Source organism: Mesorhizobium sp. P2_B5 (assembly GCF_056404775.1).
The window spans coordinates 1-115,343 of the sequence record NZ_JBFUDJ010000015.1 but is presented as its reverse complement, the minus strand read 5'-3'; the positions used below and the strand labels follow the sequence as shown (position 1 = coordinate 115,343).

General features: G+C 61.4%; 97 protein-coding genes and 4 pseudogenes (1 of these 101 running past the window's edge). 50 read left to right on the top strand and 51 right to left on the bottom strand.

All coding sequences use genetic code 11. The features are described from left to right. A protein-coding gene (locus AC1D1N_RS29960; RefSeq protein ID WP_436258555.1) for a hypothetical protein crosses the window boundary here: on the top strand, positions 1 to 64 show its final stretch. Its footprint begins 140 nt before the window's first position; 64 of the gene's 204 nt are visible here — the last part of the coding sequence; its start codon lies off the left edge, out of view; it ends in the stop codon at positions 62 to 64. Positions 65 to 177: 113 nt separating this feature from the next. Here the strand turns inward: AC1D1N_RS29960 and AC1D1N_RS29955 are convergent, their stop codons facing one another. Next, positions 178 to 789 (bottom strand): cell envelope biogenesis protein TolA, encoded by a 612-nt coding sequence (locus AC1D1N_RS29955; protein ID WP_436258556.1) that lies wholly within the window; start codon positions 787 to 789, stop codon positions 178 to 180. Between the two features lie 755 nt (positions 790 to 1,544). Between AC1D1N_RS29955 and htpG the strand changes: the two genes are divergently transcribed. Then, positions 1,545 to 3,434 carry a molecular chaperone HtpG gene (gene htpG / locus AC1D1N_RS29950; protein WP_436258557.1) on the top strand — a complete coding sequence of 630 codons (1,890 nt, stop codon included), beginning with the start codon at positions 1,545 to 1,547 and terminating at the stop codon, positions 3,432 to 3,434. 385 nt (positions 3,435 to 3,819) lie between these two features. Here htpG and AC1D1N_RS29945 read toward each other — a convergent pair whose 3' ends face one another. Together AC1D1N_RS29945 and AC1D1N_RS29940 are read right to left on the bottom strand one after the other, a co-directional pair. Continuing rightward, the gene (locus AC1D1N_RS29945; RefSeq protein WP_436258558.1) at positions 3,820 to 4,650 is read right to left on the bottom strand and encodes a transglutaminase-like domain-containing protein; all 831 of its coding nucleotides are present in this window, start codon (positions 4,648 to 4,650) and stop codon (positions 3,820 to 3,822) included. A gap of 67 nt (positions 4,651 to 4,717) precedes the next feature. Then, entirely contained in the window at positions 4,718 to 5,617 is a 900-nt protein-coding gene (locus AC1D1N_RS29940; RefSeq protein ID WP_477352836.1) for a transglutaminase family protein, read from the bottom strand. Between the two features lie 152 nt (positions 5,618 to 5,769). Here AC1D1N_RS29940 and AC1D1N_RS29935 point away from each other — a divergent pair. The 3 genes and pseudogenes from AC1D1N_RS29935 to AC1D1N_RS29925 all read left to right on the top strand — a co-directional run bounded on the left by AC1D1N_RS29935 (position 5,770) and on the right by AC1D1N_RS29925 (position 7,436). Further along, positions 5,770 to 6,709, top strand: a pseudogene (locus AC1D1N_RS29935) (IS630 family transposase). A 282-nt stretch (positions 6,710 to 6,991) separates the two neighbouring features. After that, positions 6,992 to 7,150: a hypothetical protein gene (locus AC1D1N_RS29930; RefSeq protein ID WP_436258561.1), complete on the top strand. Its 159-nt coding sequence runs from the start codon at positions 6,992 to 6,994 to the stop codon at positions 7,148 to 7,150. A 148-nt stretch (positions 7,151 to 7,298) separates the two neighbouring features. Continuing rightward, positions 7,299 to 7,436 carry a hypothetical protein gene (locus tag AC1D1N_RS29925; RefSeq protein WP_436258562.1) on the top strand — a complete coding sequence of 46 codons (138 nt, stop codon included), beginning with the start codon at positions 7,299 to 7,301 and terminating at the stop codon, positions 7,434 to 7,436. 60 nt (positions 7,437 to 7,496) lie between these two features. Here AC1D1N_RS29925 and AC1D1N_RS29920 read toward each other — a convergent pair whose 3' ends face one another. From AC1D1N_RS29920 to AC1D1N_RS29910, 3 genes are read right to left on the bottom strand one after another with little or no spacing between them, the layout of a single operon-like run. Then, positions 7,497 to 8,348, bottom strand: coding sequence for a TIGR01459 family HAD-type hydrolase (locus AC1D1N_RS29920; RefSeq protein WP_436258563.1), 852 nt, complete (start codon positions 8,346 to 8,348; stop codon positions 7,497 to 7,499). Beyond that, on the bottom strand, positions 8,345 to 9,634 hold the full coding sequence (locus AC1D1N_RS29915; protein ID WP_436258564.1) for an FGGY-family carbohydrate kinase: 1,290 nt from the start codon (positions 9,632 to 9,634) through the stop codon (positions 8,345 to 8,347). Before AC1D1N_RS29915 ends, AC1D1N_RS29920 begins: the two co-directional genes overlap by 4 nt. After that, on the bottom strand, positions 9,618 to 10,661 hold the full coding sequence (locus tag AC1D1N_RS29910; RefSeq protein WP_436258565.1) for a class II aldolase/adducin family protein: 1,044 nt from the start codon (positions 10,659 to 10,661) through the stop codon (positions 9,618 to 9,620). The genes AC1D1N_RS29915 and AC1D1N_RS29910 overlap by 17 nt, the downstream gene beginning before the upstream one ends. Positions 10,662 to 10,855: 194 nt before the next feature. Between AC1D1N_RS29910 and AC1D1N_RS29905 the strand changes: the two genes are divergently transcribed. From AC1D1N_RS29905 to AC1D1N_RS29860, 10 genes are all read left to right on the top strand, one after another. Then, positions 10,856 to 11,638, top strand: coding sequence for a DeoR/GlpR family DNA-binding transcription regulator (locus AC1D1N_RS29905; RefSeq protein WP_436258566.1), 783 nt, complete (start codon positions 10,856 to 10,858; stop codon positions 11,636 to 11,638). Then, entirely contained in the window at positions 11,635 to 13,014 is a 1,380-nt protein-coding gene (locus AC1D1N_RS29900; RefSeq protein ID WP_477352832.1) for an FGGY-family carbohydrate kinase, read from the top strand. Before AC1D1N_RS29905 ends, AC1D1N_RS29900 begins: the two co-directional genes overlap by 4 nt. Continuing rightward, complete coding sequence (locus tag AC1D1N_RS29895; RefSeq protein WP_477352830.1) at positions 13,011 to 14,555, top strand: sugar ABC transporter ATP-binding protein; 1,545 nt, start codon at positions 13,011 to 13,013, stop codon at positions 14,553 to 14,555. Before AC1D1N_RS29900 ends, AC1D1N_RS29895 begins: the two co-directional genes overlap by 4 nt. Further along, a complete protein-coding gene (locus tag AC1D1N_RS29890) occupies positions 14,552 to 15,553 on the top strand; it encodes an ABC transporter permease subunit (RefSeq protein WP_436258569.1) in 1,002 nt (333 codons plus the stop codon). Before AC1D1N_RS29895 ends, AC1D1N_RS29890 begins: the two co-directional genes overlap by 4 nt. An 82-nt stretch (positions 15,554 to 15,635) precedes the next feature. Beyond that, positions 15,636 to 16,574 carry an ABC transporter substrate-binding protein gene (locus tag AC1D1N_RS29885; RefSeq protein ID WP_436258570.1) on the top strand — a complete coding sequence of 313 codons (939 nt, stop codon included), beginning with the start codon at positions 15,636 to 15,638 and terminating at the stop codon, positions 16,572 to 16,574. A gap of 97 nt (positions 16,575 to 16,671) precedes the next feature. Continuing rightward, positions 16,672 to 17,565, top strand: a complete 894-nt coding sequence (locus tag AC1D1N_RS29880) for a sugar phosphate isomerase/epimerase family protein (protein WP_436258571.1) — start codon at positions 16,672 to 16,674, stop codon at positions 17,563 to 17,565. A 59-nt stretch (positions 17,566 to 17,624) separates the two neighbouring features. Continuing rightward, positions 17,625 to 18,899 carry an MFS transporter gene (locus AC1D1N_RS29875; RefSeq protein ID WP_436258572.1) on the top strand — a complete coding sequence of 425 codons (1,275 nt, stop codon included), beginning with the start codon at positions 17,625 to 17,627 and terminating at the stop codon, positions 18,897 to 18,899. Between the two features lie 355 nt (positions 18,900 to 19,254). Beyond that, positions 19,255 to 19,821 carry a DJ-1/PfpI family protein gene (locus AC1D1N_RS29870; RefSeq protein WP_436258573.1) on the top strand — a complete coding sequence of 189 codons (567 nt, stop codon included), beginning with the start codon at positions 19,255 to 19,257 and terminating at the stop codon, positions 19,819 to 19,821. 63 nt (positions 19,822 to 19,884) lie between these two features. Next, on the top strand, positions 19,885 to 20,637 hold the full coding sequence (locus AC1D1N_RS29865; RefSeq protein WP_436261916.1) for an alpha/beta fold hydrolase: 753 nt from the start codon (positions 19,885 to 19,887) through the stop codon (positions 20,635 to 20,637). Between the two features lie 20 nt (positions 20,638 to 20,657). Further along, positions 20,658 to 20,963, top strand: coding sequence for a putative quinol monooxygenase (locus AC1D1N_RS29860; protein ID WP_436258575.1), 306 nt, complete (start codon positions 20,658 to 20,660; stop codon positions 20,961 to 20,963). A 6-nt stretch (positions 20,964 to 20,969) separates the two neighbouring features. On the opposite strand, the gene AC1D1N_RS29855 is transcribed toward AC1D1N_RS29860, so the two are convergent. Beyond that, complete coding sequence (locus AC1D1N_RS29855) at positions 20,970 to 23,855, bottom strand: ATP-binding protein (RefSeq protein WP_477352827.1); 2,886 nt, start codon at positions 23,853 to 23,855, stop codon at positions 20,970 to 20,972. A gap of 176 nt (positions 23,856 to 24,031) precedes the next feature. Between AC1D1N_RS29855 and AC1D1N_RS29850 the strand changes: the two genes are divergently transcribed. The 6 genes and pseudogenes from AC1D1N_RS29850 to AC1D1N_RS29825 all read left to right on the top strand — a co-directional run bounded on the left by AC1D1N_RS29850 (position 24,032) and on the right by AC1D1N_RS29825 (position 29,973). After that, on the top strand, positions 24,032 to 24,460 hold the full coding sequence (locus tag AC1D1N_RS29850) for a GlcG/HbpS family heme-binding protein (RefSeq protein ID WP_477352824.1): 429 nt from the start codon (positions 24,032 to 24,034) through the stop codon (positions 24,458 to 24,460). 228 nt (positions 24,461 to 24,688) lie between these two features. Next, a complete protein-coding gene (locus AC1D1N_RS29845) occupies positions 24,689 to 25,150 on the top strand; it encodes a (2Fe-2S)-binding protein (RefSeq protein ID WP_436258578.1) in 462 nt (153 codons plus the stop codon). A gap of 1 nt (position 25,151) precedes the next feature. Beyond that, positions 25,152 to 27,410 (top strand): xanthine dehydrogenase family protein molybdopterin-binding subunit, encoded by a 2,259-nt coding sequence (locus tag AC1D1N_RS29840; RefSeq protein WP_436258579.1) that lies wholly within the window; start codon positions 25,152 to 25,154, stop codon positions 27,408 to 27,410. An 11-nt stretch (positions 27,411 to 27,421) separates the two neighbouring features. Next, positions 27,422 to 28,054: a hypothetical protein gene (locus tag AC1D1N_RS29835; protein ID WP_436258580.1), complete on the top strand. Its 633-nt coding sequence runs from the start codon at positions 27,422 to 27,424 to the stop codon at positions 28,052 to 28,054. Positions 28,055 to 28,196: 142 nt separating this feature from the next. Further along, positions 28,197 to 29,424 (top strand): annotated as a pseudogene (locus tag AC1D1N_RS29830) (MFS transporter). A 162-nt stretch (positions 29,425 to 29,586) separates the two neighbouring features. Beyond that, positions 29,587 to 29,973 carry an NAD(P)-dependent oxidoreductase gene (locus AC1D1N_RS29825; protein ID WP_436261917.1) on the top strand — a complete coding sequence of 129 codons (387 nt, stop codon included), beginning with the start codon at positions 29,587 to 29,589 and terminating at the stop codon, positions 29,971 to 29,973. Positions 29,974 to 29,979: 6 nt separating this feature from the next. Here AC1D1N_RS29825 and AC1D1N_RS29820 read toward each other — a convergent pair whose 3' ends face one another. The 9 genes and pseudogenes from AC1D1N_RS29820 to AC1D1N_RS29780 form a co-directional block, all read right to left on the bottom strand. Further along, positions 29,980 to 30,405: a LysR substrate-binding domain-containing protein gene (locus AC1D1N_RS29820; protein WP_477352858.1), complete on the bottom strand. Its 426-nt coding sequence runs from the start codon at positions 30,403 to 30,405 to the stop codon at positions 29,980 to 29,982. A gap of 143 nt (positions 30,406 to 30,548) precedes the next feature. Beyond that, a complete protein-coding gene (locus tag AC1D1N_RS29815) occupies positions 30,549 to 31,505 on the bottom strand; it encodes an NAD-dependent epimerase/dehydratase family protein (protein WP_436258582.1) in 957 nt (318 codons plus the stop codon). 258 nt (positions 31,506 to 31,763) lie between these two features. After that, a pseudogene (locus tag AC1D1N_RS29810) lies at positions 31,764 to 32,911 on the bottom strand (IS30 family transposase). Between the two features lie 96 nt (positions 32,912 to 33,007). Further along, positions 33,008 to 33,160, bottom strand: coding sequence for a hypothetical protein (locus tag AC1D1N_RS29805; RefSeq protein WP_436262092.1), 153 nt, complete (start codon positions 33,158 to 33,160; stop codon positions 33,008 to 33,010). Between the two features lie 146 nt (positions 33,161 to 33,306). Further along, the gene (locus AC1D1N_RS29800) at positions 33,307 to 35,448 is read right to left on the bottom strand and encodes a beta-galactosidase (protein WP_436258584.1); all 2,142 of its coding nucleotides are present in this window, start codon (positions 35,446 to 35,448) and stop codon (positions 33,307 to 33,309) included. Positions 35,449 to 35,473: 25 nt separating this feature from the next. Next, the gene (locus AC1D1N_RS29795) at positions 35,474 to 36,376 is read right to left on the bottom strand and encodes a carbohydrate ABC transporter permease (RefSeq protein ID WP_436258585.1); all 903 of its coding nucleotides are present in this window, start codon (positions 36,374 to 36,376) and stop codon (positions 35,474 to 35,476) included. Continuing rightward, positions 36,376 to 37,302, bottom strand: coding sequence for a carbohydrate ABC transporter permease (locus AC1D1N_RS29790; protein WP_477352820.1), 927 nt, complete (start codon positions 37,300 to 37,302; stop codon positions 36,376 to 36,378). The genes AC1D1N_RS29795 and AC1D1N_RS29790 overlap by 1 nt, the downstream gene beginning before the upstream one ends. A 73-nt stretch (positions 37,303 to 37,375) precedes the next feature. Then, the gene (locus AC1D1N_RS29785) at positions 37,376 to 38,686 is read right to left on the bottom strand and encodes an ABC transporter substrate-binding protein (RefSeq protein WP_477352818.1); all 1,311 of its coding nucleotides are present in this window, start codon (positions 38,684 to 38,686) and stop codon (positions 37,376 to 37,378) included. Positions 38,687 to 38,797: 111 nt separating this feature from the next. Next, positions 38,798 to 39,982, bottom strand: a complete 1,185-nt coding sequence (locus AC1D1N_RS29780) for an ROK family protein (RefSeq protein WP_477352816.1) — start codon at positions 39,980 to 39,982, stop codon at positions 38,798 to 38,800. 1,066 nt (positions 39,983 to 41,048) lie between these two features. Between AC1D1N_RS29780 and AC1D1N_RS29775 the strand changes: the two genes are divergently transcribed. Then, positions 41,049 to 41,618, top strand: coding sequence for a TetR/AcrR family transcriptional regulator (locus AC1D1N_RS29775; RefSeq protein ID WP_477352814.1), 570 nt, complete (start codon positions 41,049 to 41,051; stop codon positions 41,616 to 41,618). Between the two features lie 49 nt (positions 41,619 to 41,667). After that, positions 41,668 to 42,585: an oxidoreductase gene (locus AC1D1N_RS29770; RefSeq protein ID WP_477352812.1), complete on the top strand. Its 918-nt coding sequence runs from the start codon at positions 41,668 to 41,670 to the stop codon at positions 42,583 to 42,585. 371 nt (positions 42,586 to 42,956) lie between these two features. Here AC1D1N_RS29770 and AC1D1N_RS29765 read toward each other — a convergent pair whose 3' ends face one another. From AC1D1N_RS29765 to AC1D1N_RS29755, 3 genes are all read right to left on the bottom strand, one after another. Beyond that, entirely contained in the window at positions 42,957 to 43,442 is a 486-nt protein-coding gene (locus AC1D1N_RS29765; protein ID WP_477352856.1) for an alpha/beta hydrolase, read from the bottom strand. 11 nt (positions 43,443 to 43,453) lie between these two features. Beyond that, positions 43,454 to 43,843, bottom strand: a complete 390-nt coding sequence (locus AC1D1N_RS29760; protein WP_352593235.1) for a VOC family protein — start codon at positions 43,841 to 43,843, stop codon at positions 43,454 to 43,456. A gap of 143 nt (positions 43,844 to 43,986) precedes the next feature. Continuing rightward, complete coding sequence (locus tag AC1D1N_RS29755; protein WP_352593232.1) at positions 43,987 to 44,592, bottom strand: TetR/AcrR family transcriptional regulator; 606 nt, start codon at positions 44,590 to 44,592, stop codon at positions 43,987 to 43,989. A 58-nt stretch (positions 44,593 to 44,650) separates the two neighbouring features. Between AC1D1N_RS29755 and AC1D1N_RS29750 the strand changes: the two genes are divergently transcribed. Beyond that, complete coding sequence (locus AC1D1N_RS29750) at positions 44,651 to 45,094, top strand: DUF2147 domain-containing protein (protein ID WP_352593229.1); 444 nt, start codon at positions 44,651 to 44,653, stop codon at positions 45,092 to 45,094. A gap of 67 nt (positions 45,095 to 45,161) precedes the next feature. Next, complete coding sequence (locus AC1D1N_RS29745; RefSeq protein WP_477352809.1) at positions 45,162 to 46,361, top strand: DUF5360 family protein; 1,200 nt, start codon at positions 45,162 to 45,164, stop codon at positions 46,359 to 46,361. Positions 46,362 to 46,434: 73 nt separating this feature from the next. Here the strand turns inward: AC1D1N_RS29745 and AC1D1N_RS29740 are convergent, their stop codons facing one another. The 3 genes from AC1D1N_RS29740 to AC1D1N_RS29730 are packed head-to-tail and all read right to left on the bottom strand — an operon-like array spanning position 46,435 to position 49,992. Beyond that, positions 46,435 to 47,259 (bottom strand): alpha/beta hydrolase, encoded by an 825-nt coding sequence (locus AC1D1N_RS29740; protein ID WP_477352807.1) that lies wholly within the window; start codon positions 47,257 to 47,259, stop codon positions 46,435 to 46,437. Then, positions 47,256 to 48,704: an NAD-dependent succinate-semialdehyde dehydrogenase gene (locus AC1D1N_RS29735; protein WP_477352854.1), complete on the bottom strand. Its 1,449-nt coding sequence runs from the start codon at positions 48,702 to 48,704 to the stop codon at positions 47,256 to 47,258. Before AC1D1N_RS29735 ends, AC1D1N_RS29740 begins: the two co-directional genes overlap by 4 nt. A 58-nt stretch (positions 48,705 to 48,762) precedes the next feature. Next, positions 48,763 to 49,992 carry an iron-containing alcohol dehydrogenase gene (locus tag AC1D1N_RS29730; RefSeq protein ID WP_477352805.1) on the bottom strand — a complete coding sequence of 410 codons (1,230 nt, stop codon included), beginning with the start codon at positions 49,990 to 49,992 and terminating at the stop codon, positions 48,763 to 48,765. A gap of 172 nt (positions 49,993 to 50,164) precedes the next feature. Here AC1D1N_RS29730 and AC1D1N_RS29725 point away from each other — a divergent pair, with 172 nt between their 5' ends. Beyond that, positions 50,165 to 50,863 carry a GntR family transcriptional regulator gene (locus tag AC1D1N_RS29725; protein ID WP_352593214.1) on the top strand — a complete coding sequence of 233 codons (699 nt, stop codon included), beginning with the start codon at positions 50,165 to 50,167 and terminating at the stop codon, positions 50,861 to 50,863. A gap of 163 nt (positions 50,864 to 51,026) precedes the next feature. Further along, positions 51,027 to 51,620 (top strand): DJ-1/PfpI family protein, encoded by a 594-nt coding sequence (locus tag AC1D1N_RS29720; protein ID WP_477352803.1) that lies wholly within the window; start codon positions 51,027 to 51,029, stop codon positions 51,618 to 51,620. A gap of 67 nt (positions 51,621 to 51,687) precedes the next feature. Here AC1D1N_RS29720 and AC1D1N_RS29715 read toward each other — a convergent pair whose 3' ends face one another. Then, positions 51,688 to 52,584: a GntR family transcriptional regulator gene (locus AC1D1N_RS29715; RefSeq protein ID WP_352593208.1), complete on the bottom strand. Its 897-nt coding sequence runs from the start codon at positions 52,582 to 52,584 to the stop codon at positions 51,688 to 51,690. A 269-nt stretch (positions 52,585 to 52,853) separates the two neighbouring features. On the opposite strand from AC1D1N_RS29715, the gene AC1D1N_RS29710 reads away from it, so the two are divergent. The 5 genes from AC1D1N_RS29710 (at position 52,854) to AC1D1N_RS29690 (ending at position 56,976) form a co-directional block, all read left to right on the top strand. After that, positions 52,854 to 53,804: an ABC transporter permease gene (locus tag AC1D1N_RS29710; protein WP_477352852.1), complete on the top strand. Its 951-nt coding sequence runs from the start codon at positions 52,854 to 52,856 to the stop codon at positions 53,802 to 53,804. Positions 53,805 to 53,821: 17 nt separating this feature from the next. Further along, a complete protein-coding gene (locus AC1D1N_RS29705; protein WP_192247747.1) occupies positions 53,822 to 54,586 on the top strand; it encodes an ATP-binding cassette domain-containing protein in 765 nt (254 codons plus the stop codon). Positions 54,587 to 54,727: 141 nt separating this feature from the next. Continuing rightward, positions 54,728 to 55,594 (top strand): sugar ABC transporter substrate-binding protein, encoded by an 867-nt coding sequence (locus AC1D1N_RS29700; RefSeq protein WP_477352850.1) that lies wholly within the window; start codon positions 54,728 to 54,730, stop codon positions 55,592 to 55,594. 108 nt (positions 55,595 to 55,702) lie between these two features. Beyond that, positions 55,703 to 56,725, top strand: a complete 1,023-nt coding sequence (locus AC1D1N_RS29695; protein WP_477352848.1) for a zinc-binding alcohol dehydrogenase family protein — start codon at positions 55,703 to 55,705, stop codon at positions 56,723 to 56,725. 110 nt (positions 56,726 to 56,835) lie between these two features. Further along, positions 56,836 to 56,976: a hypothetical protein gene (locus AC1D1N_RS29690; RefSeq protein WP_352593199.1), complete on the top strand. Its 141-nt coding sequence runs from the start codon at positions 56,836 to 56,838 to the stop codon at positions 56,974 to 56,976. A gap of 220 nt (positions 56,977 to 57,196) precedes the next feature. Here AC1D1N_RS29690 and AC1D1N_RS29685 read toward each other — a convergent pair whose 3' ends face one another. The 6 genes from AC1D1N_RS29685 to AC1D1N_RS29660 all read right to left on the bottom strand — a co-directional run bounded on the left by AC1D1N_RS29685 (position 57,197) and on the right by AC1D1N_RS29660 (position 69,068). Then, the gene (locus tag AC1D1N_RS29685) at positions 57,197 to 58,930 is read right to left on the bottom strand and encodes an SEL1-like repeat protein (RefSeq protein WP_477352800.1); all 1,734 of its coding nucleotides are present in this window, start codon (positions 58,928 to 58,930) and stop codon (positions 57,197 to 57,199) included. A 28-nt stretch (positions 58,931 to 58,958) separates the two neighbouring features. Beyond that, on the bottom strand, positions 58,959 to 60,320 hold the full coding sequence (locus AC1D1N_RS29680; protein ID WP_477352798.1) for an HlyD family type I secretion periplasmic adaptor subunit: 1,362 nt from the start codon (positions 60,318 to 60,320) through the stop codon (positions 58,959 to 58,961). 73 nt (positions 60,321 to 60,393) lie between these two features. After that, entirely contained in the window at positions 60,394 to 62,697 is a 2,304-nt protein-coding gene (locus AC1D1N_RS29675) for a peptidase domain-containing ABC transporter (RefSeq protein WP_436258603.1), read from the bottom strand. 357 nt (positions 62,698 to 63,054) lie between these two features. Further along, positions 63,055 to 67,278, bottom strand: coding sequence for a DUF4347 domain-containing protein (locus AC1D1N_RS29670; RefSeq protein ID WP_477352796.1), 4,224 nt, complete (start codon positions 67,276 to 67,278; stop codon positions 63,055 to 63,057). Between the two features lie 91 nt (positions 67,279 to 67,369). After that, positions 67,370 to 67,684, bottom strand: a complete 315-nt coding sequence (locus AC1D1N_RS29665; protein WP_162712396.1) for a hypothetical protein — start codon at positions 67,682 to 67,684, stop codon at positions 67,370 to 67,372. A gap of 1,099 nt (positions 67,685 to 68,783) precedes the next feature. Then, the gene (locus AC1D1N_RS29660; RefSeq protein WP_477352794.1) at positions 68,784 to 69,068 is read right to left on the bottom strand and encodes a hypothetical protein; all 285 of its coding nucleotides are present in this window, start codon (positions 69,066 to 69,068) and stop codon (positions 68,784 to 68,786) included. A 33-nt stretch (positions 69,069 to 69,101) separates the two neighbouring features. Between AC1D1N_RS29660 and AC1D1N_RS29655 the strand changes: the two genes are divergently transcribed. The 4 genes from AC1D1N_RS29655 to AC1D1N_RS29640 all read left to right on the top strand — a co-directional run bounded on the left by AC1D1N_RS29655 (position 69,102) and on the right by AC1D1N_RS29640 (position 76,540). Then, the gene (locus AC1D1N_RS29655) at positions 69,102 to 72,578 is read left to right on the top strand and encodes a glycosyltransferase (protein ID WP_477352792.1); all 3,477 of its coding nucleotides are present in this window, start codon (positions 69,102 to 69,104) and stop codon (positions 72,576 to 72,578) included. Between the two features lie 37 nt (positions 72,579 to 72,615). Next, the gene (locus tag AC1D1N_RS29650) at positions 72,616 to 73,698 is read left to right on the top strand and encodes a tetratricopeptide repeat-containing glycosyltransferase (RefSeq protein ID WP_477352790.1); all 1,083 of its coding nucleotides are present in this window, start codon (positions 72,616 to 72,618) and stop codon (positions 73,696 to 73,698) included. Positions 73,699 to 73,737: 39 nt separating this feature from the next. Continuing rightward, entirely contained in the window at positions 73,738 to 75,444 is a 1,707-nt protein-coding gene (locus tag AC1D1N_RS29645) for a class I SAM-dependent methyltransferase (protein WP_436258608.1), read from the top strand. 214 nt (positions 75,445 to 75,658) lie between these two features. Continuing rightward, the gene (locus AC1D1N_RS29640; RefSeq protein WP_477352787.1) at positions 75,659 to 76,540 is read left to right on the top strand and encodes a hypothetical protein; all 882 of its coding nucleotides are present in this window, start codon (positions 75,659 to 75,661) and stop codon (positions 76,538 to 76,540) included. Between the two features lie 109 nt (positions 76,541 to 76,649). Here the strand turns inward: AC1D1N_RS29640 and AC1D1N_RS29635 are convergent, their stop codons facing one another. The 7 genes from AC1D1N_RS29635 to AC1D1N_RS29605 form a co-directional block, all read right to left on the bottom strand. Then, a complete protein-coding gene (locus AC1D1N_RS29635) occupies positions 76,650 to 77,630 on the bottom strand; it encodes a 2-dehydropantoate 2-reductase (protein ID WP_436258610.1) in 981 nt (326 codons plus the stop codon). Positions 77,631 to 77,632: 2 nt separating this feature from the next. After that, complete coding sequence (locus AC1D1N_RS29630) at positions 77,633 to 79,159, bottom strand: acyl--CoA ligase (RefSeq protein WP_436258611.1); 1,527 nt, start codon at positions 79,157 to 79,159, stop codon at positions 77,633 to 77,635. Between the two features lie 77 nt (positions 79,160 to 79,236). Then, the gene (gene ggt, locus AC1D1N_RS29625; RefSeq protein ID WP_436258612.1) at positions 79,237 to 80,823 is read right to left on the bottom strand and encodes a gamma-glutamyltransferase; all 1,587 of its coding nucleotides are present in this window, start codon (positions 80,821 to 80,823) and stop codon (positions 79,237 to 79,239) included. A gap of 130 nt (positions 80,824 to 80,953) precedes the next feature. After that, positions 80,954 to 81,646, bottom strand: a complete 693-nt coding sequence (locus AC1D1N_RS29620; RefSeq protein ID WP_436258613.1) for an ABC transporter permease — start codon at positions 81,644 to 81,646, stop codon at positions 80,954 to 80,956. After that, the gene (locus AC1D1N_RS29615) at positions 81,643 to 82,356 is read right to left on the bottom strand and encodes an ABC transporter permease (protein WP_477352845.1); all 714 of its coding nucleotides are present in this window, start codon (positions 82,354 to 82,356) and stop codon (positions 81,643 to 81,645) included. Before AC1D1N_RS29615 ends, AC1D1N_RS29620 begins: the two co-directional genes overlap by 4 nt. Positions 82,357 to 82,429: 73 nt before the next feature. Continuing rightward, the gene (locus tag AC1D1N_RS29610; RefSeq protein ID WP_436258614.1) at positions 82,430 to 83,281 is read right to left on the bottom strand and encodes a transporter substrate-binding domain-containing protein; all 852 of its coding nucleotides are present in this window, start codon (positions 83,279 to 83,281) and stop codon (positions 82,430 to 82,432) included. A 90-nt stretch (positions 83,282 to 83,371) separates the two neighbouring features. Then, positions 83,372 to 84,076 (bottom strand): GntR family transcriptional regulator, encoded by a 705-nt coding sequence (locus tag AC1D1N_RS29605; RefSeq protein ID WP_436258615.1) that lies wholly within the window; start codon positions 84,074 to 84,076, stop codon positions 83,372 to 83,374. Here AC1D1N_RS29605 and AC1D1N_RS29600 point away from each other — a divergent pair. From AC1D1N_RS29600 to AC1D1N_RS29585, 4 genes are all read left to right on the top strand, one after another. Continuing rightward, positions 84,024 to 85,193, top strand: coding sequence for a LysR family transcriptional regulator (locus tag AC1D1N_RS29600; protein ID WP_477352784.1), 1,170 nt, complete (start codon positions 84,024 to 84,026; stop codon positions 85,191 to 85,193). The genes AC1D1N_RS29605 and AC1D1N_RS29600 overlap by 53 nt on opposite strands. A 175-nt stretch (positions 85,194 to 85,368) precedes the next feature. Continuing rightward, positions 85,369 to 87,744: an aminotransferase class III-fold pyridoxal phosphate-dependent enzyme gene (locus AC1D1N_RS29595; protein WP_477352782.1), complete on the top strand. Its 2,376-nt coding sequence runs from the start codon at positions 85,369 to 85,371 to the stop codon at positions 87,742 to 87,744. A 205-nt stretch (positions 87,745 to 87,949) separates the two neighbouring features. Continuing rightward, positions 87,950 to 89,047 carry a polyamine ABC transporter substrate-binding protein gene (locus AC1D1N_RS29590; protein ID WP_477352844.1) on the top strand — a complete coding sequence of 366 codons (1,098 nt, stop codon included), beginning with the start codon at positions 87,950 to 87,952 and terminating at the stop codon, positions 89,045 to 89,047. A gap of 216 nt (positions 89,048 to 89,263) precedes the next feature. After that, positions 89,264 to 90,235, top strand: coding sequence for an acetylxylan esterase (locus AC1D1N_RS29585; protein WP_477352780.1), 972 nt, complete (start codon positions 89,264 to 89,266; stop codon positions 90,233 to 90,235). 486 nt (positions 90,236 to 90,721) lie between these two features. Here AC1D1N_RS29585 and AC1D1N_RS29580 read toward each other — a convergent pair whose 3' ends face one another. The 3 genes from AC1D1N_RS29580 to AC1D1N_RS29570 all read right to left on the bottom strand — a co-directional run bounded on the left by AC1D1N_RS29580 (position 90,722) and on the right by AC1D1N_RS29570 (position 92,736). Beyond that, on the bottom strand, positions 90,722 to 91,354 hold the full coding sequence (locus AC1D1N_RS29580) for a class I SAM-dependent methyltransferase (RefSeq protein WP_477352778.1): 633 nt from the start codon (positions 91,352 to 91,354) through the stop codon (positions 90,722 to 90,724). A 107-nt stretch (positions 91,355 to 91,461) separates the two neighbouring features. After that, on the bottom strand, positions 91,462 to 91,875 hold the full coding sequence (locus AC1D1N_RS29575) for a nuclear transport factor 2 family protein (protein WP_477352776.1): 414 nt from the start codon (positions 91,873 to 91,875) through the stop codon (positions 91,462 to 91,464). Positions 91,876 to 92,001: 126 nt separating this feature from the next. After that, on the bottom strand, positions 92,002 to 92,736 hold the full coding sequence (locus AC1D1N_RS29570; RefSeq protein WP_477352774.1) for an SDR family NAD(P)-dependent oxidoreductase: 735 nt from the start codon (positions 92,734 to 92,736) through the stop codon (positions 92,002 to 92,004). Between the two features lie 228 nt (positions 92,737 to 92,964). Between AC1D1N_RS29570 and AC1D1N_RS29565 the strand changes: the two genes are divergently transcribed. Then, positions 92,965 to 93,861, top strand: a complete 897-nt coding sequence (locus AC1D1N_RS29565) for a LysR family transcriptional regulator (RefSeq protein ID WP_477352772.1) — start codon at positions 92,965 to 92,967, stop codon at positions 93,859 to 93,861. Positions 93,862 to 94,002: 141 nt separating this feature from the next. Here the strand turns inward: AC1D1N_RS29565 and AC1D1N_RS29560 are convergent, their stop codons facing one another. Genes AC1D1N_RS29560 through AC1D1N_RS29545 form a run of 4 tightly spaced genes read right to left on the bottom strand, consistent with a single transcriptional unit; the run spans position 94,003 to position 96,145 of the window. Further along, complete coding sequence (locus tag AC1D1N_RS29560) at positions 94,003 to 94,176, bottom strand: hypothetical protein (protein WP_167434275.1); 174 nt, start codon at positions 94,174 to 94,176, stop codon at positions 94,003 to 94,005. A 34-nt stretch (positions 94,177 to 94,210) separates the two neighbouring features. Next, on the bottom strand, positions 94,211 to 95,338 hold the full coding sequence (locus AC1D1N_RS29555) for a WD40 repeat domain-containing protein (RefSeq protein ID WP_477352770.1): 1,128 nt from the start codon (positions 95,336 to 95,338) through the stop codon (positions 94,211 to 94,213). 13 nt (positions 95,339 to 95,351) lie between these two features. After that, complete coding sequence (locus AC1D1N_RS29550; protein WP_112566251.1) at positions 95,352 to 95,675, bottom strand: hypothetical protein; 324 nt, start codon at positions 95,673 to 95,675, stop codon at positions 95,352 to 95,354. After that, positions 95,672 to 96,145, bottom strand: a complete 474-nt coding sequence (locus tag AC1D1N_RS29545; protein WP_477352768.1) for a hypothetical protein — start codon at positions 96,143 to 96,145, stop codon at positions 95,672 to 95,674. Before AC1D1N_RS29545 ends, AC1D1N_RS29550 begins: the two co-directional genes overlap by 4 nt. A 555-nt stretch (positions 96,146 to 96,700) precedes the next feature. Here AC1D1N_RS29545 and AC1D1N_RS29540 point away from each other — a divergent pair. From AC1D1N_RS29540 to AC1D1N_RS29505, 8 genes and pseudogenes are all read left to right on the top strand, one after another. Then, positions 96,701 to 98,374: an aromatic/alkene/methane monooxygenase hydroxylase/oxygenase subunit alpha gene (locus AC1D1N_RS29540; RefSeq protein WP_477352766.1), complete on the top strand. Its 1,674-nt coding sequence runs from the start codon at positions 96,701 to 96,703 to the stop codon at positions 98,372 to 98,374. A gap of 52 nt (positions 98,375 to 98,426) precedes the next feature. Then, positions 98,427 to 99,430 (top strand): annotated as a pseudogene (locus AC1D1N_RS29535) (2Fe-2S iron-sulfur cluster-binding protein). A gap of 47 nt (positions 99,431 to 99,477) precedes the next feature. Then, positions 99,478 to 100,536: an aromatic/alkene monooxygenase hydroxylase subunit beta gene (locus AC1D1N_RS29530; protein ID WP_112566239.1), complete on the top strand. Its 1,059-nt coding sequence runs from the start codon at positions 99,478 to 99,480 to the stop codon at positions 100,534 to 100,536. A gap of 17 nt (positions 100,537 to 100,553) precedes the next feature. Continuing rightward, on the top strand, positions 100,554 to 100,925 hold the full coding sequence (locus AC1D1N_RS29525) for an MmoB/DmpM family protein (protein WP_096455128.1): 372 nt from the start codon (positions 100,554 to 100,556) through the stop codon (positions 100,923 to 100,925). A 71-nt stretch (positions 100,926 to 100,996) separates the two neighbouring features. Further along, positions 100,997 to 102,019 (top strand): amidohydrolase family protein, encoded by a 1,023-nt coding sequence (locus tag AC1D1N_RS29520; RefSeq protein WP_192259852.1) that lies wholly within the window; start codon positions 100,997 to 100,999, stop codon positions 102,017 to 102,019. A gap of 5 nt (positions 102,020 to 102,024) precedes the next feature. Continuing rightward, positions 102,025 to 102,822, top strand: coding sequence for an iron-sulfur cluster assembly protein (locus AC1D1N_RS29515; RefSeq protein WP_436258626.1), 798 nt, complete (start codon positions 102,025 to 102,027; stop codon positions 102,820 to 102,822). A 77-nt stretch (positions 102,823 to 102,899) separates the two neighbouring features. After that, positions 102,900 to 104,531 (top strand): chaperonin GroEL, encoded by a 1,632-nt coding sequence (gene groEL / locus AC1D1N_RS29510; protein ID WP_477352763.1) that lies wholly within the window; start codon positions 102,900 to 102,902, stop codon positions 104,529 to 104,531. A 38-nt stretch (positions 104,532 to 104,569) separates the two neighbouring features. Further along, positions 104,570 to 105,613, top strand: coding sequence for an NAD(P)-dependent alcohol dehydrogenase (locus AC1D1N_RS29505; protein WP_112566229.1), 1,044 nt, complete (start codon positions 104,570 to 104,572; stop codon positions 105,611 to 105,613). Positions 105,614 to 105,721: 108 nt separating this feature from the next. On the opposite strand, the gene AC1D1N_RS29500 is transcribed toward AC1D1N_RS29505, so the two are convergent. Together AC1D1N_RS29500 and AC1D1N_RS29495 are read right to left on the bottom strand one after the other, a co-directional pair. Beyond that, the gene (locus AC1D1N_RS29500) at positions 105,722 to 107,800 is read right to left on the bottom strand and encodes a sigma-54-dependent Fis family transcriptional regulator (RefSeq protein ID WP_477352761.1); all 2,079 of its coding nucleotides are present in this window, start codon (positions 107,798 to 107,800) and stop codon (positions 105,722 to 105,724) included. Between the two features lie 85 nt (positions 107,801 to 107,885). Beyond that, the gene (locus AC1D1N_RS29495) at positions 107,886 to 108,407 is read right to left on the bottom strand and encodes a hypothetical protein (RefSeq protein WP_477352759.1); all 522 of its coding nucleotides are present in this window, start codon (positions 108,405 to 108,407) and stop codon (positions 107,886 to 107,888) included. A gap of 119 nt (positions 108,408 to 108,526) precedes the next feature. On the opposite strand from AC1D1N_RS29495, the gene AC1D1N_RS29490 reads away from it, so the two are divergent. After that, positions 108,527 to 108,700, top strand: a complete 174-nt coding sequence (locus AC1D1N_RS29490) for a hypothetical protein (protein WP_477352757.1) — start codon at positions 108,527 to 108,529, stop codon at positions 108,698 to 108,700. A gap of 14 nt (positions 108,701 to 108,714) precedes the next feature. Here AC1D1N_RS29490 and AC1D1N_RS29485 read toward each other — a convergent pair whose 3' ends face one another. The 6 genes from AC1D1N_RS29485 to AC1D1N_RS29460 all read right to left on the bottom strand — a co-directional run. Then, entirely contained in the window at positions 108,715 to 109,467 is a 753-nt protein-coding gene (locus AC1D1N_RS29485) for a GGDEF domain-containing protein (RefSeq protein WP_477352755.1), read from the bottom strand. Between the two features lie 162 nt (positions 109,468 to 109,629). Continuing rightward, positions 109,630 to 110,334: a thermonuclease family protein gene (locus AC1D1N_RS29480; protein ID WP_477352842.1), complete on the bottom strand. Its 705-nt coding sequence runs from the start codon at positions 110,332 to 110,334 to the stop codon at positions 109,630 to 109,632. 32 nt (positions 110,335 to 110,366) lie between these two features. Further along, positions 110,367 to 111,566, bottom strand: coding sequence for a type 1 periplasmic-binding domain-containing protein (locus AC1D1N_RS29475; RefSeq protein ID WP_477352753.1), 1,200 nt, complete (start codon positions 111,564 to 111,566; stop codon positions 110,367 to 110,369). A 220-nt stretch (positions 111,567 to 111,786) separates the two neighbouring features. Beyond that, positions 111,787 to 112,542 (bottom strand): lytic transglycosylase domain-containing protein, encoded by a 756-nt coding sequence (locus tag AC1D1N_RS29470; RefSeq protein ID WP_477352751.1) that lies wholly within the window; start codon positions 112,540 to 112,542, stop codon positions 111,787 to 111,789. 36 nt (positions 112,543 to 112,578) lie between these two features. Then, positions 112,579 to 112,953, bottom strand: a complete 375-nt coding sequence (locus AC1D1N_RS29465) for a hypothetical protein (RefSeq protein WP_477352749.1) — start codon at positions 112,951 to 112,953, stop codon at positions 112,579 to 112,581. A 61-nt stretch (positions 112,954 to 113,014) separates the two neighbouring features. Beyond that, positions 113,015 to 115,343 (bottom strand): beta strand repeat-containing protein (locus AC1D1N_RS29460; protein WP_477352747.1); only part of this gene is annotated, 2,329 nt, incomplete at its 5' end.

Sequence of the window (115,343 nt, the reverse complement as noted above, 5' to 3'; positions counted from 1 at the left end):
CGTCGTAGCCGAAGAGGCTAGAACCCCACGCTCCGGCCCATCCGTCGCGCCTGACGCCGGATAAACATCTCCTAGGCCTGGAGAGGTTCAACCGATGGCTATTACCGAGTGCTGAAGGCCGCCAGCCTTGCGTTAGCAGCCGGCTCGCAGGAGCAAGGAACAAAGGGAACCGCTTGCCTACTCTTCTGCCTCCTTCAGCGCGTCACCGTGCGCCTGCTGTTCGCGCTCCCATCTTTGGCTCTCGTTGGCTTCCTCTTTGTCCAGCTCCTCTCGTCGCTGTCTGATGGAGTTCGTCGTGCTCTCATGGCGGCTACGAGCGCGCGCGAACGCGGCATTAGCCTTGGCGATCATCCGCTCGCGTTGCTTCTTCGCACGCTCGCTCCTGGCCTCCGCCTTTGCGCGATCCAGGGCCTCATGTTTTCTTTCCCTTTCGAGAGCGGCCGCCGCGTTCCGTTTCGCTTTCTCGTCGGATTTCATGTCGACTTGCTTGCTGGTGTCTGCGCGCTGCGCCCGACCCTGCGGAGCCCGCTGGACCCCCTCGAGTGCTTTCGGAAGCACAGCCTTTTCAGTGAATTTCCCATGCGATCCGACCGGCCGCCGCAACACGACGCCTGGTGCGGCCATTGTTGCCTCGACCACTTTGGGGTCTTCTGTCGGTTTCGCGAATCCCCGTTTAAAGATGTCGGGATCGGCACCCCAGGCCTCTGCGGCGGCTTTCATCGATGGCGCTGCGATGACAAGGTCAAAGAAGCCGATCGAGGTTTGATAGACTTTGAGTTTCTTCGCCATCCGATGGAGACCTTACATGTGTCCTTTCTGAGTTGCGCTTTCAAGCGACCTTGCGCACCGGATCGTATGTTTCGGGGGCAAGAAAGGGAATGATCGAATTTTTCCGATCGCATGGAATCAAGCGGGAAGTCCCGTGCTCTAACAAAATAGCTGCATGATAACAGTCTGTTGGCACTCTCATTCGGTGGGTGCCATTTTTATGGCCGGCCCCTTGAAACTGAAAAAAGGGAAAACTAGGTCACGGTGGCGTCAACACTGATGTGTCTCTCCGCGCAGCAGGTATCGGCGGCCTCCGAGGCATTTGGTGGCTGACCGCGAACACTTTCGACGATCCATTGCCATGTGATGAAACAAATTGTTTTGGAGGTGGAGACATGATCACTGGCCGGTTGTGAAAGGCCGCGCTTTCTGCTGCTCGGTCCGCTCCAAGTCCTGCACAGTCGGGAGTAAGCGCAAGCCATGACTAACAGGCAGTTTGACGCGCCGGAATGGGTTTTCCGACTAGATCGAGAGCGTGGTGGGAGCGTATGCCCTGCTTCAGGATTAGCCGGCCTGCAGCCGCAAAGCCGGCATCGCAGGCGAGAGCGAGCCGGAACCGTCCGCGCAAGCCTGATTGCCTTCGTCCGCCGCCACGGTTCGTCGGCACCCGCGGGATTGGCTGGCGGCGCGTCCAGGACAAGCAACACCGTCTGAACGATTGATCATCCGACACGACCTCGTGCGGAGACCAAGCTGCAAACAACAGGAAACGTGAGATGACGATAGACACGAAGGCGAAAGAAACCAGAGCGTTCGAGGCGGATGTTTCGAGGCTGCTGCACATGATGGTGCACTCTGTCTATTCCGATAGGGACGTCTTCCTGCGCGAACTGATTTCCAACGCCGCCGACGCCTGCGAAAAGCTGCGCTTCGAAGCGGTCAGTCGGCCCGAATTGCTAGCTGACGACCCGAAGTTGCGGATCACCGTTTCCGCCGATGCCGATAACAAGCAGATCACCGTCGAAGACAACGGGATAGGCATGAGCCGTGACGATATGGCCGAAGCATTGGGCACGATCGCGCGCTCGGGCACGCGCGCCTTCGTCGAACGCGTCGGCGTAGGCGGCACGGCCGACGATACGCAGTTCATCGGCCAATTCGGCGTCGGCTTTTATTCCGCCTTCATGGTGGCCGAACGCGTCGATGTCATCAGTCGCCTGGCGGGAAGTGACGAGGCCTGGCGCTGGTCGTCCGACGGCAAAGGCTCTTATGAGATCGCGCCGGCCCCGCTTGAAGCAGCCCCCATGCGCGGCACTCGCGTCGTGCTACACCTCATGGACGACGCCATCTCCTATACCGGATCCTACCGGCTTGAGCAGTTGGCCAAGTCGCAGTCGGGCCATGTGCCGGTGCCGATAACGCTCATCGAGAAACCCGGGGCCGAGGCGCGCGACATTGCCGACGGCACGGCACTCTGGGTCAGGCCGAAGAGCGAGATCAAGCCCGAGGAATACACCGACTTCTACCGCAGTGTTGCGGGCCAGTATGACGAACCGGCCGCCACAATTCATTTCCGCGCCGAAGGAAGGCAGGAATACAGCGTGCTAGCCTTCGTGCCCGGTTCGCGTCCCTTCGACTTGTTCGATCAGGACCGTAAGGGCCGTCTGAAGCTCTATGTGCGCCGCGTCTTTATCACTGATGATGCCGACCTTCTGCCACGCTACCTGCGCTTCGTCCGCGGTCTGGTCGATTCCGCCGACCTGCCGCTCAACGTCTCGCGCGAGATGATCCAGGAAAGCCCACTGCTAGCCTCGGTCCGCAAGGGCCTGACAAATCGCGTGATTGGCGATCTTGGCAAACTGTCGGAAAACGAAGCTGAGGCCTATTCCAAGATCTGGGAGAATTTCGGCGTTGTCCTCAAGGAAGGACTCTATGAGGACTATGAGCGGCGCGAGCAATTGCTGAAACTCGCCCGCTTCCGCTCGACTGCTTCGAGCGAAGGTTGGCGCAGCCTCGCCGACTATGTCGCCGCGATGAAGGAAGGCCAGAAGGCGATCTTCTTTATGGCCGGCGACGACCGCGCCCGGCTCGAAGCCTCGCCTCAGCTGGAAGGGTTCAAGGCGCGTGGCATCGAGGTGCTGCTGCTCACCGATCCTGTCGACAGCTTCTGGGTGACGATGGCGCCGGACTTCGAGGGCAAGCCCTTCAAGTCGGTGACACAGGGCGTGGCGGAACTATCGGACATCCCGCTGCTCGACGACGGGAAAAAGCTGAACACGGCTGCAACGCCGGAGGTCGATGCCTTCCTGGCTTTCGTGAAGTCGGCTCTCGGCGACGCCGTCTCGGACGTCAAGGCCTCCGACCGCCTGACCGAAAGCGCGGTCTGCCTTGTCGCGCCCGAGCATGGTCCGGACCGCCAGTTCGAGCGGCTGATGAACGCCGCCGGCCGCCTCGACAAGGCGGCCAAGCCCATCCTGGAAATTAATCCACGGCATGAGCGCGTGCTGGCGCTCGCCAGCCTCGGCGAGGACGAGCAGGCCTTTAAGGACGATGCAGTCCACCTTCTTTACGACGAGGCCCGCGTGCTCGACGGCGACAAACCAGCGGACGCCAGTGCGTTTTCGCAGCGTCTGGCGCGGCTGATCGCGCGCGGGCTGACCAAGTGATAGTCGCTCACTCCAATAACTGATCCTTCCTGATTGGTGCGGCAATCGACCCGATTTGGGTTACCGCTTCCTCTCCAATGGCTCCAGCCGAGGCGGAGACGGGTTTGGAACGCGGCACTCAGCGTCTTGATTTGATGCTCTCCGGCCGCCCAAATCAGGCCAGCTTTTTCACGCTGAGCAACCTACATCGCTGGGCGTTCAGGAAGGACGCCTACCAAGACAGTTGCGCTGGCCCATTGGCGCAATCTTGAAGAGCATCGCTCGATAATGGCCAGAGGGCGTGAGGGAATACTGCGCGATTATGATATGCGGGCCTCTAATGTCCCGCATTGTTCGGCTAGCGCTGTGCAGCGTCAGGTCTACTTCACGACATGGCCTTGCGCGGTCATAGGGTCGCCAACAAGTGCTCCGCCGGGATTTCTTCCGTGACAACTTCGAAGCCGGCAAGTCTCGATGACCCGAAACTGGTTGAGAGGGCAACATCAGTCGCGTCGCAACCCGTCGCCATCAGGATCCTACCGATTCGAGGGCGGTTATGCCGAGCGTCAAATGTGAACCAGTGACCGCTAAGATATGCTTCGAACCACGCGCTGAAATCCATGGGATCCGGCACTGGAGGCACGCCGATGTCGCCGAGATAGCCGGTGCAATAGCGCGCCGGTATATTCATGCAGCGGCATAGCGAGATGGCCAGATGCGCAAAGTCGCGACAGACGCCGGCTCGATCTTCGAAGGCGCCATAGGCGGTCCGCAGCGGATTGGCGGCTTGGTAATCGAAAGCGATGTGATCGTGCACGAAATTGCAGATCGCCTGAACCCGGGTCCATCCAGGCGTGGTGTTGCCAAAATTCGCCCAAGCGAGGTCGCCAAGCCGATCGGTATCGCAATAGCGGCTTCCAAGCAGAAACCTAAGCACCTCGTCCGGGAGTTCCTTGATATCGTGTTGAACGGCGTTCGGCAGGACGACATCGGACTTGCCGGTGTCGTATATCTCGAAGCTCGTCGATATCGTGGTCAGCCCTGCTGGCGCTTCTATTCTCGTGCATGCGTTGCCGAAAGCATCAATGTAGCCGCGGGCCTCGATCGGGCGATCAAAACCTATGACCTGTTCCGTGAGCAGATCGACGCGGCGTGAGGGATGGATCTCAAGGACCAGCAGCATCGGTGTCGGCTGCGAGCATTCGTAGGTAAGGCTGAAACCTGCGCGGATCCGCATCGATGCTCCAATGTTCTAATTCAGGAACTGGGCAAACTCCGTGTTTGCCAAACAGTTCCTGAGAACATCAGACAGCGCTAATTTTTGTTGGCGTGGTTTCCTTCGCCACCTTCACCTCCACGCTCATGCCCAGAAAACTTGACGCGCTTCCGGAGTAGCTTCCAGAAAGTGGGACGGCTTGTCGGGGATGGCGAGCCACAGCCACCCTGATCAAATCCCGGTTGCCGACAATGCCGTTGGTTGGATCAAACTCGATCCAACCGGCCCCGGGCAAGTAGACTTGGCACCAGGCATGCGTTGAGCCTCCGCCGCGGACAGCATCACTGTCGCGGCTCGGCACATACACATAACCGGTCACGAAACGAGCAGCAAAGCCAAGAGAGCGAACGGCTTCCATCATGAAAAGCGCAAAGTCCCGGCATGTGCCCTTGCGCAGATGCAAGGTCATGAGCGGCGGTTGCGTTCCAGTTTCAATCCGACGGGAATACACGAAGCTCTCGTGGATGGCGTAGCAGAGCGTCATCAGCAATTTGCCGGTCTCGGTTTGCCCCGCGGCACTCACGAACTGCCGTGCCCATTTGCCGATCTCGTCGCCGTCATCGGCGTGATGTCGCTGCATGGTCTGCGCGAGGTCGGCCGCCTCATCGGGATCGTAGGAGAATGGATAAATCAGCGCGGTCTCATCGATGCGGAAATCGGGCGCATGCTGCGGCGTGTGATCGAGCCGGATGTCTGTGGCGAAACGGAGTTCCTTGGCCGAACCCTTGAATTCGATCACCGCAACGCAATTGCCAAAAACGTCATGGATCCATCGAACCGCCCTCGGCTCGGGGTCCACGAAAAGGGCGTGGTCGAGAAGCCGCTGATCGAAACTGTCGCGCGGCCTGAACCTCAGCCGGTGCTCGCCAAACCTCACCGGCTTGCTATAGCGATAGACAGTGCTGTGCTTGACTGAAAAAATCGGCATCGGAGTCCGTAAATGATCCCTGGTACGTTTACATCAACCTAGAGCGGGATGAATTGATGCTGAATCGGCGTGGGATTCCCTCAGGCGTGCAAATCTGATTCAACCTTCTTGCTGGGCAAGGAGGTCAGCATGGATGGGCAAAACCTTACTCGATGGATCTTCGCGAACGGGTTGTTGCATCGGTTGAGCGGGATGGGCTGTCACGACGGCAAGCCTCGGCGCGCTATGGGGTTGGTATCAGCACCGTCATCAGATGGGTGAGCCGGTTGCGCGAAACGAACAGTCTTGCGCCCGGCAAGATGGGTGGGCACAGGCCGAAGAAGATTGCCGGTGAGCATCGGGAGTGGCTGCTGGTGCGCTGCCGGGCCGCGGATTTTACGCTACGCGGTCTTGTGATCGAGCTGGCCGAGCGCGGCCTTGCGGTCGACTACCGCTCGGTGTGGGAGTTCGTCCACGCCGAGAAGCTCAGTCACAAAAAAAGACGCTGATCGCGGCTGAGCAGGATCGCCCCGATGTGGCGCGCCGGCGGGCACAGTGGGCAAAGTATCAAGACCGTATCGATCCTTCCCGCCTGGTGTTCATTGACGAGACATGGACCAAAACCAACATGGCGCCGCTCAGAGGATGGGCGCCGCGCGACGAGAGGATCAAAGCCAAGGTGCCGCACGGCCACTGGAAGACCATGACCTTCCTGGCGGCGTTGCGCCATGACCGTGTCGATGCACCATGGCTCATCGACGGACCGATCAACGGCGAGCGTTTCCAGCTCTATGTCGACAAGGTTCTCGTCCCAACCCTCGAACCTGGCGACATCGTCGTCATGGACAATCTCGGCTCGCACAAGGGCAAGGCCGTGCGCCGCGCCATCCGCTCGGCCGGCGCCAAGCTGTTCCTCCGAAATATTCGCCCGACCTCAACCCCATCGAGAAGCTCTTCGCCAAGCTCAAGCAGTGGCTGCGCAAGGCTGCCAAGCGGACGGTGGAGACCGTCTGCGACGCCATCGGCCAAATCCTCAAAATTGTCTCTTCAAACGAATGCCAAAATTACTTCATCGAGGCCGGATATGCCCAACCTAAATTCATCCCGCCCTAGTGCCTAATCGGACCTTGAACGAACTATTTCCGCTTCTAGCGATCCTCCCGGCAGTTGTCGTGAAAACTCAGCCGCTGGCCGCCTTATCAGATGGATCCTCGCACTCCAGTCGGAAGTTGACAGCCAGTGATGGACGCCACCGAGGGGTTGTTGGAGATCGTTCCTCGGGTTGGAACTCGCGTCTAGCTGCACGCGTTCACATGACGCAAATCGCGGGCGCGTCTACAACCGGGCATGCAAACGACTGCGACTTACGATTCGGGGACCGGCACTTTCACAATCGTGAAAGACAAATGGCGCGGGACCTTCCCGATTGCCGATCTTCCAAAGTGGCTCGACTTTTACCGCCACCAACGCGAGCGATACCCTGCTCACGCCGCCTCCTATGACAGTGACGTTAAGGCGCTGGAAGCACTCGTCGCCGATCTGGAGAAAAAATAAGCCCGCTGCCTGGCCGGGGGGCTTGGGGTTAGGCGCGGGCTTTAGGCGGAGGGCGGGCTTTCAAGTACGATCCTGCGACTCATGAGCGACACGCTTGGAATGCAGGAAGGAAGGTCGGGGCCGAACGAGCGCTGAAACCGAGACAGGTATGGGCGATCCGCTGATTGTCAGCGGCGGCGAAGTAGTACCGTTTGGCGATGTGCCGTTTGGTACGATGCGGCTCTCGTTACGCGAAAGCTTTTCGATTTCGAAACATCGGCACAACGCCATAGCGCTCGGCAAATGATCCGCCGCTAGGAAAAACTGCTCGGCCGAATTCAGGCGCGAGCGTGCCAGGTCAATCAAATCAGCAATACCTGAAGCGATCCATGGTGTAATCCGGGTAGGCTTCCATCGTGTCGAACAAGTCGATCAGGTCAGCGGTGTCCGCCAATATTCCAGACTGAACCAGCACCGTGGCCACGCCGGCAGCAAGTCCGCCGGCGATGTCGTGTTCGACGCTGTCGCCGACGCAGACTACGGTGCTGCGGTGCGGATTGCCTACCAGCGCTAGCGCGGTGTCGAATATCGCGGGGTAAGGCTTGCCGACACGCGTGACGCTACCACCGAGGTTCTCGTAGAGATCCGCCAGCTGGCCGGCACCGAAGCGCGGCCCCACCGTCGTCAGCATGATCTTGTCCGGGTTGGTGCAGAAGCATGCCACCTGCCGCGCTGCAGCCGGTGCAAGAAGCCTGCGGTAGTGGTCAAGATCGTAGCGGTCGCCCTCGCTGGCCGAAATCAGCACCAGCCCGGCATCGTCACCGTCCTTGGTCAATGCGAAGGGCAGACCTTCGATCGCCGAGCGGTCATCGTCGCGGCTTATCAGCAGACATTTCGTGTTTGGCAGCAGCCTTCCGGATGCCGCCATGTCGTGAAAGAGCTCCCATGCTACCTCGCCGGAAGAGACAAAATGATCCCAGCTTCCTGGTTCGAAGCCGAGCTTTAGCAGCCGGCTCTCATTAGGCCCTGCCCGCTTGCCCGAGTTCGAGATCAGCACAATGGTCTTGCCGGCGCGCTTCAGGGCCGACAGTGCTTCCACCGCGCCTGGATAGGGGCTGGTGCCATCATGCAGCACGCCGAACTGATCGAGCAGGAAAACATCATAGCGCTCGGCCAGCGGCCTGATGCCGTTAAGGTGTTCGACTGGTTTGGCGCTCATAGAAGCCCCGCCATGCTTGCGCCCATTAGCGCCAATCGCGCAGTGCCGGCAGCTGCTTCGTCCGAAAGCGGCGGCAGAAAACCAACGCCCAGTCTGCGCTGCCGGATCGCCGTCCAGGTGGCATTTGCCGCACCGCCACCGACGCTTCTGACCGACGTCAGCCGCGGCGCGCCGAGCTCTGCGAGCCTGTCATAGCCGAGCGCCTCGATCGCCGCGATACCCTCCAACATCGCTTTCAGATAGTCGGCGTCCTCCACCGGCCGCGGCACAAGCCGCGGCAGCAGTTGCGGATCGGCGATCGGAAAGCGTTCGCCTGCAGCCGCAAGAGGATAATAGTCGAGGCCGGTTTCGGTCATCGGGTCGATCGCCGTGCTTAGCTCGATGATGCGCGCCAGAGGGAAATGCTGTTTCAGCACCTTGCCGCCGGAGTTCGATGCGCCGCCCGCCAGCCAGACATCTCCAAGCCGATGGCTGTAGATGCCGAAGCGTGGCGCCGAGATAGGCCGATCGGACAGGATCTTGACGGTCAATGACGACCCCAGCGCGGTGACGCCGTCACCGATGGCCGCGGCACCTGTCGCCAGGAACGAGGCGCAGCCATCAGTCGTGCCGGCTACGACGGCCATCTCGCGCGGTAAGCCGAACATGTCCGCGGCATCCGCGGTGAGCTTGCCGACGACATCGCCCGGCCGGGCGACACTGGGCAGCAACTCCATGCGCATTCCGGTCGCCGCAATCCAGTCCGGCCAGGACCGGGCCGCGAGGTCGTAACCCGTTTTCAAGGCATTGTTCTCGTCGCTGACATCGAGGCGACCGGAGAATTGTCCCGCGATCCAGTCCGCCTGATGCAGCACTGCGGCAACGCCGGGCGTGCGCTGGAACCAGAGCGCCTTGGCGAGACCGGACGTCGCCCCAAGTGCGGCACTGGTCGCCGGGGCTTCGCGAGCGATAGCGGCCAGAATGGCGTTGTCGGCGACCGTATCGTTGTACATCAGCGGCCCGGCCAGCGGCCGCCCGGCGCCGTCGACCGGCAGCAGCGTGCCTGAAGTGCCGTCAACGGCGATCGATCGGACCGCTGTTCGATCGATGCGCGAAAGCAACTCCGCCAGCGCTGCGCCCGCCGCTGACCACCACACTGCTGGGTCGCGGGCATTCTGGCCAAACGACTCGAGCGGAACGGCGGAACGGGCGGCAATGGAGAAATCCGGACGCATGGCGACCGCCCGCGCACCGGACGTGCCGATGTCCATGCCTATGGCAAGCGGAGTGTCAGCGGCTGGCGGCATTGAGTTTCTGGCGATACTTCTCGGCGTCCCAGTTGATTAGCTCATCATTCTCGGCGGCGGTGAGGTAGTTCAGCCGCGCCGCAATGTCGATCCGTGCCGTCACGTCGGCAAGGCAGCGTTGCATGGCGTGGGCGCCGGCACTGGCGTCCCCGCGCATCAGCACGCCCAGCCCGGGAAACAGGATCGCCGCGGGCTTGGCACCGCACCGCTCTGTGACGCGCGGCACATCCTCACCGGGCCTCGCCACCACCGATCCCCGGCCCAGAAAAATGACATGATCGGGATAGAGGCTGCCCCCGGACGCCATGCGGCAGCTTTCGGGATCGATGGCGACCGCATGCGCCTCGATTTCCGCCGGCAGCCTGTAACCGGTGTTCCCAGCCAGTGCCGTCAATGCCGCAACATCCGGTTCCACCACCTGGCGCGCCGGCCGCGCCAGAAGCAGCGTAACGCGGCGCAGCAGCACTTCGGCCTCGGCGACGTTATCGGCCGCGACGACCAGCCCGTGATTGGCAAGGATCAGCACGTCGACCCCCGGCTGAAGCCGCTCGGCAATCCCTTGGGCAAGCGGCAGGCCCGGCCGGAAATAAGGCACATACGCCCATTTGAGACCATTGAAACGTTTGGCGGCTTCCACCTCGCAATCGGCTTGTACCGCCAGCGAAATGGTTTCGACGCAATGGACATGCAGGACGACGCGCTGCGGCATCAGCGCGTGAACGGTGGTCTCGATCGAAGGGCGCAGGCGGCGGGCGTTGAGCGTCTCGATGGCGAAGATCTGCGGCTGGTCGGCGGCGCTGTCGCGCTGTTCGACAGCCCTGAGCAGTGGCGTCATCGCCACCGGCACCATGATGTCTTCGGTGAGCGCATCCTTCAGCCAGGTGCCGGAAGCCTTGATCCACAGCGTGTCACCGGCTTTCAGCGAGGTGTTGCCGCCAGCGGCCTGGGTCAGATTTGGGCTGCGCCCGATGCTGGCCGAAAGCGACCGCAAAGCAGCCATTTCCTGCGCATCCGCATAGGTCGCCATGGCGCATTTCCTCTATCAGTTCCGAAAGCCTCGCAGCTGCCCCGTCGCGGGGCAAATGTTGATGTTTGTATCGCAGACGCGAGCGACTTACGTCAATAGTGATCTAATATCATCAAATGTCCTTGCAATCAGGGAGATGTTGAGTAAGTTACATCAAATGCCGTGGAAAAGACGGCTTCCGGGAGGGAAAACGATTGAGCGACTCCGGCCGCCAGCGTCAGATCGTCGAGTTGCTGCGGGATCGCCCCTTCGCATCGGTGCGGGAGCTGCAGGAGCAGCTCGGCGTGTCCGCGGCGACGGTGCGGCGCGACATCGACAAGATCGACGAGGCCGGCGAAGCAAGGAAGGTCTATGGCGGCATCTCGGCGCTCGATGGTTCGTCGCAAGCGGGTGTCGTCTATGCCAGGCCCTATGACGAGAACCGCGACCTTGCGGTCGAGGCCAAGCGGCAGATCGCCGCGCTCGCAGCGACCATGGTGCGTGACGGCGACGCCGTCATCGTGCATGGCGGTTCGACCTGCTTTCATCTCGGCGTCAAGCTCGCCGATCGCAACATCCGACTCTACACCAACTCGATGCCGCTGGCGGCCTATCTCAGCGACCACGGCCATTGCAGCCTGACCGTCGCCGGCGGCGACCTTTACCGAGAGCCGGGCATCATCCATTCGCTGACCCAGGCGGTGCCGTTCTACGCCTCGAAATTCTTTCTCGGCGCGCAAGGCATCGGCCAGGACGGCTTGCTGGAATCGCACCCGCTGCTGGTCCGCTCGATCGTCGAGCTCAGCCTCTGCGCCGACCAGATCGTGGTGCTGGCCGACAGCCGCAAACTGTCGATCCACGCGCGCAACGTGGCGCTGCCGCTATCGCGCATCGGCACGCTGGTCACCGATGACGGCCTGTCCGATACCGATGCGCGCATGCTCGAAGACGCCGGCGTCATGGTGCGGATCGCCTCTTCTTCGGGAGGCGGTCAGTGAACATAGCCGTCCTCGATTTCGGTAAGACCAATTCGAAGCTGTTCGTTTTCGCCCCGGACGGACGCATCGTCGACGAGCGCCGGACCCGGCCGAACTGGATGCGCAAAGATGGCTTCAGCGTGCTTGATGAGGCAGCGCTTCACGATTGGGCGATTGGAGCCGTCAGCGAGGTCGCCGACATCCATGGTATCGAGGGCGTGATGGTGTCGGGCCATGGCTGCACCTTTGCCCTCGTCGACGAGGCGGCTCTGACGCATCCGATACTCGACTACGAGCAGGAGCCGCCGGCTGATATTGCCGCGCAAATCGATCGCCGCGTTCCAGATTTCGCCGAGACCTTCTCGCCACGGTTGCCACTCGGCTTCAACTACGGTCGCCACATGCTGTGGCTACAGGCGGTGCAACCTGGTGCATTCACTGCCGCGAAATCGATCCTCGGCTATCCGCAATACTGGAGCTGGCGGTTTGGCGGCCGGCCGGTATCGGAAGTGTCCTATCTCGGCTGCCACTCGCATCTATGGGCGCCGCGCAAACACGATTTCTCCTCGCTGGTCGACGCCGAAGGCTGGCGCGGCCAGATGCCAGGCTTCGAGCGCGCCGGTGCGGTGATCGGCGAGCAGCGCTTCGGCCAGGCCCCGAAGCCGGTCGCCATCCACAACGGCGTCCATGACTCGAATGCCGCGCTCCATGCCTATCGCCGCCAGCAGCTTGGGCCGGTGACCGTGGTCTCGACCGGCACCTGGGTCATCGTGCTCAATCCGGACTGCCCGATCGACGCGCTCGACGGCGAGCGCGACATGCTGGTCAATGTCGATGTCGACGGCGGCTCTGTGCCGACCATCCGCTTCATGGGCGGCCGCGAATTCGCCACGATCAGCCCCGGTTGGCATGGTCCGATTGCGCGTGCGGCAGTGCAGCGGGTGATCGATGCTGGCATCATGGCGCTGCCGAGCTTCGCGCCGGGCGGGCCGATGCCTCATCGCCGCGGCGAACTGGTCGGGCGTACACCCAGTGCCGAGGAACGCGCAGCTGTGGCGCTGCTCTATGTTGCGCTGATGGTCGATCGGTGCCTCGAGCTGATTCATTCCGACAACACCGTGATCGTCGATGGCGGCCTGAACACTGGCGGCATCCTTGGCTCGCTGCTGGCGCAATTGCGACCGGGGCAGGCTTTCCTGCAGGGAGCAACGCTCGAGGGCAGCGCCACTGGTGCCGCCGCACTTGCCTTCGAAAGCACCGGACGCGCGTTTGCCACCGAGGCGCCGGAGGCGGTGCGGCCCGCAAGCTTCGGCGGCCTTGCCGGCTACCGCAACGACTGGCGCGGCCTCGCCGCTGACCGGCGTGCAGCCGGAGCAGCCTCTGGAGGCGCACGATGAGCGCCGCCGTCCGGATCGATCAGGCCCGCCAGCCGGTGCTGGAAATGCGCCACATCTCCAAGACGTTCGGCCCGATCCGCGCCTTGCACGATGTATCGCTGCTCGTCCATGCCGGCGAACTGCATGCGTTGATGGGTGAGAACGGTGCCGGCAAGTCGACCCTGATGAAGGTGCTTTCCGGCGCCTATAGGCCCGATCCCGGCGGCAACATCCTGATCGACGGCACGCCAGTCGCGACCGGCGATCCGATCAAGGCACGCGCCCAGGGCATAGCCGTCATCTACCAGGAGCTGTCGCTGGCGCCCAATCTGTCGGTGGCGCAGAACATTTTTCTCGGCAACGAGCCGCGACGGTTCGGCATCGTCGACCGCGAGCAGTGCAATCGGCGCGCCGGCGAGATCATCGCGCGGCTCGGCGTGACCTTTTCGGTCAGCACCCCGGTCGCAAGCCTGTCGCTCGGCGAACGCCAGCTGGTGGAAATCGCCCGGGCGCTGTCGACCAATGCGCGCATCATCGTCATGGACGAGCCGACCACTTCACTGACCTCGCGTGAATCCGACCGGCTGTTCGAGGTGATCGCGACGCTGAAGTCGCAGGGCATCGCCATCATCTACATCAGCCACCGCATGGAAGAGGTCTACCAGCTCGCCGACCGCGTCAGCGTTCTGCGGGACAGCGGCTATGTCGGCACGCTCGACCGCGCCGACCTGAACGCGTCGCGCCTGGTGTCGATGATGGTCGGCCGCGATCTGTCGACCTTCTACAAGAAGGATCACCGCCCACCGGACGAGAAGCGCGCCGTCGCGCTGTCGGTGCGCGGTATGTCGGATGCCAATCTCATCAAGGATTGCTCCTTCGACCTCCACCAAGGCGAGGTGCTGGCACTGGCCGGCTTGGTCGGCTCGGGCCGCACCGAACTGGCACGGCTGATCTTCGGTGCCGACCGGCGCACATCTGGAACGCTTGAGCTCGGCGGCAAGCCGATATCCATCGATTCGCCGCGCGAGGCGCTCGACGCCGGCATCGCCTACCTCACCGAGGACCGCAAGCAGCTTGGCCTGTTCCTCGACATGTCAATCTCCGACAACATCAGCATGGGCGTGCTGGCAATGGATGCGAAGGCCGGTGGTTTGCGAGATTTCAATGTCGCTGAAAGGCGCGCCGCCAAGGCAGTCTCCGACCTCTCCATCCGCACCCGCTCGGTGCAGGCCAATGCCGGCTCGCTGTCGGGCGGCAACCAGCAGAAGGTGCTGCTCGCCCGGCTGCTGGAAACAGAGCCGCAGGTCGTCATCCTCGACGAGCCGACCCGCGGCGTCGATGTCGGTGCGAAGTCGGAAATCTACCGGTTGATCGACAATCTCGCCAAGAAAAGCATCGCCATCCTGATGATCTCCAGCGAATTGCCGGAGGTGATCGGCATCGCCGACCGCGTGCTGGTGATGCGCGACGGCGCCATCGCCGGCGAGGTGACGGCGTCGCAGGGCCAGCCGTTGCGCCAGGAAGCGATCATGGAACTTGCAACGGGAGCGGCTCAGCGATGACCGACAAGGTGGCCGACACGACAAAAGCGGACGACCGGGCGGTCGGCAGGAGCAGAAGGTGGCGCACCGCCTTCGCCGCGCTCGGCATGCTGCCGATCCTGATCCTGCTGGCGGTCGGCTTCCAGTTGATGAACCCGCGCTTCTTCACCCAGACCAATTTGCTGATCGTCATGCAGCAATCGTCGATCAACATCGTGCTGGCGGCCGGCATGACCTTCGTCATCCTAACCGGCGGCATCGATCTGTCCGTCGGCTCGATCCTTGCCGCCTCGGCGATGGTGGCGGTGATGGTGTCGCTGGTGCCTGATTGGGGACTGCTGGGCGTGCCGGCGGCCATTCTCGTCGGCCTCGGCTTCGGCGTCATCAACGGGTTGCTGATCGCCTATATCAGGCTGCCGCCCTTCATCGTCACGCTGGGATCGCTAACGGCCGTGCGCGGCGTCGCCCGTCTGCTCGGCCAGGATACCACGGTGTTCAACTCGGACCTGCCGTTCGACTTCATCGGCAACGGTTCGCTGTTCGGCGTTCCCTGGTTGGTCATCATCGCGCTGGCGGTCGTCGTGCTGTCCTGGCTGGTGCTCAAGCGCACCGTGCTCGGCACCTGGATCTACGCCGTCGGCGGCAATGCCGAGGCGGCACGGCTGACCGGCATCAAGGTCCCGCTGGTGCTCCTCTTCGTCTATGGCGCTTCCGGCCTTCTGGCCGGTCTTGGCGGCGCCATGTCGGCGGCCCGGCTGTACGCCGCCAACGGGCTGCAGCTCGGACAGTCCTACGAATTGGATGCCATCGCTGCGGTCATTCTCGGCGGCACCAGCTTCGTCGGCGGCGTCGGCTCGATCTGGGGCACGCTGATCGGCGGCCTGATCATCGCGGTGCTCTCCAACGGGCTCATCTTGGCCGGTGTCTCGGACATCTGGCAGTACATCATCAAAGGATTGGTCATCATCGTGGCAGTCGCCCTCGACCGCTATAGGCTCCAGGCAGGAGCAAGAACGTGATGGCCCTTAGTCGCCGGCAAGGGAGCCGGTTTCATGTGTAACGCACCGTGAGAGGCGCGGGGCAATTGGAGGAAAACAAGCAATGAAGACCATCGCAAAACTGCTCTGCGGCGTCGCCCTTGCGGCCGTCGTGACCGCGCCGGCATCGGCCAAGGATCTGAACAAGGTTGGCATCTCGGTCGGCCTGCTCGGCAACCCTTTCTTCGTCGCTACCATCAAGGGCATCGAGGACGCAGCCAAGAAGATCAACCCGAACGTCCAGGTGACGTCGGTATCGGCCGACTACGACCTCAACAAGCAGGTCTCGCAAGTCGATTCGTTCATCGCCGCCGGCGTCGACGTCATCATGCTCAACGCCGTCGATGCCAAGGCGATCGCGCCGGCGGTGAAGAAGGCGCAGGCGGCCGGCGTCATCGTCGCCGCATTCGACGTTTCGGCGCCGGGCGCCGACGTCACCGTGATGACTAACAACGTCAAGGCCGGCGAAGAGGCCTGCCAGTACCTGGTCGACCATACCGGCGGCAAGGGCGACTACGTCATCCTCAACGGTCCGGCATCGTCGTCGATCCTGGAGCGGGTCAAGGGCTGTAAGGACGTCCTTGCAAAACACCCCGACATCAAGGTCCTCTCCGACGACCAGAATGCCGAAGGCTCGCGCGACGGCGGCCTGAAAGTGTTCCAGTCGTTGCTGACCCGCTTCGACAAGATCGACGCCGTGTTCGCCATCAACGATCCGACGGCGATCGGCGCCCAGCTTGCGGCCAAGCAGCTCAACCGCTCGGAGTTCATCTTCACCGCGGTGGATGGCGCGCCTGATATCGAGAAAGAACTCGCTTCGGGCACCTCGATGATCAAGGCCTCGGCTTCGCAGGATCCCTACGTGATGGCCGGGCAGTCGCTGACAATGGCGGCTGATCTGCTTGCCGGCAAGAAGCCGGCCGAGGCCACCGTGCTGCTCGACCCGAAGCTGATCACGGCCGAAAATCTGAAGGACTACAAGGGCTGGACCGCGGCCCGCTAAACGTCCCTCAGAAGCGTGCGGCSGGGGTCACCGGCCGCACGTCTTGTCAGGCATCGGCTCCGCTTCTGGGTCCGATGCGCAGAAGCCGGAGACGATGATGTCGCGTATTGGAATCCATTCTTTCGTCTGGTCGGCGAGCTCGGCACAGGCCAACCTCGAACGCACACTGGCCAACACCAAAGAGGCCGGCTTCGACCTCATCGAATTCTCTTATCTCGACCCGGCCGATGTCGACATCAGCTGGCTCGCCAGACGCATCGCCGATCTCGGCCTCGGCGCCGCGATAAGCATCGGATTGCCTGGTGATGGCGACATTTCGAGCGCCGACAAAGCGATTGCCGCGCGTGGCGTCGAGATCCTCAAGGACACCATCGCGCTGACGCGCGATCTGGGCGGCCAGAAGATTGGCGGCATTCTCAGCACCAGCCACGGACTGCAGACGCTGGCGCCGACGCGCGATCAGTGGCAGCGCAGCGCCGGCACGCTGGCCAAGGTCGCGGAGACGGCGAAGGCGGCCGGCGTCACGCTCAATCTCGAGATCGTCAACCGCTTCGAAAGCAATTTGCTCAACACCGCCGCGCAAGGGCTGGCCTTCATCGAAGACACCGGGTCGGACAATATCTTCCTGCATCTCGACACTTTCCACATGAACATCGAGGAAGCCGATGTCGGGCTGGCTATCCGCCAAGCCGCAAGCAAGATCGGCTATGTCCATATCGGCGAGAGCCATCGCGGTTTCCTCGGCACCGGCAATATCGACTTCGCCGCGATCTTCGATGCGCTGACGGCTATCGGCTACAGCGACGACCTCAGCTTCGAATCCTTCTCGTCGGAAATCGTCGATGAGAACCTCTCGAAGAAGACCGCCATCTGGCGCAATCTGTGGACAGACAATCTGGCACTCGCCAAGCACGCGCGCGCCTTCATCGGGCTTGGGTTGGAGACGGCACGGCGCAAAGCAGAGCTTGTTGCATCGGGACATCGTCCTTAGCAGGAGGGCGCTGCCAACGCATTGCAATTGATACGTTGCGTATGGTGCATTGCACAACGATGACTGCCGAACTGGGTTCCAACAAAAGGAATGCCCCACTGAGAGGAACGCAGTTCGCAGAGTTCAGGAACGGCTGGCGGCTGGTATTGGCCGGCCTGCTCGGAACGGCTTTAGGCTTGCCTGCTATCCCTTTCTACACGATCGGCATCTTTGCGCCGATCTTCGCGGAAGAATTCGGCTGGTCGTTCGCGACCATTTTTGGCGGTCTGTCGTTGTTGGCCGGTTCAGTTCTGATCATAGGGCCATTTTTCGCGACATTGATCGACAGATTCGGCGCGCGCCTGGTGGCATCGGTCTCCCTGCCGTGCCTGGGCCTGAGCTACATGACGCTCGCGGCATCGAACGGCTCGATCGGACAATACTATCTCTCGTGGCTCGCTATCGCTATCTTCGGGTTGGGAGCGACCCCGGTCGTCTTCACGCGAGTGATCAACAGTGCGTTCGAAGAGCGCCGAGGTCTTGCCCTTGGCATCGTGTTGTCCGGCGCGGGCTTGTTCGCCTTTGTCGTAAAACCACTGGCCCAGTTGTTGATCGAGACGGGCGGATGGCGCCTCGCAATACTCGTGGTGGGCGCAATGCCGGTGCTCATCGCATGCCCGATGGTTCTCTGGGGCTTTACGGGGTTGCGAAGCAGGAATGTCGGCGCGGGGCCGGCGATAGGCGAGGCTCCGGAAGGCATGACAGCTCGTGAAGCTTTCCACTCCCGCTATTTTTGGCTCTTGGCCATTGTTTTTGTCCCGATGTCGCTCGCCATCGCCGCGCCACTGCCCAACATCGAAAACATACTTCGCTCGCTGCGTCTCTCAGCTGGCGAAGTTGTCCAACTCGCCTCGCTCGTCGGAATAGCGGCCGTGGCCGGCCGGCTGCTTGGTGGCGTTCTGGTCGATCGCTTCTGGGCGCCTGCGGTGGGCACGGTCATATTGACGTTGGGCGCGGCCGCCTGCCTCATCCTTTCGCTGGACCAGGTGAGCTTCTCGACGGCCTGCATTGCCATTCTATTGCTCGGCCTCACCTCCGGAGTGGAATTCGACCTGATGGCCTATCTGGTTGCCCGCTATCTCGGGATGCGGAGCTACGCCACGACCTACGCGACCCTCTACGGCATCTTCGTAGTGGGCGCTTTCGTAGGGCCTAGCCTGTTCGGCTACGCGTTCGACAGCACGGGCACCTATTCGGGAATCCTCAAAGCCTGTGCGCTTCTGCTGATCGGTGGCGCGGCAACGGTTCTTTTCCTAGGGCCTTATCCGATCCGAAAAACCAAGGCATTGGCGTAACGCCTCTGAGCCCACCCCCGTCATCACGACCCGCTTCTTTTTACCTCTTTTAACCAGCCATCCTGTAGTCGCCGCGATATCGTCTCGGCAGTTCCTGGATGGCCGGCTCGCGCCATCCACCGCGAAACATCAGGAGACTTCCATGAGCAAGGGAAAAGTGGTGTAATGGGCTCGAACGCCACCCGCATCGAAATACAGGGAGGCGGCACGGGCCCGACGGGGCAGTATCTCAATGAGACCGTGGTGCCCATGCTGGCCCTTGTCGGTGCCGGCTACGAAGCTGTGCTCGCCACTCCGACGGGCGCCAAGCCTTACATCGATCCTGCATCGGATGCGGTCCAGCATTTCGACGGCGATGAGGCGGCCTATCGGCGCGCCAAGGATTTCGACCAACACAGGCCGTACCCTGCGATCTGTGATCGAGGAGGGGCTGGAAAATTATGCCGCCGTGTTCGTGCCTGGCGGCCAAGGGCCGGTGGTCGATCTGATGCAAGACCCTGATGCCGGAGAAATCCTTCGGCATTTCCATGCGGCAGGAAAGCCCACCGCCTTGCTCTGCCACGGCCCGATCGCCTCGATGTCCGCGATGCCTAGGGCGAAGGAATTTCGCGCGTCGATGATCCAGGGTGACCGCGCCAAGGCGGCCGAACTCGCAAAGGGATGGCAATATGCCGGCTACACGATGACGGTCTATTCGGCGAGCGAGGAAAAACCGATCGAGGACAACATCCTGCACGGCAAGCTTTATTTCAATATGCCTGAAACATTGGACCTGGCGGGTGCCAAGACGACAGTCGGCCCCGACTTCGTGCCCCATGTTGTCGTCGATCGTGAACTCATCACCGGCCAGAATCCGCGCTCCGATCATCCGATCGCGGCAAAACTCATCGAAGCACTCGATCTCGCCACTGCGGCGCGCTGAAGAGCCTGAGGCGGAGCGCCTCCCCGTCCACCCACTCGAAATCAGATTGGAGCCAGTTTCATGATGCGCATCGCCTTGGTCCTCCTCCTGTCGTTGATTGCTCCCGCAGCCGTGCTAGCCCAGTCCGGTGAGAAGCCCGTCTCGATCGTCCTGGTGCATGGCGCGTTCGTCGACGGCTCCGGCTGGAAATCCGTATTCGATATACTGACGGGGGAGGGATACGAGGTGCTCATCGTCCAGAACCCGACGATCAGCCTGGATGGTGATGTTGCTGCCACCCGGAAGGTGATCGCCGCGGCAAAGCATCCGGTGATCCTCGTCGGCCATTCCTATGGCGGGATGGTGATCACGGAGGCAGGTGACGATCCCAAGGTCAGAGCGCTTGTTTATCTGGCGGCCTTCGCGCCTGACGCCGGCGAATCCGTCGCATCGCTCGCGGAAGAGCCAACGCCGCCTGGAGAATCGGGCGCCCCTTTGCTGCCGCCCAGTGATGGCTACCTGCTCGTAGACCCTTCAAAATTTCCGACTGCTTTCGCGGCCGATGTCGACACGTCCATCACGCGCTTCATGGCGGTTGCGCAGGTGCCATGGGGCCTAGAGGCGGTGCAGACGAAAATCACCAAAGCCGCGTGGAAATCCAAGCCGTCGCATTTCATGGTCACCAAAAAGGACATGATGATCCCGCGGACATTCCAGCGGGGGTTCGCAAAGCGGGCCGGTGCTACAACACTGGAGATCGACAGCAGTCATGCCGTCATGCTGGCCCATCCGCAGGAGGTCGCTGCCTTCATAGCAAGGGCGGCCAGTGCGAAATAGCCGACCAAGAGAACCAAATCATGAGCCACATCAAGATCATGGCGACATTTCTCGCCCGGCCTGGCAAGGCTGAAGAGCTTGAGGCCCTGCTGTTCAGCATGGCACCCCACTGCAGGGCAGAGACAGGAAACCTGCGGTGGGACGTCTGGCGGGACCAGGCCAAAGCAGACCGGTATGCGCTGGATGAACTCTATGTCGACAACGCGGCGGTTGCGGCACACCGGGAGACGCCGCATTACAAGAACTACCTTTCGAAAATCAACGACCTCGCCGAACGAAACGCTTTTGTCCTCGAGCCCGCCTTTGTCGCCAACAAAAATGGCTAGCGCAGCCTAGGATGCGTCACCGCCTTGGGCCGTTTCCTGCCGCCTAAGAGTCCCGAGTAGGTGACGCGCTTTCTCCACGTTCGCGCAGGGCGGCCCGTCATCGAATTCGGCGCAGACGGGAGACAGTAGTTCTTCCGCCGCCCCGTGCCGGTTGGTTTGTGCCAAAAGTTCCGCCAATGCAGTTGCAGCCCGGAGGCGGAAGAAAAGCGCACCGCTTTCCCTCGCGGTCTCTATGGCCAGCAAGAACGTCTCCGCGGCCCCGGCCAAGTCGCCGTCCAACCACTGCAGCAGCCCGCGCACGCGTTGCAGTTCCGGTTGCGACCAGTATTCTCCCTGCCGCTTGGCACGATCGAATGCGGCGCTCAGGCTGTCCCGGGCGAGCGCGATCCGTTCGTGGCGCAATGCGGCTTCCGCAAGCATTGCGAGATACATGGGCACCCGGACAAGGAAATTGTTGTCGATGAGCTGCCCTACCGCCATTTGCATGGTATCAACGCCGTCGCCGTCGCCATCCATACTCCTAACGGCACCTTCGTAGAAATTGCAGACGGGCCGCCAGATGGCGATATCGCGCGAGGCAAGATTATGGGCCAGCGTCGCAACATGCCGGCGTGCGGTTTCGGCCTCGCCGGACCAAATGGCGAGAGGCAGGGCCGCCTGAGCAAGGGCGTTGGAATGCGAGACAAAGTGATCGAGCGCGAGGCTGTGGCCGAGTGCATCCTGGATCGCCGCCGTCGCCTCGCTGCGTTCGCCGGCTACCCACGCCGCCGTCGCCAATGCCACCCGAATGGACACGAACCGGTCCATCTGGAATCGTGCAACGCCCGATCGCTTTGCAGTGGCAGCGTGCTCGCGCGCAAGCTTTTTCAGGTCATCATACGCACTGCGGACGTCGCCGCAGTAGAAGACCGCCGTTAGCCTGACGCGCTCTCCCTCCGCCGCTGCCGGCCGTTCGTTTTCCCGATCAGCAAGCTTGGCGAAACGCTCGAGCGTCGCGATCGCCTGCCTGTGCCGTCCGGTGAAGCTCTGCAATATGCCCAATCCCCACAGGGTGCGGAGCTGGTAATCGACATTGCCGATGTCGCGCGCCAGCCGGTTCGCTTCCACCCACGCCGCATCGGCTTCGGGACCGAAATGGTCGGAGAAGTTGAGGCCCGAAGCGTAGGAGGCGATGAGCTTCATTCTGACGGCCGGATCGCAACGCGACACGGCATCGACCGATCGCAGTGCCCGCTCGACGCGTCGCCGGCTTTCAGCGACGGTCGACAATTCATCCCAGAGGGGGATTGCCGCGCTGGTCAGACGCACGCCGACCTCGGGGCCGCCACCATCGCCCAAGATCCAGTCGATTGCCTTGCGCAGATCGTTTGTTCGCGGTTCGTAGGAGGCGGTCCATTCGCTTCTCGGTTGCCATTGCCACTCAGCTTCCGCCTGCTCGAACAGCCGGAGAAGATAGCGGGCATGACTAGATCGGGCGTCGGCGGCTTCTCCACTGCTTTCCAATCGCTCGGCAGCAAAGCTGCGCGTGCTGTCGAGCAGGCGATAGCGGGGAACGCCGGCGGCATACGCAACCGACAAAAGCGATTTCGTAGCGAGGCTTTCCGTGCATGCCACGATATCCTCGATGCTTCGGCCGATGGTGTCGGCGACGCCGATGACATCGGAGAGAAAGAAGTCTCCCGAAAAGACCGACAGCAACCGCAGCAGCCGAGCCTCATCTATGGATAGTAGCTGGTAGCTCCAGTCCAGGGTGGCATACAGGGTCTGATGTCGCGGCGGGGTTGCTCCCGAACTGGATCTGAGCGGCTCGAAACTTTGTTCGAGAAGCTTCCGCAGGCTTGCCGGTTCCAAAGTGGGCAGCCTCGATGCTGCGAGCTCGATCGCAAGAGCGATGCCGTCGAGTCGTCTACATATGGCTGCCACTGAAGGCGCGTCCATATCGTTGAACTGATAGCCGCAGGCCTCCTGTGCTCTTCTCACGAAGAGCTCCACGGAGGGAAAAGCCAGGGCATTCTGTCGGTCGATACTGTCGTGCTCGTCCGGATATTGGAGCGGTGACAGGCGATAGACATTCTCTGACCGAGACCGCAGCGGTTCCCGGCTTGTAGCAAGGATGTGAACGCCTGGAAGCGCCGAGGTCAAATGTTCTCCAATCGCCGAAGCGGTGCTGAGAACGTGCTCGCAGTTGTCGAGCACGAGCAGCATTTCGCGATCGCGCAGTGCTTCAATAATCCCGGCAAGCATATTCGTCCATTTGCTGCCAACGCCCAGCGACCTTGCTATCGTCGCGTCCACAAGCTGGGGGTCGCCGATAGCTGTAAGATCAACGAAACAAACGCCGTCCCGATAGCGGTCGAGAAGGCGTTTTGCCAAAGCGATGGCGACGGTCGTCTTGCCAACCCCCGCCGGTCCGACAACCGTCAGAAACCGGCGTTCAGGAAGCCTCGTAGCGAGATCAGCAATAACGTCATCGCGGCCGATGACCTCCGAGAGATTAGGCAGCTCCCGGACAGGAGCTTCAGCAGGATTGGAAGAAAACCGTGGCTGTTCGCCTCCGTAGACGCGCAGCGGCGCGACGAAGCGGTAGCCGCGTCCGCTGACTGTGGCTATGCACGATAATCCTGACGCTGTTCGGGGAAGAGCACGACGCAACGCGGCAATGTTGACCTTCAGGTTGCTTTCGTGAACGAAAGTGTTCGGCCAGACGAAGCTCATCAACTGATCCTTGCCTACGACTTCCCCCGCGTGGATTACGAGCAAGTGGAGCAGATCGAGAGCCCGAGCTCCGAGCCGGAGCGGATTATCGTCCAGCATCAACACTTGCCGGTCTGGAATGAACCGATAGTCGCCGAAGCAATACGTCTTGCCGTCTAGTTTGCCGGATCGTTCCATGCACCCACGAATGACCCCCTAACGAACTTGCCGTTCCGAGTTGCGCCCCGCGGTTCAGCTTGGGGGCTTTCGCATACTATAATTTAACCTTTTTTTACCTCCGCGCCATCCGCTCGCGTGTAGCTTAGGCAAATTCGATCTGACCGCCGAACAGCGACCTGAGGCAATGAAAGACGATGCCCTGTTCTCGCACCACCCTCACTCTCTCCGATGCGAAACGGATGCTGGCAGCGGGCGAAGCCGAAGCCGCAAGCTTCGGCATTGCCTACAACATAGCCGTCGTGGATCAGGGTGGCGCGCTTGTAGCATTTGCGCGTCAGGACGGTGCCCTGATCGGAAGCATCGATCTCGCCATCGGCAAGGCATTGACTGCCCGTCTGTTCGATAAGACCACCGCCTCTCTAAGCCAACTGGCGCAGCCCGGCGCACCGCTCTTTGGCATAGAGCAAAGCAACGGTGGGCGGGTCATCATCTTCGGCGGCGGAGTGCCGGTGCGCGTCGCCGGTGAAATCATTGGTGCGGTGGGCGCGAGCGCCGGGACCGTCGAGCAAGACATTTCGGTCGCACAGGGGGCGGTCGCAGCAATCGTTCCAACCAACGCGTGACCGAGACATTTGTGAAAAAGGTGCGCATCGCCGTTCCATTGATGAGGAATAGCGACGGCAAGAAAACGTTCGTCGAAACCGAAAAAACTCGCCTCACGCTGGCCACTGCCTAGGCCCAACCGCTGGTTAAAAAAGGTAAAATTTGGCGCACTGTCCTTTGCAGCATTGTAAGCCGCCAGTACCTTTGCATGCAGTAGCCAAGTACCGGCAAATTAAGGAAGGCTTACGATGTTCGATATTGTTGTCAATGGCTTGAGGCACCGAGTCGACGTGGTACCCGAGATGCCTTTGCTCTGGGTGCTGCGCGATGAGCTTGGCATCACAGGTCCGAAGTATGGCTGCGGAATAGCCCAATGCGGCGCGTGCACGGTGCAAGTCGACGGAGCAGCCGTCCGCTCCTGTCAGGCGCGTATGGCCGATGTCGCGGGGAAGGAAATCACCACGATCGAAGCCGTTGGCAAGGGTAAGCTTCACCCAGTGCAGGAGGCGTGGATCGAGCATCAGGTGCCACAGTGCGGCTACTGCCAGGCCGGCCAGATCATCCAGGCGATCTCGTTGCTCGAATCGAAGCCCGCACCGACCGATGAGGATATCAACGAGGTCATGTCGGGTAATCTCTGCCGCTGCGGCACGTATGAACGCATCCGCGTCGCGATCCACGCGGCAGCCGAAAAGATTGGAGGGAAGTGAGATGGGCGCCACGCCAAAGCTTTCCCGTCGCGCCGTCATATTCGGCTCCGCTGCCGTTGCCGGTGGTGTGGCCTTCGGGTCCTATGGTCGCGCCGAGGAGACCTCCGCCTCTCCCGCCGCGGTCAACCCGCTGGCTGCGGGCCTCGGCCCGGACTCGGTCGCCTTCAATCCATGGGTCGAGATTAGCCCCGACAGGATCACGCTCATTGCGCAGCATGCCGACATCGGACAGGGCATTGGTTCCATCCAGCCGGTGATGATCGCGGAGGAGCTGGATCTGGACCTCGGTCAATTCGAGGTCCGTTTCGCCGGACCCAGCCCCGCCTACTTCAACACCGGATTCGCGCACGAGATCGCCCCCTTCATGGCGGCGGACCAGAGCCTTGAGGCCGAGAAGGGGCGCGCGGCTGCGCTTGAATGGCTGAGGCAGTCGGGCCTGCAGATGACCGGAGGCTCAAGCGCGATCCCCGACACCTACGAAAAGCTGCGCGTCGCCGGCGCGGTTGCACGCGAGACGCTGAAGGCTGCCGCGGCCAGGCGCAGCGGCGCCGCCGTCGCCGACATTCGCACCGAGGCTGGCCAAGTTATCCTGCCGGACGGGACGATGATCCCATATGGCGCGCTTTCGGCCGAGGCGGCGAAAATACCGCCTGTCACGGACGTCAAGCTGCGCGACCCCTTGCAGTGGCGCTTGATCGGCAAACCGATGGAGCGGCTCGACATCCGGGCCAAGGTGACGGGCGAGATTATTTTCGGCATCGATCGCAAGATGGACGGCATGGTCTATGCGGCGGTCAAGCTCAATCCCAACAAGGGCCAGCCGATCCGGTCGTATGACGCGAGCAAGGCGCAATCGATGCCCGGCGTTCGACAGATACTCAAGCTATCGAACGGCGTAGCGGTCATCGCGACCAACAGCTGGTATGCGATGCAAGCGGTGGACCTCGTCGAGTGCATTTGGGAGCCATCCAAGTACCCGGCCGAGCAAGCGGGGCACTGGGACATCGTGCGTTCCTCCTTCACGCCGGAATTCCTCGCCAAGCAGTGGCGCAACGACGGCGATGTCGATGCCGGTCTAAAAGAGGGGACGTTGCTCGAGGCGGAGTACCGGGCGCCCTATGTAGGCCACCAGCCGCTGGAACCGCTCAACGGCATTGGCATCGTGACTGACGACGGGATGGAAATCTGGGTCGGCCACCAGACGCCGCAATCGGTGCAATACATTGCGGCCAATGCAATTGGCATGAAGCCCGAACAGATCACCTTCCACAATGAGTGGTCGGGCGGAAGCTTCGGCCACCGCCTGGAATTCGAAAACGTCAGGGCGCTTGCTGAGATCGCCAACCAACTGCGCGGAACGCCAGTGAAGATCGTCTTCTCGCGCGAGCAGGACTTCCTGCAGGATATCCCGCGGCAGATCGCGATGGGCAGGTATCGGGGCAGCGTCAAGGACGGCAAAATCGTAGCAGCAGATGTCCAGGTGGCGTCAACGCCTCCCTTCAAGCAGCTGCTGGAGCGGATGGGTATGCCGCCGAATGCCCCGGACGGCCAATTGGCCGTGGGTATCTGGAACATGTACTACGACATCCCGAACTACCGTGCGGCGAGTTTCGAGGTGCAGGGCGTGTCGCCGACTACCACCTGGCGGTCGGTTGGCGCTTCGGCCAACGGTTTTTTCACCGAGAGCTTCATCGACGAACTGATCCATGCGGCCGGGCTCGATCCGCTCCAGGCGCGAATCGACATGTGCAAGATTCCTATCTACCGGACGCTCCTGAAAACGGTCGGCGACATGGCCGGCTGGAATGGACCGCTCGGCAACGGAAAGGGCCGCGGCGTCGCCTTCGTCGAGGCCTTCGGCACGGCAGTTGCCGAGATCGTCGAAGTGACCATGACGGATTCCGGCATCAGAATCGACAAGGTCTGGGTGGCAGCCGATGTCGGCAAGATCGTCGATCCCGTCAATTTCGAAAACCAGGTGCAGGGCGGCGTTGTCTGGGGTCTCGGCCACGCCATGAACTGCGAACTCACCTATGCAAACGGGTCAGTCCAGCAGACCAACTACAATCACCACGAAGCCATGCGGATGTATCAGTGTCCGGTGATCGAGGTGCGCGGGCTGGAGAACGACTACACGGTGCGGGGCATCGGCGAACCGCCGGTACCGCCGGCGGCGCCGGCGCTCGCTAACGCCATCTTCGCAGCGACCGGCAAGCGCATCCGCGAAATGCCGTTCAACAAATTCATCGACTTCGTTTGAGAGAGGCGGTCATGGACAGAACTCTAATTGCCGCCGCATTTGCTGCTTCGATAATGGCCCCTCTCACAGTGATGGTATACGCAAAAGGTGAAGGTTCGAGGGATGCGCTGCCGTCGGGTAGCGTCAGCCGTGCGGCAGGTTTGGAAGCATGGAAACGGATCGAGGCGGTTGTTAGCCATCCGCGCTGCGCAAATTGCCATGTCGACACGCGCGGCATCCCGATCTGGACACCTGCCGGTGAAACCGAGTCTCGCGTTCATGGCATGAACATTCACGCGGGTTTGAGCCGAATTGGAGCGGAGGAGATACCCTGCTCGACCTGCCATATGACGTCCACCCTGCCGAACGATCCTGCTCCCGCGCCGCCACGAGCCGGTATTCCTTGGCAGCTCGCTCCGGTGGAGTTTCTTTGGTACGGCCAGAGTGGCGCCGAAATCTGCAAGCAGCTCAGGGATCCAGCCCGCAACGGCGGCCGCGATGCCGTCGCCCTGCTCGATCATCTTCGGCACGATGCATCATTAAGCGGGTTCATTCCGCGAGGGTGGGAGCCTGGGGAGGGTCGCAGCACGCCGCCGGGAACCTTCGAGGACCACGTGCGGGACATGGCGGAATGGGGAGCCGCCGGACAGCCATGCCCGGAATGAGCCTGCTTGGTGCGGACGAAAGACTGCCGCTGCCGTCATTTCGCACCGACTGGGTGCCTTCGCCGGTCGGCCCCCGCGCCAGAATAGAGGCGTAGGCGCCGGTCCACGTTGTTTCGTAGACTCAGGCCGATGAGGTGGATCTATGTTTGGAAAGGCCTATGAAGCTCAATGCAGGGCAACGAAACTTGCTCCCTCCAGTGTGCCCCGTGAGAATCAAGCGCTCGCCCTTTTCGCCCTGACGCTGGGCAGCTTCTGCATCGGCACGTCCGAGTTCGCGAGCATGGGCATCATCCAACTGTATGCTGCCGATCTTGGGATCGATATTCCGACCGCCACGAACGCGGTCACCGGGTATGCTTTCGGGGTCGTGCTTGGGGCGCCACTCGTTACGCTAGTCGCAGCCAAGCTCAATCGGCGCAATCTCTTGCTCTTTCTGATGGGGCTGTGGGTCGTCGGAAACGTCCTCTCGTCGATGGCGAGCAATATCGGCCTGTTTACGGTTGCCCGATTCATAAGCGGCATGCCGCAAGGCGCCTACTTTGGAGCGGGAGCAGTTGTGGCAGCCTACTTCTTCGGCGCGGACCGGGCAGGAAAGGCCTTCTCGCTCGTCATGACCGGACTGACGGTAGCAACGTTCTTTGGATCGCCGTTGGCAACGTTTCTGGGTCAGACGCTGGGCTGGCGGAACACCTATCTCTCCATGGCTGCCCTTGGCACCGTCGCGCTCCATGCGCTGTTCCTCTTCATTCCCCGTACAGAAGCCCTTCGTGGGGGCTCCGTCGTTCACGAACTGTCGGCGCTACGACGATGGACTGTCTGGCCGATGATAGCCGTCGCGGCGCTGGGGATCTCGAGCATATTCGCGGTCTATGCATTTATCGGGCCGCTGGTGACCGATGTAGTGCAACTCGATCCTTCCACGATACCGCTGGCGCTCGGCGTTTTTGGTGTCGGCATGACGGTCGGCAACTTGGTCGGCGGGTATCTGGCAGACACCTTTTTGTACCGGGGCTTGGTCCTCGGATACGGGCTCACGCTCGTGGTGTTGGTTATTTTGTCGAGTCTTGGGAAGCCACGCATGGGCTTTCTTTCCCTGCCTCTTTGGCGTGGGTGCCGCGATGATGGCCGCAGTTCCAACGATTCAGGTGCGTATGACAAACTTCGCCCCCGAAGCTCCAACGCTCATGGGCGCGATGAACCTGGCCGCCCTCAACGTGGCGAATGCCCTTGGCGCATGGGGCGGCGGACTGGTCATCGCGGCGGGATACAGCGTGCTGTTTTCACCGCTTGCCGGATTCGTGCTGACCGCCGCCGGGTTGGTCGTCTACCAGATCCTGCTTTCTCGACGTGCTGCGACCGTACCGGTTTAGTCGCCAGGCCCTGCAAACTGCATTCCGCCGCGTTATCTCTCAGACGTATTTGATATGCAGCAGATACCAGATGCAATGCACGAACTAGCATTTTGGCGTTTGTGCAATCCACTATTGCGGCCATAGGAATCCACGGTGAACCGTCATCCGACATTCGACCAGATTTTCCCTGTCACGGAGGCGATCGACATCGAGCGGCTGAAGCGCTTCGGGATCTCGCGCCTGATCACCATCACTGGGATGGGCGCGGGCGACAGCGCCGGACATGGCGGGTTCCTGTTCGATAACATGATTTTCGCGATGCTCCTGCGCAACGTCTATGTGGACAAGAACCGGCAGGAAGCCGTCATCCGTAAGTCCGACCTCGATTGGACTATCATCCGGCCATCCGTTTTGAACAAAAAGGCGGGACGCGGCAATGTCCGCACTCTAACCGATCTGTCCGGCTTTCATGGCGGGGCCATCTCGCGGGAGGACGTTGCGAAATTTGTCCTTGACCAGGTGCATAGCGACGCCTGGCGGCATCGTTCGCCACTGATTACATGGTGAGGCCTGTCACGCCCCATCGTCAAACCAGCGGCGGTTGCCGACAACCTGTTGGCGCATAAAGTCGATGAAGGCTCTTGCAGCCGGGCTGCGTTCCTTGCCGGCAGGCATGACTAGACTGACATCGACGGCTGGAACGCTCCAGTCGGGCAGAACGCGAACGAGATTGCCGGCCTCGATCTCAGGCGCAGCCACATATCTCGCCGTAGCCGCAATCCCAGCCCCTTTAAGCACCATGCGATCTATTGCCTTGGGATCATTTGCGGTGAGCCGGACCTGGTGCTCCACGCCGTCTTTGTCGCGAAGCGACAAACGCCAAGGGAGACCATCGCCGCGGGGGATGAGGAGCAGATCGTGGGTGCGCAACTTGTCGATCGACCTGGGCCAACCGCGCCGTTCGAGGTAGTCGGCGCAAAAGGGATTGCGAAACGGCAGCGATGAGTTTCTTGAGATCCATCAGTTCCTCCCATCAGCCCTCCAAGGGTCGAGTTACGCTTGGCGAGAAAACACGCACTCTCATTTGATAGACGCAATGCGGGTTTCGACCTGCGCCGAGGCTGAGAAGTATCTGGGCACTCCTACCGGCTGAGTTTCCCGTTCGCCACCAGCCACTCGACGGACTCATGCACTGCCTGGAGCGACGAATACCGCGGGTCGTAGCCCAGGAGGTTCCGCGCTTTGGCGATTGAATGGCTCGGGCTGCGTGCAATGTGCTCCCAGGTGGCGCGCCAGTTTTCTTCGGTCTGCTTGCCCTTCCACGTATCGAACGGCTCGTAACTCAGCTGCGGGGCGTGGCCGAACCATTTGTACATGGCCTCGGCGTAGCCTCGCAGATTGATCGCCTGTGGCGAGACGGTGTTGAAGGCCTCGCCCACTGCGTTGCTCCAGTTCGCGATGGCTCGCATCACCATATGTGCTACGTCGTCGGCATGCACGTGGTGTACTGTCTCGTTGCCAAAATTGGGCAGCACCAGCGGCTCGCCACGGGCGATCTGGGAGAACACGCCGACGTCGAAGTGGCCCGCCGGATTGAGCGGCTCCCAGCCGGGCCCCACGATATGGCCGGGCCGAAACACCGTGGCTGGAAACCCGTTTCGCCTGGCTTCGTTGAGCAGCCAGGTCTCAATCTCGGCCTTTTGCGTGCCATAGCTGCCGAACGGATTTTTCGGCTGGTCCTCTGTCGCCGGGATCGCGGTGTTGTGCCCGTAGACCCAGATGGTGCCGCAATGGAGGAAGTGCTGCACCTCGCCTCGCAGCGCGCCGACGATCTGCCTGGTGCTGTCGAGGGTGAAGGAAATCATGTCCACTACGATATCGGCCTTCAGAGCGCGGACCTTCTCGCCGAAGGTGCCAGCCTTCTCCTCCGCGTCGCGGTCGATCACCACTGGCTTGACCGATTTCCACGCCGCATTCAGCGTATAGGCCGCGCGCTGGCCGCGGCTGACATTGACCACTTCATATCCGGCCTCGACCAGCCGCGGCACCAGGTACGTGCCGACATGCCCGCTGCCGCCAATGATCACTACGCGTGTCATTTTCGCCTCGTTGATTGCTTACGGACTGTGCCATTGGCAGAAGGCGAACGCTACTCGAATCCGCCGCAGGTCAACGCCCGGACCCGCCATTTGATCGATGAACAGACAGAAGTGATCGACGCCATCGTTCTGAAACCGGGCTCGCGGTCGCCATCGCCACTGGCGAGAATAGCGAGATACTCGGGGCGGTGCCGCAGCCGCGTTTGACCGCATTTATTTTCTACCGAATGGCAGCTTTGCGCCAGTAGGTTCAATAGGTCATCGCAACACCTTCTGTAGCCTATCGGCCGGCGTTTCGAAGTCCAGGGTTTTTCGGGGTCGCTGATTGAGCCGCAGGGCGACGGCGTTGAGTTGGTCCTGCGAGACGTGGGAGAAGTTGGTAGCTCTGGGGAAATACTGCCTGAGCAGACCGTTGGTATTTTCGTTGCTGCCGCGCTGCCAGGGACTGCGCGGATCGCAGAAGTAGACCTGTAGGTCGGTGGCAACGGTGAAGCTCTTGTGACGAGCCATCTCCTTGCCCTGGTCCCATGTCAACGAGCGCCGCAACTCTTCGGGCAATGTGCCGATCTTCTCGGCAAGGGCCGCCACGAGGTGGTCGAGTCCCTCCTCGCCACCTTTACAAGCATTGTGAACCGGCTGTGTCGCGCGACGAGGGTGGCGATGTTCGTGTCGTTAGCACCGGTGAGCAGATCACCCTCCCAATGACCTGGGATGGCACGATCCTCCGCCTCGGCGGGGCGGTCGCGGATGGAGATCATATCGAGTATTTGTCCTTGCCCCGTCCGGCTCTGTGCGCCTTTGGCGAGGCGCATCTGTCGTTTGGTACGCAGATGCGCTGTCAGTTCCTTCTTGAGCACCCCTCGCGACTGGATGAATAGACTGCGATAGATCGCTTCATGAGATATCCGCATGCTTGGATCGCCTGGGTACTCTCGCCTCAACCAGCCCGCTATCTGCTCCGGCGACCATTGCAGCGCCAGCTTTTGCGCTACCCACCATCGTAGTCGCCCAGAGCATGCCAGGCGACACTTCTTCGGGCGCAGCGCTCGCTCCCAAGCATGCTTGTCAGCCCGGGTTGCACGATACGTTTGTGCACCGCCATTGCGCGAGATCTCGCGACATATTGTCGATGGGGATCGCCCGAGACTTCGTGCAATAGCGCGGATTGCGAGACCCGCCGCGATCCCGCGAGAGATCTCTTCGCGCTCCGCCAGCCCCAGCGCCAAGGCCGCTCTACGCCTAGCTGACGGAGCAATGCCGCCGCGCAAGGATACGATCCGCTGAACGCCGGTCTTGTTCCGGCGGTCAAGTGCCCGCGAGATCGACGAAATGCTCTGACCTCGCTTCCATCGCTCCCAAAGCTCGGCCTTCTGCGCTGACGTAAACCAGATCCGTGACGTCACCATGCAACACCTCTTAATCCTCTCAGATTAAAGCGTGTTGCGATGACCGGTTGAACCCACCGCCTCATGTCGGCTGTTGAGATCAAATTTGCCGTTTCCTCAAAGCAGCCGTTCGGCTTGGGCGACATGATGTCCGGGTTTGGCCCAAAGCGGACACGGGTCCACAGCGCCAGCCGTCATGCCCGCGACGATTTGCCGGTTGAAGAACAGGTAGACGATCAGCGGCGGGATGGTGATCAGAAGGATGTTCATGAACTTGGCGCAAACGCGGCACGGCTTCTCATCGAAAGGATCGAGGGACGTACGAAAAGCGTGTTCGTGACGGCCGCACTGAAAGTCGTGGCACGTGGCAGCACAAAGATGCCTAGAGCGTTTCCCAAGGCCTCGCGACAACATCCCTAGTCGAGTTCGATGATGCTGCAGCCATAGGCCGGGAGCGACAGCTTACCGCCGCGTACTTTGCCATCGCCGAGCAGATCCCTGCCCGCGGGGACACTGCGGATGCTTGCCAACTCGCCCAGCGTGTTGAGGATGAACAGCAGGCGGCGGTCCTTGCTCTCGCGGATGGTCGCTTCGACACCGGCCGGCATGTCGGCGATGAGCGGCACGATACCGGCGGGCACCAGCACCTGATCAGCCAGCACCTCGACGAGAGCATCGCTGAGGTACGTGCCGAGGTAGATCACTTTGCCCTTACCGACTTTGCGCGAAGTCATCGCGGCTTGGCCCTCGGCGAAGCGGCTGGCCCAGCTGCCGATAACGGCCGTGTCGGGCGCGATGTTAAGCAGCTCATAAAGATGCGCCGCCGTCACCTGCGCATTCCCGATCTTGAGCTTGTATTGGCGGCTCGCCGACGTCGCCGGCAGCTTCTTGCGCACCGTGTTGGCGCCGAAGCGGCCGCCATGTTCGAACATGCCGTCGCCGCCGATCGGCGTCAGCAACCCGAACTCCTCGACCGTGATCCCGGCCAGCGCCGAGAGCCTCTTACCCGGTGAGGTGTCGCGGATGACGTGGTTGTTGACGTCGCGTGATCCGGTGCGGCCGCCCAGGATTACCGTTCCACCCGCCTTGGCGAAGGCCTCGATCCGCGCCGTCCACGCATCGGTCCATTTCAGCCAATGCGGCACGTAGAGCGCCTTGAGCTTGCTGAGATCATCCTCGGGATGGATGAAGCCGCAGGCGATGTTGTGGCGGTAGCAATAGCGGTGCAGCAGCGTCGCATCGTCCTGGGGGCTCGGCATGCCGATTGGGCAGGAGCGGTGCATCTCCTGATTGTCGAAATCTGATCCGGCGATGCCCAAATCCATGCGCACATGCGTGCCGAGGATCTTGTCCTTGAGCGCCGTGACCTCACCCGCAAACTGCTTGGCCTCGTCATAGCGCCGGCGCGGGATGTCGTCGTGATCGATGATGCCCATCCAATAGATCTCGGCACCGAAATGCGCGGGCCGCCAGCGGAAGAACATCACGCCATCGGCGCCGCGCGCCACTGACGTATAGGCCATACGGCGCATCTCGCCGGGTTCGGGCGTCAGCGTCGAGAAGTTCGGCTGCGCACCGAAGCCCGATTGCTGCTCGGGCACGATGAAGTTGCCGGTGAAGCCGCGGCAGATGTCGAGACGCAGCGCCTGCGCCTCGCCGACGCTGCCGACCCGCTGCATCTCGTCATCGAGATGCGGATAGATGTCGAAGCCGAGAAAATCGAGATCGGTCGAGAACTCGCCGCGGAAGTCAATGTCGTCGATCCGCCCCAAATTGTGGAAGACGAACCAGTCTGGATTGGTGGCGCGCAGGATCAGCACCTGATCGTGCTGGAACCGCGCCGTGACGAAGGCGAGGAAGCGGTGATAGTCGACCACATGGGTCGGCCCGACCGGGGCAGGAGCGTAGTCGAGGGGCAGCACCACTTGATCGAAATCGTCGTAGGCGGTGGCCCAGAAATGCCCGCCCCACGCATCGTTGAGCGCGGCGATGGTCTTGTACTTGTCCTTGAGGAAGGCCTGGAACTCGGCCAGAGTCACCGGACCGTAGGACAGCGATCCAGAGGTATTGAACTCATTGTCCGTCTGCCAGCCGATGATGTGCGAATTGCCGCGATAATGCTCGGCCATCGCTTTAGTGATGCGCTTTGAATGCTCGCGGAACACGCCGCTCGCAAGATTGGCATGCTGGCGCGAGCCATGGCACATGGCGCGGCCATTGGCATCGACGCGCAACACTTCGGGATAACGCGCCGTCAGCCAGCGCGGCGGCGTCGCCGTCGGCGTGCACATGATGGTCTTGATGCCAGCCTTACCCAGCCCATGTATGGCGCGGTCGAACAAATCGAAGTCGAACGTCCCCTCATGCGGCTCGATAATATGCCAGGCGAATTCCGCAAGTCGCACCGCGTTGAAGCCCGCGGCTGCCATGCGGTCGGCGTCGCGCTGCCAATAGCTCTCATCGACATGCTCCGGGTAATGCGGAGTACCGACGAGGAAAGTGTCGGTCGCGATCGGCCGCCAGACAGAGAGTGGCGCGGATTTCGAGGCAGTCGTCATAGTCGGAAAACTCCAGGCGATAGTTCTATTTGATGGCGCCGGCGGTGAGGCCGCCCTGCCAGAACCGCTGCAGCAGCAGGAACACCACGATGACCGGGATGATGCTGACCAGCGCGCCGGTGATGATGATCGAGAACAGCACCTGTCCGCCGCCACCGCCCTGTTGCGCGAGCTGATACCAGGTCGCAAGGCCCACCGTGATCGGCTGATACTCCGGTGTGCGCAGCACGATCAGCGGCAGGAAGTAATTGTTCCAGGTCCCGACGAACGAGAGCAGCGCCACGGTCACCATACCCGGCGCCACCAGCCGCAGCACGATGGCGCGGAAGATCACGAACTCGCCGGCGCCATCGAGACGCGCTGCGTCGAGCAGTTCGTCGTCGACGCCCTGCTCGATATAGACGCGCATCAGATAGACGCCGATCGGCGAGATCATCGAGGGCAGGATCACGCCCAGCGGATTGTCGCTGAGTCCCGAAAGCGCCAGCAGCAAGAAGGTCGGCACGACGAGAGCCGTCTGCGGGATCATCACAGCGCCCAAGACCAGCGCAAACAGCAGATTGCGGCCGACGAATTTGAATTTGGCTAACGCATAGCCTGCCGCGGTAGCCAAGATCGCGGCACCGAGCCCGGCGACGGTCGAATAGAGTAGGCTGTTGAACATCCAGCGCATGAAGACGCCGTTGTCGCGCGCCAGAAGATCGCTCAGATTCTGCCAGAGGTTGAACTCGGTGCCGAAGCCGAAGCCGAACGTGGTGAACAGGTCGCCATTCGTCTTCGTTGCCGATAGGACCAGATAGACCAGCGGCATGAAGCTGTAGAGAAGGAACAGTGACAGCAGCAGCGTGAGCATGATCCGCGAGCGCCGCCTTTCGCCGGGCCGGCGCCTGGCAGCTTCGAAAGTGGCGATGTCGGTGGTCGCAGTCATCATTGCTCCGGCCGACGGCGGTTGGCGATCAGGGTGAAGATGTAGGAGGCACCGGCGATCACGATGCCAAGCACGAACGAAACGGCGGCCGCATAGCCATACTGCTGGTTCTTAGTCGCAAGAGAATAGGCATAGAGGTTCGGCGTGTAGCTCGAATTGATGGTGTTGCTGGCGAGCGCGCGCATCAAGTACGGCTCATTGAACAGCTGCAGTGTGCCGTTGATCGAAAAGATAATGGTGAGCAGGATCGCCGGCCACAGCAGCGGCAGCTGGATCAGCCGGGCAAATTGCCAGGGCGAGGCGCCGTCCATCCGCGCGGCCTCGGCGAGGTCCGACGGGATCGCCTTCAGCGCGGCGTAGTAGATCACCATATTGTAGCCGACATATTCCCACGTCACGATATTGGCCAATGAGAAGATCATCGCGCCCGGCGATAGGAAGTCCGGCGGCGGCAGGTTGAACGCCTTGGCCATCTGCGTGAACGGGCCGAAGGTGGGGCCGTAGAGATAACCCCAGATGATCGTCGCGATCACGCTCGGCACAGCGTAGGGGAGGAAGAAGCCGAGCCGGAAGACTCCCTTGGCATAAACCTGACCACGATCGAGCACGATGGCGAACAACAACGCCAGGGCCAGCATGATCGGCACCTGCACGATGCCGAACAGAACGAGGTTCCACACGCCGCCCCAGAATTTGGCGTCGTCCGCGACCTTGATGTAGCTGGCTGCACCCGCGAACTGCCGTCCGCCCACCAGCGTGTCGCGGTAGAGGCTCATGTAGAACGCATAGACCAGCGGCGCGACGATGAAGGCGATAAACAGCAGCATGAAGGGCGCCAGGAACAGATAGGGCGCGAGCTTTCGTGACGTAAAACCGCCCAATCGCGCTGGGCGCGTCCGTGCGGTTGGCGAATTCGACATTGCCATGGGTCCCTCGTCCGGCAAGATGAAGAGATCGGGCGCGCCGATCAAGGCGCGCCCGGCCGGTGCCCGGGAGGAGTTAGGCCACGGTGAAGCCTTGGTCCTTCGCGTAGGTAACCACGGCGTCCTGGACGCGGTCGAACGCATCCGACAGCGTGCCCTTGCCGCTGATCGAGGCGCCGAATTCATCGGACATCGACTGGTAGAGGAAGCCTTGGAACGGGCTCCACTCAAACGGCGCCACGGCACTCGCCGATTTGGCAAACACTTTGTTCACCTCCTGGCCGCCGAAGAATTCCGGCTTGGCGCTCGCCCATTCCGGGCTCGACAACAGCGCGTTGGTGCAGGGGAAGAAGTTTTGCTTGGTGGTGTAGAGCTTTGTGGCTTCGGGATTCGTGTTCAACCAGATCGCGACTTCGGCGGCCTCGGGCAGATGCTGGGTCGCTTTCATCACGGCCAGCGATGAGCCACCCCAAGCGCCAGTCACGAACTTGCTCGCGTCCCACTGCGGCAGATCGGCGGCACGCCATTTGCCCACGCTGGTCTTGGCGACCGAGGTCAGGAACAGCGGACCCCAGCCCGCAGCGAGCCAGGTGGCATAGCGACCCGAGTCGAGGCCGGTGTACCACTCATTGTTGAAGCCCGGCTTGGTCTCGATAACACCCGCGGTGATAAGGTCCTGCCAATAGGCGGCGAAGTCCTTAGCAATCTTGTCGTTGATCCTGATCACGAGCTTGTCGCCATCGCGGCTAACCGGCTTCCAGCCCATCGGCCACAACAGACCCAAGACCCAGTCGGCGTTGGCTCCGAACGGCGCGTCGGTCATGAACACAGTCGGATCGGCCGCATGGATCTTCTTGCCCGCATCGGCAAACTCGGCCCAGGTGGTGGGCGGCGTGATCCCATGCTTGTCGAAGATGTCCTTGCGATAGAGCATCGCCATCGGACCGTAATCCTGCGGCGTGGCGTTGACCACATCGCCCATGGCGACCTGCGCCCATAGGCCTTCGGGGAACTCGCCCTTATGGCCATTGGCGTACTGGCCGATGTCTGCGAGGGCGTCGACCTGGCGGAAGCTCTCGAGGTGCTGGTATTCGATCTGGGCGACGTCCGGCAGGCCGCTGCCCGCCTGCACGCCCGCGCGGAGCGCGTTATACAACGGGTCCCCCTGGCCGGGATTCACGAGTTCGATCTGGATGCCCGGATGCGCGGCGTTGAACATGTCTACCTCAAGCTGGAGATTCGGCACCCACGACCATACAAGCACCTTGACGGGCTCGGCAGCGCGAACTGCCGCAGGCAGACCCGCTACCGCAACGCTCGCACCCGCAACTTTCAAGAAGTCACGACGCTGCATCATCCGCCCAAGCGGATTGAAAATCTTCGTCATTGAAGTCCTCCCATGAAAGATACGCTCCCACAGGACGCAGGGCGCGGTTTTTCTTTCAGTTAGAAACTTAATGCCTACCGACAGTTGCTGTCAATTGCGATCGATTGATCTTCAGTCGGCCATCACGAGGCTGTCGGCAGGATTGAGGGTCGTCGCATCGAGCACCAGACGCACCGCGCCCAGGACGATATCGCGGTGACCCAGCGCGCCTATCACGAGGCGCGGCGGGTCGTACACATTGCCCTTAAGGCGATGCCGCAGCACATCGAGCACCAGATCACCGCCGCCGACGATCCGGCCCGCCAGTATGATGATTTCGGGATTCATGAAGGCAGCAACACTGCCCACCGCCATCGTCGCATAGTCGAGCAGTTCGGTCACGACTGGCGCGATTTGGTCCGCCTGCCGGTTGGTGACGGCAGCCAGGGTGAGCTTTCCCGCCGCATACTGGGTGTTGGCCTCTTCGAGCATCTTGGTCGCCTGTTCGGGGATGCCGAAAAAGCGGAGCGATTGCTTGTCGCCCAGATGTTCGAACGGCCGCCCGGTAAGGAGTGGGTCATCGAGATACCAGCCGAGCTCGCCCGCCGCATGCGAGTGCCCGCCATAGAGCTTGCCGTCGATCACGACGCCCGCGCCGGCACCGGGCCCGATCGAGAGGCTCACGACACTGTCGGCGCCACGCCCGGCCCCGAATCCCCATTCGCCCACGGCGGCGAGGTTGCGCCCGTTCTCGACGACGATGGGCATCTGAAAATGTTCGCTGAGCCGCGCCCGCAACGGCATGTCGCGCCAGCCGAGCCCGAGCGTCAGCACCACTTCGCCCTCCGGCTGCCTGACGATCGAGGGCAGGCCAATGCCGATGCCGCGAATGGTCTGGCCGCGCGGGTGGGGGGCCGCCATCAGCCGGCGGATCAGGCCGACCAGCTTCTCGAAATTGCGCTCGCCATCATCGTCGGCGGTCTCGTGCATTTCGGTCTGCACGACGCCCTCGAGATTAGCCACGGCGCCATAGAACTCACCCTTGCCGGCCTCGATGCCGATGATCGCATGCGCCGCGCCGCGGAACTTGATGCGTGCCCGGGGACGGCCCCGGACATTGGACTCGTCAAACCCGTCATACGCCACCAAATCCTCGGCAATCAGATCCTCAATCACCCGCATCACCGTCGGCAGGCTGATGTTCAGCCGCCCGGCGAGACTCGAAGGTGATGCCACTCCTTCGGTGCGGATCAAATCCACCACGGCCGAACGATTGAGTCGGCGTAACAGGCTCGACGTCGTGGGCTGGCGCTTCATGCATGGACCAGTTGCAAAAGGCCGGCGGACCGGCAACGAGCGTCGGCATAGACCAGAACCGCGTCCAAGTCCGCCTTTTTCTGATGACGCCGAAGGTCAGTTGTCGCTCCGCAGTGAAAGCTACCGCGGTAGTCCGTTCGATGATTGCGGCGATCACTGGAGGGCGCCCAAGCCCTCCGGAGTCAATGCGCTTACTCGTGCAAATGACTGCCACCGGTTGCTTCAATCGGTTACGATCTTCTTTGTGCATAGAAATGAGGCACCGCTCCCATGGAAACTAGTCGTCTTCTTGGTCCTTTGGTTCGCCAGACCATTCCATACGAGAGAATACGAAGGAAACGGTTTGGCGAACCACCCGCTAACGTATTGATTTCCTGTAGATGACCCATTGATTTTGCAACGAAATAATGCCCTAGTTGCTGCTGTTGACGGTAGTTTTCGAGACGGCAGGCGCGCCTCGTAGAAAGCTCAAAGTGCAAAGAATCGTCCGATTGGTGCCGATAGGTGGTGAAACCTCAAAATATTTTTTTCGGCGATTTTCCCTTTAAAATCAAAAGCGTAATTTTTTGACGGTCCTATTGTCGGTATTTGCACGGCTGTAGAGAAATATTTGACAATGATTTCAATTGGTTATACGCTATTTTAACAATCGAGTGGGAGTAGCGGGAGCGTAGTTTCGGATACTGCGGGAAACTGTGTCGTAGTGTAGGCGGTTCTCACATCTCGATAGATACCGAATAATGTCCGCTTGTGGTGCCGTTCACGCTTTTGGATTAGTCAGGGCTGGACACGCCATCACCTGCTCCTATCGAAGTAGGCATGATGATGCCTCGGGACTGCAATCAAGGCCCTGAATCCAATGCATTTCCCTTTCGACAGATACCTCGATCCCCACGGCGTCCCTTATTGAAAAGACAGCCGCAGCCTCATGGTGTGTGCCCACACAATCTTTATTCGAGGTTGGTTGGCGTGGACCGCGAAAGATGCGGGCGGCATCACTTGACCAATCTCATGCCATTCTCTATATAATTGAGCATCCACTCACTCAATATCGTTAGACGGAAATATGGCGCGTCCCCTCAGTGAAGAAAAGCGACAGGCACTGCTCGATGCAGCGGCCGAGTTCGTTGCCAACCTAGGCACAGCCGCGTCCACGGCCAAGATAGCAAAGGCTGCTGGCGTGTCTGAGGGAACGCTGTTCACTTACTTTCCAACCAAGGACGATCTGCTCAACCAGCTCTTTCTCGAGATCGAGACCGACCTCACAGAGACGATGCTGGCACCATATCCCGCGGACGACTCCGCCAAAGAGCGGCTATTCGCGGTTTGGAACCGTCTGATTGACTGGGGACTGGCTCACGCCACGGCGCGCAAGGCCCTTCGCCAGTTGAAGGTGTCGGATCGCGTGACGGCGGAAAGCCGGAACCAGTGCCACGCCATGCAGCGGGATGCACGGAAGATGGTGGACGAGTGTCTCGCCGGCCATGCCGCGCCTGACCGGATCGCCTTCTATATCGATACCATTCTCTTCGACTTTGCCGACATCAGCATCAACGCGGTCACAGCCAAACCTCTGGAAAGTGACGCCATCCGGCAGGCCGGGTTCGACCTGTTCTGGAAGGGGTCCGCCGCCTGAGTTTTAACTGATAAATGAGCATGTAAGCACTCACATATAAGGATCGAAAATGTCGAATAGTAAGGGTTTTACCGAAGCCGACGTCCCCCAACAGACGGGAAAAAGCTTCATCGTCACCGGCGCCAACGCCGGGGTCGGGTTCGAAATCGCGCGGGTGCTTGCCGCCAGGGGCGCGCGCGTCCTGCTTGGCTGCCGCGAGCAGACCAGGGCGCAGGATGCCATCGCGCGGATCAAGCGGATCACGCCGAATGCCGATCTCGTCTGGTTGCCGCTGGACCTCGGTGACCTGGAGAGCGTTCGCACCGCAGCCGAGATCGCCGCGAAGGAGCCACGGATCGATGCACTCATCAACAATGCTGGGATCATGAACCCGCCTCTGACGCGCACGAAGCAGGGGTTCGAATCGCAGTTCGGCATCAATCATCTCGGCGTGTTCGCGCTCACCTCGCTGCTCCTGCCGAAGCTGGCGGAGACTCCGGGAGCGCGGGTGGTCGTGACCTCAAGCGTCGCGCATCTGAAGGCCAAGATCGACTGGGATGACGTCAACGCCGACAAGAGCTACGTCAAGACCGAGCGCTACGGCGCCAGCAAGCTGGCGAATGCGCTGTTCTTCTTCGAACTGGATCGTCGCCTGCGCGCGGCGAAGTCACCCGTCACAGCAATCGGCGTCCACCCTGGAGTCGCCGCCACAAGTCTTGGCCGTCACATGGGGCTGATCCAGATCGTGGGCCCAATCGTCGGCCTGTTGCTCAATAGCGCCGACAAGGGCGCGTGGCCGGCACTTCTGGCTGCGACCGGCAAGGTAAAGCCCGCAGGCTATTACGGTCCCACCGGCTTTGGCGGAATCCGCGGTGTAGCCGGCGAAGCAAAGCGCGCGCCGCATGCCGAAGATCCTGCGCTCGCGAAGCGGCTCTGGGACGTCTCCATCGCCATGACCGGCGTCGATCCAGGCTTGCCGGCTGCCTGACCTCACTTACCAGATCAACGCTGCGAAGCCGTGGCTTCCAGCGAAAAGCAAAGGAAATGATTATGACTGTCCAATCGGAACTGATGTGACAGTGGCTTCCATGCGTCAGAAAATTCTTGTTCTGACATTCAAGTGGCGCGGAATAGGGAGGCGACAACGGTGCGTCAGGCCCTCGTGTAGGCTTGCTCTGGGGCGCCGGTTGGACGAGCCTCGCCCGGGCGACGAAAACCTTGCTAATAGGAGATATGAGTAGCCAACACTTGGCTGAGACGCAGCAGCGAGCGCCCAGAACACCTGACTGTTGGTCCGCAGGGGAATCCACACTTTCACCCTCCATGTTGCTGACCGCACCGACCATCGCTCCCCGTTTTTTATGGCACTGACCTGGTCGCTGCATTGTGTGCAGGAGTTCCATCGCGCTGGATAAGCTTGGCCAAACAATCCGCAGCGCGGGTTCCATCCATACCGAGGTCGCGAACGCTGCTCATGTGATCGGCGCCGGCGATGATGGTTTGAGAGACATGTAGCCCCTGCTTTCTCAGATGCCTGGCGAATGCCTCGGCCTGGCCAAGAAATGGCGGCGTTTCCTCGCCGCCGATAGCGATCGCAACCTCTGCTGACGGATCGAAGTCATGTGTCAGAGGCGACAAATTGGTGGCCTCCTCATCCGTTATAGCGATCTCGGTGGCAAGGAACGAGGTCTGCAGAGGCTTCAACTCATACAACCCACCAAGGAGCAGCGCGCCTCTGATGTCTGACGATAGGCTCGGATCATTGAACAGCATGGTGGCGAGATGGGCACCGGCGGAGTGGCCGCTGACAGTCAGTCGGCCGGGATCGCCCCCATGGTCGGCGATGTGCTCGAGTACTACTCGACGCGCAGCACGCGCCCGGTCGCATCGGTGACGAAGGAGCCCTTGCTTTGGTCAAGCATCACCATGGCATTGCCAAACGGATCGCGGACGACGGCGCAACGGCCGATCGGGATGTCGAACGGCTTCTTGATAATAGCGCCACCCGCTTCGACGAAACGTTCCGCCGCGGCGTCAACATCGTCCACAAGCAGATCCACCTCGGGACCCAGATCGGTGTGAAGGACCAGCTCCGTGTCTGTTCCCGGCATTCCCAGCCCGGCTGCATCTGGCGATCGCCAGAGAAGCGGATGCCCAAGGGATTCGGAGTAGAACCCAAGAGCGGCATCCAGGTCAGCCACCTTGAGCATCACGCAATCGATCTTGTGGAACAGTGGTCCGCTCATGATGCCTCCGACGCGTATCTGGGGGTTGGCGCGGGCCTGGACAGTCCGCTCGTGATGAGGGTGGCCAGACTTTGCGCCGCCTCTTCCTTGGTGGCGGCGCCGCGCACGGGTGATGGAGCGTCCCAAAACGGCGGACACACGGGTCATAGTCCCTTGATCAGGACATCAACTATCGCTGCCGCACGAGGCTTGGCATTTGCCTCGTCAGAGCCGTCAATCAATGTGCCATCGAGCCGTAAACTCACGTAGCCATGTATCATCGACCATGCGGCAATCACTTGTGTGTCAGCGCTGATCGTGTGGGTGGTCGCCACGGGCCCGAGCACTTGCTTCACGGTCTCGTAGATGACCGTTCCCGCAGCGTCCAGGTTCACGTCTGTCGCATCAAGGCAATCCTTGCGCCACAGGAGCCGATAGCGATTTGGATGGCCCAAGGCGAACTGTACGACCGTATCGGCAAAGACGCTCAAACGTTCATCACGGCCCGCCGGCCCTTTGGCCAGGGCATTTTCCACCGCTTGCTGGACGTCTCCAAAGATCTGCACCGCAACGGCTGTAAGCAGCGCCGCGCGATCCCTGAAATGGTTCGCCGGGGCCGAATGAGCAACACCTGCACGACGTGCGACTTCGCGGATCGTTACGGCGTCAACACCCGATTCATCCAGGGCCGCCAAAGCGGCAGCCACCAACGCGCGGCGTAAGTCGCCATGATGATAGGCTTGATGGGCGTTAGCGCGTGCGCTCTTCATATTGACACCGTCCATATCGGATTATAAAGATATGGACACTGTCCATATAGGATCGATTATGTCGAAATCCAGTTTTGTATCCTTAGCCATCGCTGCGTCCCTCAGCCTACTAGCGTCTGCTTCTGGAGCACAACCTCTCTCGGGAACCTGGCTGACGGAAGACGGCTCCTCTCGGGTGCGTTTTGAAGCCTGCGGCAGCAACATATGCGGGCAAATTGTCTGGCTCAAAGAGCCCAATGATCCTGCGACGGGCAAGGCTTGGCTGGACAAATTCAACCCACAAGCGAACCTCAAGCACAGGCCTTTGCTCGGTCTTACGCTGCTTAGCGAACTCGGCCAGATAAACAATGGCAAGTATGAGGGCAAGCTCTACAATCCGCTCGACGGTCGAACTTACAACGGCAAACTGGCGCCTGAAGGAGAGTCGAAGCTCAAACTCAAGGGATGCGCCCTTGCAGGTCTCCTTTGCCAGTCTGAAATCTGGACCCGAGTGACCGAGTGACTGGGTTAGGTGCAATCTCTACGCCACTGCAAATCGACGCAAGCGACCAATATTGGAAGCGTTGTCGATGAGCTCTATGCCACGGTCTCTTCGCCGGCAAATCGCCGCGACAGACATATTCTTTCTCCTGTACTGGTTCTCGACTGCAATGGGTTTGTTTCCGCCCAGTCTGGTTTACAGCGACTACACGAATCCCATTCTCGTCGCCTGGAACTGGTCCTATTTTCCGATCGACATCGTCTTCGCCCTGCTGGGTCTCTACGCCGTCCATCTCTCCGGGCGAGGCGACCATGGAAAGGCGAAGGTCCTGGTCCTTGTTGCTCTCACATTGATGCATGCTTCAGGATTGATGGCGATTTCGTTTTGGTCACTCAGGCAGGAGCTTGACCCTCTGTGGTGGGTACCGAACCTGTATCTGGCCGCTATGCCCTTTTTCTACATCCGGTGGGCTTTGGGCAACGTCTTCGAGGCCAAAGAGAATATCGCGCCGACCGGCACGTTGGGAGATCCAGGACGTGGCGATCTTCTTGTTCGACCCAGGCGCGCTCGATCAGCTGATATTTGCTCACCACTGTCCCGCAAGCATGGCTCTTGCCTCGTTCAACGTTGGAGTTCCACCATGACCTTTGACCTCAGCGCCCACATGAACACAATGACCCGGACCGTCCGCAATCTAGAGCGCGACGGCAAGCCCGCCAAAGCGATGATCGCCTCCTGCGTCTACGATACCTCTGCGGCCAACCTGTGGGATGCGCTGACCAGCAAGCCGCGAATGGAGAGATGGTTCCTGCCGGTAAGCGGCGACCTCGCGCTTGGTGGCCGCTACCAGTTCCAGGGCAATGCTGGCGGCACGATTACCGAGTGCCGGCCGCACGAGCGGATCGGCGCGACCTGGGAGTTTGGCAGCAACGTTACGTGGGTCACCGTCACGCTGACGCCGGACGGCCAGGGCACACGGCTCGAGCTGGAGCACGCCGCGATCATAGATCCGAACCTGCCGCCGTTCGGACCGGGCGCGGTCGGCGTCGGCTGGGAACTCGGCCTCATGGGATTGGCGTGGCACATCGCCGATTCCGCCACCGCCATCGACCCCGCGGAAGCCGCGGCATGGCCGACCACGGTACAGGGCAAGGACTTCGTGCGGACCTCCAGCACCGGCTGGGGCGAAGCCGACATTGCGGCCGGCGAGGACCCAGCAAGGGCGCGTGCCGGTGCCGAGATGACCCGACAGTTCTACACCGGAGAGATGCAGCCGCCGGCGGCCTGATGCATGCCTTCCGGCAGGATGGCGGCAACGGTGATGGAGGCATTTCTCACCGGCGCCACATGCGCAACAAGGTTCACACGGCCACGAGGCGGGCCAACAGTGACGCGGTATCGGTGCCCGCCAGGCCAAGGTCGCGGACGCTGCTCATGTGATTGACCGCCGCAAGCGTTGTGCGCGAAATAGCCAGTCCTTGTTTTTCCAGCTGGTTCGCGAAGATTGCGGCCTGGCCGTGGAAGGGTGGCGTTTCATCGGCGCCGACCGCGATCTCAACGGCCACGGATGGATCGAAGCTGTGGTCGATCGGCGAGAACCGGCGGACGTCTTCATCGGTGATCGCGATCTCGGCGGCAAGGAACGAGGTCTGCAACGGCTTCAGGTCGTAAAGGCCGCCGAGCAGCAGTGCGGCTTTGATGCGGGAAGGCTGGCTGTCGCCGTCGAAAAGCATCGTTGCCAGATGCGCTCCGGCGGAATGACCGCTGACGGTCAGCAGATCGGGATTGCCGCCATGGTCTGCAATATGGTCGAGCACCCATCGCCTGGCGCGGCGCACCTGGTCGACGATCGTGGCCATCCTGACGGCAGGCATCAGCGCGTAGTCGACAATGACCGCGATCGCACCTGCCTTCGTCACGGTCTCGGCGACATAGGAATAGTCGCGCTTGGAGAACATGCGCCAGTAGCCACCGTGGATGAACATGTGCACCGGCAGGCGGTCTCGTTCGCCCTGGGGAAAGAACAGATCCATGGTCTCCGTGGCGTCAGGCCCGTAGGCGACATCGGCGACCATTGGAACGTTCGCCCTGGTAGCCTCGCTTCTGCGCACGATCTCGGCGACGATGTCGTCGAACTCGACCACGTGGTCGCGAATGCGAAACGGATCTTTGGCGTGTCCGCTCACAGGGTCACGGCGATGTACTTCGCCTCCATGAACTCGGCAACGCCGTGCTTCTGACCACCTTCGCGGCCCAGCCCGCTCTGCTTGACCCCGCCGAAAGGCGCCGCCGGATCCGACATCAGGCCGCGGTTCAGGGCGATCATGCCCGACTCGATCTTCGATGCCACACGCATCCCTCGGGCCAGGTCACGCGAGTAGATGTAGGCCGCGAGACCGTATTCGGTGTCATTGGCCTTTGCGATGGCATCCGCCTCGCTGCCGAAGCGCATGATCGGCGCCACCGGACCGAATATCTCCTCATGTACCATTGCAGCGTCGACGGACACGTCGCGAAGCACCGTCGGTGGGTAAAAGTAACCTTTGCCTTCGGCGATCGCTCCACCGCACAGAACCTTGGCGCCACGGGCAACCGCGTCCTGGACGAGCCGGTCGATCTTGTCCACGGACTTCCTGGTGATCATCGGACCACACTCGGTTTCCGAGTGTGTGCCAGGGCCTATTGTGAGCGCGGCCATGCGTTTGCTCAACCCATCGGTGAAGGCATCATGGATGCCGGCCTGCACGTAAAGGCGGTTGGCGGCCGTGCAGGCTTCGCCGGCATTGCGCATCTTGGCAACCATCGCACCGTCGAGCGCCGTTTCCAGGTCGGCATCGTCGAAGACTATGAACGGTGCGTTGCCGCCAAGCTCCATGGAACAGGAGATGACGTGTTTTGCGACCTCGGCAAGGAGCAGGCGGCCGACGCCAGTCGAGCCGGTGAATGACAGCTTTCGCACGCGTGGATCGGCCAGCATGGCCGCCGTCACCGGCCCTGGGGTCGAGGTCGTCAGGACGTTGACGACGCCAGGCGGCACGCCGGCTTCCGCGTAGAGCGCTGCTAGCGCATAGGCGGTCAGCGGCGTCTCGCTGGCGGGCTTCAGGATAACCGTGCAGCCGGCCGCCAGCGCCGGCGCGATTTTGCGTGTCGCCATGGCGGCCGGAAAATTCCATGGCGTGATGAGCACGCAAATGCCGATGGGCTGGTAGTCGACAATGATCCGGTTCGCGCCCGAGGGCGCAATGCCGAACTCGCCGCTGATGCGGACCGCCTCCTCGGCGTTCCAGCGAAAAAATTCCGCCGCGTAAGCGACTTCACCGCGCGCATCGCGCAGCGCCTTGCCATTCTCCAGCGAGATCAGCGCAGCCAACGTCTCCGCCCGCTCGGTCATCAGTTCGAAGCAACGCCGCAGGATTTCCGAACGTCTGCGCGGCGGGGTCTCGCGCCAGCCGGCCGCTGCCTTCGCGGCCGCGTCGACGGCGGAGGCTGCGTCGGCGAGCGTGGCATCGGGAACCGCCGCGATCACGGCTTCGGTCGATGGATCGACCACTTCGATCACGCCGCCCTCGGACGAGGGCTGCCAGCGTCCACCGATGTAGAGACCGTGCGAGGCCGTGGCGTAGTCGAACATGTCTTGATCCTCGTCGGATATGTCTGCGGCGATATTCATGGGATGAGCTCCTGGTCGATCACATCATGGTGGCGGACATGTCGCCGTCATAAGCAGCCCTGACCAGCCGTCGCATCGCGGCGAGGTCGAAGGGACGGGGATTGTTCTTGATCAACCGGCCTATGCCGAGCGCCTGCTCGGCTGTCCAATCGATCTTGTCCTCGGCAAGGCCAAGTTCGGCCAGGGTCGATGGGATGCCGATGGCGCCAAACAGCCGGCTCACCTCCCGGATGGTGGCGTGCGCCCATGCATCGGCACCGTCGCCGCTCTTAGGGGGAAGGCCGAGGGCAGCGCCGACTTCGGCAATCTCTGCGGCCGCGGCGGCAAGGTTGTAGTTCATCACATAGGGCAGCATGGTGGCGACGCCCAGACCATGCGCAGTATGGGTAAGCGCGCCGACAGGATATTGCACCGCATGCGCGGCTGCGGTTCCCGCCGTGCCAAAGGCGCAACCGGCGGCCAGCGCTCCCATCATGACATCGGCGCGCGCATCCTCGTCCGATCCGTCGCGATATGCCTTTTCGAGACTGCGGCCAAGCAGCCTGATGGCCAGAAGTGCGAAATGATCGGTCAGAGCGCTCTTGCCGACGAAGACATGCTGCTGCGGCAAATGAGGATCAGCGCCGCGTTTGGCGGCGGTGAAAGCCTCGATTGCGTGCGTCAGCGCATCGGCGCCGGCGATCGCCGTCAGTAAGGGTGGACATGTCGCCGTCAGGTCCGGGTCGCAAAGCGCCACAGCGGCGATGAGGTGGGGACTCGAGATACCTACTTTCAGCGTCCGATCCGGATCGGAGATCACCGCGACGGGGGTCACCTCTGAGCCGGTCCCGGCCGTGGTCGGCACGGCGATCACGGGAAGGGTAGGACCTGGTACCTTGAACTCGCCATAGTAATCCTCGAGCCTGCCGCCATGGCTGAGCAGAAGTGCTGCGCACTTGGCCATGTCGAGGCAACTGCCGCCGCCGATTCCGATCACCATGTCCGGCTCGAGATCCTTCGCTTCCGCAATGCAGGCGGCGACGCTGTCGCGGGGCACATCCGGCAGCGTTCGGTCGTAGACCAGCGTGTCTATCGCCGCGTTGTGCAAGCCAGCAAGAATCTCGGCGAACTGCGATGTCGCGGCAAAACGCTCGTCGGTACAGACGAACGCGCGCCGCCCATATCTGGCGGCAACGGCAGGCAGCACATGGCGCTGGCCTTTGCCGAACAGGATCTCGCGCGGCAGGCGCGCCGCTGCAAACAAGGTCATGCACAGGATCCTTCGAAGACGGATTGGGAGCCAAGAGAATAGGCTTCGTTCCGGAGACCGGCCGCGACGCTCCGGGTGATTCTCATGCGTATCCTCTATAAAATCGTATAGGATATAGGATTGAATTGGGCGGAGCATCGTGTTAGTGGGTGCTTCTGTCAAGAGGCAAACGATGCAGAACACCGACCTGACGGTTGACGATGAAGCCCGCGCTAGCGGCCGCATCCAGCGCGCCAACAGCCTGGCTGGCGACGTGTACGAAGCAATCTTCGCGCAATTGATGTCTTTGAGAATTGCTCCGGGATCGCGCATCACCGTCGACAATCTCGTCAAGGAATTCAACGTCTCGCATACTCCCATTCGCGAAGCGCTTGGCCGATTGGAGGGCGAGGGCCTGGTGTTGAAGACCCACCTGATCGGGTATCGGGCCGCTCCGCAAATCACCCGCAGGCGCTTTGACGAGCTTTACGAGCTGCGCCTTCTGCTTGAACCTGCCGCGGCGGCCAAAGCCACTGCCACAATGGACGATGAGCGCCTGACCGTGCTGCGGGAGGCGGCTGGCGTCATGGCCCGGCGGGTGGGGAAAGATGAACGCCTACGTTATTCGAACTTCGCCCGTCAGGATGCGATCTTCCACGACAAGATCGTCGAGTTCGCCCAGAACGAGCTCATTCGCGAGACGCTGAATCACCAGCACACCCACTTCCATATCTTCCGCCTGATGTACCACTCGCGGGTGACCGAAGAGGCGCTCGACGAGCACGAGGCTATTCTCGCTGCCTTCGCTGCGGGCGATCCCGACGCCGCCGAAAAGGTCATGCGCGTGCACATCGAGAATTCGCGGGACCGGCTCCTGCCTGCGTTCGAGTAGCCATCGCGATGTCGCTTGTCCGAAGCATCGTCAACGAGCCGCCGATCACCCACGACCACGCCAAGGAATATCGTTCCCCAGTCCGCGATTTGACCCGATCTTGATCCCGTAGAAGGCGGGCGCGAAGTGCGCCTCGCCTTGAAATAAGCCGAGAGGAAGCGCCATGCCAGGCAAGAAGATACTGATGCTGACCGGTGAATTCACCGAAGAATATGAAATCTTCGTCTATCAGCAGGCGATGGAAGCGGTGGGACACACCGTTCATGTCGTGTGCCCCGACAAAAGCGCCGGAGACACGATCAAGACGTCGCTGCACGATTTCGAAGGCGACCAGACCTATACCGAAAAGCCCGGTCACAATGCGCTGATCAACAAGACCTTTGCCGACGCTGAGAAGCAGCTGAGCCAATACGATGCTGTATACTGCGCCGGCGGTCGTGGCCCCGAATACATTCGCACCGACAAGCGCGTGCAGGCGATGGTCCGTCATTTTCACGAGGCCAAAAAACCGATCTTCACGATCTGCCATGGCGTACAGATTCTGATCGCGGTCGACGGCGTCGTCCGTGGCAAGAAGGTGGCGGCGCTCGCGGCTTGCGAGCCGGAGGTGACGCTTGCTGGCGGCACCTACATCGACCTCTCTCCCACCGATGCTTATGTCGATGGGACGATGGTTTCGGCAAAGGGTTGGACGGCGCTTGCCGCGTTCATCCGCGAATGTTTGAAGGTGCTGGGAACGGAAATCCGCCACGCGTAAACTCCTGGAACCGACGCATTCCTGAGGTGCGTCGGTTCTCTTCAATGGGAGTGGCGCCTCTAATCCATCATTCATCGAACCCAATCAGCGAACGCATGAGCGTTTCCCTGGCTGAAGCCAGATGCGCGCGGCAGGCCGCCTCGATCCGGGCGGAGTCACGGCTCTCAAGCGCATCGATATAGGCGAGGTGTTCGTGCAGCGCGGCAAGGTTGCGCTGCTTTTCGTCCTGCTTGTTCCATTGATAGTGGTAGTGAAAAATGAAGGTGATGATGTCGTAGAAATCATCGATGAAGCGGTTCGGTGACGCCTCGTTTATGAGCCTGTGGAAGCGGTTGTCGAGGCCGGAGAAGTCGTGAAAGCGGCTTTCAATCTGCTCCAGCAAATCGGCATGCGCCATCTTCAGCGCTGCGAGTTTTGACCAAAGGGGAGAACTGTCTGGCTGCCGCGAAAACAGTTGCGCGGAACGCAGTTCAAACATCACCCGAATCTCGAACAGCTCGAGTGCGAAATCCTCCGTAAAGCCCTTGAAAAGCCAGCCTGTATTAGGTCTTTTCTCGATCAGCCCAAAGCGGCTGAAGCGTATCAGGAACTCGCGAATTCCGTTGGTCGCCACACCGAACTGCCGTGCGAGCTCCAGCTCGTTGATACTTGTTCCGGGCCTGGTGTCACCCCGCAGCATCCACTCCATGAATTGTTGTTCGACATGCTTGGCGCGTGGCGTTGTTTCGGCGTCGGGATAGCAGTCGTTCTCATCGACCTCTCGTCCCACTGTCCTGATGCCGTTGCGTACGGTGACAAGCTCGCGGCGAACAAGTTCTTGCAGAACCTTTCGGACGGTGGTGCGGCTGACGCCGATGAGCCGCCTCAGCTCATTTTCGGAGGGAAGCCCCCCGACCAGTTGTCCATCTCGCAGCATAGTTGCAGTTCGATTGAAGGCCTTCTTGTAGACGGTGTCGGTTCGCATCGCACCTTCCTCCAAACAATACCTTGTCCTTTTTAGCATGAACTTTATCCATAAAAAACAACTTGACCCAATCAAGCCAGTTGTTTTTTATCGATAAGAAGAGGACCTAAGCATGATTTGAGTTTTTGACGACGCGGCTCGCACGAGCTTCGGCGGGGAGGGGAATTTTGCCTGAAACGGGAAACACCGGCACCACTGCCGGCGAGGCCGCGTTGCCAGCTTCCAGGAAGCAGGAAGCTGTTCCCGGCCTTGCGCTTGGCCTGGCCCTGCTGAGCGCTGGTCCGGTCGTCATCCTGGTGCTGCTGATCGTCGTTCTCAGCTTTCTGTCACCCTATTTCCTCACAGGGCGCAACCTCAGCAACATCCTCGCCCAGACCGCCGTCATCTCGGTGGTGGCAATGGGCCAGCATCTGGTCATCCTGACACGCGGGATCGATCTCTCCGTCGGGTCGAACGTTGCACTGGCTTCCGTCGTCGGCGCGCTCAGCTTTCATGCCGGCGCTCCTGCCATCGTGGTGATCGCGGTGATGGTTGGATGCGGTGCGGCGGTGGGCGCCATCAACGGGCTCTTCTACGTCTTCGGCCAGCTGCCGCATCCTTTTATCATCACGCTGGCGACATTGAGCATCGCCAAGGGGTTGGCGCTGCAACTGGCCGACGGGCGCGCCATCCCTGGCATGCCGGGTTCGATCGACGCACTCGGCCGCGAGGCGGTCTGGGGTCTGCCGGGATCGGTCTTCGTCGTTGCCGGCGTTGCCGCGGTTCTTTTCGTCATGGCCAAGACAATGGTCTGGGGGCGCTGGATCTATGCCGTCGGCGGCCGGCCCGACGCTGCCGTGCGCATGGGCATTCCCGTGTCCTGGGTCCTGGTTTCGGTTTATGTGATTTCAGGGCTGTGCGCCGGCATCGGCGCCGTCATCCTTGCCGGCCGCACCGACGCCGGTTCGCCCTTGTTCGGCAATCTGCTGGAACTGGATACGATCGCGGCGGTGATCATTGGCGGCGCCAGTTTTCTCGGCGGCCGCGGCCATCTCGGCCATGCCTTGATCGGCGCCATCATGATCGGCGTCATCCGCAACGCGCTCAACCTGCTCAACGTCAACGTCTTCTTCCAGCTCATCGTCATCGGCGTGGTCATCGTCATAGCGGTCGAGTCCGATGTGCTGCGCAACTATCTCGAAGGGCGCATGCGTGTCATGCAGGCCGGGAGGCAGTCATGAGCGCCGTTGTGACCAGCATCGATCATGCAGCCACAACGGATGATCCCGTGCTGGCGGTGCGCGGTGCTACCAAGCGTTTCGGCTCGGTTGTGGCGCTGGACGATGTCAGCATCGAGGTCCGGCGGGGTGAGATCCTCGGGCTTCTCGGCGACAATGGCGCGGGCAAATCGACACTGACCAAATGCATCAGCGGCGTGCACCAACTCGATGCCGGCGCAATCCTTCTGGACGGTGCGCCAACGCAGATACGCTCCCCTGCGGATGCGCGCTTTGCCGGCATCGAGACCGTCTATCAAGACCTGGCGCTGTTCGACAATCTGACGCCGGGACAAAACTTCTTTGCCGGTCGCGAACTGGCCTGGCCGCAATGGCTTCCACGCGGCCTGCGATTTCTTCAACAGCGCAAGATGGACGCCGAGACCCGCGTTTTATTGACAAACCTCAAGGTTACGCTGCCGCGGCTGGACGCCGTCGTTGCCATGATGTCGGGTGGTCAAAGGCAAGCCATTGCGGTGGCCCGGTCGACCGTATTTGCCCGCAAGGTCGTGATCCTGGATGAGCCAACCGCAGCACTTGGCCTGCGTGAATCACGCCAGGTGCTCAACCTGGTCGCTGCGCTGCGCGATCAGGGCAACGCCGTCATCCTGATAACTCACAATATGGAACATGTCGTCGAGCTTGCCGATCGCGCCGTGGTGCTTCGCCAGGGCCGCAAGGTTGGTGAACTCATGCCGACCAAGGACAACAAACAGGAGCTGGTTTCCATGATCGTTGGAGCCTGACCGTTCGAGATTTGGGGACCGTTCCGGTCCGCAAATGCCTGAAGCGACTTCCGCCGGAAGACGCCTCAATTCCAAGGGAGGAATGGAATGCCAATGAACCGAAAACTGTCCGCTGGGCTGGCGATCGCCGTTGCGTTCGCGATGCCGGCTTCGGCCGCCGACAAGATCAAGGTCGGCCTGATTACGAAATTCCCGGTGCCGTTCTACTCGACCATGGAGGACGCCGCCAAGAAATACGCGGCATCTCATCCAGAGATCGAGCTGGTCACCGGTCAGGGCCAGGCGGCCACCGACATCGAGGGTCAGATCGCGCTGATCGAATCCATGATCACGCAAGGCGTCAAGGGACTGGCGATCACTCCGGTCGATCCGACCGTAGCACCGGCGCTCGACAAGGCGGTCGCGGCCGGCATCAAGGTGGTTCTGGTCGACAACAGCATTCCTGACTGGAAAGGCCAGACAGCACTGGTTTCGACCAACAATCTCAATGGCGGCAAGATCGCCGGAGAATACCTGAAGACCGTGCTGAAGAGCGGCGACAAGATCGGCATCCTGCAAGGGGTGCCCGGGGTGCCGGCGCTGGACGACCGGGTCTCCGGCATGATGGAGGGTCTCGGCGACGTCAAGGTCGAGGTCGTCGGCAAAGGTGCAACCAATTGCACGCTCGAACTTGGCACGTCAGTGACCGAAGACATCCTGACCGCCAATCCCGATCTCAAGGCGATCTACTCCGCCTGTGGCCCGCCAATCCCGGGTGCTGTCAAATCGATCAGCAATGCGGGCATTGCCAACGACAAGATCATCCTAGTCGGCTTCGATGCCTGCTGCGGTGAGATCGAAGCGATCAAGTCGGGCGCGGAAGACGCCAGCGTTGCACAATTTCCGGCAAAAATGGGCGAGCTTGGCATCGACACCGTCGTCAAGGCGATCCGGGGGGAAGCCGTCGAGGCCAATGTGGATACCGGCGCCGGCCTCGTGACGCTGCAGAACGTCAAAGACTTCGAGTGATCCAGCAATGGTCCGGCGGATTGCTCCGCCGGACCACTTCCTGTTGTCGACACTGGGATGAAAGAGCGCCGCTAGCGAAGGGATGAAATTACGGTCATGGACCCTGCCATTAAGATCGTCCGATGCGTCGAACCCGGCAGACTGGTGTTCGAGGAGCGGCCTGCGCCAGGCAGTCCGCCGGAAGGCTGGGCGCTGGTCAACGTAGCCCATGTCGGCATCTGTGGAACCGACTTCCACATCTTCCAGGGCAAGCATCCCTACCTCGCTTATCCACGGGTCATGGGCCATGAGGTTTCAGGAACGATCGCGGCAATCAACGCGCCAGGGGACATCGCGGTCGGAGAGCAAGTTCTCGTCAATCCCTATCTTGCCTGCGGGAAATGCGCGGCCTGCCGGCAGGGCAAGCCGAACTGCTGCGTGGCAATCGAGGTGCTAGGCGTGCATCGTGACGGTGCCATGAGCGAGCAGCTTCTCGTGCCGGCACAGAACTTGATTCCAGCGACCGGCCTGTCATTGGTCGAGGCGGCCACGGTCGAGTTTCTGGCCATCGGTGCGCACGCGGTGCGCAGATCGATGGCTGGGCCAGGCAATCGCAACCTGGTCATCGGCGCCGGGCCGATCGGACTCGGCACCGCTCTTTTTGCCCGCATCGCGCAACAAAGCGTGACCGTCATGGACGTCGACACCGAGCGGTTGGCCTTTGCCGCGCAATTGGGTTTCCTGGTGATCGACGGATCGAAGGGATCGATCAATGAGACGATAGCGGAGCGAACCGTCAAAGCAGGCTTCGATGTCGTCTTCGACGCCACGGGTAACAGCCGTTCGATGCAGTCGGCCTTTACCTATGTCGCCCATGGCGGCGTCATGGTGATGGTCAGCGTCGTGCCGGACGACATAACCTTCTCCGATCCAGAGTTCCACAAGCGGGAAATGATGCTGATCGGCAGTCGCAATGCGACGCACAGTGATTTCCAGCACGTCATTGCCTCGATCCGGGCCGGTAAAATACCAATTGACCAACTCGTCACCCACCGCACGACCCTGCGCAACAGCCCCCGCGACATCGCGATCTGGGCGCGGCAGAAGTCCGGTCTGATCAAGGCCGTCATCGATGTGGCAGGATCCGCGTGACTTCAGCAGACACGATGTTCACATTTCGCAGCAGGCGGATCACACTTGGGCTGGCGGCCCAATGCGCAGCACCTCACCCTTTCGAAGCTAATTGAGAACGAATACGATCGATGGTGAAGGAAGTCGTCACGCCCATTTTCCAGTTCGGCACCAGCCGCTTTCTGCAGGCGCATGCAGCGCTCTTTGTGCACGAGGCGCTGCAGGCAGGCGACGCGGTCGGCCCGATCACGGTGGTTGCGATCAGCGGATAGGCCGCCGGTCGAGCCCGACTGCAGGCGCTTGCCCGCGGTGTGGGCTACCCGGTTGTGGTTCGTGGGCTGGAGAAGGGCCGGCGCGTTGAGCATGAAATCGGCGTGAAGTGCATACGGCGCGCGCTCGATGCCGAGGTTGACTGGGGACGGTTGACTACCCTATTCGCAGAACAAGCGGAATTCGTCGTCTCGAATACGACCGAAGCGGGCTATGCGGGCCTCAACCCGAGGCGAGTTCGGCAAGTTCGTCGGCCGCTTCACTGATACCGTAGGCTGCCGCGCGCTCGAGCCACAGGCGACCGGCTACCAGGTCGCGCTCCCCAGCGATACCCCTTGAGAAATAACGCCCGAGCATGAGTTGGGCTTGGCCATGCCCACGTCCAGCAGCGGCTGCGTACCACTTCTGCGCTGTCGTTTGGCTGACCGGCACGCCCTGGCCAGCACCATACAGCGCGCCAAGTGCAAACATCGCTCCGGCGTGACCGTCGAGAGCGGCCCGCTCGAACAGCTGCATGGCAACCTTTGGCTCACGTGTGCCCCCGCGCCCGTTGAGCAGCATCTCGGCAAGCGCCACCTGCGCGTCGAGCATGCCGGCATTGGCTGCCCGAGCAAACCAGAGGCGGGCCTGCGATGGGTCGGGCGCCACGCCGCGTCCATCTTGCAGGAGGCGGGCGTACATATATTGCGCCTCGGCGACACCTTCAGCCGCGCGCCTTAGCCATTGCGCCGCTTGCCCCTCGTCCTGGCGGACGCCGACTCCGTTGGCGAAGCAGAGCCCAAGATTGAATGCCGCTATCAGGTCCCCCGATGATGCGGCCGCTTCGAACCATCCGGCAACGCTTGCATGATCATCGGGCTCGCCGGCTCCTTCGAGAACAAGATTGGCGAGATCGACCTGTGCTTCCTGATTGCCGCCATTTGCAGCGGCGCGCAGCCAGCGTGCCCCCTCTTCGAGATCCTGAGCCACGCCGTTCCCCGTCAAATAGAGCGAGGCCAACGCGCGGGCGGCGGCCTGATGGCCCGCTTCGGCCGCCCGCCGGTACCAGTTTGCGGATTCTGCAAAATCCGGCCGCTGCGTCTTCACATAGCGCTCGCCGAGGAGATAGGCGGCCTCGATATTGCCTGCCAACGCAGCACGCCGCATCCACGCCTCTCCAGCAGCAATATCCTGGTCGACAAATGCACCATCAATCAGGGCTAATCCCAACCGGAACTGGGCGGAGGGAAGGCCTTTCTCCGCAGCAGCCTGATATAGTTGAACCGCTGCAGCCATTTCGCGTGCGACGCCCAGCCCGTGCTCGGTAAGAACCGCGAGAAGGTAGATTGCGGTCGGCAGACCGGCGTCGGCGGCACGTCTTACCTCTTTTGCAACCCTGACCCTGTTTTCCCGTTTGCCATTGCGGGCCAGCGACAGGGCAAAGCCGAGACACCCCTCGGCGCAGCCGGCAGAAGCCGACTTCTCGTACCACCGGTGCGCCGCATCTGCGTCGCGCATTGGTTTGGGGCCGCTGGTAAGTATATAGCCGAGGATAGCCTGTCCCACGGCCGAGCCCGCCTCGGCCGCCCTGGTGGCAAAGTCGAACGCGGCCGTGAAGTCTGGTTTGCCCGAGGTATCTGGTTCAAACAATTGGTTGGATTCGGCGCCGTTGCCGTCAGCTTCCTTAGCCACCAGCCCCGTCAAATAGAGAGCGGCGAGGAGCGCTTGCGCATCGGCGCTCCCGTGATTGGCTGCCCGCATCAGCCATCGCGCGCCTTCCACACGGCTCGGCGGCACACCCGAGCCTTCGAGATAGCAACGCGCGACCCGGTACTCGGCGTCGACGATTCCCGCCCGCGCCGCGCTCGCCATCAGCGGAAAGGCTTCTGCGGGCTTGCCGCTGTCAGCGAGCTGGATCGCCCGGCGCAACGCTGCCGACGGGGAAGCAAGAACAGTCAGCCGATCCAGGATTGTCATCGATCCGAGTCTCCGATACCCCCGTGCGCTACGGCTCCCGCATTGCCTCCTGGCCGATCGGGAGCATCACACCGAGAATGTATTTGAGCACTGTGCGACGGCCGACCTTTACGTCGGCGGTCACCGGCATGCCGGGGCTCACGATGAAACCGGCAGGCACGCCGTGGAGGGCGACCTGGTCGATGGAAATGCGCGTGCGATAGAACGGCTCGGCGTCGGGCGGCAGCATAGCCAGGGAGCTGTTCGGATCGCGTGCTTGCTCCTGCGCAGAGAAGGAATCGGGGCTAAGTGCCCGCACGGTGCCATGAGCAAGGCCGTATTGCGAATAGGGGAAGGTGTCGAACTTAATGACCACTGGGTCGCCGACATGCACAAAGCCGCTGCTGCGGCCGACGATGTTTGTCTCGATCTCAAGCGGCGCGTTGGCCGGCACCAGCGTAATCAATCGCTCGCCGGACTGCAGGACCGACCCGACCGAGACCTTGGCCACTGACTGAACGATGGCGTCTGCTTCGCTCTTCAGCTCGACCAATTGCTTACGCAGCTTTGCCTTGTTGAGAAGTTCGCGGGCGTCGGACATGCGCGAACTGGCCTCGGACAGGCTCTGTGAAACATCCGCTCGCCAACCCTGAATATAGCCGTCGCGCTCGGCGGCCACCGCTGCCTGCTGGAGCTTTGCGGCTTGCGCGGTCTGCTCGGCATTGCCGAGCGCCCGGGACATTTCAGCGCGATTGTCCTCGGCAAGCAGCGTATTGAGTCGGCTGCCAACCTGCCTTGCTTCGAGTTGCTTGCGCATCTGCTCAATCGAGCCGGCGACCGCGAGTCGCTGGCGGTAGCCATCTGCATCCGATAGCGAACGCGAGACTACGGAACTGAGTTCGTCGCGCTGCCGATCGAAATTCTCAACCTTGGCGTCATAGACCGCCTTGCGACGCTCAAAAATCGATGCCTGCAGGGTCCAGCTTGGGTCGAGACCGTCATAATCGAAAGCCCGGCCATCCGCTTCCGCCTTCAACCGCGCGACTTCAGCTTCAAGCGTCGAAACCTGCATGGCGAGCGTCGCCAGATCGGCAGAAGCAAAAGTCGCATCGAGGCGAGCAAGCACTTGACCGGCCTGCACGTGCTGTCCTTCACGAACGTCGATCGAGCGAACGATTGCCGTCTCCAGCGGCTGCACGACCATGTTGGGCGATTTTGACACCACGAGCCCTCTGGCCGTTACGACCTGATCGACCGGTATCAGGCCGGCAACAGCGATCAGCGCGATGACCAGGCTCGCGATGATCCAGACGATGCCGCGCGCCGCCTGCGGGATAGGGGCATTGGCGACAGCCGTCGACGGCCACTGGAACTCGAGTATGGCCGGCGTTGTAGGATCCCTCGTTTCCATCCGATGCCGCCGAGGCGGAAGGGCGATGAGAGAGGTGCTACTCATGGGTTACCGGACCTGAATTGTGGCATCGTCAAACCAACCGCGGTGGGATGGCGACCGGGCGGCCATGACGGCCGTCGAGGTGCCGGTTTTGCTGCGACCACAGCTGGCGATAAAGCGCGCATCGCTCGAGCAGTGTCGAATGCGGCGCGACGTCGAGGACCTTACCCTGATCCATAACCAGGATGTTGTCGCATTCTGTCAGTGAGGATAGCCGGTGCGAAACGATGATCATCGTGCGCCCGCTGGCGATGCGCATGAGATTGGCGCTTACCACTGCCTCGCTCTCCGGGTCGAGCGCACTGGTCGCTTCGTCGAGGATGAGAATGGTCGGATCGTGGATGAGAGCGCGTGCGATCGCCAGCCGCTGCTTTTGACCACCTGACAAATTGGGCGAACCTTCCTCGATATAGGTGTCATAGCCATTGGGCATGCGCTCGATGAATTCCTGGGCGCCGGCGAGGTGTGCGGCACGCATGGCATCGGAAAGCGTCAGGCCTGGCCGCCCGGCGATGATATTGTCGCGGATCGACCCGCGAAAGAGAAAGTTGTCCTGCAGGACCACGCCGAGCCCTTGGCGAAGATGGCGTAGGTTGATCTCCTTGAGGTCGACGCCATCGAGCTTGAGGAAACCGCTGTAGTCGCGGTTGATTCCCTGCAGGAGGCGCGCGATCGTTGATTTTCCCGACCCGCTGCGCCCAACAATGCCAAACATGCTTCCGGCGGGAATGTGGAAGCTGACCCTGTCAAGCGCCGGTGTCTTCGTAGCGATGTAACTGAAGGTCAGGTCGCTGAAAGTGACCTCGCCCACGAGCCTGGGTCTCAGGCCGGTGGAATTCGAACTGCTCTCCAGCGGCCGGTTGAGAACCGAGGCCGCCTCTCCGATGGCTGCACCGACCTCCTCGTAGTCTTCAACCAGTCGCGCCAGGCCGACCAGCGGCTGCGCTACGCGCTGGGAGATCATCATGAAGGCGAACAGGCTGCCAACCAGGTAGCCCGAGCGGTCGTTCAACGCGAGATAGGCACCGATCAGCATGGTGCCGAGCACCATAACGCGTTCGATCGGCGTCACCAGCGTCTGCGGCCAGCTTGCAAGCTGCCCGAAGGCGAGGCGAGCCTTTCCGGCTTCCGCCACCCGCTCGTCCCAGAGCGCCTTGCGCTGCGGCTCGAGGCCGAGCGCCTTCACTGTCTTGATGCCGACGACAGTCTCGCCAAGCGCTGCCGACTTCCAGGTCTCGGCTTCGACCACTCGCTGGTATCTGCGGCGCAGCGGTTTGAGAAAGGCAAGGATGATCAGCATGATCACGGCCGCGCAAGCCATTACGACCCAGGCGAGCGTGGAGTTGATGTAGAACATGACCGGTACCAGCACGCACAGTGTGATTAGATCCAGGAACGTGCTGAGGAGTTTTCCGGTCAGGAACTCTCGAATACGATAGACTTGGGCCAGATGATACATCGTCTCGCCGGCCGGATGACGCTCGAAATAATCGAGCGGCAGGCGCAAGAGCCGGCTAAAGACGTGCAACTGCAGCTTGGTGTCCAGACGGGCGCCGACGACGTTGATGATCAGTCGCCGCGCATGGCCAAGAAGTGTCTCATAGGCGAAGACCACGGCAATCACCGCAGACAAGAGCAGCAAAGTCGAGATGCTGTTGAACTGCAGCACCTTGTTGACCAACGTCATCACGATGAGTGGCGGCAGGATGGTCAGGATGCTCAGCGTGAACGAGGCAATGGCTATGTCGCGCAGGGGCTGGCTTTCTAGCCGCACCAGCTGGGTGAGCCAGTGAAGGGTGAAAGGCGCATCCGCCGCCACGTGCGACCGTGTCGCGCGCAGCAGCACCGCCTCGCCCGTCCACACCCGCGACAGCCGAAGCTCATCGATGGCGGTGGCCTCACCGTCGTCTGGCGCGTCGGCACTTTTGAGGAAGACGACATTGCGCTCCGCACTCGCTCCGGTCAGGAGGGCCGCGCCGCCATCGCTGAACAAGAGCACGACCGGTCCGGTGTCCTGGAAGCGCAAGAGGTGCGACCAGCGGATGCGCAGGGCACGCGCCCACATGCCGGCGTTCTGCGCCCATTCGGAGAGATCGGTAGCGGTCGGAACCGAGCTCGCTGTCCTGAATTCGTTGGGGTCGAGTTCGACGCCATGATAACGGGCGGCCTGCAGTACTGCCTTGAGGCGTGGCGCGATCTGGTTGCGCTCGGCGGGACCGCCGGGAGGCCGCTCGGCAGCGTTGTGCACGCCGGCCTGGCGCGCTGCATCGTCGACTTCGGAGCTTGCACGGATCGAGACCGGCTGGTTTTCGGCGTTTACGGGCACGTTTACCATGGACTTCTCATCCGGTACGCAGGGCGAGGGTTCGAAAATGCCCGGGCCGAGGCGTTTCCGCCGAGGTTTCCGGTAACGCAGCACTGTACTCCGAACCGATCCGCCGCGCGACTCTCATGCCAATCCGTGTCTGGAGGTGGTGAACGTGAGAATTCCGCTCTCCCGCGAAGTCCGCGCGTACGTTTTATCGATGGTCTCTGGTCATGGTGGCTGACCATGGTTCGCAAGCCAGGCGCTGCGGGATGATGCTTTGCGAGCCAACAATTTAGAATAATCAGCGCGCGGGTCCCGCTTTCCAGCGAAGCCCGCGCGCCTGTTCTCAATCTGGACCAGTCCCTGTCCAGGTTCATTGCCTACTCACTCATGCGGCTTCAAGAGATCCTTCAGGGACGTCTTGACCGTGTGGTCGTTGCTGGCGTAGCCGGCGCCAGGCTTGGTCTGGTCCGAGGTGAGATCCGTGCTCGCCCCGGACGGCTTGTTCTGGTTGTTGCCGAATCCGCTGATCGTCTTGAGGACATTCAGCAGGTCTGTCGTTACCGATGTGGCCGCGAGGCCGACCAGGTTGCGGAACGACGCATGGTTGCCAGGATCACCGTTGCCGTCGGTCGAGCCCGACTGCAGGAATTTCGCAGTGTCCTTGAGGCCGAGCGAGTCGGATGTGACCTTAGCGTGGTTGTGACCAGGGCCGTTTTCTGCATTGTTATTGTTCCCGGAACCACCAGGTGCATCCTGATCTCCATTGCCAAAGCCGTTATTGCCATGGTCGTGGTCACCTGTGTCACCGCCGCCCGAGCCCGTGGCACCGGTTGCCCCGGTCGAACCCGTCGCCCCGGTCGAACCCGTCGCTCCGGTCGAGCCAGTCGCTCCGGTGTCGCCAGTTGCACCAGTCGCGCCGGTATCGCCAGTAGCGCCCGTTGCTCCGGTATCGCCAGTAGCGCCCGTCGCACCGGTATCACCAGTTGCTCCGGTATCGCCGGTCGCACCTGTTGCTCCAGTGTCACCAGTAGCGCCTGTTGCTCCGGTATCACCAGTTGCTCCGGTGTCGCCGGTTGCACCAGTGGCTCCGGTGTCGCCGGTCGCACCCGTGGCTCCGGTATCGCCGGTCGCACCTGTTGCTCCGGTGTCACCAGTAGCGCCTGTTGCTCCGGTATCGCCAGTAGCGCCCGTTGCACCGGTATCGCCGGTCGCACCCGTGGCTCCGGTATCGCCGGTCGCACCCGTATCGCCAGTAGCGCCCGTCGCACCGGTATCACCAGTTGCACCAGTATCGCCAGTTGCACCAGTCGCGCCGGTATCGCCGGTCGCACCTGTTGCTCCAGTGTCGCCAGTAGCGCCTGTTGCTCCGGTATCACCAGTTGCTCCGGTGTCGCCGGTTGCACCAGTGGCTCCGGTATCGCCGGTCGCACCTGTTGCTCCGGTGTCACCAGTAGCGCCTGTTGCTCCGGTATCACCAGTAGCGCCTGTTGCTCCGGTATCACCAGTAGCGCCCGTTGCTCCGGTATCACCAGTTGCTCCGGTGTCGCCGGTTGCACCAGTGGCACCGGTATCGCCGGTCGCACCCGTGGCTCCGGTATCGCCGGTCGCACCCGTATCGCCAGTAGCGCCCGTCGCACCGGTATCACCAGTTGCACCAGTATCGCCAGTTGCACCAGTCGCGCCGGTATCGCCGGTCGCACCTGTTGCTCCGGTGTCACCAGTAGCGCCTGTTGCTCCGGTATCACCAGTAGCGCCCGTTGCTCCGGTATCACCAGTTGCTCCGGTGTCGCCGGTTGCACCAGTGGCACCGGTATCGCCGGTCGCACCCGTGGCTCCGGTGTCACCAGTCGCGCCGGTATCGCCAGTAGCGCCCGTCGCACCGGTATCACCAGTTGCACCAGTATCGCCAGTTGCACCTGTCGCGCCGGTATCGCCGGTCGCACCTGTTGCTCCGGTGTCACCAGTAGCGCCTGTTGCTCCGGTATCACCAGTAGCGCCTGTTGCTCCGGTGTCACCAGTAGCGCCCGTTGCTCCGGTATCACCAGTCGCGCCGGTATCGCCAGTTGCGCCCGTCGCACCCGTATCGCCGGTCGCACCCGTGGCTCCGGTATCGCCGGTCGCACCCGTATCGCCAGTAGCGCCCGTTGCTCCGGTATCACCAGTTGCTCCGGTGTCGCCGGTTGCACCAGTGGCACCGGTATCGCCGGTCGCACCAGTTGCTCCGGTATCGCCGGTCGCACCAGTTGCTCCGGTGTCGCCAGTTGCACCAGTCGCGCCGGTATCGCCAGTTGCGCCCGTCGCACCCGTATCGCCGGTCGCACCCGTGGCTCCGGTATCGCCGGTCGCACCCGTGGCTCCGGTGTCACCAGTCGCGCCGGTATCGCCGGTCGCACCTGTTGCTCCGGTGTCACCAGTAGCGCCTGTTGCTCCGGTATCACCAGTCGCGCCGGTATCGCCAGTTGCGCCCGTCGCACCCGTATCGCCGGTCGCACCCGTGGCTCCGGTATCGCCGGTCGCACCCGTATCGCCAGTAGCGCCCGTTGCTCCGGTGTCACCAGTCGCGCCGGTATCGCCAGTTGCGCCCGTCGCACCCGTATCGCCGGTCGCACCCGTGGCTCCGGTATCGCCGGTCGCACCCGTATCGCCAGTAGCGCCCGTTGCTCCGGTATCACCAGTTGCTCCGGTGTCGCCAGTTGCACCAGTCGCACCAGTGTCGCCAGTAGCGCCCGTTGCTCCGGTGTCACCAGTTGCTCCGGTGTCGCCAGTCGCACCAGTTGCTCCGGTATCGCCGGTCGCACCCGTGGCTCCGGTGTCGCCAGTTGCACCAGTCGCGCCGGTATCGCCAGTTGCGCCCGTCGCACCCGTATCGCCGGTCGCACCAGTTGCTCCGGTATCGCCGGTCGCACCCGTGGCTCCGGTATCGCCGGTCGCACCGGTATCGCCAGTAGCGCCCGTCGCACCGGTATCACCAGTTGCACCAGTATCGCCAGTTGCACCAGTCGCGCCGGTATCGCCGGTCGCACCTGTTGCTCCGGTGTCACCAGTAGCGCCTGTTGCTCCGGTATCACCAGTCGCGCCGGTATCGCCGGTCGCACCCGTCGCTCCGGTGTCGCCAGTTGCACCAGTCGCACCAGTGTCGCCAGTAGCGCCCGTTGCTCCGGTGTCACCAGTTGCTCCGGTGTCGCCAGTTGCACCAGTCGCGCCGGTATCGCCGGTCGCACCCGTGGCTCCGGTGTCACCAGTTGCACCGGTATCGCCGGTCGCACCCGTGGCTCCGGTGTCACCAGTTGCACCAGTATCGCCGGTATCGCCAGTGGCACCTGTGGCTCCGGTATCGCCAGTTGCACCAGTCGCGCCGGTATCGCCAGTCGCGCCGGTATCGCCAGTTGCACCAGTCGCGCCCGTATCGCCAGTTGCGCCCGTATCGCCGGTCGCACCAGTTGCACCAGTATCGCCGGTCGCGCCAGTGGCTCCGGTGTCACCAGTTGCACCAGTAGCGCCTGTTGCTCCGGTATCACCAGTTGCTCCGGTGTCGCCTGTTGCACCAGTCGCGCCGGTATCGCCGGTTGCGCCCGTCGCACCCGTATCACCGGTCGAGCCAGTGGCACCCGTATCGCCAGTCGCTCCGGTCGAGCCAGTGGCGCCGGTATCGCCGGTCGCACCTGTGGCGCCAGTGGCGCCGGTCGCACCCGTCGCGCCAGCACCGGTGGCGCCCGTCGCACCTGTGGCGCCGGTCGCACCGGCGGGTCCCGTCGGGCCTATTTGATTCGTGATGGCGAGACTGCCCCCATTGAACGTATCGCCATTGTCGCCATTATTATCAGCATCGGTCGTGAAATTATAAGTATTACCAACGCCAGGTGTAAGCGTACCGTACAAGTTGAAGCCGCTGCTGTAAATCGTATAAGTATGAGTAGTGTCAGGAACAGTTATAGTTATAGCGAAGGCGGGAGCAATCCCATTAGCTGATGATGGGAGCACAAAGCTGCCAACAACAGTGTCCGGATCGGCGGTTGTGTCTACGAGATAGAAAGTGTTAATGCTTTTGCTGCTGCCGGCGTCTATCGTGCCGGTGAGCGTCAGATCACCTGCTGCAAGCACCCCAGCGTAACTTGCCACACCCACCGTGGTCAGCGGTGGCCGGGGCGTCGTCACGCTCCCACCAGCGGACAGTTCCCAGGCGCCACCCAGGGCCGCTGCGCCAACCAGCGACCTCGATGCGCGGACGTCCGCGCCGATGGCCTCTTCCAGCGCTACAATGAAGGCCTCGCCGACATTCCCCGATGCCGTCTCGCAGCTCCACAGCCGCAGTTCGCCGTCCGCGGCGAGCGCCCTGCCGATGGCGGCGAAGTCCTCAGCGCCTCCCTTCAGTGCGGCCGCCGACCATTCACCTGCAGTGAAGCTAACCCGGCCAGGTGCGCCGTGCGCGATGACGTGCACCGCGTCGAGCCCTTCGTGCCCTGACAATGCGGCAGCGATCTGCTGCGCTGCCGGTCGGCGGCCATCCAGCACGACAGCCCGGACTTCGGACCTCAGGTTACCGAGAACGGTCTCGAGGTCGGAGATAGAAGGATCGACAAAGAGAATTTCAGAGGCACGGGCCATGACTGGCTCCTGTTGGCTTCGAATTCAATTCAAGGGGAAACCGCCCACCGGCTTTGCCGGCGAGCGGTGAGACAAGGGGACTTGGTAGAGGTCATCGTCCGGACGGCCCGACGGCGCCGTCGGGACGTTCGAAAGCGGGGCTCTCTACGCGCAGGAAGCTGCAGGCCTGGAAATTCCCGCCATCGTCAAACGTGCCAATCGCAAATGAGCCGGCTGCGGCCGGAACCTTGACGGTGACAGCAACGGCGAGGCTTCGCTTGGCGGCCTTGGGAAGAATGACCTGACCGACGATGGCGCTCTTGGCCGTGTCCAGGATAAAATAGGGCACATTTTCGGTCGTGTCGCCGATGGGCAAGACGCCTCTAACGGCAACTTCCATGACCGCAAACCCTGCTATGTAGCTCATCATGTCCTCCTTGGTCGGCGGCGGCTGCGCCGCTGTGTGTCTTGTTTCGTGCCTAGGTTTCTATCGCTGCCGATAGCCCGCGCTCGCTGAGGCCGGCCGCGCTTCTATCGGCACTCGAGCCGCGCGCATTGAGCAGCCTGCAGCTCCGTGAACCAACCGGCGACGCGCATTGCGACGAGACGCACGCGCAAGGCTTGACGGCATCTTAGTGCCGCTCGATCGAGCGGCGTCCCACTTGTCTTCACTGAGGGTGTGGAGTTCGCAGGCGTGCGGCGGTCCACAGTGCGCCGACGAATACCCGTCAATCGCGGGGCAATCCCTGCTGGCGAGAATGTGCGGATAATTGAGGGGTTGGTCGAAGCGGAAACCTGCGTCGCGGGCGCATCGTTTCGCACTTGGTATCACACCAACCACAGCCAACTCCCACCATGCGTGTCAACTTGCGAGGGAATCGACTACTTGCAAGGGAACATCAGGTTGGGAAAACGCTGACCTTGAGTTCAAGGCAGTACGACGTCTTCTTTGCACGCCACCAAACACCCTCGGCGCCCTCACGCACGAAGTGACTTGCTCCAGATACTCTCTTGGCTTCGCAGACCGCACGGACCGACAGGCCTACTGCCCGGTCCGCGGAAACCCTCCCATATATAAGGCATTAGTAAATTATAAAATTAGCAACTTGTAAATAACCTGTTTACGATTTGTTAATTGCGCAACCACGGCTAAGTACCTTGGCAAACATCGAGATGGCGCGCATGCGGCCAAATGCATCGAAAAATCCGGGGCTTAAAGATGCTCCGCCTTCGTTAGCGGCGGACCCTTGATATCGCGGCGGAGCTTTTGCGTGAGCGATTGGCCCAATTGGAAGGTTTGTTCGCCCCCTTCGTCCAAGGCGACCGCGAGGCCCTTGCTGCGATGGAAAGTGCTGGCTAACAATGGATGGCGCTGAGGTCGCGTTTGCAAAGGAAGGGATGAGCGATACTTTGCAACAGAGGTCATGCAAATGGCCGAGGCAGGGGGCAATGCATATGGGGCATGAAGGTCGGACACGTCCGCATCCGAACGGATCGCAGTCCCAAATGAGACCCTGGCACAAATGTTACCGCCTCGGCGCGCAGTCCTGCGGGGAGCCAATAATCAGCACATGACAAGCGGCAAGCGCCTCTGTCTCAACATGATCGTCAAGAACGAGATGGCGAACCTTCCACGCTGTCTCGGGGCGGTTGTCGACCACATCGACTGCTGGGTCATCGGCGACACCGGCTCGACCGACGGGACCCAGGATTTCGTCAAATCGTTCTTCGCTGCCCGCAACCTGCCGGGCGAGTTGCACGAATTCCCATTCCATAATTTTGAGCAGGCGCGCAACGCGGCCCTCGATCATGCCTATGCCTCCCCACTCGCTTACGACTATCTGTTGTTTGACGACGCCGACATGGAACTGGTGGTCGAGGATGCGGGCTTCCGCGAGCGCCTCGACAGTTCGGGCTACCGGCTGCTGCAGCGGTCGGATTCCGGCCTGGCTTATTGGAACACGCGGCTGGTCAAGCGCGACGCCGGCGCTCGCTACCACGGCGTGACCCACGAATATCTCGACGTGCCCGGTGGCGTGCAGGAACTGCGCAGCGCTTGGTACAAGGACCACGCCAGCGGATCGAACCGCGTCGACAAATTCGAACGCGATGCCAGGCTTTTGCTGGAGGCACTTGAGAAGGATCCGGAAAATCAGCGCTACTGGTTCTACCTGGCGCAATCCTACCGCGACGCCGGGCGGACGGCGGAGGCCGCAGTTGCCTATGCCAAGCGCGCCGCGATGGGCGGCTGGGACGAGGAGGCGTGGAACGCCCGCCTGCAAGAGGCGCGCTGTCTGCGCAAACTTGGCGACGAGCCTGGCTTCATTCAACAGGCGCTCGCCGCCTTCAATCAACGGCCGCAACGTGCCGAACCGCTTTATGACCTTGCGCGGTTCTACCGCGAGAAGGGGATGAACCACGCCAGCGTACTGTTTTCCGAAGCGGGGCTGGCGATCAAGCGGCCGGAGCATGACATTCTGTTCATCGAGGACCACATCTACACGACAGGCCTGCTGGAAGAATTTTCCATTGCGGCAAACTACGCGCACGACCCCGTGCGCAAGGACCGCGGTTTCGCGGCCTGCAACTGGCTGGCGCTGAACCGGACCATCGGCGACGGCCCCAGGGACCTGGCGTGGTCCAACCTGTTCTTCTATGTGCAACCAGCCAAGGCAATGATGCCGTCCTTCAACGCGCGTCCGGTCGGCTTCACGGCGCCCGATGGCTATCGGTCGTCAAACCCATCAGTGGCTCGATTGGGCGAGCACATCGTGCTCTTGCAGCAAACGGTGAACTACACCTTGGCCGACGAGGACCTCCTGTCTGACACGCCTGACGGGCGACCGGTTCACACGCGCAACTTTCTGCTTCGACTGAGCGATGAACTCGCCATCCAGTCCGCAAGCGAGATTTTGCCGCCGGTTGACATACCGGAGCCCGCTAATGGCCGGGTTCTCGGATTTGAGGACATGCGCCTGTTTGCTTGGCGCGATGCGCTGTGGGGCGTCTCGTGCGTGCGCGGGCTGACACAGGAGGGTTGGTGCGAGCAGGTCGTCGCGCGCATCGACGAGAGTGGCGCCTGCCGGCTGGCTGACTGGCGCGTGCTGCATCCGGCCGGACCGCGAGGGCACGAAAAGAACTGGATGCCGCAAGTCAAGCTCAGCATGGTGGAAGGAACGGCAGATACGCTGCAGTTCATCTGTCTATGCGATCCCACCCGGATCGTCGACGAGCGGGGTGCCACTGTCAGCGAGACCGCTCCCGCGATTGCCGCACAACGGTTCAGGGGCGGAACCCAGCTGATCGCATTCGCCGGCGGGTGGCTCGCCTTGATTCATGAAGTCCAGTGGCGGACCGCGGAGAAGCGACATTATTACCTGCACCGGTTCGTCTGGTTCGACGAAGCCAACGCCTTGCGAAAGGTAAGCCGTCCGTTCTTCTTCGACAAAAAGGGCGTTGAATTCGCCGCCGGGCTGGCGTGGCACCCGGACGAAAAGCGTTTGCTGATTTCCTACAGCGTCGCCGACACTGGGTCCTGGATCGCAACCGTCGAAGAGGCGGAGGTGAGGTCGCTGCTGGAGGATGTGGATAGCCTGCCATCGGGTAAGGCAGATACGCCGTCTGGGTTGACGCTAGCCTCTGTGCATGGCTCTCCGCTAATGGAAACAGGGATCAATCCTTACCGCACTGACGACGGAGCCGTGGGTGATGCAAGCCTGGCGCCCTCGGAACGCAAGAACCTCGGCGCCGGCGGCATGAAGTCGACCGGTGAGATCTTTCATGAGCTGGCGCCGTTTCTGCCCGACGTCGATTCTCCGCTGGAACGACGGGAACGATCTCGCCAGTTCGACGCGCGGATTTCTCCCTTCCTTGACAGCGACAACACTGCACTTCCGCAGATCAACTGCTTCTATGAAGTGATGTCCGACAAGGCCGAGCATCGTACCCTCATTGCCGCCACGACCTCAATGCGGGCAGCAGGCCATCCGGTGCGGGTGTGGAGCTACGCACCCGAGAAGCTCGCGTTCCTCGTTCCGCACGGGATCGAAGTCCGCAATGCCGACGACGTCATGCCGCGGGCGCTGTTCGAGCGCATCGTCGCCGGCTCCGAGATCAGGTATTTCAGTGACATTTTCCGTTATGCAGTGCTTTACGAGCATGGCGGGCTTTGGATGGATTCCGACGTCATCCTGCTACGGCCCTTCCCCTTCCGCGGCGATCATTTCTTCAATTTGCAATGGCGCGGATCGCACAAGGGCCACTTCATTTGCGGCAACGTCATCTACGCCAAACCCTACAGCGGCCACCTCAGGGCGCTGTACGAGATGTCGATCTCGCGCTTCCATGATGCCAGCGGCAAGGAATTCGGAGACATCGGCCCCAAGCTTCTGTCCGACTACATTGCCTCCGACGCAGGAGAGGCGCTGCGGGAATGGGTGTTCAGCCCGATGTTCTTCAACACGATCGACTGGACGGAGATCGACCGGTTCGAGAAGCCGACTGCGGAATTGGCTGACTATCTGAACGACGAGCGGGTGTTCGGCATCCACCTGTGGACGGCACGCAATGAGGCCCGTCCGGGCGGCGAGGGCGCGCCGCTAATTTCGCAGCTGATCAATCCGCTCGACAGCTTTCCAAGCCTCACAAGCCTCGCCGACCGCTTTAACACTGACAAGAACAGGCACACCGGTAACCGACACGCCTATGCCAGGGTTTATGATCGGTTGTTGTCGCCCAGGCGCTTGTCGATGCGGCGGTTGATGGAGATCGGCCTCTGCCGTGGCTTAGCCGAAGGCAATCAGACCGAGACTCCATCCGTCTCGCTGTGGCAGAGCTATTTTCCATTCTGCCAGGTTATCGGGCTCGACCTGACGGATTTTTCGCAGCTCAACAATGAACGGTTCACGTCGTTTGTCGGGGACCAATCCAAGCTGGACGATCTGCGCCGCGTCGCTGCAAAGCTCGAATCGGGATCGCTCGACGTAATCGTCGACGACGGCAGCCACGCCTCGTTCGACGAGCAGTTGACACTGCGCGAGTTCTTCCCGCTGCTCGCCTCGGGCGGTTGGTATTTCCTCGAAGACCTCGACTGGCAGCCGCCCGGGGAAGATCTCGGCAAGATCACGCTGACCAAGACCCTGCTGCGGGAGATCCAGCAGCACGGCGGCGCCCGCTCGGTCGATCCGCTGGGGGTGAGCGCGCTTGCCGATCAATTCGCCGAGATCCTGTTCTTCGACAGCCATTATGAGTTGAACCGGGCGAAGCTGCTGGGTGGCCTGGTCGCTATCCGCAAGCGCGCCGGATCGGGGCACTTGCGCTAGGCAATGTCATGCAACAGGCTTGAGTAGCGGGGTGCATTTGAAAGTCGCGGTCTACACCATCGCATTGAACGAAGCCGCTCACGCCGAGCGGTGGGCAAACTCGGCCGTCGACGCCGATTATCGCATTGTCGCCGACACCGGCAGCACCGACGGTACAGTAGAACGGCTGAAGGCAGCTGGCGTCACCGTGCACCAGATTGCGATCCGCCCGTGGCGCTTTGACGACGCCCGCAACGCGGCCATGGCACTTATTCCCGCCGACGTCGATGTGTGCTGCACAATGGACATGGACCGGTTTCTCGAACCCGGCTGGCGGCCGAAGCTCGAGGCGGCCTGGAAACCCGAGACCACTGCCCTTTTTTGTCAGACCACCTACAAATCGCGTGTCGATGACTCGACACCGTTGCGAAGCTGGCCGGCGAAGAATTTTCACCATCGCTGGGGGTATCGGTTCAAGCGCCCGGTCCATGAGGCGCTGGTGTTCACCGGAGAAAGGGAAGTGACGGCAAGCAGCAGCGACATCGTCATGTTCGAGGTACAAGACCTCACCAAGCCAACAAGGAACAGCTATCTGCCTCTTATGGAAGTCGCACACAAGGAAGATCCCGCTGACGCACAGATCTGCTTCTGGCTCGGTCGAGACTTGATGTGGGCCAATCAGCAAGATCGGGCCGTCCAGCTGCTTGAACGCTACCTTGCCTTGCCTACCAGCACATGGGGCGAAGAACGATCCGAGGCGATGCGTTACATCGCTCGCATGCGACCGGAACAAAGGTTGTCCTGGCTGGACAAGGCGCGGACGGAAGCGCCGCATCGCCGCGAGATCTGGCTCGACCTCGCCGAAGAGTTTCACGGCAAGGCCGACTGGCTGAATCTTTTTTGGGCTTGCACCAACGGGATCGAAAAGACGCATCGCACAGGTAGCTATTTGGACGACCAGAACTGCTGGAGCTTTCGGCTGTATGATTTGGGTGCGATAGCGGCGTGGCATCTCAATGCGATGGACCGCGCGGTAGAGTGGGGGCAAAGAGCGGTCGAGCTCGATCCAAACAATAAGCGGCTCAAGGATAATCTCATTTTTTTTATGCGGCGCCGAGAAGAGGTGCGAACGGATCTGTAGCGCCGCCCGAAATCTAGAATTTGCTCTGGAGAACCCGAAGTGAGTCGAGCGGAAATAATCGCCTTGGTAAAACGCGAGACAAATATGGTCGTTCGGAGCGGCCCTTTCTCTGGTTTGCGATTACACGATGTGCAGACTTGGGGGGGCGGCGACGATATTGGCCCGCAGCTCCTTGGCGTCTACGAAGAGGAGCTCCACGGCGCTCTTTGCGAATTCATAGATCAAAAGCCAAATATTGTTGTCAATGTTGGCTGCGCAGAAGGGTATTATGCCGTTGGCTTGGCGTTGTCAGTTCCAGATGCCCGCGTGATTGCGTTTGACATCGATCTCCGCGCCCAGGAAGCATGTCGCGCCAATGCAGATCTTAACGGGGTCGGTGAGCGTCTTAGGGTCGAAGCAAGTTGCACGCCGGCCCGTCTCCGAGAGATTTTAACTCAAGACCCGGATGCTCTCATTGTAGTAGATTGCGAGGGTTATGAAAAAATACTTTTTGATGAAAAAGACACCGTGGCTGCCTTGGGGCAGGCGAACGTTATCATCGAGATGCACGAATTCATGGACAGGAGTATTCTTCCGCGTTTAACCAACCTCTTTTCGCCCTCCCATCGCATTTCGATTATTCGTAGCGGACCCCGCAATCCTCACGAATTTTCTTTCCTTGATGGATCGAGTGACGCCGACAAGTGGCTGCTGGTTTGTGAAAATCGTCCCGAGTTGCAGCGTTGGCTCGTGTGCGAGCGGCGCGTGTTGCCTGGCATACGAATGTCGGATTTTCAGCGTTCAGCGTCCATAATTCACCAAAATTCGCCCCTCCATCCAAAGCATGGCCTAGGCAGTAACGACGTCGCGGGATCAAATAGAGGGGCCCGCGAGACGGGCCTGCTCGAAGGATCTGGGAGGCTCGGAGCTCGATCTTATGAAATAGGCGAGAGCGGTAGGTTAAGTTCACTCTATCGACCGTTAGTGTGCACAATTGTCTACGGACCTGACGAGTATTTCGAATGCCTTCGCTGGTTCCTTTTCTCCCTGTGCGAATTTGGAAACTATGAGGAGGAAGTTGTCGTAATAACTGACAGATCTATAGACAAAACCGCTAATTATGTGCCGGATAATTTACGACAAAGAGTTATTTTATTGCATACATCAGATATATCGCACTCAACGAGATACTCATTAAATGATCTTGTTCTCGGAGGCTACTCGCCGATACTATATATCGACAACGACGTTGTGGTGGATGGAGATATCGAAAGCACTATTAAGGATATAAATGAATCATGTGGAGTTTGCGTCACCACGGAAATTGAATCGTATAAAGATCTGGTGGCTGATAATATAGGAAAGGTTCATGATACGCGACGCGTTGGAAATTGGTTTGGCTTAGAGCTGCTGAAGACGGACCTTGACTGTGCCAATGAGAAATTGCCGCTAGCCAACTCCGGAATTATTGGATTTAGGAATAAGTATGACTTCGAGATTGTAGCGGATATTGTTCGAAAATTATATAGTCATCCGAGCCATCGGGATTTGATAAAGTATTTTGGTGACCAGCCACTTCTGAATTATGCCCTGGTGAAGACTAAGTTGGGATCATACGGGCCTTTAAGCGAAAAGTGTAGGTTTGCAGGCGCTTGGCACTCGAGTCAGGTCGAGCGGCGTGGATTCGTCCATTTTGTCTGGGCAAGAGGTGAGGACAAATGGAAGCAGATGAAGTCATACGTCGAGTTTCTGCAGGGTAAGGAGTGATTTGTAAGCGTACAGCTGGATCTTTTCTGGGCGCCCACGCCGTCATTTGACGGCTGGATTTACGCCCGTCTTACCCTGCACGCTTAGAAAGCCTTAGGCGTTCGAGTAGGTTCGTCAGCGAAACGACCGCGGTGTGGCGATATGGCCGAAAGCGGCAAGAAGTTGGACACATTAGATGAGGAGGCGCGAGTTCATCACCATGAATGCCGGTACAGTGGTCGCGGGCCTGGTGTACGCAACGTTGATCCGGCAGCGCAACATCGACATGAGACAAATGGCTATGGCGGCACAACCTTCTCTACCAGTAGCGTCGTCCTCGACGCTACTCACCGGGCCGATCGAACTCGCAGGTGATTGGGGGGATACGCTTCCACGTGCGGCAGAGCAGGTCGTCGAGCGCATGCGGCTCGCCTGCTTCGATGGCGTCCGTCTCGTTTCCGACCGCCAGCCAACGCGACTTCGCGTCGATCAGCACACCTCCGGGCAGCCGGCGATCTGGCTGCACCCGGATGGCACCAGCATGGCATGGATCATTGTCGATATCGGCGAACGGGACTGGTCAAAGCTCGCCTATCAGTTCGGCCATGAATTGGGCCATGTCCTTGCCAACAGCTGGCAGCGCGACGCCAAGCCGGCGCCGCCCTGCCAATGGCTCGAGGAAGCGATGGTGGAGGCCTTTTCGCTGCGTGGCCTGGGGCGCCTGGCGACAGGCTGGAAGGAGAATCCGCCATTTGCCGGCGACAACGCCTTCGGCGATGCCATTGCCGAGTATCGTGAGAGTATCATCAGGGGCTATACCGCGCTCGCCGACGGCCAGGGGCTCACTCGCGACGCGGCGGCCTGGTTCGCCGATCATCGCAGCGAAATCGAAATACCCGGCCTCAATCCATTCGCTCAAGCAATGTCCCGGACCATCCTGACTGAGTACGAGGCGGCGCCCGACTGCGTCGAGGCGCTGGGCGCACTCAACCGTTGGCCCGGCCGCACAGGTGTACCGATCGCAGAGTATCTGAAGCTATGGGAGGCGAGTTGTGCGGAACTGCAAGCCTCGCCGCGACTGCCGGTCCGGCTGCGCGAACTGTTGCGCATCACGTGACGGCTACGGGCCCGTACGGAACAATGCGGGAGCGTTGGCGATTCTGGTCCACTAAAGGGTCAATAAAATCAACGGCCTTGTCCGATCCTTTGGGCTCATCCGCGCCCCTTCACCCGTAACACCCGCGCTCCACCGCCAGCCGCCGCAGCAACGCCAGCACGGCATCTATCGTCGGGGTCGGCTTGTCCGTTAACCGGCCAAGTTCCTGGACTGCCGTCACCAGCGCATCGATCTCCATCGACCGGCCGCGCTCGAGATCCTGCAGCATCGAGGTCTTGTGCTCGCCGACATCGCCTGCGCCCTTGATGCGCCGGTCAACCGCTATGGGAAAGCGTACGCCGAGGCTTTCGCCGATCGCCTGCGCCTCCAGCATCATGGTTCGGGCAAGCATGCGGGTGCTCTCGTCGGCAACGATCGCGGCCAGCGTGCTGCCGGTCAGCGCCGAGATCGGGTTGAAGGAGAGGTTGCCCCACAGCTTCACCCAGATCTCGCTGCGGATGTCGTCGCGGACCGGTACCTGCAAGCCGGCCTTGACCATTTCCTCGGCCAGAAGCGTCACCCGTTCGCTGCGCCCGCCAGAGGGTTCGCCGAGCGAGAAACGCTTGCCGTCGACATGGTGGATGAGGCCTGGCGCATCGACTTCGACCGCAGGATAGACGACCGAGCCGATGACGCGCTGCGGCCCGATCCGCTGCCAGATGGCGCCGCCACGATCGACCGCGTTCAGCCGGGTGCCTTCGAGTGGCCCGCCGACGCCGTGGAAATACCACCACGGCACGCCGTTCTGCATGGTGACGACGGCGGTGTGGTCTCCCAGCAGCGGTGCGATCTGGTCAAGGGCCAGGGTGAGAGAATGGGCCTTCAGCGCCAGCACGACATAATCCTGCACGCCAAGCACCTCGGCCGTGGCGGCGGCCCGGACGGGGACCGACATGTCCTGGCCATCCTCGATCAGGCGCAGGCCGTTTGCCTTGATCGCCTCCAGATGCGCGCCGCGCGCGACGATCGAAAGATCGATCCGCCCGGCCATGGCAAGCTTGGCCGCGAGATAGCCGCCGATCGCACCGGCGCCGAAGACGGTGACCTTCATCGTCAAAGTCCGAGTTTGGCGGCAAGGCCGATACGCTGCAATTTGCCCGTCGCGCCCTTGGGGATCTCGTCCAGGATCAGGACCTTGCGCGGCACCTTGAAGTCGGCAAGCCGCGTTGCGGCATAGCTGCGAATGTCGCCCTCGGTGGCACTGATACCTTCGCGCAGCACCACTGCCGCCGCCACCTCCTCGCCAAGCTTGTCATGCGGCATGGCGAAAGTGACGACCTGCGCCACCGCCGGATGATCCATCAGCACGTCGTCGACCTCGAGCGGCGAGATCTTTTCGCCGCCGCGGTTGATGATCTCCTTGAGCCGTCCGGTGACGCGCAGATAGAAGTCCTCGTCGAGCACGCCCTCATCGCCGGTATGGAACCAGCCATGCGCGAAGGCCGTGGCGTTGGCATCCGGGTTCTTCTCGTAGCCTGCCGTCACATTGGGTCCGCGAATGACGATCTCGCCGGTTTCGCCGGGTTCGAGCAGCCGCCCGTCAGGCGCCATGACCGCCACCTCCGGTCCGGCGGCCGCGCCAACGCTGCCCGGCTTGCGCAGGCCCGGCGGCAGCCGGTTCGAGGCCATCTGGTGCGCGGCCTCGGTCATCCCGTAGGATTCGATCACCGGACAGCCGAAAGTCGCCTCGAGCTCGGCCATCACTTGCGCCGGCAGCGACGCCGAGGACGAGCGGATGAAGCGCAGGCGGGCTGCCGCCAGCACCTCTGGATTGCGGGCTGCCCGGGACAGGATGGCCTGATGCATGGTCGGCACTGCGGTGTACCAGCTTGGTTGAGCCTCGCTCAGCCACTGGAAGAAGCGCAGCGCGTTGAAGCCGGGCGTGCAATAGATGCTGCCGCCTGCTGCCAGCGACGACAGCACGGCCGCGATCAGGCCGTGGATGTGGAACAGCGGCATGATGTTGAGGCAGCGGTCATCGGCTGTCAGGCCTAGCGTCGCGCCGATATGGGCGGCCGAGGCCGCGATGTTGGCATGGCTGAGCGGCACCAGTTTTGGACGCGATGTCGTGCCGGAGGTGTGCAGCAAAAGTGCGATGTCGCCGTCTTGCGCCTTATCGGGAACGGCCTGCGGTCCGATCGCCGCGCCCTCGATCATAAAACTTCCGGCCGGTGCGCCAGGCTGCGCGACCAGCCGGAGCACGCCAATACCAAGGCGTTCGGCCACCGTCACCGCGGGGCCGGTGTCGCCCTCCGCAACGAGGATCGCCTTGGCGCCGATGTCGGTCAGGTAGAAATCAAGCTCATCAGCCCGGTAGGCTGGATTGAGCGGCGCTGTCGAGGCAGTGGCCGCCACGGCGACAAAAGCGGTGGCCATCTCGGGCCCGTTCGGCAGCACGATCGCCACCCTGTCGCCCCGGCCGATGCCGCGCTCATGCAGCTGTTTTGCCGTGGCGGCGATCAGACCGCGCAATCCGCCATGGCTGAGCGTCGCCCTGTCGGGTGCCAGGATCGCCGGAGCGTCATCAGCGCCGGCGGCGAGACGGCGGGAGAGCCCAAGGGAATTTTCGCTACTGGCCATGATCACCGACTATCCTTCCAACCTGTCGAAATCCAGCCGCGACACGCCATTGTGATGTCATGGCAAAACCGACCCTATCAATATCCGAGCGCCAACCCGTCCTTGCGCGGATCGGAGGCGCCTGTCAGCGTTCCCTTTTCCCAGTCGATCAGCACCACTTGCCCGCCGCCAAGAGGATGATGCGGCTCGGCTATGCGATGACCACGCTTGCGCAGCCCTTCGATGGCCTCGGCGGGAATGCCGCGTTCGGCCTCCACAGTATCATCATTGTAGAACACCCGCGGCGCATCCAGCGCCTGCTGCGGATCCATGCCGAAATCGATCATGTTGGTGAGCAGGTGGACATGACCGAACGGCTGGTAGCCGCCGCCCATGACGCCGAACGGCATCACCACGCGACCGTTCCTCGTCGCCATGCCCGGCATGATCGTGTGCATCGGCCGCTTGCCTGGCGCGATCGCGTTTGGGTGGGCCGGGTCGAGGCGGAAGCTCGAACCGCGATTCTGCAGCACGACACCGGTCTTCGGGCCAACAACGCCACTGCCGAAGGAATAATAGGTCGAGTTGATGAAGGAGACTGCGTTACGGTCACGGTCGACGATGGAGATGTAGACCGTGTCGCTGCCGGGCAGTTCCAGGCGCGGCAGATGCGTCATGGCGCGGTCGCGGTCGATCTCGGCGCGCAGCCGGTCGGCATAGGCACCGGACAGAAGCTGTTTTATCGGCACCGGAACATGGTCCTGGTCACCGACATAGCGGTCGCGGTCCTGGTAGGCCAGCCGCCCGGCCTCGATCTCCAGATGCAGGCGCTCGGCGCCGTTGGGGTCGAGGCCGCCAAGCTTGAAGCCGGACAGCACGTTCAGCATCAAAAGCGCTGTCAGCCCCTGATTGTTCGGCGGCATCTGGTGGATGTCGTAGCCGCCATAAGCGGTTCTGACCGGCGCCACATAGTCGCCCTTGGTCGCGGCGAAATCCTCTTGGCTATGCAGCCCACCCAGTTCATTGAGCCGGCGCACCATGTCGTCGGCAACCGCCCCTTCGTAGAAGCCGGCGCGGCCCAGCTTTGCGATCACCCGCAAGGTGGCGGCAAGTTCCGGCTGGCGGTGGACATCGCCGGCCTTCGGCGCCGTGCCGCCCGGCAGGAAGATGCGCGCGGCATGTTCGTCCGCCGACAGGTCGGTCTCCGGCTCGGCCCAGTCGAAGGCGACGCGGTCATGCACGACATAGCCATTCTCGGCATAGTGGATGGCGGGCGTCAGCACCTCGGCGAGGCTCTTGCGGCCATGATCCTCCAACAGCCGGCTCCAGGCGTCGACGGCGCCCGGCACAGTCACCGCATGCGGTCCTTGTTTCGGAAGCTCGCTGTAGCCCTTGTCCAGATACCAGTCGACCGTGGCCCTGGCAGGAGCCCGGCCCGAACCGTTGAAGGCCAGCACATTGCCTTGCCCCGCCGGGCTGTAGAGCACGAAGCAATCGCCGCCGATGCCGGTCGACTGCGGTTCGACAACGCCCTGCACGGCGGCGGCGCAGACCGCGGCATCCATGGCATTGCCGCCGGAGCGCAGCATCTCGATTGCCGCAAGGGTTGCAAGCGGATGCGACGTCGCCGCAACCGCTTCGGTGGCACGAACCGGCGAGCGGCCGGGGAATTGGAAATCACGCATTCTGTCTTTGTATCCCTTGGTCTGATGGAAGCGACGTTGCCGCCATGGCGTAACACGACACGGCAACGGATCGCTTCGGCTTCTCGACACTGCGCATTTTGCCAATTCTCCTCGTAACGCCAGACGCGTATCAGGCTCGGACCCGATAAGGCGTTAGCCAGGTTTCCAGCGCGTTCAGTGCCGAGATGATCGTGAAATTGATGGTGAGATAGATCGCGCCCGCGGCCACGAAAACCTCTACGGCGCGATAGGTCTGCGAAATAAGCCCCTGGGCGATGCCCGTCACTTCCATCAGGGTGACGATCGATGCGAGCGACGTACCCTTTACCATAAGGATGATCTCGTTGCTGTAGCTCGGTATGGCTTGGCGCAGCGCCAAAGGCAGAACGACGAGGCGCAGGGTCTGGAGCCCGGTCATGCCGAAGGCAGAGGCCGCCTCGACAAGGCCGCGCGGCACACCCTGTATCGCACCCCGCAGGATTTCGCTGCCATAGGCCGCGGTATTGAGACTGAGCGCGATGATGGCGCACCAATAGGGCTCGCGAAACAGCCACCAGAGCCCAACTGCCTGAAGTGTGGGGCGGAACTGGCCGAGGCCGTAATAGATGAGGAATATCTGGACGAGCAATGGCGTGCCGCGAAAGACGGCAACGAAGGAGCGTATGGGCCAGACCAGCATCCGATGGTTTCCCTGCTGCGCCAGTGCGAGCAACAGGGCCAAGACGAAGCCGATGGCGATTGACGAGCCGGCAAGCTGCAACGTCAATGGCAATCCTGAGAGGAGGGTGGGAATGATCTCGACAAAGAAGGCGAAGTCGATCATGCGTGGACCATGCCTCGCCACGCCCGAGCCTCGCCGTAGCGGAAGACCGAACCGGTCACGGCAGCGATGAGAAAGTAAAGCGTAGCGGCAGCTATATAAAAGACGAAGGGCTCCCGCATCGATCCAGCGCCAATCTGAGCTTGCCGCATCAATTCGACCAAGCCGATCACGGAGATCAAAGCCGAATCCTTGAGCACGAGCTGCCAAACGTTGCCGAGTCCCGGCAGGGCGTGCCGCATCAGTTGCGGCACGATGACGAGGCGCAGGGATTGGAAGCGGGACAGGCCGAGCGCCTTGCAAGCCTCAAACTGGCCGAGATCGACGGCGAGATACGCGCCGCGATAGACCTCGGCCTGATAAGCGCCCGAAATGATGCCGATCGCCAGGACGCCAGTCGCAAATGTCGGCAGCCCGACGAAGCCTGCGCTGCCGAAGAATTTACCGAGCTGCGTCAGGGCAATGCTTCCGCCGTAGTATAGCAGATAGATCGTCAGCAGATCGGGTACGCCCCGAAACACCGTGCCGTAGCCCTTGGCGAGCCATGACGGGAGAGCTCTCGTCGAGAGCCGGCCTCCTGCTGCCACCGCGCCGAAGACGGCGCCGAGCAGGAAGCCGAGGACGGAAAGCGCAAACGTCACGCCCGCTGCCAGCAGCAAGGCGCCGCCCCAGCCGCCCTTGCCCAGGGAAAGGATATGCAATGTATCCATCATGTGAACCGAATCTTGCAGCGCGGCGTCCGGCCGGTCGATTAATACCAATCCGGCCGGACAGGTCCGTCCGTGCCTACTTGACCGGCGTCACGTCCGTTCTCACCCATTTTTCCGAGATGCGTTTGATGGTGCCATCGGCGATCGCGGCGCTGATCGCGTCGTTCAGCATTTCCTTGAGCTTGGTGTCTTCCTTCCTGAGTCCCGCACCCGTTCCGGCGCCGAACAGGCCGCCGACAAATCCCGGACCTGCAACCGTGAAGCCCGAGAATTCGGGTTTTGCGAGCGTCGCGGCAAGTGCTGTCTTCTGAGCGAATATTGCATCGATGCGGCCCGCGGCCAGATCGAGATCGTGCTGCTCGGTCGTCTTGTATTCGCGGATTTCCACCGTGTCGCCGAAGTATTTCTTGAGGAATTCGAGCATCGCCGTGGCCGCCTGGACACCGACCACCTTGCCCTTCAGCAGCGGCTTCAACTTGTCGATCGCGGCCTTGGACGCGGCTTCGTCATCCAGTTTGAATTTTTCAGTCGAAACACCGAGTTTGCCGAGCTCGCTATCCTTGGCGACCGCAAACCCGCCCGGATCGATCGCATAAGGTTGCGTGAAGTCGATGGTCTCGAGGCGCTTCGCCGTGATGAACATGCCGGCCATGATCACATCGAACTTGCCGACCTTCAGCGAAGGAATAAGTCCGTCCCAGTCCTGGGCGATGATGGTGCATTTGATTTTCATCCGTGCGCAAAGATCGTTGGCGAGATCGATCTCCAGACCGTCGAGCTTGCCGTCTGCGTTGGTGAAGTTCCAGGGAGCGTAGGCGCCCTCCGTGGCGATTGTTATGGCCTTGGGCGCGTCCTCGGCCAATGCGGTGTGCATGAAGCCGAGCATGCTGAGTGCGGCCGCAACTGCGGCCAAACGACAAACTTTCATGTGGTTCCCCTTTTTTGATAGGCTGATCGATCTGTTCCTACGTCCGGCCGCATTGCCGGTTCGAGGCCATTCTTGTCCGGCCGGCGTTCGTCACCGGCTCGGACTCACGAACTCGGCCAGCATCGGTGCCGTGCCGAGAATATGATCTTGCATCACCTGTTCCGCATGCCGTTCGTCGCCGGAACGCAGGGCCGCGATCACAGCGGCATGCTCCTCGCGCGCAGAATGCGGCTTGTCAGCGTCATCGAACCAGATGCGCATGTAAGGCTCTATCACCACATGCAGTGCCGAAATCTGGTGGATGAGCTTGGGCCTCCGGCTTAGCGCACAGATACGGCCATGGAATTCCTGATGGCGGACCACCCAGTCGCTGCTGCCGCTCTGGCCCGCGCGTTCCATGCGATCGAGCAGGCGCTCGAACTCTTCGAGTTCCTCCTCATCGATCCGCGGCATCGCCAGCCTGACGGCGAGTCCCTCCAGAACGGAACGTATCTCGAAGATCTCGTACAGCTCATCAACCGTGAGTCCGGCGACGACACATCCCCGATTGGGGCGCAGAACCACAAGCCCGTCCGAAGCCAGGCGCCGAAAGGCTTCCCGCACCGGCATGCGGCTCATGCCGATCTCGGCCGCAATCTCCTCGGGAATGAGCCGGTCGCCCGGTTTGAAGCGACCGAGGCGAAGGGCCCGCTGAACATGCCTGTACGCCTCCTCCTCTGCAGTGGCGGACGTGGGTGGCTCTATGGAAAAGGCTGTTGGCACGTGGCACCCAAAGTTTTTGTATCCACGTATCATAAAATCCGGATTTGGTTGCAGCGTCAATACCCGTGACGGCGACACCCTTAAGCGAAGACCGATCGGCAGTGCGCCTATCCGGACGCGCCTGGCGGGTTCGTTGGCAGTATTGGAGTGTTCGATTTGCTGGAGTGCGGTCTCGACCGGGTTGATGATGCATCATTCGCGGACGTCTCCTCTAATTTGCCATCCGATGCATTTGGTGCAATCTGCTTTCATGAAGATATCGGGGTCCGATCTCCACCTTTTTCGTGTTTTTGAAAGCGTGGTCCGCAATGGCGGCATGTCTGCAGCGCAAATGGAACTGTCGCTTAGCCAACCTACGGTCTCCAACCATCTGACCGCGCTTGAACAGCGGCTTGGCGTGAAGTTGTGTGAACGAGGGCGTCGCGGGTTTTCGCTCACGGAGGAAGGGCGCCGGGTTTACGAAATCAGCACGGAAATCGCCGGGATGCTGGACGCCAACTCGGCCCGGCTTTCGTGCCTCAGAAGCGCTTTGGCGGGAAAGGTCGGCATCGGTATTGTCGACTGCATGGCGACCGACCAAAATTTACGGATTTCTGACGCAATTGCCGAGCTTTCCGCAACCGCACCGGAAATCGAGTTAAATCTCAAGATCATGCGACCCAACGATATAACAAAGGCGGTGGCCGAAAACGACATAGACATTGGAATTGGTGGTTCTGACATCAAAGTCGCAAGCGTGAAATACCAAATCATCTACCGAGAAGAGCATGCGGTGTTTTGCGGATCGACGCATCCGTTGTTTCACCGAAAAGACGAGACGATTACGAGTGCGGAATGCTACGGCCATCCCTGGGTGCACAGAGGTTATTGGTATGGTATTCGGCGCCACCGCTTCGACAACTCATCCGCAAACCGCGTAACCTTTGACATTGAGGCGCAGCTTTTGATGGTTCTGTCAGGCGCCTACCTCGGGGTCCTGCCGCTACACTTTGCGAGCTTGTTCGAACAGCAGGGGCGTCTGCGCCGACTTCCCATTGCCGATGAGGCCTATTTCGCCGACATCGAGGTCGCCACGCGCGCAGGCGAACAGGCTGCCAACGTCGCCTATGTCCGCGACACGATCATCAAGGCACACCGGATGCATTTGTAAAAACCAATGTATCGGTTCTCTGAATGATATTCTTCCCACGCCAGCAGAGGTCTAGCGTCTAGCACGGCTGGCGATGCGCAGGGCAAAAATGCCATCTGCGGACTTCCCTGCCAAATGTGCAGCAGCGATTCGGCCGCCGCGTCGAGCGTTTTGATCTTTGGCTTCAGGGTATGGAATGAGCACAGACGCTCTGCTGCTTCGCAACCTTCCCAGTTTTTCGCTGGAAGCGACAAGGCGCGTCGTCGCGACCCGCTACGGGCTCGAGGGGACATACGGGCAACTGGCTTCCGAGCGCGATCTATCCTGGCGGATCGAGCGCACCGATGGTCGCGACGTCGTCGTCAAGATATCGAATGTAAGTGAGCCTGAAGGCGTCGTGGATATGCAGGTCAAAGCCCTGGACCATATCTTCGAGCGCGATCCGGACCTTCCGGTACCTCGTGTTGTTCCCTCCCTCGCGGGCGCCGCGTATGAATGGATCGAGGACGAGCGCGGCTCCCGGCACATGGTGCGTGTGCTTACTTTCCTTCCTGGGAAGGTCATGGAGCAGGTTGAGGAAGCGTTTTCCGCCGGCACCCGGTTCAACATAGGCGCAATGGTAGGACGGCTTGCCTACGCGCTGCGCGATTTTTTTCATCCATACGCGGACAGCAATGTGCACCTCTGGGACATTTCACGTGCCATGGCTTTGCGCTCACAAATAGCAAAGATCTCCGATGCCGGGCTTCGGCAATTGTGCAAGGAAATCTTCGAGCGCGCCGAACGCTTTACCCTTCCCCAATTGTCGAAGACGCGGCGGCAAGTCGTGCATCAGGATTCGCATGGCGGCAACATCCTGGTCGATCCCCGGAATAGTACCTTACCGGTGGGTATCATCGACTTCGGCGATATGGGCTATAATTCGATTGTCGCGGACATTGTCACTGCCTCCGAGACATTCTCAAAACATGATGACGATCCGATCGCCTACCTTTGCGACGTGACATCAGGCTTCGATTCAACATACCCACTCGAAGAAAATGAGATTGATCTCATCTTCGATGCGATGCTCCTGCGTCTCGCGATGGCCACTGTCATCGTGGAAGCGAGAGAAGCCACGGATGAATCTGGCATCCGCCATATCGAAGACGCCAGCCACTACCCTCGAATGATGGAGTTGCTGAGCCGCCAAGGTCGCGCGCAGGCGGTCCGGCGGCTTCGTCAGGCATGCCGGTTTCCGGTGTATGGCGCTACGAGCAACGATGGCGAGCGTCTCGCAGATGACTATGACGCGCTCAGGCGTGAGCGCGAAGCTCACCTGGGGCCGATATGGCATTTCTACAACAAGCCGCTGCACATCACGCGCGCTGCCGGGGCCTGGATGTATGCCGCCGATGGCACCGCCTATCTGGATGTTTACAACAATGTCCCTCAGATTGGGCATTGCCATCCGCACGTGGCGAAAGCGATCTACCGCCAGGCCAGCGCGCTAAACACCAATACGCGATATATGTGCGACGTGGCGGTCGAGTACGCAGCGCGCCTGACTGCCGACCTGCCTGATCACCTCGACACCTGCATCTTCGTCAACTCGGGCAGCGAAGCCAACGACCTGGCGATGCAGATAGCCATGTCGCTCAGTAGACACGACGGCGGTTTGATAATTGACCAAGCTTACCACGGATGCACCGAGCTCACGACGGCGCTCTCCAATGAAAGCTGGCGTCATCTTCCTGCGGAAGAGCATCCCAAGCGAATTGAAACCTTGATGGCCCCGGATATGTACAGGGGGCCTTTCGCCAACGACCTGCAAGCAGCGGCAAAATACGCTGCCGACGCCGACCGGGCGATAGCCACCTTGAGCGAAAGAGGCCACATGCCGGCGGCATTTATGGTCGACACTGCCTTATGTTCGAGCGGGGTGCTGCGGGCGCCGGAAAACTATTTCAATCTGGTTGCGGAGAAGGTTCGCTCCGCGGGCGGCTTCGTCATTGCGGACGAGGTACAGGCCGGCTGCGGCCGCATGGGAACATTCTGGGGGTTCAGGGCAAATGGGCTACAGGACGACAATGTCGACTTCATAACGATGGGCAAACCGGTCGGAAACGGCCACCCTCTCGGCGTTGTTATTCTCAGCTCGGCCATCATGAAGCGGTTTCTCAATGGCACATACCCGCTTCTGTTCAGCACCTTCGGCGGCAATACCGTGGCATGCGCGGCCGGCATGGCTGTACTTGATATCATCGAGCGAGAAAGCCTGGTCAGGCGGAGCGCTGAGACAGGCGAATATCTGCGGCGTGAACTGCGCCGCCTGGCTGAACGGTACGAAATCATCGGCGACATACGTGGCCGTGGGATGATGACCGGCGTCGAACTGGTGACCGACCGCCTCACCAAAGAGCCGGCAATTCAGCAAACTGGTCGCCTTGTCGAAGACATGCTTGCCCGAAACATCCTGGTCGGCAAAGGGACGCCCAACACCCTCAAGCTCCGTCCGCCACTGATCTGGTCGGGAAACGAGGTCGATATTTTCGTCAGCGCTTTTGAGGGCAGCTTGGGAAGCCAGCAATGAACCCTGCCAGGGACTCAGCTGGAATGATCTCTTGGGCTGATGGCCTGCTTTTCCTGCGCAAGGAAGAAGATTGGTGACTGGTGTCAAGCTGGCCCTCGGACAATCGGGAACGATCGGCAGGTCACCAATGCTCGCCTTGACCTCGAGAGTGGAACACCTGGCCTGCCGGCGGAATGGCAGGCTGAACCAAACAGGAGGAATCTTCATGAAGAAACAGCTATTCGGACTGGCTGTCACGATGACAGCTGCCCTGTTTTCCGCAGGCATCTCGTTGGCGCAGGAAAAGGTCGTCAACGTCTACAACTGGTCTGATTATATCGACAGTTCCATTCTTGAGGATTTCACGAAGGAGACCGGCATCAAGGTCGTCTATGACACCTTCGATTCGAATGAAATTCTTGAGACCAAGCTGCTTGCCGGCGGGTCCGGCTATGACGTGGTGGTTCCCACCGGACCGTTCCTGGCCCGCCAGATTGAGGCCGGCGTATTCCAGAAGCTCGACAAGTCCAAGCTGCCGAACCTCAAGAACATGTGGCCCGACGTGATGGCGCGCCTGGCCAGGTATGACCCGGGCAACGAATATGCCGTCAACTATATGTGGGGCACCACCGGCATCGGCTATAATGTCGACAAGGTGAAAGCCGTGCTCGGCAACGTGCCTATCGACAGCTGGGACGTGCTCTTCAAGCGGGAGAATGCGGCCAAACTAAACGGCTGCGGCATCAATATTGTCGATGCGCCCGAGGAGACAGTAGCCATTGCCATGAACTATCTCGGCAAGGACGGCGACAGCAAGAAGAAAGCGGATCTCGAAGCCGGCGGTGACATCTACACGAAAATCCGGCCCTATGTCCGTACCTTCAACTCCTCTTCCTACATCAACGATCTGGCCAATGGCGACAAATGCATCAGCATCGGCTGGTCGGGTGACGTGCTGCAGGCCAAGAACCGCGCCAAAGAAGCCAACAACGGAATTAATGTTGAATACTTAATCCCTAAGGAAGGCACCTATATGTGGTTCGATAACTTGGCGATCCCTGCCGACGCCAAGCATGTCGATGAGGCGCACGCCTTCATCAACTACCTGATGCGGCCGGAAGTCATTGCCAAGGCAACCAACTATGTCCAAACAGCCAACGGCAATCTCGCCTCGCAGAAGTTCATCGACGAAGCAGTGTTGAAGAACCCGTCGGTTTATCCGACAAAGGAAACGCTCAAGCAGCTTTTCACGATTTCTCCCTACGGGTCCAAGGAGCAGCGCGTACTCAACCGCCTCTGGACCCAGATCAAGACGGGCAGCTAGAGAAACATGGATGGGGCGGCCACCGCCCCATTTTTTTCGAGTGGCGTCTCGGGTGAAGGTCTGCCGCCGAGTGCTAGCCATGCGACAGAAAAATGGCAGAGCGGACAAGGCCAAATATCTTGGGCCGGTAAGATAGATTTAAACCCTGCGCGGACCGAATGCAGAGCCATTCATGTTAATCGCCGACTTTGCTCCTATTTCAACTTTGGAGGGACAATGGCGTTCCCGGATCTGATCCAGCCCGAACTGGGCGCGTATGTCAGCAGTGTCACCATGCCGGGTGACTTTGCCCAGTTCTGGATGTCGACCATCGCCGAGGCCCGCCAGGCCGGCGGCGAGGTCGGTATCGTGCAGGCGCAGACGACGCTCAAGGCGGTCCAGTCCTTCGACGTCACGTTTCCGGGATTTGGCGGTCATCCGATCAAAGGATGGCTAATCTTGCCGACGCATCGCAAGGGGCGGCTGCCCCTCGTCGTGCAGTATATAGGCTATGGCGGCGGCCGCGGCTTGGCGCATGAGCAACTGCATTGGGCGGCGTCAGGTTTTGCCTATTTCCGAATGGATACACGTGGACAGGGAAGCGACTGGAGCGTCGGTGAGACCGCGGATCCGGTCGGCTCGACCTCATCCATTCCTGGCTTTATGACGCGTGGCGTTCTGGATAAGAATGACTACTATTGCCGGCGGCTGCTCACCGATGGTGTGCGGGCGATAGATGCACTCGTGGGGCTGGACTTCGTCGATCCCGAACGTATTGCGGTTTGCGGTGACAGTCAGGGTGGCGGTATTTCGCTGGCGGTTGGCGGCATCGATCCGCGTGTCAAAGCCGTAATGCCTGACGTGCCCTTTCTGTGCGACTTTCCGCGCGCTGTGCAGACCGCCGTGCGCGATCCCTATTTAGAAATCGTTCGTTTTCTGGCGCAGCATCGCGAAAAGAAGGCGAAAGTTTTTGAAACGCTCAGCTATTTCGATTGCGTCAACTTCGCCCGGCAGTCCAAGGCGACAGCGCTGTTTTCGGTGGCCCTGATGGACGAAGTCTGCCCGCCCTCTACAGTTTATGGCGCGTTCAATGCCTACGCGGGGGAAAAGGTCATCGTAGAATACGAATTCAACAACCATGAGGGCGGGCAAGGCTACCAGGAGCGCGAACAGATGGCGTGGCTCGGCGCGCTGTTCGGTGTCGACTGACGTGAGCGGCCCAGCACTGGGCGTTTCACCTTCACAGGGCGCCTCTCCTTGTCCGGGAGACCACGCTCCAACGGGTTATCAGCCGCCATCTTGCTCCACGCACTTCTATCCCTGCAAGCAGCACCCCGGCATGCGCTTTGCGGGGGCGCCTCTAGCCGCTCGACGACGTCGGAGCGGTTTATGTAACCGTCCCGCGCGAGCTTGATGCCATCGGCTTCTCCCTGCTCGGTGTCAGCTTACCCACTCCTCGGCCCCAGGACCGGACAGGCAGCAATCGGCCCCAGAGGAGGGGAGGCCGTTCAGCTCTTTCGGGGGGAACTCCAAAATAGAGCTTCAGCGGCCTTCGCTGCCATCGTCGCGTGGGCCCACCAGATAGGCTCATCCAAAGCCGACTTCGTGGCGGCAAGCGGGGTTGCCTCGATGTCTTCAAGAGGCTTGTTTGCACCCCATTGGGGAGGTCGACATGAAGTCGGCGCCGGGAGCCTGTCAGGGCTTCACGAACCGATAGGCGAAACGATCGGTCTGGCCCTTGATCGAGGGATCGAACACCTTGATAGAGTGCGGATCGTCCCTGTTCGCGAGCATTGTGTTTTTCGCATCCAGTACGAAGCCGGCCGCCTCCACCTCCTCGCGAACAGAGGCAGGGTCGATCCGATGCAGCGCCTGGGTGTCGCTCGTGCCCGACCCAGCGGCGGCGGCGTGGTCGACGATGACGTAGGACCCACCGGGCTTCAGCCGTTTGTAGACAGCTCGATTGAAGTCAGCCGCCGTCGCACCCTTCTTCTGGATTAGGGCGGTGTGAAGATCGTGGTAAAACAGGTGCAGCCACAGCACATCTGCTGGCTGCGTGACCTCCGGCATCGCCACGAGATCCGCCGAGACGGCTTCGACGTTCTCTCGGCCCGGCTCCTTCGAGAGCGTCTGGATGCGGCCAACCGGATCGTTCTTGAAGTCGGCGACTTCGGCCGGCACGAAACTGTAGACCCGACCTCCGGGGCCCACGACGTCGGAGAACAGGCGCGTCCAATCGCCGTCGCCTGGGTAGACGTCAACGACGGTGGAGCCCGCATCTACACGTGCGAACCGGATCAACTCGGATACCTTGGATTGGTCGTACATCGGAATCTCCTTTACGGTTGGGCATTAGACGAGCGCGCGGCCTACAATGGGGTGATTTTCGGCTGATCTACCGACTACCCCCAACCGATGGCCGAAGATGGCCAGCGCTACGCCGGCCCGGACGCGTCCATCTGCGAGGCCCGGGCCAGTGCTTGCGTGTCGACGTATTCCCGGATGTTGGTCAGTCTGCCGTCCCGAACGGTGATGGCGAAGACCCAATTGTCCTCGAACGTCTTGTCCGTGGCTTTGATCTTTCCCCTGGCGAAGCCGGCGACCAGCACCCGGTCCCCCTGCGCCACGAATTCCCGGGGTTCGGTGGACGTTTCTATCGACCTGGATGCCGTCTCAAGCAAATCCGTTAGCCCGGCGTGTCCGTGGCGCGTTCCGGCCAGCGGCCAGTCCTCGCCCGGAATGATCCACTCGATGTCTTCGGCGACCAGCGCCATCAGAGCCTCCCTGTCGCCGCGGCCGATCGCGGCAAAGAAGTCCTTCACGGTCTGGATGTACTTCTCAATGCTCATGGGGATTTCTCCATTTCGCACGGATCGCATCGTGGTTGATCCGATCCGTACATCGTGGCTCTGCCGGTTGGCATGTCGTGCGTTTTGGTTTTTCGTAAAGTTTGAGAAGCGTGGTCCCGCATCGGGTCAGAGTTGTGCCAGGCCGCCGTCGACGGCGACTTCGCTGGCGGTCATGAAGCTGCTGTCCGACGATGCGAGAAAGGCGGCCACGGCGCCGATCTCCGCCGGATCGGCCATGCGCTGGAGCGGAGTCATCGCGCCGTAGGCCTTCTGGCCTTCCTCGCCCAGCGCCTCCTTCGCGAGTTCGGTCGCCGTCGCTCCGGGCGACAGCACGTTGACCCGGATGCCGGTGCCCTTCAGGTCTTCCGCCCAGGTCCGCGCGAGGTTGCGCACTGCCGCCTTGCTCGCGCTGTAGGCGGTGAACCCCGGAGCACCCGTGGTGCCGGCGCTCGACCCGGTCAGGATGATCGAGCCGCCCTGGCCCATCAGCGGCAACGCCTTCTGGACCGTGAAGATCGTACCCTTCACATTGGTGTCGAAGGTTTCGTCAATGTGCTCGGCGGTGATCTGGCCGAGTGGAAGCGGGCCGCCGGCCCCGGCATTGGCGAAGACGATGTCGAGGGTTCCGCGCTCGGCCTTCACCGCCGCGTAGAGTCGGTCGAGATCGGCCAGATCGGAGACCGAGCCCTTCACCGCGCGGGCATTGGGCCCTAGGTCGGCCACAGCGGCGTCAAGCGCTTCCTGCCGGCGGCCAAAGATGAAGACGAAGGCGCCTTCCTCGATGAAGCGCTTTGCCGCGGCGCGGCCGATGCCGGTGGCGCCGCCGGTGATGACGGCGGTCTTGCCATTCAGTCTGTTCATGTCATGCATCCTTCGTTTCGCCGTCTCGTGTCTTTGGCTGTACGGGAAAGTCCCGCGAGAGCCTCAAGATGGGTTCGCCGAAGTCGGGCGGTGAGTGCGCAATCGCGCACATCGGTGGTGCGAAAACGATCCAGCTAGATGATTGAACGCCGCGACGACCGCGCGAACTACGGCCGAGCGTGTTAGAATGGGCTTTGCAAACCGCACTGCGCGGCGCAGGAATGCACCATGATCGACTGGGATGACGTTCGCTACTTTCTTGCCGCCGCGCGCGGAGGCTCGGTGCGGGCTGCCGCCGCGCACCTTGGGGTGAATCATTCAACCGTGCTGCGACGCATCGCCCAGCTTGAGGAACGCCTTGGGGCGCAGATGTTCGAAAAGCTGCCTTCGGGCTACCGCCTGACGGCTGCGGGCGAGGAGGTCCTCGAGCTCGCAAACCAGATGGAAGCGTCGTCGCACCAGCTGGAGACGCGCGTCTTCGGGCGCGACCAGAGCGTACGCGGGCTTCTGCGGGTGACGCTGGCACCGACCCTCGCGACACACCTGCTCATGCCGGACTTCGCCGATTTCGCGCGTCTGCATCGCGACATCGAGATGGAAATCCTGTCGTCCGGCGAGCTGGCAAATCTGACCAACCGAGAGGCCGACGTCGCGATTCGCGTCGTCTACGACCGCAAAACCCTGCCGCTCAATCTTCACGGCCTGAAGGGACCGGAGCTGTTCGGCGGCGTCTACATGTCCCGGGATCGACTGGCCGCATGGCGTGCGGGCGCGCCTGATCCCATCCGGTGGATCGTCATAAGCATTCATGGAATTCCGGATTGGGCCAGCGAGGGTGAGGTTCGCACCACGGGGGTTCCGTTCAGGACCACGGACGGCGAGGCGCAGATCGCTGCTGTACGGCAAGGGGTCGGGATGACGACACTGCCGTGCTTCGTCGGAGATGCCGACCCCTTGCTGGTGAGGGTGCCGGGTACCGACCTGCACATGTACGGAACGGTTTGGCTTCTCACACAGGGTGAGACGCGCAAGACGAAGCGCGTGCGGCTCTTCACCGAGTTCGTATCCCGCAGGCTCGCCGCGCACGCGCCGCTTCTCACGGGACTGTCCGTGTCGCATGACTGACGCGGCGGGTAGCCGATGGCGCTTGCCGTAATCCGGTCGGAAGCAGAGCCGGCCTCTACCGCCGATGCCGCATCGTCCAAGGCATACGATCCTGCACCACAAGATCGCCGGGTCGCCCGAGGAACGGATCGTCTCGTCGATCTAGTTGGTCTTCAGCTTGCCAACGCGATTTTCAGCGATCCAGCGGGCGGCAAGTACCAGCGCGCCCATGCTGAAATCCTTGCCGTGCTTGGCCACCATCTCTTCCGAAAGCTCGGCGAGCCGTTCGAAAAATTCGTCCTTGCTCTTGTCCTCGGCTGTGAGTTCGGTCTGCATTTCATCCCTCCTGTTTCATATCGGACTGCGTCCGTTATTTGAACATCTGCGCGGGAAAGGTGACGATCGCGGCGGTGCCGTCGACGGCGCCCACCGCCAGGTGTCGTCCGTCGCCGGACCAGGCAAGCGCGGTGACCGCGCTGCCCAGCGGCCTGACGAGGAGCTCGTCCCGGCCACCGGTCTGAGCGACTATGATGCGGCCGTTGGCATAGCCCGCCGCAATCAGCTTCTTTTCCGGGTGTGCCGCCACCGCCTCGACAAGAACCAGCCCTGCGCGGCCAGTCTCCAGCGCGCCGGAGGTGTCGCCGCCAACCGGCGGGGCGGTCATCGACCAGCCGGCGATCCGGAAGGCGCCCGAGGCAAACAGCGCATTAGCCGGTTGGCTCCAGCACATTGTCCGCACCGGCGATGGAAATCCCGCAACGATGTCCGCTCGGCCATCGGCCAGACTGACCAGGGCAAAGCCGCCTGTTTCGAGCCCGCAGGCCACCCATGTGCCGTCGCCGCTCCAGCGGATCGAAACCGGGTGCGCTGGAAGGGAGATATCGTGCATCAAGGCTGCATCGCCCTCGACCGCCCGGATCGACAGCCCTTCACCAACGCCGCAGGCCAGGCGCCGCCCGCCCGGCGAGAAGGCGAGGGCCCCTGTCGACGATGGTTCACCCCGCCCCAGTCGCATCGCGCCGCTGTGGCCGCGCGCGAGGAAGACATCATGCCCATTGCTGACGGCTGTCCTGTCCGCCCTTGTGCTGTAGTCGATGGTCACGATCGGTCCATCGATCTTTACCAGAGAGGCCCCGATTTCACCGCCGGCGGTTAGGCCCAGCACTTCGCCGCTGGCCGCTCCGACCAGAAAGCCGGAATGCGTATGGGCGACGATCGGAACATCGCCATCTCCGAATGCCGGCGTGGCGATGAGCGGCACGGGTGGCTTCTCCCTGGGGCGGATCGTCGTCTGGCCGAGATCGTGGCTCACCCTGAGCCGCGATTCCGGCGGCTCGTGATCGGCGACCGCGGCAACAGCGACGGTTCCGTCCACCGAGGTGAAAGCGACAGCCGAGCCGTCGCTGCTGAAGCGCAGATCGGCGATCGCCGACGGTCGCTGCCAGCTGCGGGCCAGGAGGTCGAACAAGGTCAGGCTCTGCATCGTCTGCTGGTTCATGTTCTCTCTCCCGTCAGTTCTTGTTCGCCGTTGCGGCAAGCCGGCGATCAAGCTCCTCGATGTCACCTTCGGCCGCGACGATGCGATCTTCGCAAGCCGCGCATGCCTGCACGATTGCCGTCGCGCTCTGCTCAGCCTCATGCAAGTCCCGCACCAGTTGCGCATTGGCGCCGCTCCTGCCGATTTCCAGCTCCAGCCGCAGCACGTCCATTTCGATACCGGCGCGTTTCTGGTTGAGCCGCAGTGCTTCCGCCGTGAGGGCAGAGACGCTGGCGACGAGATCGAGCCGGCGAGCAAGCAGCGCGTCACGCCTGGCCGTTTCGGATCCTTTGGTCATTTTTCGCTCCCCGAAGGCCCGGGCGATTTTTCAAAAGCCGACAGCAATTTGGGCAATGTGCCGGCCTGCGACTGGAACTGTTTTTCGGCTGTTTCGATGTGACTTTTGAGTTGATCCCAGATGTCGACACGGATCATCGATGTCGAATCGCCGGTCAGCCGCTCGATCTCATCGACACGGAACTGACGCGTCAGCGAAACGCCGGAAAACACGAAGTCGCGCAGCAGGATGGCATGGCTTTCGATGAACAGATGGATCATCGGATGCGTCTCCGTGGTGACGCCGCCGGCGGCGAGCTCGGCCCGGATGAAGTCCTGGAAATGGCTCTGCAGGCGGTGCTGGCTCTCACCCATGAAGCGCATGACGAAGACCAGATCGCGGGGCATCAGCTTGACGAGATCGCCAGCGACGCCATCGGCATGGCTGGACATTGGTCCGGTCGGCTCGCTTGCGTCCTTGTCGTTCGGCATGGTCTTTCTCCAGCGCCAGGTCGGCCCATGGGTCGTCGCTTTTCAAATAGTCTGGAAAGACGAAGACTCAAACAGATAATATGGATTTCATTGTTTGCTGCAGATGCTAACTAGATATGCTGCGTTTGCGAATATATGTTAAATATTACAGGCGTAAGTTACAACTGTAAAAGAACGTTACAGTTGGGCGCCGGATCGCCTGCCGAAAAGGCAACGATCTTGTTTTGAATGCCAGACGTGAGTGCTATTTTAAAACTGGCACGGCGCTTGCTTTGTTCATTTCCATAAGAAGCCCATCGCGCCTGACGCGGTGCCAAAAGAACGAAGGAACGGAGGAAGCAGAACCGCTTCGATACGCCCATCGCACATGCGGTTGGCGCGCCGCGGATCCCTGCCAGACGCCTCGAAACCTTTGCCCCGATCCACTTGAACGGCCGGACCCGGGTCGCGCCTCGACGCGCAACGCATTGTCATGCCGCTCGCACTCTCACTGGCGGTGCTTTGCCGCTTCATGCCGGGGTCAAGGGATCTGCGGCTCAAACCTGGTGGAGGCTTATGACCATGACGTCTCTGACGCTCAACAAGATTACCTCGCAACGCGGAATCTCCGTCGGCGAGGCGACCAAGAAGATCGCCGATCTCGGCTGGAATCCTTCCTACGTCCAGGAAGCAATGACGTTTCCGACCGACTACAAGATCAACAAGACGCCGCGCGACCCGATGAAACAGGTTTTGCGGTCCTACTTCCCGATGCAGGAAGAGAAGGACAACCGTGTCTACGGCGCACTCGATGCGGCATTGCGCGGCGATATGTTCCGCAACGTCGAGCCGCGCTGGGTCGAGTGGATGAAGCTCTTCCTGGCCATCATTCCCTTCCCGGAAATCTCGGCTGCCCGCTCGATGGCGATGGTCGCCCGCATCGCGCCCGGCGAGGAACTGCGGACCGGCTTCACGATGCAGATGATCGACGAGTTCCGCCACTCGACGATCCAGATGAATCTGAAAAAATGGTACATGGAGAACTACATCGATCCGGCCGGCTTCGACATCACCGAGGAAGCCTTCGGAAAATGCTACGCCACCACCATCGGCCGGCAGTTCGCGGAAGGTTTCATCACCGGCGACACGATGACCGCCGCCTGCATGTACCTGACCGTCGTCGCCGAGACCGCGTTCACCAACACACTGTTCGTCGCCATGCCTTCGGAAGCCGCCCGTAACGGCGACTACGCGCTGCCGACCGTCTTCCTGTCGGTGCAATCCGACGAAAGCCGGCATATCGGCAACGGCCACTCGCTGCTGATGGCGGCGCTCAAGGAGCCGGAGAACCATCTCTTGCTCGAGCGCGACCTGCGCTACGCCTTCTGGCAGAACCACGCCATCGTCGATGCGGCCATCGGCACCTTCATCGAATACGGCACCACCAACCGCGACAAGAACAAGGAGTCCTACGCGGAAATGTGGCACCGCTGGATCTATGAGGACTACTACCGCACCTACATGCTGCCGCTCGAGAAATACGGCATCAAGGTCCATCACGACGACGTCCAGGCAGCCTGGGAACGCATCACCAAGAAGAATTACGTCCACAAGGTCGGGCAGTTCTTCGCGGTTGGCTGGCCGGTTAATTTCTGGCGCATCGAAGCCCAGACCGACAAGGACTTCGAGTGGTTCGAGCACAAATATCCGGGCTGGTACGCCGAGTTCGGCGAGTTCTGGAAATGGTACGCCAAGCTCAGCCACAAGGGCGAGAAGGTGCTGCTGTTCAACAGCGACGTCGGCTACGTCTATCCGCACCGCTGCTGGTCGTGCCTCGTTCCCTGCCTGATCCGCGAGGACATGGTGGTCGGCGAGATCAACGGCGAACTCTACACCTTCGCCCATGAGCTCGACCGCTGGACCACGATGGTCGCCTTCAACTATGAGTATGAGGGCCGCCCGACGCCTGCGATGGGCCGCTTCAGCGGCAAGCGCGAGTGGGAGACGCTTTATGACGGTTGGGACCTGGCCGATGCCATCAAGGACCTGAACTTCGTCCGTTCCGACGGCAAGACACTGGTTCCGCAGCCGCATCTACGCTTCGACGACAAGGAGATGTGGACGCTCGACGATGTGCGCGGCAACACGCTCGGATCGCCGCTCAACGCGCTGCGTGCCATGTCGCCCGCGGACCGTGAGAAGCACCTGGCGGAGTACCGGGCCGGCTTCACGATCAATCCCTGCAACTGATCAGGCCAAGGGGGCGGGTTCGTCCCGCCCCTTCCTTTCACTGGAGGTCCGTATGTCGGAAACCCACACGGTCAGGCTCAGTCCGGTCGGCGTCGAATTCGAGGTCGAGAACGGCGAAACGGTGCTCAACGCCGCATTTCGCCAGGGCATCGCCCTGCCGCACGGCTGCAAAGAGGGGCAATGCTCGGCCTGCAAGAGCGTGTTGCTCGAAGGCGAAGTCGACATGCTGAAATACTCGACCTTCGCACTGAACGACATGGAGAAGGAAAGCGGCCACGTCCTGTTGTGCCGTTGCATCGCCTACTCCGACCTGGAAGTCGAGCTCCTCAACTACGACGAGGAGATTCTGGCGAAAGCGATCGCCGTGAAAACCTACAAGGGCCGGATTGCTCGCATCGAGCACCTGACCCACGACATTCGCGGCATCGAGATCGAACTCGGCTCGCCGATGAAGTTTTGGGCGGGGCAATATGTCGACATCACGGTTACCACGCAAAAAGGGGAGACGATTACGCGCTCGTTCTCGAAGGAAAGTTCTCGGGAGAACTCGATTCCGGAGGCATCAGGGCCGGAGCCGAAGTCACAGTCGTCGGACCGTACGGAACCTGTTTCCGCCGCGACGAGCGGCAAGGACCCCTGATCCTGGTCGGCGCCGGATCGGGCATGTCGCCGATCTGGTCGATCCTCAACGACCACCTGAAGAGCGGTGAGAAACGTCCGGTGTATTTCTTCTACGGCGCCCGGACCCGCAACGACCTGTTCTACCTCGACAGGATCGCCGAGCTGGTCGGCAATCATTCCGACGTCACCTTCATTCCCGTGCTGTCGCACGCCAATGACGACGCCGAATGGCAGGGCGAACGCGGCTTCGTTCACCAGAGCGTCGACGCCATCCTCAAGCAACTCGCGGTCGACGGGCAGGGGGATGTCCATGCCTGTGGCCCGCCGCCGATGATCGATGCGCTACAGCCGGTGCTGTTCATGAACGGCTTCGAAACGGAGCGGATCTTCTTCGACAAGTTCACCACATCGGCGGGTGTAACGCCGGCCCATTGAGGGCGGCAACGCGCAAGCCACCACAACTGCAACAAGGGAGAGAGACTATGCCTGCAACCTCGAGTTCAGTCGGATCCGGAGCCGCCGGTGCTGCGATCTTCGCCGACTCCGACAGCCGGAAATACAGGTATTTCGAGCCGAAAGGTCAGCGTGCCACCCACTATGAGGACATGACGGTCGACGTGCAGCCCGATCCGGAACGCTACCTGATCCAGAACTGGATCATCTCCTTCGCCGACGGCAAGGGCGCCTACGTCAAGCAGAACACCGCCGCCCAGAGCTCCAACTGGCATGCCTTCCGCGCCCCCGACCAGGAATGGGAGCGCACGCATTACCAGCGCCAGTCGAAGATCGAGACGATGGTGCAGAGCGTCATCAACAATGCCCGCAAGTCGGGCGCGCCAAAAACCTTCGACAAGGCCTGGGTCAAGATCCTGCAGACGCAGCTCGGCGCCTGGAAACATGCCGAATTCGGGCTCGGCACCTCGCTGATGCAGGCGCAGCGTTACGGCTACACCCAGATGATCAACAACGCGACGCTGACCAACTCTTCCTACAAGCTCAGGCTTGCCCAGGACATCACGCTTTACCTTGCCGAGATCGGCATGGACCTTCCCGACTGGGACGATGAGCTCGGCAAGAAGGCCTGGCTCGACGACAAGAACTGGCAAGGCACGCGCGAAGCGGTCGAAACCATCATGGGCGCGACCGATTATCTCGAGCAGTATTTCGCCATCAACATCGTCTTCGAGCCGCTGGTGGGCGAGGTGTTCCGCTCAGGCTTCCTGATGCAGATCGCCGCCGCCAACCACGACTTCATCACGCCGGCGGTGATCTCGGCCGCCGAGGCCGACTACGAGCGCAACCTCGCCAACACGATCGACCTCATCCACATGCTCGCCAACGACGAGAAGTACGGCGCGGCGAACAGGAAGCTCTTCCAGGGCTGGGTCAAGAAACACGGCGCGCTCGCCGACAAGGCAGCCACCGGCCTGCAGCCGATCTGGTCGATGCCGCATTCCAAGCCGGTCGCGTTCGTGGATGTCCGCGCCAAATCCGAGGAACGGATTGGCCAGATCCTCGGCGAACTCGGCCTCAAGCGCTGAAACAGGGAGAAATCGTCATGTCACTAGCAGCACGCGACGCAACGCATTCCAACATCTTCAAGGCGATGAAGGACATCACCTTCGAGCAGACGATCTCGCATCAGTGCGGCGTCACCATGAACGACTCGGTCGAGGCTCGCGCCATCGCCGAATTCATGGGCCAGAAGCCCGGTGTCACCATCACCTACCAGCCGGCGCTGATCCGCATCGACGGCGACGGCAAGCTGATCTTCAAGATGGACGCGATCGGCGAATATCTCGGCCGCGAGATTTCGGCCGAGACCTTCGAGGTCAACACCTCCACGCATTACGGCCGCATGGTCCGCGTCGACGACAACACCGTGATCCTGTTCGGCAACATGGATGAGATGTTCGAATACATCGAATAGCCGCCAAGGAAACTGGCGCGCCGCGGGTGCGGCGCGCCGAACCGATCAATGCGATTGCTGCGGAGGCAACCATGTACAGAACACCGGAAGGCAAGGACATTTTCGTGGTCGACGGCCACACCCATTTCTGGGACGGCAGCCCGGAAAACCAGAAGAACATCCACGGCAAGCAGTTCATCGAATGCTTCTATGCCTATCACACGGGCTTGAGCCCGAAGGAACAGCTGTGGGAGAAAAGCAAGTTCGAGAAATACAGCGCCGACGATCTCTATCGCGACCTGTTCATCGACGGGCCCGACGATGTGGCGATCGTCCAGTCGACCTACCTCAAGGATTTCTACAAGAACGGCTTCAACACGATCGAGCGCAACGCCGAGGTTGCCAAGCGCTATCCCGAGCGTTTCATCGTCAACGGTGCCTTCGACCCGCGCGACGGCGAGAAGGCGCTGGAATACATCCACTTCCTCAAGGAGACCTACAACGTCAAGGGCGTGAAGATGTACACGGCCGAATGGAACGGCGCCTCCAAGGGTTGGAAGCTCACCGATCCCGATGCCTACAAATGCTTCGAACTCTGCGACAAGCTCGGCATCAAGAACATACACGTTCACAAGGGACCGACGATCATCCCGCTCAGCAAGGATGCCTTCGACGTTCATGACGTCGACCACGCTGCGACGGATTTCCAAAACCTCAATTGGATTGTCGAGCATTGCGGCCTGCCGCGTCTCGACGATTTCTGCTGGATCGCGACGCAGGAAACCAATGTCTATGGCGGCTTGGCGGTGGCGCTGCCCTTCATCCACGCGCGCCCGCGCTATTTCGGCGAGGTCATTGCCGAGCTGTTGTTCTGGCTCGGGCCGGAGAAGATCCTGTTCGGTTCCGACTATGCGATCTGGACGCCGCGCTGGCTGGTCGAGAAGTTCTGGGCCTACCAGATCCCGGAGGACATAGCCGCCGAACGCGGCGTGCAACTGACCGACGAGATCAAGGAGAAGATTCTCGGCCTCAACGCCGCGCGTCTCTACAACATCGACGTCGAAGCCAAGAAGAAGGCGCTTGCCGGTTCGCCCTTCAGCATCGCGGCGGAGTAGGAGCCATGGCAACCGCCAATGTTTCCGGCGACTGCCAGAAGGAACTCTGGCGGCGCCTTGGTGAGGTCAACGATCCGGAACTCGACGAACCCATCACCGAAATGGGCTTCGTCGAGCGGGCGCAAGTGAAGGGCGATGGCGGCGTGGAGATCGATTTCCGCCTGCCGACCTACTGGTGCTCGCCCAACTTCGCCTTCCTGATGCTGGACGGTGTGCGCAAGGCGCTCGACCAGCTCTCCTGGGCGCCGGCCTATCGCGTCAAGCTGCATGACCACATGTTCGCAGACGAGGTCAATCGCGGCATGGCGGAAGGCAAGAGCTTCGGCGACATCTTCGCCGTGCTTGCCGAGGATCAGGATCTCGGCGGCTTGCGCGAGACCTTTGCGATGAAGGCCTTCAAGCGTCGCCAGGAGGCGGTCCTGCGCGGCCTCAAGGCGCACGGCCTGACCGATCGCGAAATCCTCGGGATGGACCTGCCGGCCTATGACGTCGCGCGGTTCGAACCGGGCGAGGCAGCCAAACAGAAGCCGCGATACCGGGCGGCCCTGCTCGAGCGGTTTCCCGATCGCCGGGTGGATGATCCTGTCTTCGTGACCTGGGAAGGGCAGCGTATCCCGCACGGCGCACTCAGCGCCCACCTCGCCGAACTGCGCGGTGTGCGCATCAACATGGAGTTCAACGGCGCGCTGTGCCGGGGGCTCAAGCAGAGCAGATACAAGGAACTGGATGTGATCGACGGCGAACCGACGCTGGTCGATTTCATTCTGGATCGCGTGCCGGCGCGAACCGCGCCGACCGCCTGAAGCAGAACTGACAGCAACGGCCTCCCTCGCACGAGGCCCCCAACCAACAACCCGCCCGTAAGGCGGAAGGAGGAATCATGCCCAAGATAATGCTTCACAATTCCGACGCCCGCCGTGCTCTCGCCCGCGGCGTCTTCCGGCTCGCCGCCGCCGTCGAGCCGACACTTGGCCCCAAAGGCATGAACGCCATGATCGACCGGCCGATCGGCACACCGATGGTGACCCGTGACGGTGTCAGCATCGCCTCCGAGATCGAGCTGCACGACCGTTTCGAAAACATGGGCGCGCAAGTCGTTCGCGAAGTCTCGATGCAGACTAACGAGATCGCCGGCGACGGCACCACGACCGCCATCGTGCTCGCCAACGCTCTGATCCAGGGTGGCGTCGAGGCGAATGAGCGCGGGGTGAAATCCGTTGACCTGTGCAAGGGCATCGACCTTGCCGTGGCGGCGGTGGTGGCTGCGCTCAAGGCTTCGGCGAAGCCCGCCAAGGGCAACGGCATCCTGGCGTCGGTCGCCAACATCGCGGCGACCAACACGAAGCTTGGCGCGCTGGTGGCTGAGGCACATCAGCGGGTAGGCGCCGAAGGCGTCATCACCACCGACTTCAGCGTCACCACCGAGACCACGCTCGATGTCGTCGAAGGCATGTCCTTCGAACGCGGCTATCTCTCGCATCACATGGTGACCGACCAGGAGAAGATGGAGGCTGTGCTCGAACGGCCTTACATCCTGATGACCGATCTCAAGATCAAGGAGCCCGGGCAGCTCGATGCGGTTCGCCGCATCGCCGACGAGGATGGCCGGCCGCTGCTGATCGTGTCCGAGGAGATGTCGCCGGAAGTGGTGGTGACACTGCTCGGCAAGCAAGGACCTGGAAAATACCTCGTCGTCCATCCGCCGGAATATGGCCATTGGCGCAAGGCGATGATGGAGGATCTGGCCATCATCACCGGCGGCAAGGTGATCGCGCGCGATCTCGGCGGCCAGCTCGAGGATATCACGGCGGATGATCTCGGTACGGCCGACCGGGTGAAGACCAGTTCGTCCTACACCTCGATCATTCGCGGTGGCGGCGACCATGCCGCAATCGCCTCGCGTCGCGCGCAGGTGCAACGGCAGTACGAAGCCTCGCAGCCCAACATCGATCAGGACAAGCTGCGCGAACGCCTGGCCAAGCTCTCCGGCGGCACCGCGGTCCTGTATGCCGGCGGCGTCACGCCGGTGGAGCAGAAACGCACCATCCAGCTGATAGAAGATTCGCTGAATGCGGTGCGTGCCGCGTCCGAGGAGGGCGTCGTCGCCGGCGGCGGTTCGGCGCTCGCCCAGATCGCGCCGCTGCTCGACAAGGTGGCGGCCGGTGTCGACGGCGATGTCGCCGAGGGCGTGCGCCTGGTGCGCTCGGTGCTGTCGCGGCCGCTCTGGCGTATCGCCGCCAATGCCGGTGCCGATCCGGAAGCGGTGGTGGTCGAGGTCACCCGCATCAATGGCGGCTACGGCTACAACGCGTCGACCGGCGCGTACCAGAACATGTTCGAGGCAGGGATCATCGATCCGGTCCGCGTTACCTACACCGCGCTTGCCAACGCAGCCTCGGTGGCGACGCTGATCCTGACCACCGAAACGCTGATTGGCGATCTTGCCGAGGATGAGGATCCGACGGCCGGGCCGGCGCGTGGCGGCGGCTCTGAAAAACTAGGCCGCGCCTGAAGCAATCCAGACAGTCTCGACGTTGAAAGGATACGACGATGAAAGCTGCCAGACTCTACGAATACGATCCGAAGATGAACGTCCGGCTCAAGATCGAGGAGGTCAAGGCGCCGACGATCACCGCGCCCGACGAAGTGATCGTGCGAGTGGGTGCCGCAGGCCTCTGCCGCACCGACCTGCACATTATTGAAGGCGTGTGGAAGCCGACCATGGATCCCGAGGGAACGCTGTTGCCCTACATCATGGGCCACGAGAATGCCGGCTGGGTCGAGGAGGTCGGCAGCGGCGTCAGGTCGGTCAAGCGCGGTGACGCGGTGATCTGCCATCCCTTCCGCTCATGCGGCATCTGCCTCAACTGCCGCCATGGCGAGGACATGTATTGCGACAACGGCCAATTCCCCGGCCTTGGCATGAACGGCGGCTTCGCCGAGTATTTCATCACCAGCGAACGCTCGCTGATCAAGCTCAACGCCAACATCACGCCGATCGAGGTGGCACCGCTGGCCGATGCCGGCATCACCGCCTACCGCGCCGCCAAACGCGCCGCCAAGTTGCTGCGGCCGGGGAGTTATTGCGTGCTGCTCGGCATAGGCGGGCTCGGCCACATCGCGCTGCAATCGCTGCACGCGATCTCGGGTTGCCGTATCATCGCCGTCGATCGAGAACCGGCAGCACGGGTGCTGGCCAAGGATCTGGGCGCCGATTTCATTCTTGACGGCGGGCCGAATGTCATCGAGGAAGTCAGCCAGATCACCGGCGGCGGCGCCCATGTGGTGATCGACTTTGTCGGCGAGCTCGGTGTCGAGAACATCTGCTGGAAGATGGTGCGCAAGGGCGGGCAACTCTTCGTCGTCGGCTATGGCGGCAACATCAACGTGCCGACCGCACATCTCGTCATCGAGGAGATCAACATCGGCGGCAGCCTGGTCGGCAATTTCACCGAGCTTGTCGAACTGATGGAGCTCAACGCCGACGGTAAGGTGAAGATGCACTACACCGAGTACAACCTCGCCAGCATCAACACCGCGCTCGACGATTTCAAGAACCGGCGTTTCACCGGCCGTGGCGTCATCGTGCCCTGAAACAACCGGACCGGATTCCGAACGAAGCCCGGTCGCCAGTCCGATTTATCGGCCACAACTCCCCAACCCCATGGCGCAAATGCCATGGGTTCCTTTTTGTGCTGCGCATCAGATAAAACCGCGCCGGATGCCGTATTGGCCGAGCTTGCGATAGAGTGTCGGCCGCGAAATGCCGAGCCGCAGCGCAACCTTGCTGAGATTGCCGGCCTCCGCGACAAGCGCATTCTTGATCGCCTGGCGTTCCGCATCCTCGAAAGAGTACACCGGTGCTTCGAGCATGGCCGTGGGATGGTCGCTGTGCATGGCCATGCTGTTGCGATTGCCCGCACTGATTTCTCCGGGAAGGTCTTGCAGTTCGATCGTGCCGCCGCGCGCCATTATATGCAGCCGCTCAACCAGGTTCTTCAGTTCGCGCACATTTCCCGGCCAGCGATAGGCCAGCAGCGCGTCGGAAGCTTCGTTTGAGAACTCCAGCGGATCGTTGCCTCCCAGCTTCGCGATCTGCCGGTTGAAATGCTCGATCAGCAGCAGCACGTCGTCACCGCGGTCTCGCAGGGGCGGGACATGGATCGAGACCGCACCGATGCGGTAGTAGAGATCGCTGCGGAAGCGTCCGGCCGCGACCTCCTGCTTGAGGTCGCGATTGGTCGAGGCGACCAGTCGCACGTCTACCGGCCGACCCCTGGAGTCGCCGATGCGGTGGACCACGCGCTCCTCCAGGACACGCAACAGGAATGGCTGGATTTCGAGCGGCAACTCGCCGATCTCGTCAAGACTGAGCACGCCGCCATTGGCCAGTTCGAAGATGCCCGGCTTGCCGTCACGCGCAGCTCCGGTAAAGGCGCCGCCCACATGGCCGAACAATTCGCTGCCGAACAGCTCTTTGGTGATTGCGCCACAGTTCATGGCGATGAACGGATCGTTTTCGCTGCGCCGGCTGCCGGCATGGACCAGTCGCGCAAACAGCTCCTTTCCGACGCCGGTTTCGCCCTCTATCAGCAACGAAGTGACCCCGTTCGAGCCGGCCACCCGGGAAGCGACATCGACAGCGGCCAGCAATTTTTCGCTTTCGCCGACGATCATCGCCGCGGCTGCCCGCAGGTGTTTGTTGCCCTCCCGGCTTGTCACCGTGATGCTGGAGACGGCTGGCGTCGAGGGAAACACAAGAGCCGCGCCCCGAAGGTCGCCGTCGAGGTTCAGTGGCGTGACATGGCAGGATCGCAGATGCGGCGGCAGCGCGTTGGCGAGATCGGTGTCGGAGCCCGAGACCGGCAGGTTCATGAGCCAACGACCACGGCCCGGTTCCATCGGGCCGTCCATCATCTCCGTCGCGTCGCCGTTGGGCACGTTGTTGCAGAAGATCGCGCGGCCACGATGGTCGACGATCACCAGCCCGTCCTTCCGGCGGTAGCTGGGCGCCGAGGAAATGAAGGCTTCGAGCAGACGGGTGCGCTGCTCTTGCTGCTGCTCGGCCAGCGCCTTTTCGATTTGCCTGGCAGTGGCGGCGACGAGGGCCGTGTTGTGCGGCCGGAAGATCGGCGAATAGCCTGACAGATCGACGACGCCGATGATCTTGCCGTCCAGCGGATCGCGAATCGGCGCGCCGGCACAGGTCCAGGATTTGATACCGGCGCAGAAATGTTCGGCGGCGTGGACGAAGATCGGCTCACCGGTCCACAGTGCCGTGCCGATGCCGTTGGTTCCAACGGCGTCCTCGTTCCATTTGCCGCCAACGGCCAGATGAATATCCATGCCGTCATGCAGTGTCTTCTTGTCGCCGATGGCATCGATCAGCACGCCGTCGCCGTCGGCAAGCACCAGCATCGCTCCCGTACCGTCCAGCAACCGGCCAAGCGAGGCGAATGACCGCCTCGCCGCCGATAGCAGTTCGGCATTGGCACGGGTCAGATACTCGATCTCGTTTCGGTCGCTGCTCAGCGGCGCTTCGATGCCCTGCGCATTGATGCCGCCAGTCGCGCTGCGATACCAGGAATCGTGAATCAGCGAGCGAACATGGACCGGATCGCGAGCGGATGTCGGCTCGTCGGAAAGAAAACTCTCCCAGGCGCGCATGGTGGCGCGCTCATCATAGTCGATGTTGTCCAGAGCCAGCTGTCCGGTGGCCATCGACGCACGCGTCGGAAGCGCATCGCTTTTCATCCGATTGGTGCCGCTCGCGTGTTTCATTCAGTCATCACAGTACCTTTTGGGGTATGCCATTTCTGTATGCTTCGCGGGTTGGACGTCCACAGCGACGCCCGAATGCCGACGGTCAGTCGATGCCGAGTTTCGCACCGATGTCGGCGGCAAGCTGTTCTTCGGTATAAGTCGCGGTCAGCCGCGATCCGTCCAGGTTGGCAAGCGCCTCGGCGATGGTTTCATCGACCGGAGAGAAAAAGCCGTTCTGCTTTGTTGCCAGGACGAAGATCTGCTCCCCATTCCGGGTGCGGACATCGCCGATATGATGAAGTTGGCGGCCGGTGTTCTGATCCTTGGAGATCACACGGCCGTTCATGGTGACGCGGATGGACGGGCTCGCTTCGGCGGCCGTCGCCGCGCTGCCGCCAACATGGATGATCAGCCCTTCAGCCTTCGGTTTCTGGCGCGGCTGCCTGGAGGCGGTGTAGCCACCGCCGCTGATCTGGTCGGCAAGGCGAACGATGGTCGAGCGGTTCTGCTCGATCAGCCGCTTGACCTGAACATCCTCGCGCCGCGGGCCGTCCCGCTTGGAGATGATCTCGACCATGAATCCTCCCAGATTCGTTGGCTTGGCAGTGCCCAGGATACGGGTCATTCTTATTTGCAGCGAACCCTACACTGCCATCGCTAGATCCGCCATTCACAATAGGTAGCGCTGAAATTCATCTCGGTGGTAGCAGGTGGCTGCTACACGGGATTTCCGGCGCTCCATCGTTGGAGCTGGTGACGGTTCTTTCCAACCATACGGCCGATCGCCGTGCAGGCGGCGAGAACGGGTTCTTCTCGGACCGGCTCTATCGCGAATTGAACGGCAGTACGGATGAGGCAAACGTGCTGGCCAAGGCCCTGGGCGGTTGGACCGCCCTGCCGATTGTCGACCGGACATAGGCGGCGCTTCAGAGTTAGTGGCGCAGGTGCGACAATTGAAATCCAGGCTTGTGTTCGACACCGGATAACAGCGATTCCGCCGACCGGAACATCTCTTCGAATTCCAGTTCGTTTTCAAACACCACGCCGCCGACGCTGATGGTCAGGTTATCCTCGGTTCCTTTCGGAGCGAAATAGGCCTGCGCCACGCGCGCCCGGATACGCTCGCCAATTTCCTTGGCATCGTCTTCCGTCGCACCGGGCAGAAAGACCCCGAACATGGAGGTTCCGATGCGGCCCACCAGATCTTCCTTGCGCACCGATGACTGGATGGTCGCGGCTATGAGCCGCAAGGCTTCGTCACCCCAGTCCAGCCCGAAGCGCAGATTGATGGACCTGATGTGTTCGGGATGAACGACCAGGAAGGCGCCGGATCTTGGACCGGACGATTCCTGCCTGGTTGTTCTCCTGTCGACCATCGACGTGAAGACTGTCCGGTTGAGGCAGCCTGTCAGGCTGTCAAAGGTCGCGGACTTGTTGAGTTCTCTTCGATAATGGCTGAGCTCGATCCGCTGCAAGCCAATGAACAGGAAAAGCGGGCCACCGATAATGACCGGCAACAGGATCGCTGTGGCCATGCTGCGGCCGAACGGCGTCAAGGCTTCCGAGAACAGAAGCAGATAGTTGAGGCCAACTGAAAGCAGCAAAATTCCCGCCGATCCCAAGGCGGTCAGCCATGCGACGTCTTTCCATTGCTGGGGCGATCTATTCGCCATCGGTGTCATCATTAGTCAATCTCCCGCCTGATCGACTACCATAGGCCATGGTGCTGCACATTCAGTTTCGAGGAAACATACAATTTGAGTAATGGCGCAATCGCCTACCATCGGCCGAAACCTGGCCTTCAATGCAAGGCTGCGCTGGCAACGGTAGCGACACCGAATTGTCGGCTATTGTGGCGGGCCGAATATGCCCATCTCGGCACCCTTGGCCGTTGCCTCCGCCTTGCCGTAAATGCCACTTGCCAAGGCCGTCGCCCAGCCGTTAGAGACAAGCCAGGCACCGACATCCTGTTTGCCCAAATTGCACGGTGCGGCAATGGCGAAACGATCGATCTCCGGCGGCACGACGCATTTAAGCGCCCGACCGCGCAGCCATGAATTGAAAGCCGCCCGAGCGCGTTGGCCGCAAGGCCAGGCGACGTCGCGAAACGAACAAGCCTTGTCCAGGTCGATGCCCTGGACCCCGCTGATGGCTACCGTGCGTCCCATGGATTCGAAGGTCGCCGACGAGGTGACAACTGGTTGGTACAGCAGGACCGCTGGCCAATCCTTTGGCATCTGCAGCCCTGCAGGTGCTGCCTGGCCAAGCTCGCTGAGCGGCGGGCGCGGCTCTACCCGTTCGATTTGTGCCGGATCAAGTTGTGGCGGCGCGATAAGGTCCTGAGCAATTTTGCGTGCCCGTCCTCGCCATGGCGTATTGGCGACGGTCGCAGCCGGTCGCGTTGGCTGGCCATCGTCGATGGATTGGCGTGGCGCTGGTACCGGTCGATCGATGGAAAGCAGATCGGCGGCTCGGACGATCAACAAGACCCCGGTCAGAAGCAGCAGGCTTCCGAGCAACACCACCAAACGATTGCGCCTCAGCCAGCCCATCAACTCAAGCAGATCCCAAGGAGTCTTGCCCCTCAGTACCCCGACGTCGATTTGGCGACCAGTTTGAGCGCACCTTTTTGAACCTGATAAAAGGGCATGGATCGCTCACTGGAGCCATCCGCCCGAAACCGGAACAAGCCGGTCGATCCGCGAAATCCGCTCCGATTTTCGAGCACCTGCTTGTTGAAGCCGCTGGGGCCGACCGCACTTGCAATCCCCGCTGTCAGGGCGACCATATCATAGGCGTAGGCGACATTGGCGTCGGCTGGATAATTGTAGGTCGTCTTGAAGCGGTCGGCGATTGGCCCGGTTTCGCTAGGGTCGAGCGTGGCGATGTAGGATCCTTCAAACAGCGGTTCGATCGGATGTTCCAGCCAGCGGTTGGTTCCAACGACGGCGACTGCTTTTCCAGGAATACCTTTCGATTTGAGCGCCGCAAGGATCTGCGACGGGTTATCGTCGCCGCTGGCGATGACGATGGCATCGGGAGCATCGACCAGTGAGCCCATGTCGTTGACCGCTTTTGTGCCGCCGTCACCGGCCGAATACGGAAGGGTGACGGCGAGCGTCGCGCCATAGATGCTGAGGCTGTTGGCGACCCGCTTTTCAACCGCGCTGGCATTCGCGCCGGCCGCGACGAGCAGCACGAACTTCTTGCTGCCTTTGGCCGCCAGGCCGGCCGCGCCCGCGGCCGCGCTGTCGGCCTCGCTGAGGCGCACCGCATAGACGCCCGGGCCACCGGCGAAATTGTCGGCCAGCGCCAGCACTGGCGGCCGCTGCGATCCCGACAGCTTGGCTATGTGCTGAGCGGCCCCAAGCTCGACCGGGCCGATGACGATCTTGGTTCCAGTGGTGATAGCCTTCACCGCCAATTCGCTGGCGTGCGCGCTGTCGCCCTTGGTGTCCTCAACCGTGACCGTGAGCAGTGCATTGCCAAGGTCGGCCATCGCCAGCTTGGTCGCATCGAGCATCTTTCTGCCGCTTTCGCCGACGTTACCTGGGGCCGACAAAGGCAGCAGCATCGTGACCTTCGTCGATCCGGTGCCGAGCGACTGCGTGGCTTGGGCCGGGCCGGCAGCGGCGCCGGCGGCCGGCGCTCCAGGTGCGGCGATCGCCGCCGGATCGAGCGCATCCGAGACGCTGCCTTTCGACTGGCAGCCCGATATTATGCCCGCGAGCGCAAAGACGATCGCCCATGTCCACGAACTGTGGCCCTGCCGGCCAGCTTCCATGATGCCTCCCCTCCGCCGGTTGTTTGTCCCGGTCTCATCCCATTCATCTTACGGCAGACTTGTCTCGCCGTCCTTGTAATTGCCGGACCATGGTTTAGAGCAATTCCAGAAAAAGTGTGAAGCGGTTTTCCCGGGAAAAGCGCGTAGCGCTTTCCCTTGGGAATTGCGTCAAAACAAGGAGTTAGAGCAGTTCGCCGTTTCCACGAAACGGTGGACTGCTCTAACCGTTGAAGAGTCTTGCCCGGAGCGCCTTGATCACTCTGGCTTGCCCGGCGCTTCGATAGTCCGCGCATTTCATGTATCGCGGCCCGGGCACGAACAGCCGGCGCACGCAAATCCGCTTCGCCGTGGCAGGGGCGCCATCATCTCCTGCTGTCGAGAATGCGGAGAAGCCAAACGTCGCCACCGGAAGCGGCCCGGCAACAGTGACACCTTCTCTCGCCAGGATCGCACGCGCACGCCGGCAGTAGCGGACCGAAAGTTCGGAGAACCGGGTCTCACCATGCCCGGCGCGATACTTCATGACGGTGGTGCAGAGATCGCCTGCGGCAAGGCTGTTCGCCTGCGCCAGATATCTGACGCCGAGCGCGATGTTGGTCGCCGGCGCACCAAGCTCGTCGAGCGAACCGCGAAAGCCGAGCATTCGCGCCGTTCCCGGCATCACCTGCATCAAGCCGACTTCGCCGTCGGCGCCGTGCACATCGGGATCGAAACCGCTCTCGATCTCCATCACCGCGTGCGCCAGCAACGGCTCCAGGCCGTAGAGCGATGCCTGGCATGTCGCGAATGCCTTGAATGTCTCGCGCGTCCATTCCGGGGCGGCGTTGCAGCGAACCGGCCGCGTCAAGCCGGACGGTGCTGATCTCTCCAGGCCAGGTCGTTCCAGCCAGTTGGCGCGGGCTTGCGTGGCAAGCTGGCCAAAACCGGTCAATGCGATCGCCGCAGCGATCGCCTTCGTCGATCGTCCGCCGACCATCGGGTCAGCCAACCGGCACGGCCAGATCCCTTCCGGTCAGTTCATGTACTCGACCATGCGGTCGTGGAAGCATTCACACTTGTTGAGCGTGTCTTCGTCTTTGTAGTTCGTCTTGAGATAGCCATAGGCCATGCCGCAGGCGACCTTGGCTTCCGATGCCCAGACGAAGGCGGGGCGCGAAGAGTTGATCCATTCCGAGCTGTTGGCGACAGCCACCGACTCGTCCATCAGCTTCACCACCTCGGACTTGAGATCGACGATGTTGTCGTTCAGCACCAGGTTCGACGTGCCGACCGTGCGGCAATAGTCGGCCACCGGTCCTTCGATGATGTCGGCGGCATAACCTGTCGACCCGACTGCCAGCAACAGCGTCGCAGCGGAAACCAGCAGCAGTCTTGCAGAACGTTTCATGATGAACTCCCCTCGATATTAGCGTTGTATTAACATGATCGCGTGGCCACGCGCCATGCCGTTAAACCACGTTTGCCGTCGTCGTGTGCTGGGCTATGCCGTCGTCGTAGAGCAGCGTGATCGTGTTGGCCGCAGGCAGGTTCTGCAGCGTCGCGACGTCGACGAAATTGGCGCCGCCGGTGGTGCCGTTGGCGTCGACGCTGAGCGTGCCCGTCGCCGAATTATAGTTCACGAAGTCGCCAACATTCGCAGGAGCCGAGTCGAACAAGGATGTCAGGTCGATCACGTCGCCATGGCCGCCGACGCCGCTGTAGTCAGCGATGAGATCCTTGATGTCCAGTCCGTCTAGCTTGAACGTGTCAGCGCCCGCTCCGCCGGTGACCGTGTCTTGGCCTGTGCCGCCAATGATGACGTCGTTGCCGTCGCCGCCGCTTATGAAATCATTGCCGCCGCCGCCGCCGAGGAAATCATTGCCTCCCCTGCCTATGATGACGTCACCGCCACCATTGCCATTGAGATGGTCGATACCGGAAGTGCCGTAGATCTGGTCGGCCAATGTGGCATCTCCATTCACAGTAATCCCAGGGTCGCCCGGATCATGAGAGAAGAACTCGAATTTGACAGCGCGGGCCTGGTAATTGCCGCCATCATTATCGAAATAGGAAAGTGTCCATGTGTCGCCTACTGACGCCGCGTGCGCAGTCAGGTAGGTCGCTAGTGTCGTCGTCGTTGCGACTCCGGCGCCGTCGAGCAGGAAGATGTGGTCATAGTCGACGGTTGCCTTCATCAGACCAGTGGCCGGATCATAGAACCAGCTCTGCTCGAACGTCCCTGCCGTCAAATCATCCTCGACGACCGCGAAATGATTTGTTCCAATTACGATCTCGACCTGAACTTCCTGCTCGCGGTGCGACCCGGCGCTGCTATCTCCGAAGGCGCCCGGGTTCCGCTCCCCAACAGGGATAGGTGTTACGAAGGGCGACTCCTGAAAGTCGGTATAAATGACAAGCGTGGCGCCATGAGGGTCGGCCGTTATAGCGCTTACCGTGGCTTGGGATAGCTCCAGGGTCGTGATCTGATCATTTCCCGACGTAAGCGGGCTTTTGCCATTGCCCACCTGCGCGGTGTCGCTGGGCAAGCTGGTCGGCGGAACTTCGTGGATGCCGACAGTTTGCGCGACGTGGGCGTGGCCGTCATAGACGTCCAGCGCCAGGTTGCTGTTGACCGTGTCGGTTTGCGATACGGTCGGCCGGTAGACCAGGTCGTCCAGCAGGTTGATGCCGCCGGACGGATTGTAGAGCACGGTGCCGGCTGTCAGGGCGACATAGGTCACACCGTTGAAGTAGAACGTCCCGGTCGGGATCGTTCCTGTCGCCGTGACGATGAGGTTGTCGCCGTCCGCATCCGTCGGGATAGAGACCAGCAGCGGATATCCGTTCGGATAGCTGGGCGTGCTGAGCGTCTGCTGCGCCGGATCGCTCGACATCCAGTTCTGCGTGTTGGCGACAACCGGCGCATCGTTGACGTCGGTCAGGTTGATGGTGAGGGTCGTCGTCGACAGGTCGCCGTCGCCATCCATGATGGTGTAGACGAACACGTCTGTCGTGTTGGCGTTGATGCTGTGGGCCGTCGACTGGTAGGTGTAGGAGCCGTCGGCGTTGAGATGCAGCGTGCCGTGCAGGCCGGAAATGTCGGTGCCCGCACCGGTTAGCACTGCTGTCGTGGTGTCGGCACCGGCAGCACGTGCGCCGACCACGCCGCCACCTGGGGCAAAGCCATCGGCGCCGGCCACGTCGTTGGCCAGCACGCCGGCTGCGGCTGTCACGGTCAGCAGAGCGCCTTCGTTGACGTTGCCGGAGTTGGCAACCGCCGTCGGCACGTCGTCGGTGACGTCGATGGTGATGGTGTTGGTGATGGTGTTGCCGTTGGAGTCGGTGGCCTGGTAGGTGAAGGTCTCGACGTTGTTGACGGTGTTGGCGCCGTTGTTGGCGTCGACGCCGTCGACCGGCGAGGTCAGCGTGTAGCTGTAGGTGCCGTTGGCATTGAAGGTCAGCGTGCCGTGCACGCCGGTGGCGCTGCTCAGCAGTGTGTAGGTGTAGGGTCCGGTGCCGCCCGACACATTGTCGACGACGGTGCCGGCAATGGTCTCTGCGGTGCTCGACGGGTTGGAGCCGATCGGCAGCGCCGCCTCGTTGACCGTCAGGTCGTCGTTGGAAGCGGCAAGGCCGCTGTCCGACAGGTTGATGGTGAGGGTCGTCGTCGACAGGTCGCCGTCGCCATCCATGATGGTGTAGACGAAGGTCTCCGTCGCGCCTGCCGGCGGGACCACGTTGGGCAGGCCGTCATAGCTGTAGGTGCCGTTGAGGCCGTCATAGCTGTAGGTGCCGTTG

Bases quoted from the DNA above. Each gene is read 5' to 3' on its own strand.
- AC1D1N_RS29955 (WP_436258556.1), bottom strand. From the start codon at position 789: ATGGCGAAGAAACTCAAAGTCTATCAAACCTCGATCGGCTTCTTTGAC.
- htpG (WP_436258557.1), top strand. From the start codon at position 1,545: ATGACGATAGACACGAAGGCGAAAGAAACCAGAGCGTTCGAGGCGGAT.
- AC1D1N_RS29945 (WP_436258558.1), bottom strand. From the start codon at position 4,650: ATGCGGATCCGCGCAGGTTTCAGCCTTACCTACGAATGCTCGCAGCCG.
- AC1D1N_RS29940 (WP_477352836.1), bottom strand. From the start codon at position 5,617: ATGCCGATTTTTTCAGTCAAGCACAGCACTGTCTATCGCTATAGCAAG.
- AC1D1N_RS29925 (WP_436258562.1), top strand. From the start codon at position 7,299: ATGGGCGATCCGCTGATTGTCAGCGGCGGCGAAGTAGTACCGTTTGGC.
- AC1D1N_RS29920 (WP_436258563.1), bottom strand. From the start codon at position 8,348: ATGAGCGCCAAACCAGTCGAACACCTTAACGGCATCAGGCCGCTGGCC.
- AC1D1N_RS29915 (WP_436258564.1), bottom strand. From the start codon at position 9,634: ATGCCGCCAGCCGCTGACACTCCGCTTGCCATAGGCATGGACATCGGC.
- AC1D1N_RS29910 (WP_436258565.1), bottom strand. From the start codon at position 10,661: ATGGCGACCTATGCGGATGCGCAGGAAATGGCTGCTTTGCGGTCGCTT.
- AC1D1N_RS29895 (WP_477352830.1), top strand. From the start codon at position 13,011: ATGAGCGCCGCCGTCCGGATCGATCAGGCCCGCCAGCCGGTGCTGGAA.
- AC1D1N_RS29890 (WP_436258569.1), top strand. From the start codon at position 14,552: ATGACCGACAAGGTGGCCGACACGACAAAAGCGGACGACCGGGCGGTC.
- AC1D1N_RS29885 (WP_436258570.1), top strand. From the start codon at position 15,636: ATGAAGACCATCGCAAAACTGCTCTGCGGCGTCGCCCTTGCGGCCGTC.
- AC1D1N_RS29880 (WP_436258571.1), top strand. From the start codon at position 16,672: ATGTCGCGTATTGGAATCCATTCTTTCGTCTGGTCGGCGAGCTCGGCA.
- AC1D1N_RS29875 (WP_436258572.1), top strand. From the start codon at position 17,625: ATGACTGCCGAACTGGGTTCCAACAAAAGGAATGCCCCACTGAGAGGA.
- AC1D1N_RS29870 (WP_436258573.1), top strand. From the start codon at position 19,255: ATGAGGCGGCCTATCGGCGCGCCAAGGATTTCGACCAACACAGGCCGT.
- AC1D1N_RS29865 (WP_436261916.1), top strand. From the start codon at position 19,885: ATGCGCATCGCCTTGGTCCTCCTCCTGTCGTTGATTGCTCCCGCAGCC.
- AC1D1N_RS29860 (WP_436258575.1), top strand. From the start codon at position 20,658: ATGAGCCACATCAAGATCATGGCGACATTTCTCGCCCGGCCTGGCAAG.
- AC1D1N_RS29855 (WP_477352827.1), bottom strand. From the start codon at position 23,855: ATGGAACGATCCGGCAAACTAGACGGCAAGACGTATTGCTTCGGCGAC.
- AC1D1N_RS29850 (WP_477352824.1), top strand. From the start codon at position 24,032: ATGCCCTGTTCTCGCACCACCCTCACTCTCTCCGATGCGAAACGGATG.
- AC1D1N_RS29845 (WP_436258578.1), top strand. From the start codon at position 24,689: ATGTTCGATATTGTTGTCAATGGCTTGAGGCACCGAGTCGACGTGGTA.
- AC1D1N_RS29840 (WP_436258579.1), top strand. From the start codon at position 25,152: ATGGGCGCCACGCCAAAGCTTTCCCGTCGCGCCGTCATATTCGGCTCC.
- AC1D1N_RS29835 (WP_436258580.1), top strand. From the start codon at position 27,422: ATGGACAGAACTCTAATTGCCGCCGCATTTGCTGCTTCGATAATGGCC.
- AC1D1N_RS29815 (WP_436258582.1), bottom strand. From the start codon at position 31,505: ATGACACGCGTAGTGATCATTGGCGGCAGCGGGCATGTCGGCACGTAC.
- AC1D1N_RS29805 (WP_436262092.1), bottom strand. From the start codon at position 33,160: ATGAACATCCTTCTGATCACCATCCCGCCGCTGATCGTCTACCTGTTC.
- AC1D1N_RS29800 (WP_436258584.1), bottom strand. From the start codon at position 35,448: ATGACGACTGCCTCGAAATCCGCGCCACTCTCTGTCTGGCGGCCGATC.
- AC1D1N_RS29795 (WP_436258585.1), bottom strand. From the start codon at position 36,376: ATGACTGCGACCACCGACATCGCCACTTTCGAAGCTGCCAGGCGCCGG.
- AC1D1N_RS29790 (WP_477352820.1), bottom strand. From the start codon at position 37,302: ATGGCAATGTCGAATTCGCCAACCGCACGGACGCGCCCAGCGCGATTG.
- AC1D1N_RS29785 (WP_477352818.1), bottom strand. From the start codon at position 38,686: ATGACGAAGATTTTCAATCCGCTTGGGCGGATGATGCAGCGTCGTGAC.
- AC1D1N_RS29780 (WP_477352816.1), bottom strand. From the start codon at position 39,982: ATGAAGCGCCAGCCCACGACGTCGAGCCTGTTACGCCGACTCAATCGT.
- AC1D1N_RS29775 (WP_477352814.1), top strand. From the start codon at position 41,049: ATGGCGCGTCCCCTCAGTGAAGAAAAGCGACAGGCACTGCTCGATGCA.
- AC1D1N_RS29770 (WP_477352812.1), top strand. From the start codon at position 41,668: ATGTCGAATAGTAAGGGTTTTACCGAAGCCGACGTCCCCCAACAGACG.
- AC1D1N_RS29760 (WP_352593235.1), bottom strand. From the start codon at position 43,843: ATGAGCGGACCACTGTTCCACAAGATCGATTGCGTGATGCTCAAGGTG.
- AC1D1N_RS29755 (WP_352593232.1), bottom strand. From the start codon at position 44,592: ATGAAGAGCGCACGCGCTAACGCCCATCAAGCCTATCATCATGGCGAC.
- AC1D1N_RS29750 (WP_352593229.1), top strand. From the start codon at position 44,651: ATGTCGAAATCCAGTTTTGTATCCTTAGCCATCGCTGCGTCCCTCAGC.
- AC1D1N_RS29745 (WP_477352809.1), top strand. From the start codon at position 45,162: ATGAGCTCTATGCCACGGTCTCTTCGCCGGCAAATCGCCGCGACAGAC.
- AC1D1N_RS29735 (WP_477352854.1), bottom strand. From the start codon at position 48,704: ATGTTCGACTACGCCACGGCCTCGCACGGTCTCTACATCGGTGGACGC.
- AC1D1N_RS29730 (WP_477352805.1), bottom strand. From the start codon at position 49,992: ATGACCTTGTTTGCAGCGGCGCGCCTGCCGCGCGAGATCCTGTTCGGC.
- AC1D1N_RS29725 (WP_352593214.1), top strand. From the start codon at position 50,165: ATGCAGAACACCGACCTGACGGTTGACGATGAAGCCCGCGCTAGCGGC.
- AC1D1N_RS29720 (WP_477352803.1), top strand. From the start codon at position 51,027: ATGCCAGGCAAGAAGATACTGATGCTGACCGGTGAATTCACCGAAGAA.
- AC1D1N_RS29715 (WP_352593208.1), bottom strand. From the start codon at position 52,584: ATGCGAACCGACACCGTCTACAAGAAGGCCTTCAATCGAACTGCAACT.
- AC1D1N_RS29700 (WP_477352850.1), top strand. From the start codon at position 54,728: ATGCCGGCTTCGGCCGCCGACAAGATCAAGGTCGGCCTGATTACGAAA.
- AC1D1N_RS29690 (WP_352593199.1), top strand. From the start codon at position 56,836: ATGGTGAAGGAAGTCGTCACGCCCATTTTCCAGTTCGGCACCAGCCGC.
- AC1D1N_RS29685 (WP_477352800.1), bottom strand. From the start codon at position 58,930: ATGACAATCCTGGATCGGCTGACTGTTCTTGCTTCCCCGTCGGCAGCG.
- AC1D1N_RS29680 (WP_477352798.1), bottom strand. From the start codon at position 60,320: ATGGAAACGAGGGATCCTACAACGCCGGCCATACTCGAGTTCCAGTGG.
- AC1D1N_RS29675 (WP_436258603.1), bottom strand. From the start codon at position 62,697: ATGGTAAACGTGCCCGTAAACGCCGAAAACCAGCCGGTCTCGATCCGT.
- AC1D1N_RS29670 (WP_477352796.1), bottom strand. From the start codon at position 67,278: ATGGCCCGTGCCTCTGAAATTCTCTTTGTCGATCCTTCTATCTCCGAC.
- AC1D1N_RS29665 (WP_162712396.1), bottom strand. From the start codon at position 67,684: ATGAGCTACATAGCAGGGTTTGCGGTCATGGAAGTTGCCGTTAGAGGC.
- AC1D1N_RS29660 (WP_477352794.1), bottom strand. From the start codon at position 69,068: ATGATCGAGGGCCGCGTTGCGCGCCTGCTCAAAATTATGGAATGGGAA.
- AC1D1N_RS29635 (WP_436258610.1), bottom strand. From the start codon at position 77,630: ATGAAGGTCACCGTCTTCGGCGCCGGTGCGATCGGCGGCTATCTCGCG.
- AC1D1N_RS29630 (WP_436258611.1), bottom strand. From the start codon at position 79,159: ATGGCCAGTAGCGAAAATTCCCTTGGGCTCTCCCGCCGTCTCGCCGCC.
- ggt (WP_436258612.1), bottom strand. From the start codon at position 80,823: ATGCGTGATTTCCAATTCCCCGGCCGCTCGCCGGTTCGTGCCACCGAA.
- AC1D1N_RS29620 (WP_436258613.1), bottom strand. From the start codon at position 81,646: ATGATCGACTTCGCCTTCTTTGTCGAGATCATTCCCACCCTCCTCTCA.
- AC1D1N_RS29615 (WP_477352845.1), bottom strand. From the start codon at position 82,356: ATGATGGATACATTGCATATCCTTTCCCTGGGCAAGGGCGGCTGGGGC.
- AC1D1N_RS29610 (WP_436258614.1), bottom strand. From the start codon at position 83,281: ATGAAAGTTTGTCGTTTGGCCGCAGTTGCGGCCGCACTCAGCATGCTC.
- AC1D1N_RS29600 (WP_477352784.1), top strand. From the start codon at position 84,024: ATGGAAAAGGCTGTTGGCACGTGGCACCCAAAGTTTTTGTATCCACGT.
- AC1D1N_RS29605 (WP_436258615.1), bottom strand. From the start codon at position 84,076: ATGATACGTGGATACAAAAACTTTGGGTGCCACGTGCCAACAGCCTTT.
- AC1D1N_RS29595 (WP_477352782.1), top strand. From the start codon at position 85,369: ATGAGCACAGACGCTCTGCTGCTTCGCAACCTTCCCAGTTTTTCGCTG.
- AC1D1N_RS29590 (WP_477352844.1), top strand. From the start codon at position 87,950: ATGAAGAAACAGCTATTCGGACTGGCTGTCACGATGACAGCTGCCCTG.
- AC1D1N_RS29585 (WP_477352780.1), top strand. From the start codon at position 89,264: ATGGCGTTCCCGGATCTGATCCAGCCCGAACTGGGCGCGTATGTCAGC.
- AC1D1N_RS29580 (WP_477352778.1), bottom strand. From the start codon at position 91,354: ATGTACGACCAATCCAAGGTATCCGAGTTGATCCGGTTCGCACGTGTA.
- AC1D1N_RS29575 (WP_477352776.1), bottom strand. From the start codon at position 91,875: ATGAGCATTGAGAAGTACATCCAGACCGTGAAGGACTTCTTTGCCGCG.
- AC1D1N_RS29570 (WP_477352774.1), bottom strand. From the start codon at position 92,736: ATGAACAGACTGAATGGCAAGACCGCCGTCATCACCGGCGGCGCCACC.
- AC1D1N_RS29565 (WP_477352772.1), top strand. From the start codon at position 92,965: ATGATCGACTGGGATGACGTTCGCTACTTTCTTGCCGCCGCGCGCGGA.
- AC1D1N_RS29560 (WP_167434275.1), bottom strand. From the start codon at position 94,176: ATGCAGACCGAACTCACAGCCGAGGACAAGAGCAAGGACGAATTTTTC.
- AC1D1N_RS29555 (WP_477352770.1), bottom strand. From the start codon at position 95,338: ATGAACCAGCAGACGATGCAGAGCCTGACCTTGTTCGACCTCCTGGCC.
- AC1D1N_RS29550 (WP_112566251.1), bottom strand. From the start codon at position 95,675: ATGACCAAAGGATCCGAAACGGCCAGGCGTGACGCGCTGCTTGCTCGC.
- AC1D1N_RS29545 (WP_477352768.1), bottom strand. From the start codon at position 96,145: ATGCCGAACGACAAGGACGCAAGCGAGCCGACCGGACCAATGTCCAGC.
- AC1D1N_RS29540 (WP_477352766.1), top strand. From the start codon at position 96,701: ATGACCATGACGTCTCTGACGCTCAACAAGATTACCTCGCAACGCGGA.
- AC1D1N_RS29530 (WP_112566239.1), top strand. From the start codon at position 99,478: ATGCCTGCAACCTCGAGTTCAGTCGGATCCGGAGCCGCCGGTGCTGCG.
- AC1D1N_RS29525 (WP_096455128.1), top strand. From the start codon at position 100,554: ATGTCACTAGCAGCACGCGACGCAACGCATTCCAACATCTTCAAGGCG.
- AC1D1N_RS29520 (WP_192259852.1), top strand. From the start codon at position 100,997: ATGTACAGAACACCGGAAGGCAAGGACATTTTCGTGGTCGACGGCCAC.
- AC1D1N_RS29515 (WP_436258626.1), top strand. From the start codon at position 102,025: ATGGCAACCGCCAATGTTTCCGGCGACTGCCAGAAGGAACTCTGGCGG.
- groEL (WP_477352763.1), top strand. From the start codon at position 102,900: ATGCCCAAGATAATGCTTCACAATTCCGACGCCCGCCGTGCTCTCGCC.
- AC1D1N_RS29505 (WP_112566229.1), top strand. From the start codon at position 104,570: ATGAAAGCTGCCAGACTCTACGAATACGATCCGAAGATGAACGTCCGG.
- AC1D1N_RS29500 (WP_477352761.1), bottom strand. From the start codon at position 107,800: ATGAAACACGCGAGCGGCACCAATCGGATGAAAAGCGATGCGCTTCCG.
- AC1D1N_RS29495 (WP_477352759.1), bottom strand. From the start codon at position 108,407: ATGACCCGTATCCTGGGCACTGCCAAGCCAACGAATCTGGGAGGATTC.
- AC1D1N_RS29485 (WP_477352755.1), bottom strand. From the start codon at position 109,467: ATGATGACACCGATGGCGAATAGATCGCCCCAGCAATGGAAAGACGTC.
- AC1D1N_RS29480 (WP_477352842.1), bottom strand. From the start codon at position 110,334: ATGGGCTGGCTGAGGCGCAATCGTTTGGTGGTGTTGCTCGGAAGCCTG.
- AC1D1N_RS29475 (WP_477352753.1), bottom strand. From the start codon at position 111,566: ATGGAAGCTGGCCGGCAGGGCCACAGTTCGTGGACATGGGCGATCGTC.
- AC1D1N_RS29470 (WP_477352751.1), bottom strand. From the start codon at position 112,542: ATGGTCGGCGGACGATCGACGAAGGCGATCGCTGCGGCGATCGCATTG.
- AC1D1N_RS29465 (WP_477352749.1), bottom strand. From the start codon at position 112,953: ATGAAACGTTCTGCAAGACTGCTGCTGGTTTCCGCTGCGACGCTGTTG.